Origin of the sequence: Mesorhizobium sp. B263B2A, from assembly GCF_020165775.1 — a bacterium.
Lineage (GTDB): Bacteria > Pseudomonadota > Alphaproteobacteria > Rhizobiales > Rhizobiaceae > Mesorhizobium > Mesorhizobium opportunistum.
The window spans coordinates 1-111,605 of record NZ_JAIUIU010000015.1; the positions used below are offsets into that span (position 1 = coordinate 1).

General features: G+C 63.5%; 110 protein-coding genes, 3 pseudogenes and 1 riboswitch (1 of these 114 running past the window's edge). Of the genes and pseudogenes, 67 read left to right on the forward strand and 46 right to left on the reverse strand.

The annotated features are described in order from the left end of the window. Positions 1-57 precede the first annotated feature (57 nt). The 4 genes from LB568_RS21740 to LB568_RS21755 all read right to left on the reverse strand — a co-directional run bounded on the left by LB568_RS21740 (position 58) and on the right by LB568_RS21755 (position 3,339). Positions 58-462 carry a DoxX family protein gene (locus tag LB568_RS21740; protein ID WP_013896200.1) on the reverse strand — a complete coding sequence of 135 codons (405 nt, stop codon included), beginning with the start codon at positions 460-462 and terminating at the stop codon, positions 58-60. Positions 463-689: 227 nt separating this feature from the next. After that, positions 690-1,112: a DoxX family protein gene (locus LB568_RS21745; RefSeq protein WP_023766427.1), complete on the reverse strand. Its 423-nt coding sequence runs from the start codon at positions 1,110-1,112 to the stop codon at positions 690-692. A gap of 175 nt (positions 1,113-1,287) precedes the next feature. Then, positions 1,288-2,685 carry a class II fumarate hydratase gene (gene fumC, locus LB568_RS21750; RefSeq protein ID WP_224731166.1) on the reverse strand — a complete coding sequence of 466 codons (1,398 nt, stop codon included), beginning with the start codon at positions 2,683-2,685 and terminating at the stop codon, positions 1,288-1,290. Positions 2,686-2,865: 180 nt separating this feature from the next. Beyond that, positions 2,866-3,339, reverse strand: a complete 474-nt coding sequence (locus LB568_RS21755; protein WP_181176724.1) for a cupin domain-containing protein — start codon at positions 3,337-3,339, stop codon at positions 2,866-2,868. A gap of 95 nt (positions 3,340-3,434) precedes the next feature. Here LB568_RS21755 and LB568_RS21760 point away from each other — a divergent pair, with 95 nt between their 5' ends. Next, positions 3,435-4,397, forward strand: a complete 963-nt coding sequence (locus tag LB568_RS21760; RefSeq protein ID WP_224731167.1) for a LysR family transcriptional regulator — start codon at positions 3,435-3,437, stop codon at positions 4,395-4,397. Between the two features lie 28 nt (positions 4,398-4,425). Here the strand turns inward: LB568_RS21760 and LB568_RS21765 are convergent, their stop codons facing one another. Further along, positions 4,426-5,199 (reverse strand): SDR family NAD(P)-dependent oxidoreductase, encoded by a 774-nt coding sequence (locus LB568_RS21765; protein WP_224731168.1) that lies wholly within the window; start codon positions 5,197-5,199, stop codon positions 4,426-4,428. A gap of 246 nt (positions 5,200-5,445) precedes the next feature. On the opposite strand from LB568_RS21765, the gene LB568_RS21770 reads away from it, so the two are divergent. Next, positions 5,446-6,417 carry a glycosyl transferase family 90 gene (locus LB568_RS21770; RefSeq protein WP_224731169.1) on the forward strand — a complete coding sequence of 324 codons (972 nt, stop codon included), beginning with the start codon at positions 5,446-5,448 and terminating at the stop codon, positions 6,415-6,417. Between the two features lie 54 nt (positions 6,418-6,471). Here LB568_RS21770 and betI read toward each other — a convergent pair whose 3' ends face one another. Further along, positions 6,472-7,110: a choline-responsive transcriptional repressor BetI gene (betI, locus tag LB568_RS21775; RefSeq protein WP_140780060.1), complete on the reverse strand. Its 639-nt coding sequence runs from the start codon at positions 7,108-7,110 to the stop codon at positions 6,472-6,474. A gap of 92 nt (positions 7,111-7,202) precedes the next feature. On the opposite strand from betI, the gene choX reads away from it, so the two are divergent. Together choX and LB568_RS21785 are read left to right on the forward strand one after the other, a co-directional pair. Further along, positions 7,203-8,141, forward strand: coding sequence for a choline ABC transporter substrate-binding protein (gene choX, locus LB568_RS21780; protein WP_224731170.1), 939 nt, complete (start codon positions 7,203-7,205; stop codon positions 8,139-8,141). Further along, positions 8,138-8,977, forward strand: a complete 840-nt coding sequence (locus LB568_RS21785; protein WP_224731171.1) for an alpha/beta fold hydrolase — start codon at positions 8,138-8,140, stop codon at positions 8,975-8,977. Before choX ends, LB568_RS21785 begins: the two co-directional genes overlap by 4 nt. Positions 8,978-8,979: 2 nt before the next feature. Here LB568_RS21785 and LB568_RS21790 read toward each other — a convergent pair whose 3' ends face one another. Continuing rightward, entirely contained in the window at positions 8,980-9,231 is a 252-nt protein-coding gene (locus LB568_RS21790) for a hypothetical protein (RefSeq protein WP_224731172.1), read from the reverse strand. Between the two features lie 42 nt (positions 9,232-9,273). After that, on the reverse strand, positions 9,274-10,068 hold the full coding sequence (locus LB568_RS21795; RefSeq protein WP_224731260.1) for an NIPSNAP family protein: 795 nt from the start codon (positions 10,066-10,068) through the stop codon (positions 9,274-9,276). A gap of 149 nt (positions 10,069-10,217) precedes the next feature. On the opposite strand from LB568_RS21795, the gene LB568_RS21800 reads away from it, so the two are divergent. Beyond that, a complete protein-coding gene (locus LB568_RS21800) occupies positions 10,218-10,865 on the forward strand; it encodes a TetR/AcrR family transcriptional regulator (RefSeq protein ID WP_224731173.1) in 648 nt (215 codons plus the stop codon). 81 nt (positions 10,866-10,946) lie between these two features. Here LB568_RS21800 and LB568_RS21805 read toward each other — a convergent pair whose 3' ends face one another. Next, on the reverse strand, positions 10,947-11,546 hold the full coding sequence (locus LB568_RS21805; RefSeq protein ID WP_224731174.1) for a hypothetical protein: 600 nt from the start codon (positions 11,544-11,546) through the stop codon (positions 10,947-10,949). A 151-nt stretch (positions 11,547-11,697) separates the two neighbouring features. Here LB568_RS21805 and LB568_RS21810 point away from each other — a divergent pair, with 151 nt between their 5' ends. Continuing rightward, positions 11,698-12,825 carry a metallophosphoesterase gene (locus LB568_RS21810; protein ID WP_224731175.1) on the forward strand — a complete coding sequence of 376 codons (1,128 nt, stop codon included), beginning with the start codon at positions 11,698-11,700 and terminating at the stop codon, positions 12,823-12,825. 25 nt (positions 12,826-12,850) lie between these two features. Here the strand turns inward: LB568_RS21810 and LB568_RS21815 are convergent, their stop codons facing one another. After that, positions 12,851-13,030 (reverse strand): CsbD family protein, encoded by a 180-nt coding sequence (locus LB568_RS21815; protein WP_013896186.1) that lies wholly within the window; start codon positions 13,028-13,030, stop codon positions 12,851-12,853. A gap of 185 nt (positions 13,031-13,215) precedes the next feature. Between LB568_RS21815 and LB568_RS21820 the strand changes: the two genes are divergently transcribed. The 8 genes from LB568_RS21820 (at position 13,216) to LB568_RS21855 (ending at position 17,593) form a co-directional block, all read left to right on the forward strand. Further along, positions 13,216-13,869, forward strand: coding sequence for a glutathione S-transferase family protein (locus tag LB568_RS21820; protein WP_224731176.1), 654 nt, complete (start codon positions 13,216-13,218; stop codon positions 13,867-13,869). A gap of 81 nt (positions 13,870-13,950) precedes the next feature. After that, positions 13,951-14,706, forward strand: a complete 756-nt coding sequence (locus LB568_RS21825) for an SDR family NAD(P)-dependent oxidoreductase (RefSeq protein ID WP_224731177.1) — start codon at positions 13,951-13,953, stop codon at positions 14,704-14,706. 501 nt (positions 14,707-15,207) lie between these two features. Next, the gene (locus LB568_RS21830; protein WP_010915421.1) at positions 15,208-15,417 is read left to right on the forward strand and encodes a cold-shock protein; all 210 of its coding nucleotides are present in this window, start codon (positions 15,208-15,210) and stop codon (positions 15,415-15,417) included. 339 nt (positions 15,418-15,756) lie between these two features. Beyond that, entirely contained in the window at positions 15,757-15,984 is a 228-nt protein-coding gene (locus LB568_RS21835) for a hypothetical protein (RefSeq protein WP_224731178.1), read from the forward strand. Next, a complete protein-coding gene (locus LB568_RS21840; RefSeq protein WP_224731179.1) occupies positions 15,984-16,391 on the forward strand; it encodes a hypothetical protein in 408 nt (135 codons plus the stop codon). The genes LB568_RS21835 and LB568_RS21840 overlap by 1 nt, the downstream gene beginning before the upstream one ends. Before the next feature lies 1 nt (position 16,392). Next, a complete protein-coding gene (locus LB568_RS21845; RefSeq protein WP_013896179.1) occupies positions 16,393-16,554 on the forward strand; it encodes a hypothetical protein in 162 nt (53 codons plus the stop codon). A gap of 4 nt (positions 16,555-16,558) precedes the next feature. Then, positions 16,559-16,903: a YkgJ family cysteine cluster protein gene (locus LB568_RS21850; RefSeq protein WP_263497149.1), complete on the forward strand. Its 345-nt coding sequence runs from the start codon at positions 16,559-16,561 to the stop codon at positions 16,901-16,903. A 78-nt stretch (positions 16,904-16,981) separates the two neighbouring features. Further along, positions 16,982-17,593 (forward strand): LysE family translocator, encoded by a 612-nt coding sequence (locus LB568_RS21855; protein ID WP_224731180.1) that lies wholly within the window; start codon positions 16,982-16,984, stop codon positions 17,591-17,593. 93 nt (positions 17,594-17,686) lie between these two features. Here the strand turns inward: LB568_RS21855 and LB568_RS21860 are convergent, their stop codons facing one another. From LB568_RS21860 to LB568_RS21870, 3 genes are read right to left on the reverse strand one after another with little or no spacing between them, the layout of a single operon-like run. Beyond that, a complete protein-coding gene (locus LB568_RS21860) occupies positions 17,687-18,073 on the reverse strand; it encodes a nuclear transport factor 2 family protein (RefSeq protein WP_013896176.1) in 387 nt (128 codons plus the stop codon). Next, the gene (locus tag LB568_RS21865) at positions 18,070-18,537 is read right to left on the reverse strand and encodes an OsmC family protein (RefSeq protein WP_224731181.1); all 468 of its coding nucleotides are present in this window, start codon (positions 18,535-18,537) and stop codon (positions 18,070-18,072) included. The genes LB568_RS21860 and LB568_RS21865 overlap by 4 nt, the downstream gene beginning before the upstream one ends. A gap of 38 nt (positions 18,538-18,575) precedes the next feature. After that, positions 18,576-19,586, reverse strand: a complete 1,011-nt coding sequence (locus tag LB568_RS21870; protein ID WP_224731182.1) for a zinc-dependent alcohol dehydrogenase family protein — start codon at positions 19,584-19,586, stop codon at positions 18,576-18,578. A gap of 96 nt (positions 19,587-19,682) precedes the next feature. Here LB568_RS21870 and LB568_RS21875 point away from each other — a divergent pair, with 96 nt between their 5' ends. Further along, positions 19,683-20,291: a TetR/AcrR family transcriptional regulator gene (locus LB568_RS21875; protein WP_013896173.1), complete on the forward strand. Its 609-nt coding sequence runs from the start codon at positions 19,683-19,685 to the stop codon at positions 20,289-20,291. A gap of 170 nt (positions 20,292-20,461) precedes the next feature. Here the strand turns inward: LB568_RS21875 and groL are convergent, their stop codons facing one another. The 3 genes from groL to LB568_RS21890 form a co-directional block, all read right to left on the reverse strand. Continuing rightward, positions 20,462-22,117: a chaperonin GroEL gene (gene groL / locus LB568_RS21880; RefSeq protein ID WP_013896172.1), complete on the reverse strand. Its 1,656-nt coding sequence runs from the start codon at positions 22,115-22,117 to the stop codon at positions 20,462-20,464. Positions 22,118-22,179: 62 nt separating this feature from the next. Then, positions 22,180-22,476 carry a co-chaperone GroES gene (gene groES / locus LB568_RS21885; RefSeq protein ID WP_006203049.1) on the reverse strand — a complete coding sequence of 99 codons (297 nt, stop codon included), beginning with the start codon at positions 22,474-22,476 and terminating at the stop codon, positions 22,180-22,182. 276 nt (positions 22,477-22,752) lie between these two features. Beyond that, positions 22,753-23,547 carry a class I SAM-dependent methyltransferase gene (locus LB568_RS21890; RefSeq protein WP_013896171.1) on the reverse strand — a complete coding sequence of 265 codons (795 nt, stop codon included), beginning with the start codon at positions 23,545-23,547 and terminating at the stop codon, positions 22,753-22,755. A 71-nt stretch (positions 23,548-23,618) separates the two neighbouring features. On the opposite strand from LB568_RS21890, the gene LB568_RS21895 reads away from it, so the two are divergent. Further along, the gene (locus LB568_RS21895) at positions 23,619-24,470 is read left to right on the forward strand and encodes a hypothetical protein (protein ID WP_013896170.1); all 852 of its coding nucleotides are present in this window, start codon (positions 23,619-23,621) and stop codon (positions 24,468-24,470) included. Positions 24,471-24,569: 99 nt separating this feature from the next. Here LB568_RS21895 and LB568_RS21900 read toward each other — a convergent pair whose 3' ends face one another. Then, the gene (locus tag LB568_RS21900; RefSeq protein ID WP_041164994.1) at positions 24,570-25,196 is read right to left on the reverse strand and encodes a TetR/AcrR family transcriptional regulator; all 627 of its coding nucleotides are present in this window, start codon (positions 25,194-25,196) and stop codon (positions 24,570-24,572) included. Positions 25,197-25,320: 124 nt separating this feature from the next. Between LB568_RS21900 and LB568_RS21905 the strand changes: the two genes are divergently transcribed. From LB568_RS21905 to LB568_RS21920, 4 genes are all read left to right on the forward strand, one after another. Further along, entirely contained in the window at positions 25,321-26,547 is a 1,227-nt protein-coding gene (locus LB568_RS21905; RefSeq protein WP_013896168.1) for an MFS transporter, read from the forward strand. A gap of 5 nt (positions 26,548-26,552) precedes the next feature. Continuing rightward, the gene (locus tag LB568_RS21910) at positions 26,553-27,848 is read left to right on the forward strand and encodes a D-arabinono-1,4-lactone oxidase (protein ID WP_224731183.1); all 1,296 of its coding nucleotides are present in this window, start codon (positions 26,553-26,555) and stop codon (positions 27,846-27,848) included. Positions 27,849-27,850: 2 nt separating this feature from the next. Then, complete coding sequence (locus LB568_RS21915; protein WP_041164992.1) at positions 27,851-28,996, forward strand: DSD1 family PLP-dependent enzyme; 1,146 nt, start codon at positions 27,851-27,853, stop codon at positions 28,994-28,996. A gap of 61 nt (positions 28,997-29,057) precedes the next feature. After that, positions 29,058-29,999: a helix-turn-helix domain-containing GNAT family N-acetyltransferase gene (locus tag LB568_RS21920; protein WP_013896165.1), complete on the forward strand. Its 942-nt coding sequence runs from the start codon at positions 29,058-29,060 to the stop codon at positions 29,997-29,999. A gap of 7 nt (positions 30,000-30,006) precedes the next feature. Here LB568_RS21920 and LB568_RS21925 read toward each other — a convergent pair whose 3' ends face one another. The 5 genes from LB568_RS21925 to LB568_RS21945 all read right to left on the reverse strand — a co-directional run bounded on the left by LB568_RS21925 (position 30,007) and on the right by LB568_RS21945 (position 35,118). Beyond that, positions 30,007-30,840: an AraC family transcriptional regulator gene (locus LB568_RS21925; RefSeq protein WP_013896164.1), complete on the reverse strand. Its 834-nt coding sequence runs from the start codon at positions 30,838-30,840 to the stop codon at positions 30,007-30,009. 90 nt (positions 30,841-30,930) lie between these two features. Further along, entirely contained in the window at positions 30,931-31,824 is an 894-nt protein-coding gene (locus LB568_RS21930) for a glycosyltransferase family 2 protein (RefSeq protein WP_013896163.1), read from the reverse strand. Then, complete coding sequence (locus LB568_RS21935; RefSeq protein WP_013896162.1) at positions 31,821-32,567, reverse strand: glycosyltransferase family 2 protein; 747 nt, start codon at positions 32,565-32,567, stop codon at positions 31,821-31,823. The genes LB568_RS21930 and LB568_RS21935 overlap by 4 nt, the downstream gene beginning before the upstream one ends. Continuing rightward, positions 32,558-33,448 carry a glycosyltransferase gene (locus LB568_RS21940; RefSeq protein ID WP_013896161.1) on the reverse strand — a complete coding sequence of 297 codons (891 nt, stop codon included), beginning with the start codon at positions 33,446-33,448 and terminating at the stop codon, positions 32,558-32,560. The genes LB568_RS21935 and LB568_RS21940 overlap by 10 nt, the downstream gene beginning before the upstream one ends. Continuing rightward, positions 33,445-35,118 (reverse strand): glycosyltransferase, encoded by a 1,674-nt coding sequence (locus tag LB568_RS21945; RefSeq protein WP_013896160.1) that lies wholly within the window; start codon positions 35,116-35,118, stop codon positions 33,445-33,447. Before LB568_RS21945 ends, LB568_RS21940 begins: the two co-directional genes overlap by 4 nt. Before the next feature lie 273 nt (positions 35,119-35,391). Between LB568_RS21945 and LB568_RS21950 the strand changes: the two genes are divergently transcribed. After that, positions 35,392-35,694: a hypothetical protein gene (locus LB568_RS21950; RefSeq protein WP_140571637.1), complete on the forward strand. Its 303-nt coding sequence runs from the start codon at positions 35,392-35,394 to the stop codon at positions 35,692-35,694. Next, positions 35,678-36,736, forward strand: a complete 1,059-nt coding sequence (locus tag LB568_RS21955; protein ID WP_013896159.1) for a LacI family DNA-binding transcriptional regulator — start codon at positions 35,678-35,680, stop codon at positions 36,734-36,736. The genes LB568_RS21950 and LB568_RS21955 overlap by 17 nt, the downstream gene beginning before the upstream one ends. On the opposite strand, the pseudogene LB568_RS33845 reads toward LB568_RS21955, so the two are convergent. Then, positions 36,697-36,834: pseudogene (locus LB568_RS33845) on the reverse strand (hypothetical protein); the annotation flags it as partial. The gene LB568_RS21955 and the pseudogene LB568_RS33845 overlap by 40 nt on opposite strands. On the opposite strand from LB568_RS33845, the gene LB568_RS21965 reads away from it, so the two are divergent. From LB568_RS21965 to LB568_RS21975, 3 genes are all read left to right on the forward strand, one after another. Next, the gene (locus LB568_RS21965) at positions 36,793-38,250 is read left to right on the forward strand and encodes a sugar ABC transporter ATP-binding protein (protein WP_224731262.1); all 1,458 of its coding nucleotides are present in this window, start codon (positions 36,793-36,795) and stop codon (positions 38,248-38,250) included. The pseudogene LB568_RS33845 and the gene LB568_RS21965 overlap by 42 nt on opposite strands. Further along, positions 38,250-39,305: an ABC transporter permease gene (locus tag LB568_RS21970; protein ID WP_023779330.1), complete on the forward strand. Its 1,056-nt coding sequence runs from the start codon at positions 38,250-38,252 to the stop codon at positions 39,303-39,305. Before LB568_RS21965 ends, LB568_RS21970 begins: the two co-directional genes overlap by 1 nt. A 67-nt stretch (positions 39,306-39,372) precedes the next feature. After that, a complete protein-coding gene (locus tag LB568_RS21975; RefSeq protein ID WP_224731184.1) occupies positions 39,373-40,356 on the forward strand; it encodes a substrate-binding domain-containing protein in 984 nt (327 codons plus the stop codon). A 102-nt stretch (positions 40,357-40,458) separates the two neighbouring features. Here the strand turns inward: LB568_RS21975 and LB568_RS21980 are convergent, their stop codons facing one another. Both LB568_RS21980 and LB568_RS21985 read right to left on the reverse strand, forming a co-directional pair. Beyond that, the gene (locus tag LB568_RS21980) at positions 40,459-42,753 is read right to left on the reverse strand and encodes an endonuclease/exonuclease/phosphatase family protein (RefSeq protein WP_224731185.1); all 2,295 of its coding nucleotides are present in this window, start codon (positions 42,751-42,753) and stop codon (positions 40,459-40,461) included. A 188-nt stretch (positions 42,754-42,941) separates the two neighbouring features. Beyond that, the gene (locus LB568_RS21985; protein WP_140571633.1) at positions 42,942-44,006 is read right to left on the reverse strand and encodes an aminopeptidase; all 1,065 of its coding nucleotides are present in this window, start codon (positions 44,004-44,006) and stop codon (positions 42,942-42,944) included. A gap of 27 nt (positions 44,007-44,033) precedes the next feature. On the opposite strand from LB568_RS21985, the pseudogene LB568_RS21990 reads away from it, so the two are divergent. Then, a pseudogene (locus tag LB568_RS21990) lies at positions 44,034-44,306 on the forward strand (integrase); the annotation flags it as partial. An 83-nt stretch (positions 44,307-44,389) separates the two neighbouring features. Here the strand turns inward: LB568_RS21990 and LB568_RS21995 are convergent. The 3 genes from LB568_RS21995 to LB568_RS22005 all read right to left on the reverse strand — a co-directional run bounded on the left by LB568_RS21995 (position 44,390) and on the right by LB568_RS22005 (position 50,752). Beyond that, a complete protein-coding gene (locus LB568_RS21995) occupies positions 44,390-45,880 on the reverse strand; it encodes a winged helix-turn-helix domain-containing tetratricopeptide repeat protein (RefSeq protein ID WP_013896152.1) in 1,491 nt (496 codons plus the stop codon). 875 nt (positions 45,881-46,755) lie between these two features. Continuing rightward, positions 46,756-47,175 carry an SgcJ/EcaC family oxidoreductase gene (locus LB568_RS22000; RefSeq protein ID WP_013896151.1) on the reverse strand — a complete coding sequence of 140 codons (420 nt, stop codon included), beginning with the start codon at positions 47,173-47,175 and terminating at the stop codon, positions 46,756-46,758. A 208-nt stretch (positions 47,176-47,383) separates the two neighbouring features. Beyond that, positions 47,384-50,752 carry an autotransporter outer membrane beta-barrel domain-containing protein gene (locus LB568_RS22005; RefSeq protein WP_224731186.1) on the reverse strand — a complete coding sequence of 1,123 codons (3,369 nt, stop codon included), beginning with the start codon at positions 50,750-50,752 and terminating at the stop codon, positions 47,384-47,386. Between the two features lie 353 nt (positions 50,753-51,105). Beyond that, a riboswitch (cobalamin riboswitch) is annotated at positions 51,106-51,316 on the forward strand. A 21-nt stretch (positions 51,317-51,337) separates the two neighbouring features. Here LB568_RS22005 and LB568_RS22010 point away from each other — a divergent pair. The 10 genes and pseudogenes from LB568_RS22010 (at position 51,338) to LB568_RS22055 (ending at position 61,035) form a co-directional block, all read left to right on the forward strand. Further along, entirely contained in the window at positions 51,338-51,802 is a 465-nt protein-coding gene (locus tag LB568_RS22010; protein WP_224731187.1) for a DUF1636 family protein, read from the forward strand. Next, positions 51,799-52,584: an ABC transporter ATP-binding protein gene (locus LB568_RS22015; RefSeq protein ID WP_224731188.1), complete on the forward strand. Its 786-nt coding sequence runs from the start codon at positions 51,799-51,801 to the stop codon at positions 52,582-52,584. The genes LB568_RS22010 and LB568_RS22015 overlap by 4 nt, the downstream gene beginning before the upstream one ends. Before the next feature lie 48 nt (positions 52,585-52,632). Continuing rightward, positions 52,633-53,580, forward strand: a complete 948-nt coding sequence (locus LB568_RS22020; RefSeq protein WP_224731189.1) for an ABC transporter substrate-binding protein — start codon at positions 52,633-52,635, stop codon at positions 53,578-53,580. Further along, positions 53,580-54,629, forward strand: a complete 1,050-nt coding sequence (locus LB568_RS22025) for a FecCD family ABC transporter permease (RefSeq protein ID WP_224731190.1) — start codon at positions 53,580-53,582, stop codon at positions 54,627-54,629. The genes LB568_RS22020 and LB568_RS22025 overlap by 1 nt, the downstream gene beginning before the upstream one ends. Before the next feature lie 480 nt (positions 54,630-55,109). Then, positions 55,110-55,235: pseudogene (locus tag LB568_RS22030) on the forward strand (iron ABC transporter permease); the annotation flags it as partial. Positions 55,236-55,392: 157 nt separating this feature from the next. Further along, positions 55,393-55,872, forward strand: a complete 480-nt coding sequence (locus LB568_RS22035; protein ID WP_013896145.1) for a MarR family winged helix-turn-helix transcriptional regulator — start codon at positions 55,393-55,395, stop codon at positions 55,870-55,872. Next, entirely contained in the window at positions 55,869-57,056 is a 1,188-nt protein-coding gene (locus LB568_RS22040) for an HlyD family secretion protein (protein ID WP_013896144.1), read from the forward strand. Before LB568_RS22035 ends, LB568_RS22040 begins: the two co-directional genes overlap by 4 nt. Before the next feature lie 307 nt (positions 57,057-57,363). Continuing rightward, positions 57,364-58,899, forward strand: coding sequence for a DHA2 family efflux MFS transporter permease subunit (locus LB568_RS22045; RefSeq protein WP_013896143.1), 1,536 nt, complete (start codon positions 57,364-57,366; stop codon positions 58,897-58,899). A gap of 564 nt (positions 58,900-59,463) precedes the next feature. Then, the gene (locus tag LB568_RS22050; RefSeq protein ID WP_224731191.1) at positions 59,464-59,883 is read left to right on the forward strand and encodes an ArsR/SmtB family transcription factor; all 420 of its coding nucleotides are present in this window, start codon (positions 59,464-59,466) and stop codon (positions 59,881-59,883) included. Positions 59,884-60,597: 714 nt separating this feature from the next. Then, entirely contained in the window at positions 60,598-61,035 is a 438-nt protein-coding gene (locus tag LB568_RS22055; protein ID WP_013896140.1) for a hypothetical protein, read from the forward strand. A gap of 261 nt (positions 61,036-61,296) precedes the next feature. Here the strand turns inward: LB568_RS22055 and LB568_RS22060 are convergent, their stop codons facing one another. The 3 genes from LB568_RS22060 to LB568_RS22070 all read right to left on the reverse strand — a co-directional run bounded on the left by LB568_RS22060 (position 61,297) and on the right by LB568_RS22070 (position 63,182). Further along, positions 61,297-61,809 carry a CAP domain-containing protein gene (locus tag LB568_RS22060; protein WP_224731192.1) on the reverse strand — a complete coding sequence of 171 codons (513 nt, stop codon included), beginning with the start codon at positions 61,807-61,809 and terminating at the stop codon, positions 61,297-61,299. Positions 61,810-61,936: 127 nt separating this feature from the next. Further along, positions 61,937-62,512, reverse strand: coding sequence for a DUF308 domain-containing protein (locus LB568_RS22065; RefSeq protein WP_224731193.1), 576 nt, complete (start codon positions 62,510-62,512; stop codon positions 61,937-61,939). A gap of 76 nt (positions 62,513-62,588) precedes the next feature. After that, the gene (locus LB568_RS22070) at positions 62,589-63,182 is read right to left on the reverse strand and encodes a TetR/AcrR family transcriptional regulator (protein ID WP_224731194.1); all 594 of its coding nucleotides are present in this window, start codon (positions 63,180-63,182) and stop codon (positions 62,589-62,591) included. Between the two features lie 198 nt (positions 63,183-63,380). Between LB568_RS22070 and LB568_RS22075 the strand changes: the two genes are divergently transcribed. Together LB568_RS22075 and LB568_RS22080 are read left to right on the forward strand one after the other, a co-directional pair. Continuing rightward, complete coding sequence (locus LB568_RS22075) at positions 63,381-64,205, forward strand: DUF2189 domain-containing protein (protein ID WP_140780042.1); 825 nt, start codon at positions 63,381-63,383, stop codon at positions 64,203-64,205. Positions 64,206-64,274: 69 nt separating this feature from the next. Further along, complete coding sequence (locus LB568_RS22080; RefSeq protein WP_224731195.1) at positions 64,275-65,084, forward strand: dienelactone hydrolase family protein; 810 nt, start codon at positions 64,275-64,277, stop codon at positions 65,082-65,084. Here LB568_RS22080 and LB568_RS22085 read toward each other — a convergent pair. The 3 genes from LB568_RS22085 to LB568_RS22095 all read right to left on the reverse strand — a co-directional run bounded on the left by LB568_RS22085 (position 65,081) and on the right by LB568_RS22095 (position 69,963). Continuing rightward, positions 65,081-65,713 carry a LysE family translocator gene (locus LB568_RS22085; RefSeq protein ID WP_224731196.1) on the reverse strand — a complete coding sequence of 211 codons (633 nt, stop codon included), beginning with the start codon at positions 65,711-65,713 and terminating at the stop codon, positions 65,081-65,083. The two genes, LB568_RS22080 and LB568_RS22085, sit on opposite strands and share 4 nt — an antisense overlap. 129 nt (positions 65,714-65,842) lie before the next feature. Beyond that, the gene (locus LB568_RS22090) at positions 65,843-67,828 is read right to left on the reverse strand and encodes a TadE/TadG family type IV pilus assembly protein (RefSeq protein ID WP_224731197.1); all 1,986 of its coding nucleotides are present in this window, start codon (positions 67,826-67,828) and stop codon (positions 65,843-65,845) included. 200 nt (positions 67,829-68,028) lie between these two features. Beyond that, a complete protein-coding gene (locus tag LB568_RS22095; protein WP_013896132.1) occupies positions 68,029-69,963 on the reverse strand; it encodes a TadE/TadG family type IV pilus assembly protein in 1,935 nt (644 codons plus the stop codon). A 302-nt stretch (positions 69,964-70,265) separates the two neighbouring features. Here LB568_RS22095 and LB568_RS22100 point away from each other — a divergent pair, with 302 nt between their 5' ends. From LB568_RS22100 to LB568_RS22110, 3 genes are all read left to right on the forward strand, one after another. Then, positions 70,266-71,126, forward strand: a complete 861-nt coding sequence (locus LB568_RS22100) for a TIGR01459 family HAD-type hydrolase (protein ID WP_224731198.1) — start codon at positions 70,266-70,268, stop codon at positions 71,124-71,126. A gap of 6 nt (positions 71,127-71,132) precedes the next feature. Continuing rightward, complete coding sequence (locus LB568_RS22105) at positions 71,133-72,113, forward strand: bifunctional riboflavin kinase/FAD synthetase (protein ID WP_224731199.1); 981 nt, start codon at positions 71,133-71,135, stop codon at positions 72,111-72,113. Between the two features lie 86 nt (positions 72,114-72,199). After that, entirely contained in the window at positions 72,200-72,526 is a 327-nt protein-coding gene (locus tag LB568_RS22110) for a hypothetical protein (protein ID WP_049802475.1), read from the forward strand. A 4-nt stretch (positions 72,527-72,530) separates the two neighbouring features. On the opposite strand, the gene LB568_RS22115 is transcribed toward LB568_RS22110, so the two are convergent. Next, positions 72,531-73,085 (reverse strand): HdeD family acid-resistance protein, encoded by a 555-nt coding sequence (locus tag LB568_RS22115; RefSeq protein ID WP_224731200.1) that lies wholly within the window; start codon positions 73,083-73,085, stop codon positions 72,531-72,533. A gap of 230 nt (positions 73,086-73,315) precedes the next feature. On the opposite strand from LB568_RS22115, the gene LB568_RS22120 reads away from it, so the two are divergent. After that, the gene (locus LB568_RS22120; RefSeq protein ID WP_224731201.1) at positions 73,316-74,086 is read left to right on the forward strand and encodes a MipA/OmpV family protein; all 771 of its coding nucleotides are present in this window, start codon (positions 73,316-73,318) and stop codon (positions 74,084-74,086) included. Here the strand turns inward: LB568_RS22120 and LB568_RS22125 are convergent. Next, on the reverse strand, positions 74,062-74,265 hold the full coding sequence (locus LB568_RS22125; protein ID WP_224731202.1) for a hypothetical protein: 204 nt from the start codon (positions 74,263-74,265) through the stop codon (positions 74,062-74,064). The two genes, LB568_RS22120 and LB568_RS22125, sit on opposite strands and share 25 nt — an antisense overlap. A 108-nt stretch (positions 74,266-74,373) precedes the next feature. Here LB568_RS22125 and ileS point away from each other — a divergent pair, with 108 nt between their 5' ends. Then, on the forward strand, positions 74,374-77,343 hold the full coding sequence (ileS, locus tag LB568_RS22130) for an isoleucine--tRNA ligase (protein WP_224731203.1): 2,970 nt from the start codon (positions 74,374-74,376) through the stop codon (positions 77,341-77,343). Between the two features lie 257 nt (positions 77,344-77,600). Continuing rightward, entirely contained in the window at positions 77,601-78,278 is a 678-nt protein-coding gene (locus LB568_RS22135) for a hypothetical protein (RefSeq protein ID WP_013896125.1), read from the forward strand. Positions 78,279-78,318: 40 nt separating this feature from the next. Here the strand turns inward: LB568_RS22135 and LB568_RS22140 are convergent, their stop codons facing one another. Further along, positions 78,319-78,768, reverse strand: coding sequence for a nucleoside deaminase (locus tag LB568_RS22140; RefSeq protein WP_013896124.1), 450 nt, complete (start codon positions 78,766-78,768; stop codon positions 78,319-78,321). Positions 78,769-79,010: 242 nt separating this feature from the next. On the opposite strand from LB568_RS22140, the gene LB568_RS22145 reads away from it, so the two are divergent. The 5 genes from LB568_RS22145 to LB568_RS22165 all read left to right on the forward strand — a co-directional run bounded on the left by LB568_RS22145 (position 79,011) and on the right by LB568_RS22165 (position 85,559). Continuing rightward, on the forward strand, positions 79,011-81,041 hold the full coding sequence (locus LB568_RS22145; RefSeq protein WP_224731204.1) for a pseudouridine synthase: 2,031 nt from the start codon (positions 79,011-79,013) through the stop codon (positions 81,039-81,041). A gap of 13 nt (positions 81,042-81,054) precedes the next feature. Beyond that, complete coding sequence (gene rsmD, locus LB568_RS22150; RefSeq protein ID WP_224731205.1) at positions 81,055-81,609, forward strand: 16S rRNA (guanine(966)-N(2))-methyltransferase RsmD; 555 nt, start codon at positions 81,055-81,057, stop codon at positions 81,607-81,609. A 169-nt stretch (positions 81,610-81,778) separates the two neighbouring features. Beyond that, positions 81,779-83,167, forward strand: coding sequence for a M16 family metallopeptidase (locus LB568_RS22155; protein ID WP_224731206.1), 1,389 nt, complete (start codon positions 81,779-81,781; stop codon positions 83,165-83,167). Positions 83,168-83,370: 203 nt separating this feature from the next. Continuing rightward, positions 83,371-84,693: a M16 family metallopeptidase gene (locus LB568_RS22160; protein WP_224731207.1), complete on the forward strand. Its 1,323-nt coding sequence runs from the start codon at positions 83,371-83,373 to the stop codon at positions 84,691-84,693. After that, the gene (locus tag LB568_RS22165; RefSeq protein WP_224731208.1) at positions 84,690-85,559 is read left to right on the forward strand and encodes a patatin-like phospholipase family protein; all 870 of its coding nucleotides are present in this window, start codon (positions 84,690-84,692) and stop codon (positions 85,557-85,559) included. The genes LB568_RS22160 and LB568_RS22165 overlap by 4 nt, the downstream gene beginning before the upstream one ends. 46 nt (positions 85,560-85,605) lie before the next feature. Here the strand turns inward: LB568_RS22165 and LB568_RS22170 are convergent, their stop codons facing one another. Then, on the reverse strand, positions 85,606-86,169 hold the full coding sequence (locus LB568_RS22170) for a dihydrofolate reductase family protein (RefSeq protein WP_224731209.1): 564 nt from the start codon (positions 86,167-86,169) through the stop codon (positions 85,606-85,608). A 174-nt stretch (positions 86,170-86,343) separates the two neighbouring features. Here LB568_RS22170 and LB568_RS22175 point away from each other — a divergent pair, with 174 nt between their 5' ends. Further along, a complete protein-coding gene (locus tag LB568_RS22175) occupies positions 86,344-87,243 on the forward strand; it encodes an HNH endonuclease (protein ID WP_224731210.1) in 900 nt (299 codons plus the stop codon). 49 nt (positions 87,244-87,292) lie between these two features. On the opposite strand, the gene efp is transcribed toward LB568_RS22175, so the two are convergent. Then, positions 87,293-87,859 carry an elongation factor P gene (gene efp / locus LB568_RS22180; RefSeq protein WP_023766508.1) on the reverse strand — a complete coding sequence of 189 codons (567 nt, stop codon included), beginning with the start codon at positions 87,857-87,859 and terminating at the stop codon, positions 87,293-87,295. 126 nt (positions 87,860-87,985) lie between these two features. Here efp and epmA point away from each other — a divergent pair, with 126 nt between their 5' ends. Then, positions 87,986-89,032, forward strand: coding sequence for an EF-P lysine aminoacylase EpmA (epmA, locus tag LB568_RS22185; protein WP_224731211.1), 1,047 nt, complete (start codon positions 87,986-87,988; stop codon positions 89,030-89,032). Positions 89,033-89,050: 18 nt separating this feature from the next. On the opposite strand, the gene LB568_RS22190 is transcribed toward epmA, so the two are convergent. Next, positions 89,051-89,467, reverse strand: coding sequence for a VOC family protein (locus tag LB568_RS22190; protein ID WP_140571581.1), 417 nt, complete (start codon positions 89,465-89,467; stop codon positions 89,051-89,053). Between the two features lie 169 nt (positions 89,468-89,636). Between LB568_RS22190 and LB568_RS22195 the strand changes: the two genes are divergently transcribed. From LB568_RS22195 to lpxK, 6 genes are all read left to right on the forward strand, one after another. Further along, entirely contained in the window at positions 89,637-90,980 is a 1,344-nt protein-coding gene (locus LB568_RS22195; protein ID WP_224731212.1) for a TldD/PmbA family protein, read from the forward strand. After that, positions 90,967-91,770, forward strand: a complete 804-nt coding sequence (locus tag LB568_RS22200; protein ID WP_224731213.1) for a 3'(2'),5'-bisphosphate nucleotidase CysQ — start codon at positions 90,967-90,969, stop codon at positions 91,768-91,770. Before LB568_RS22195 ends, LB568_RS22200 begins: the two co-directional genes overlap by 14 nt. Positions 91,771-91,846: 76 nt before the next feature. Continuing rightward, complete coding sequence (locus LB568_RS22205; RefSeq protein ID WP_013896111.1) at positions 91,847-92,092, forward strand: DUF4170 domain-containing protein; 246 nt, start codon at positions 91,847-91,849, stop codon at positions 92,090-92,092. Between the two features lie 5 nt (positions 92,093-92,097). Beyond that, positions 92,098-92,889 carry a lysophospholipid acyltransferase family protein gene (locus LB568_RS22210; RefSeq protein WP_140571575.1) on the forward strand — a complete coding sequence of 264 codons (792 nt, stop codon included), beginning with the start codon at positions 92,098-92,100 and terminating at the stop codon, positions 92,887-92,889. Then, on the forward strand, positions 92,886-94,202 hold the full coding sequence (gene waaA / locus LB568_RS22215; protein ID WP_140571573.1) for a lipid IV(A) 3-deoxy-D-manno-octulosonic acid transferase: 1,317 nt from the start codon (positions 92,886-92,888) through the stop codon (positions 94,200-94,202). The genes LB568_RS22210 and waaA overlap by 4 nt, the downstream gene beginning before the upstream one ends. Position 94,203: 1 nt before the next feature. After that, entirely contained in the window at positions 94,204-95,229 is a 1,026-nt protein-coding gene (gene lpxK, locus LB568_RS22220; protein WP_224731214.1) for a tetraacyldisaccharide 4'-kinase, read from the forward strand. Between the two features lie 96 nt (positions 95,230-95,325). On the opposite strand, the gene LB568_RS22225 is transcribed toward lpxK, so the two are convergent. Next, on the reverse strand, positions 95,326-95,559 hold the full coding sequence (locus tag LB568_RS22225) for a DUF2093 domain-containing protein (protein WP_224731215.1): 234 nt from the start codon (positions 95,557-95,559) through the stop codon (positions 95,326-95,328). Between the two features lie 126 nt (positions 95,560-95,685). On the opposite strand from LB568_RS22225, the gene LB568_RS22230 reads away from it, so the two are divergent. Further along, complete coding sequence (locus tag LB568_RS22230) at positions 95,686-96,273, forward strand: hypothetical protein (protein ID WP_224731216.1); 588 nt, start codon at positions 95,686-95,688, stop codon at positions 96,271-96,273. 30 nt (positions 96,274-96,303) lie between these two features. On the opposite strand, the gene LB568_RS22235 is transcribed toward LB568_RS22230, so the two are convergent. Continuing rightward, the gene (locus LB568_RS22235; protein WP_224731217.1) at positions 96,304-97,230 is read right to left on the reverse strand and encodes a LysR substrate-binding domain-containing protein; all 927 of its coding nucleotides are present in this window, start codon (positions 97,228-97,230) and stop codon (positions 96,304-96,306) included. 92 nt (positions 97,231-97,322) lie between these two features. On the opposite strand from LB568_RS22235, the gene LB568_RS22240 reads away from it, so the two are divergent. Beyond that, the gene (locus LB568_RS22240; RefSeq protein WP_224731218.1) at positions 97,323-98,216 is read left to right on the forward strand and encodes a DMT family transporter; all 894 of its coding nucleotides are present in this window, start codon (positions 97,323-97,325) and stop codon (positions 98,214-98,216) included. Positions 98,217-98,416: 200 nt separating this feature from the next. Here LB568_RS22240 and mutL read toward each other — a convergent pair whose 3' ends face one another. Both mutL and LB568_RS22250 read right to left on the reverse strand, forming a co-directional pair. Next, positions 98,417-100,291: a DNA mismatch repair endonuclease MutL gene (mutL, locus tag LB568_RS22245; protein ID WP_224731219.1), complete on the reverse strand. Its 1,875-nt coding sequence runs from the start codon at positions 100,289-100,291 to the stop codon at positions 98,417-98,419. A 56-nt stretch (positions 100,292-100,347) separates the two neighbouring features. Beyond that, positions 100,348-101,250, reverse strand: coding sequence for a LysR substrate-binding domain-containing protein (locus LB568_RS22250; RefSeq protein ID WP_023766521.1), 903 nt, complete (start codon positions 101,248-101,250; stop codon positions 100,348-100,350). Between the two features lie 92 nt (positions 101,251-101,342). Between LB568_RS22250 and LB568_RS22255 the strand changes: the two genes are divergently transcribed. The 6 genes from LB568_RS22255 (at position 101,343) to LB568_RS22280 (ending at position 107,912) form a co-directional block, all read left to right on the forward strand. Then, positions 101,343-102,893, forward strand: coding sequence for a trimethylamine methyltransferase family protein (locus tag LB568_RS22255; RefSeq protein WP_140571563.1), 1,551 nt, complete (start codon positions 101,343-101,345; stop codon positions 102,891-102,893). Between the two features lie 43 nt (positions 102,894-102,936). Beyond that, positions 102,937-104,586: an ABC transporter substrate-binding protein gene (locus LB568_RS22260; RefSeq protein WP_224731220.1), complete on the forward strand. Its 1,650-nt coding sequence runs from the start codon at positions 102,937-102,939 to the stop codon at positions 104,584-104,586. 99 nt (positions 104,587-104,685) lie between these two features. Continuing rightward, the gene (locus LB568_RS22265; protein ID WP_224731221.1) at positions 104,686-105,378 is read left to right on the forward strand and encodes a corrinoid protein; all 693 of its coding nucleotides are present in this window, start codon (positions 104,686-104,688) and stop codon (positions 105,376-105,378) included. Positions 105,379-105,506: 128 nt separating this feature from the next. Continuing rightward, a complete protein-coding gene (locus tag LB568_RS22270; RefSeq protein ID WP_224731222.1) occupies positions 105,507-106,616 on the forward strand; it encodes a mandelate racemase/muconate lactonizing enzyme family protein in 1,110 nt (369 codons plus the stop codon). Between the two features lie 173 nt (positions 106,617-106,789). Then, positions 106,790-107,284 carry a DUF3828 domain-containing protein gene (locus LB568_RS22275; protein WP_224731223.1) on the forward strand — a complete coding sequence of 165 codons (495 nt, stop codon included), beginning with the start codon at positions 106,790-106,792 and terminating at the stop codon, positions 107,282-107,284. A 4-nt stretch (positions 107,285-107,288) separates the two neighbouring features. Beyond that, positions 107,289-107,912, forward strand: a complete 624-nt coding sequence (locus tag LB568_RS22280; protein ID WP_224731224.1) for a hypothetical protein — start codon at positions 107,289-107,291, stop codon at positions 107,910-107,912. Positions 107,913-107,920: 8 nt separating this feature from the next. On the opposite strand, the gene queF is transcribed toward LB568_RS22280, so the two are convergent. Further along, positions 107,921-108,382, reverse strand: coding sequence for a preQ(1) synthase (gene queF / locus LB568_RS22285; RefSeq protein WP_013896095.1), 462 nt, complete (start codon positions 108,380-108,382; stop codon positions 107,921-107,923). 139 nt (positions 108,383-108,521) lie between these two features. Between queF and LB568_RS22290 the strand changes: the two genes are divergently transcribed. Then, positions 108,522-110,567, forward strand: coding sequence for an FAD-dependent oxidoreductase (locus LB568_RS22290; RefSeq protein WP_224731225.1), 2,046 nt, complete (start codon positions 108,522-108,524; stop codon positions 110,565-110,567). A gap of 141 nt (positions 110,568-110,708) precedes the next feature. Here the strand turns inward: LB568_RS22290 and LB568_RS22295 are convergent, their stop codons facing one another. Continuing rightward, positions 110,709-111,116, reverse strand: a complete 408-nt coding sequence (locus tag LB568_RS22295) for a hypothetical protein (protein WP_140571551.1) — start codon at positions 111,114-111,116, stop codon at positions 110,709-110,711. A 143-nt stretch (positions 111,117-111,259) separates the two neighbouring features. Between LB568_RS22295 and LB568_RS22300 the strand changes: the two genes are divergently transcribed. Then, a protein-coding gene (locus tag LB568_RS22300; protein ID WP_224731226.1) for a MarR family winged helix-turn-helix transcriptional regulator crosses the window boundary here: on the forward strand, positions 111,260-111,605 show its 5' portion. It continues 53 nt past the right edge of the window; the window shows 346 of its 399 coding nt (coding positions 1-346); its start codon is at positions 111,260-111,262; its stop codon lies off the right edge, out of view.

The following is a 111,605-nucleotide window of genomic DNA, read 5'->3' on the forward strand; positions in this document are numbered from 1 at the left end:
CGGCGACGCCGAGACGGAGTGGGGGTCGACCAGTTCGGGCGCGGTTAAGCGAAGATATCAAACCGCGCCCCGCCCGTCGGCCGACCAGGCGCCAGCACCGGCCATGGCCAGCGCCAGGAAGCCGCCCGCGATCGCAATGTCCTTCATCAGCATCTGCTGGTGCAGGAAGGCGAGCGTCGCATCGCCAGCGCCCTGGCCGTAATGACCGATGAAACCGGCCGCGATGCAGAAGGCGGCAAGCAGCAGCGCCACGATCCGCGTCTGGAAGCCGATGAGGATCAGCAGCCCGGCGATCAGCTCGAACAGGCCCGTGCCCCAGGCGGCAAGCGCGGGCAGCGGCAGGCCCAGGCCGGCGAAATAATTGGTGGTGCCGGCGATGTTGGCGAGCGCCTGGAAGCCGGACGGTACGAACAGCACGGCAAACAGCAGCCGCGAAACGAGAAGCAATGCGTTGCGGGCCATGGCCATCTCCGTTGTCGCCGCACGATCGTGCTCAGCCGGCGGCCAGGCAGTCTACGCCTGCGAGGCTACGGCTGAAACCGGAGGGCCGCCTATTTGAGACAACGAAAAAGCGACGCGGAAAATTCCGTGCCGCTTCCATTTTCAAGGCTTGGGAGGGAAGGCTTGGAGCAATTCCGAGGAAAAGCGCATAGCGCTTTCCCTCGGGAACTGCGTCAGAACAGGGAAACTCAGCCGCGCTTGGCGTCGATAGAGTAGGCGCCGGCGCCCGACGAAGCCAGCAGCAGGAAGCCGCCGGTGATGGCGAGGTTCTTGAGAAACTGGATCATCTGCATCTGGTCGGCCCAGCCGGTGTGGGCGACAAGGCCGGTGGCGACCGTGAAGATCGCGAGCACCCAGGCGGCGATCCTGGTCTGGAAGCCGACGAGGATGGCGAGCCCGCCGAGCAGTTCGATCAGGCCGACGACGACGGCCGTCACTGTTGGCAACGGCAGCCCGAGGGCGCCGAAATAGCCAGCGGTTCCGGAAATGGCAGTCAGCTTGCCGAAGCCGGAAAGCAGGAAAATGACCGCGAGCAGGATGCGGCCGAGCAGGATCGTGACAGAACTATTGGACGCTGTGCCGGCGCCGGCGGCGGAAGTGTTGGTGGACATGGTGGCTCTCCGAATGGGTTGAATGACCACCCAGATAGACGATGCCGACTGTTCACCAAAGCCGCCTATGTGGCGACACATTGTTCACAGGTCATACGTTTCCGTGATCGCGCGACGCGCGCGAAATTCATGTCGGATGACGCGGTGACGGGGGTAAATTTTCCCGCCGAAAACCTCACCCCGGATGGGTCATGTCCGCGGGCCGCACCAGCCTGTCATAGTCGGCCTCGCTGACTAGGCCGGTGGCCAGCGTTTCCTCGCGCAGCGTCGTGCCCTTTTTGTGCGCGGTCTTGGCGATCTTGGCGGCATTGTCGTAGCCGATGGTTGGCGCCAGCGCCGTCACCAGCATCAGCGAGCGGTCGAGGGCCGCCTTGATGTTGTCTTCGCGAGCCTCGATGCCGACGACGCAATTGTCGGTGAAGGAGACCGAAGCGTCGGCGAGCAACTGCACCGACTGCAGGAAGTTGTAGGCCATCAGCGGGTTGTAGACGTTGAGCTCGAAATGGCCCTGGCTGCCGGCGAAAGTGACGGCGGCATTGTTGCCGAACACCTGCACGCAGACCTGGGTCAACGCTTCGCACTGCGTCGGGTTGACCTTGCCCGGCATGATCGACGAGCCGGGTTCGTTTTCCGGCAGCGACAATTCACCGAGGCCCGAACGCGGACCCGAGCCGAGGAAGCGGATGTCGTTGGCGACCTTGAACAGGGCTGCGGCAGCGGCATTGATGGCGCCGTGCGAGAACACCATGGAATCGTGTGCCGCGAGCGCCTCGAACTTGTTGGGCGCGGTGACGAAGGCGATGCCGGTGATGGCGGCGATGCGATCGGCCACCCGCTCGGCGAAGCCAACCGGCGCGTTGAGGCCGGTGCCGACGGCGGTGCCGCCCTGCGCCAGCTCCTGCAGGCCGGGCAGCGTCAACTCGATGCGCTTGATCGACGAGGCGACCTGCGCCGCATAGCCCGAGAATTCCTGGCCCAGCGTCAGCGGCGTGGCATCCTGCGTGTGGGTGCGGCCGATCTTGATGATATGGTTGAACTCCCTGCTCTTGGCGGCCAGCGCCTTGTGCAGGTGCTTCAGCGCCGGCAGGAGGTCGTGCACGATGCGCTCGGCGCAGGCGATGTGCATGGCCGTCGGATAGGTGTCGTTCGACGACTGGCTCATATTGACGTGGTCGTTGGGGTGCACCGGCTTCTTCGAGCCCATGACGCCGCCCAGCATCTCGATCGCCCGGTTCGAGATCACCTCATTGGCGTTCATGTTGGACTGCGTGCCCGAGCCGGTCTGCCAGACCACCAGCGGGAAATGGTCGTTGAGCTTGCCGTCGATAACCTCCTGCGCGGCCGCGATGATCGCCTTGCCGATGGCGGGATCGAGCCGCTTCAGCTCCATATTGGCTTCCGCTGCCGCCCGCTTGACGACACCGAGCGCCCGCACGACCGAAACCGGCTGCTTTTCCCAGCCGATCTTGAAATTGCCCAGGGAACGCTGCGCCTGCGCGCCCCAATAGCGGTCGGCGGCGACCTCGATGGGACCGAACGTGTCGGTTTCGGTTCTGGTCTTTGGCGTGCTCACGGCAAGTCTCCGGTCTGTCGATTTGGGCAACGGCGTATCGCGTTGCACAAAACGCATCAAGCGGAGATTGCGGACGGTGAGGATGCAAATCGGTTGAAGGAACGCACCTCGCTCCCAGCGGCGCAACCGCGTGCGCGGGAAGGAGATTTTGCCGAAGGGGTAGCGTTGGCTTGCTTTTTGTCAGGCTAGGGGTGGGCCAACGATGTCGATGCCATTGCTTGCGCAGAGCCGCACCAGTGCCGCGATGATCTCCGGCTTCGGCTCCATCTGCGGCGGCAGTTCCGGCCGTTCTGCCGGACGGCTCGCCTGACGCAGCATCGTCTCGAAATCGGAACCGCGCGTGACGGTGAGGCTGCGCGCGCCTTCGGGTGACTCGACCCGGTAGGTGTGCGGCAGGCCTTTCGGCGCGATGACTGTCTCGCCGGCGACGGCAATCCGCTCATGGCCATCGATCTGAAAGCGCAGCCGCCCTTCGAGAACGTGAAACACCTCGTCCTCGTGCCGATGCACATGCAGCGGTGGAGAGTCACCATATGGCATGCGATGTTCGACAACGCAGATGGCGTCTGCTCCCGCGTGCGAGGAAATGTGGATGGCGACGAGCGTGTTGTTGAACCAGAAGAGTTCCTTGCCTGTGGTCGTCCCGACGGTCATTGTCACGGTTCTTCCTCCTTTGTTGCCTGTGCCGACGGGCGCCGCCGACAACGACCTAACCAGGGACATGCCCACGATGGAAATCCAATGATCGTATGGGGCGAATTGATGCGATGAATTTGAATGGCCTCGATCTCAATCTCGTCAGGGTGCTCGACGCGCTGCTGCGGGAAAGAAGCGTCACGCGTGCCGGTGAGCAGATCGGCCTCAGCCAGCCTGCCGTCAGCGCGGCGCTCAATCGCTTGCGCCACATCCTGAACGACCAGCTATTCGTGCGGCGCGGCAACGACATGGTGCCGACGCCGCGCGCGGAGAGCCTGGCTGAGCCGGTGCGTCTGGCACTGCGCGAGATCGAACGCGCCTTCCATTCGGCGCAGCCGTTCGATCCGGCGGAGCTCGAACGAACCTTCACGCTCATGGGTGCCGATTTCTTCTCCATGCTGCTCATGCCAACATTGGCGGCGCGCGTCGCGGCCATCGCACCGCGTGTGTCGTTGAGGTTTCTCGATAGCGCGCGCGGCGATGTTTCGCAGCTGCTCCAGGATGATGAAATCGACGCGGCACTGGAACGTCCACTGGAGGTCTTGGACTGGGTCTCCAGCGTACCGCTGTTCCATTCACCTTTCGCAATCATTGCGGCGCGGGACAATGCTGCGATCAGGCAGGCGGGGATCGCGGACGGCGAGCTGCTGCCGCTTGAGCTTTTCTGCGAACTGCCCCACGTTCTTCGCTCAATCGACGGCTCGATGTCGGGTTCCACCGATGAGGCGCTCGGCAAGATCGGAAGGAAGCGTCGTGTCAGCCTGGCACTGCCGCACTTTCAGGCTGTCGCGTTGGCCGTGGCAAACGGAAACTACCTTTCCGCGGTTCCCAGGCAGTTCGCCCTTTGGGCGGCGAAGACCCTGCCGCTCGCCATCTTTGAACCGCCACTTCCCATTGCTGTTCCTGAAATCAGGATGTACTGGCACGCGCGCCACGACGACGAGCCACCTCATCGCTGGATTCGCACTCAGATCCTGGAAGTTGTCGAGGCTCTTGGATTTGTGCGCTGCCCGTGAAGTTGCCGGCAGGTAACGACCAGACAGTTCACCCCGCAGTATACCCGCCATCGATCGCGAAGATACCACCGCTCGTCCACGCGGCATCGTCGCTTGCGAGATAGACCGCGATGCCAGCCAGATCGTCCGGGTGGCCGATGCGGCCCAGCGGATAGCTGCGGTCGACATAGGCCTTCAGCTCCGCCTGTGCCTCGGCCGGCAGGTTGTCGACGGTCTTGCGCCGCATGGCGGTGTCGACCGTGCCGGGCGCGATGGCGTTGACCCGGATGCCGCGCGGGCCGAGTTCGAAGGCAAGCGATTTGGTCAGCGAATTCAGCGCGCCCTTGGACAGCGAGTAGAGGCTGGATGGCCGCTTCGGGATCATCTTGTTGGCGAAATAGGAAGAGATGTTGATGACGGACGCGCCGGCGCCGAAATGTTGCAACAGGCCCTGGGTGAGGAAGAACGCCGCCGTCACATTGAGCGCGAAGGAGTGCTGGAATTGCGCCTCGCTGACGGTTTCGAACGGCACGAGATAGGCGACACCGGCATTGTTGACGAGGATATCGAGCGGCTGGCCGGCGCCATTCACATGCTCGACGACGGCGGCGATGCCGGGGCTGACGGCAAGATCGGCCGACAATGTCTCGACCGTGCCGACAGGACCGGTAGCCGTCAGCTTCTCCCGAGCGGCTTCGAGCTTGCCGGCGTCGCGCCCGACGATCAGCATATCGGCGCCCTCGCGCAGGAACGCCTCGGCGATCGCCAGGCCGATGCCGTCCGAACCGCCGGTCACCAGCGCGCGCTTGTTGCGAAGTTTCATGGGAACGCTCCAAAGCAGCCTTGGCCAGCCCAAGAGCACTGCATAGTCGCGGCAGTGGTCAACCCAGCGGCCTATCCCACGGTATGAACTTCGATCGCCGCCGGCCCTGCGGCTTGCTTCGGAGGGGCGAACAGGATAGCCGGCTTGACCGAGCGGTCGTGCAGTTTCAAGTGAGGCGCCACGGGCTTCCTATCGAAATACCTTTCCCAAGAAGCATTGTTGAATCCCGCAAGAGCATTGTTGAAAATGGCTACTCTCGAGACGGCGAACCGAAAGCTTCCCTTGCCGGTCGATGTCGTCGAGGTCGGCAGGCGCTTTCTGCCCGGGCTCAATCGGGGTGAAATCTACTGTCGCCTCGACGACGGGAAGCTCATCGTGCGCTCCCGTGCCGCCTGGCTTGAACGGCACGTGCAGGTCCTGACGCTGATTGCCGAGGCATTGGCGTCGCTTGGCGCCCGCAGCATGCCGCCTTTCTACATGCTTCTCGGGGACACCCCGTCCCGCAGAAGGCATCGCCGTTTCCGCACCCGCTTTGCCTTCTCCCAAGCCGACGGCTATGGCGAGGTGGCGGCGCCCGATTTCGTTTTCGATGGATGGCCGGACGCAAAGTTCGACGACTATGATGAGAAGACACGAGCGATGGCGGCAGCATCGGAAGAGCCGCCGCGCGACAACAGATTGTTCTGGGCGGGGCGCTGCATGAACGAAGCCCGCAAAAGGGTCGTCGATCTCGCAAAAGCCCGGCCAGACTTGCTGGAGGCTTACGACACCGAGCCGAACTACGACGTCGCCGTCAATCGCTATTCCACCAGGTTCAGGACGATGGAGGAACAGGTCGCGACGTACAGGTACATGATCGACATCGAGGGCGCCGGCTACAGTGGCCGCCTCAAGATGCTGCTCCACACCAAACGGGTGGTCCTGCTGCAGGATCGGCCATGGCGCGAATGGTTTTTCGACGATATCGAGCCGTTTCGACACTATGTCCCGGTGGCGCGCGACATGTCGGACCTGGCCGAACGCATCGAGTGGCTGCGCGTCAATCCGAAGAGGGAAGCCGAAATAGCCACGGAGGCGCAGCACTTCGCGCAGACCCGCCTGACCCGCGCGGCGGCCGTGGCGGCATGGGCGAAGCTCCTGGGGGATCACGCCGCCGCCGGCGGCAATCTGAAATCCGGTCTCCAGCACCGCAAGCGCGCAACCGGCTGGCCGATCTGACCGTGCGCCTGTTCCCATGAGGTGAAACTCAGCCCGGCTGGCAAGCCAGCCGGTTTACGCGCCGACGGCCGCAGGCCGGTGCATGGCCAGTCGCGCGGCGACAAGATCCCTGACCTGGCGGATCGCCTGTTCGCGCGATACGCTGCCTGGTTGCAGGCCGAGCCGCAGCCAAAGCCCGTCGATCAGCGCGGTGACGCCAAGCGCTATGTCGTCCGCATCTCCAGGCGGGGCAAGGCCGCGCAGGCCGGACAACAGGTTCGAGCGCATGCGGGCGTGAAGCACCTTCTGGATGCGCGCCAGCTTCTCGTCGCGCGGCACCTCGGCGCAAAGCGAAAGCCAGGCATGACATAGCGGTGGCCGGAACAGGTGCTCCTCGAAATTGCCGTCGATCACGGCATCGAGGCGCTCCATCGGCGTCCGCGCCTGGCGTAGTCGGGCGACCACCGCGTCGCGCAGGACGGCATTGGCCTCGCGCATGGCATGCTCGAACAATTCCTGCTTGTTGCGGAAGTAGTGCAGCACGATGCCCTTGGAGGCGCCTGCGTGGGCGGCAACCTTTTCCAGCGTGGCACCTGCAATGCCCTCGCGCTCCAGCACCGCGAAAGCTGCCTGCCGCAATTCCTTGCGGCGTATGTCGCCGAGACGCTTGAGTTTCACGGGTTCGATCCATGCATGGCGAATCCACGTTGACATTTTCGTCCGGTCAGATCAATCATTGACCAGTGGGACAATAAAAAGACCAATTGGTCAATCCGACAATAATTGGTCACAAGAGGAGAACCGAAATGTTGCGCATCCTTGCAAACGGCGTGTGTCTAGCCGCGTTGGCGCTGGCGTCTCAGGCAGCCCAGGCGGCAGAAGCGGAGGAGTGCAGGACGGTCCGCATGGCCGAACCGGGCTGGAACGATCTTGCCTTCACCACGGGCGTGGCCAACGTCCTGCTGCAAGCGCTCGGCTATCAGCCGCAAAGCGAGGTGCTTGGCATCAACGTCATCTACGAAGGCATGAAGAACAGGGATCTCGACCTGTTCCTCGGCTATTGGGACCCGGCGATGGTCACTTACTACGAGCCCTATAAGAAGGATGGCTCGATCGAGAATGTGCGCGTCAATCTCGTCGGCGCCAAATACACCTTCGCCGTGCCGACCTATGTCTGGGAGGCCGGCGTCAAGGACATTGCCGACCTGCACAAGTTCGCCGACAAGTTCGGCAAGAAGATGTACGGCATCGAGCCCGGCTCCAACCAATTGATGATGGACGCCATCGCCGATCCGAGCTTTGGCCTCGATGGCTGGCACGTGGTCGAGTCCAGTGAAGCCGGCATGCTCTCCGAGGTCGGCTACGAGATCAAGGAGAAGCAGTTCATCGTCTTCCAGGGTTGGGCGCCGCATCCGATGAACACCATGTACGATTTCAAGTATCTGACCGGCGGCGACAAGTTCTTCGGCCCGAATTTCGGTGCCGCCACGGTGACGACGCAGGCGCGCAAGGGCTATCTCGATCAGTGCCCGAACGTCGCGCAATTCTTGAAAAATCTCGCCTTCGACATCGATTTCGAGAATGTCGGTATGGGCTACCTGATCAATGACGGCATGAAGCCGGAGGACGGGGCGCTGAAGGCGGTCACGCTGAACAAGAGCCGCCTCGATGCCTGGCTCGCCGGCGTCACCACTTTCGACGGCAAGCCCGGCCTTGCCGCGGTCAAGGAAAAGCTCGGCCTGTGAGATCGGCCGCGCTGGATGCCTTGCCCGACGCTGGGGCGGAACAGGAGGCCTGGGCCGGCCGCAAGCGATTGATCGATGTTGGCGACCTCGAGGTCGCCTATGTCGAGATAGCGGGCACCGAGCCGGCGCTGCTTCTGGTGCATGGCTTCACCGACACCAGCCGCAGCTTTTCGCTTCTTGCGCCGCATCTGGCCGGCCGCCGGCTGATCATGCCCGACCTGCGCGGCCACGGCGCATCGCAAGCGGGAAAAGGCTTCGGCATCGCCGATTTTGCCGATGACATCGCCGCGCTGATCGGGCGTTTGCGGCTCGACCGGCCCGTCGTCGTCGGCCATTCCCTGGGCGCCATGGTGGCCATCGTGCTGGCCGCTCGGCACAGCGACCTTATCGGGGGGCTGGTGGTCATGGCCGGCACGGTGAAGCCTGGTTTCTCGCGCGATCATCCGCTGGTCGCGGGCGTTAAGGCCTTGCATGACCCGATATCGCCGGCCGACCCGTTCTATGCCTGGTGGCATGCCTGCCGGCCCGGCGTGCCGCAGCCCTTTCTCGCCGGCCTGGCGAAAGACGCCTCGGCGATGCCTGCGGCGCGTTGGCGCGCCATCCTGGAAGAGATTCGCCGGGCCGACCTGACCGATGCGGCACAGACAGTTCGGACCCAAACGCTGATCCTAGCCGGCGCGTGCGACCCGCTGTTCGGCGAGGCGCACCAGCAGGCGTTGCTCCGCGCGCTTCCTGATGCTGTCCTCGTGCGAGCCGACGCGTGTGGCCACAATCCGCATTGGGAGGAGCCGGCTTTTGTCGCCAGGGCCATCGGCCGGACCTTTGGCGAAGCCTGAACTCAGCCGAATAGTGAGCGAAGCATCGACACCGGGTCGCCAATGAGGCCCAGCGCATGCAGGATCACCGCCACGGCGAAGGCGATGATGAGGATCCGGCTGGCGATCACCAAGGCAAAGCCCAAGGGGTTTTTATCGACGTTGAAACGATAAATGCCATCATTGGCGACGCCCGAGGACAGCGATCTGTATATGCCCCAGACCGCCGCGAGGGCTAGCAGGCCGAAGACCGTTGCAATGAACCACTGCGGCATGGGTGACGTCCGATTGGATGTCGGCAGCACAAAACAGCCGGATTAAGCAATCGCTGATGTGCCGAGCAGCGATCGCCCGGTTGGCGAAAGCCGCAGCACGTCCGTCGGCTTTGACAGCCTCGGTTCCACGGCCCGCTGGAAAGCCTGCCAGCCGAGCGAGGCTGCAAGCGTCGTCTGGCATTGCGCGTGGGCATCCTCGCTTTCGAAGCCGGTGACGGACAGGAAAACATTTTCGCCGGTTCGAACCGGCAGGCGTGAAAACGTGTTTTCGGCGCGCTCCGTCATGAACGCCCCGAGCAGGCGCGCGCCGTTCGCGGCAAGCTGCGGGGCGGCCTCTGTTCGAAAGCGCTCAGCGAAGCCGGTTTCGGTGGCTGGCCGCAAATGATGAATCGAAATCTCAACGAGGGTATCTAAAGCGCTTTGCGGGTTTGGTTTTCCGGCTTCCGCCGCGGCTGGCCTTTGCAACCCCGACAGATCGAAACCCGCGCTCGGCCATGCCGGCTTCAAAAGCAGAACGTCGTCTGAATCGATCATCGTGGCGTTAGCGGCGTCCCGATGTTCGACCCAGACCGGGCCGCCATAGAAGGCCGTCAGCGCGTCTTTCCTAGTCTCCATATCGTCGAAGCCGCGCAGCCAGACGAACATGTCAGGACGGTCGAGATCCCTGAACTGGCCGATAATGGTCATCCCGGCGTCTTCCTGGCCCTCGATGAACTTGCTGTCGAAGAGGTCGATGAGTGTGTCGCGCTGGCCCGATTTCAACGTGTATTGCCGCAATTCGACGACGGGCGACGCGCATGCCGCAAGCTCCGACTTGGCATTGAGGGGCAGGTCCATCGCGTTCTTCTCCAAAACAGGGTGATCATCCTGTTTATAAACAGACCGGTTGTCCTGTTTTGTCAACATGCTATTGTCCGGCAATGTCAGCAGAGATGACCATTCGACCGGGCCCACGGTCTCGCAACCGCATCAACGACCCCCAGGGCATGCGCCGGAAAATGCTCGATGTCGCCGAGGTCGCGTTCCAGGCGCGCGGCTATCACGCGTCCAGCCTCGGCGATCTGATGGCGGCGGCAGGGGTCAGCGGCGGTGCGCTGCATCACCATTTCCCGACCAAGAAGGCGCTGGCGCTGGCGGTGATCGAGGAGCGCGTGGCAGCCGCGGTCGAAGAGACATGGATCGTGCCGGTCAAGGCTGCGGCCTCGGTGCGCGAGGGCGTGCGCCTCGTCTTCGAGGCTGTGGCGGCCGAACTGGAACAGCAGGGTTTCGTGCGCGGCTGCCCGCTCAACAACCTGGCGCACGAACTGTCTCTTGCCGATCCGGAGTTCCGCACCGCCCTTGCCGGCATCTTTTCGGGATGGCGGCAGGCGATCGCCGACAAGATCAGGGCCGACCAGCAGGCGGGCAGGGAGCTGGGCATGGATCCCCAGCGCTTTGCGGCGCTGGTGATCGCCACCTACTCGGGCGCCATGTCGATGGCCAAGACGGCGCAGGACGCCGGCCCGTTGCGCGATTGCCTGGCGGCGTTGGAGTGGGACGCTTCCCAGGCCGAGCCGTCTCATGGTGAGTCGTCCCAGGGCGAGACGGGAGCGAGGCGGCGTCGCAGGGTGCTGCGGCGGTACGGAACCTCGTGAGGCCAGTCCCTTACCGGCCAGTCTCCCTTACTCGGCCAGTCTCCCTTACCCGGCTAGTCTCCCTTACCCGGCTAGCATCCCTTACTCGGCCAGCGGTTTGATTGTCTCGTAGCCGTTCACCGATTCCTTGCTGGTGCGTTCATCGTAGCGCCGGGCGAGGGCGGCTTGCAGATCGGGTGCATAGAGCGCGGTATAGGCATCGAGCGTCTCGCCTGCTCCGTTCTTGAAGGTCTCCTGGACGGCGAGCACATTGTATTTGCAGTCGCCCAGGCTGAACGTCTCCTTGCCCTTGACCACCAGCGTCAGCGTCTTGGTGCTCTTCGGCTGCTTGCTGGGCGACAGCTCGACAAACTCGATCGTGCCTTTGGTCCCCTTCTTCAGCGGAAACAGTTTTCGCAGGTCGGAAAACGGGATCATCGCCAGCCGGCCGGTGTCGCTGTCGCGAAACACCTCGATCAGGCCGGCAAACAGGAACTGCTTCTGTGGTGATTGCGAAGCATAGGTATTGGCGACGGAGACTATTCCGCCGGCTACGGGCCGAAACTCGCTTTGGATGCCGGGCCTCGCCAGAATGAAGCCATTCTTGGCGGACTTTGCGTCGATGCAACCGGCGGCATGTGCGGTGCTCGCGGACGGGATCAGGATCGCGGCAAGGATCGCGCAGATCGGTGCGGTTTTCATTTCGTCCTCCTCTGCTCGCGCAAGTTGAAGGCTAGACATGCCAGACCTTAGACATGCCAGACCTTAGACATGCCAAACCCATCACTCTGTGTCGATGCTCGGCAAGGAGAGGCGCTGGACGGCCACCCGCTCTCCATGCTGAAATTCCCCGATGATGAATCGCCTTTCGCCGCTTTCACGACGCCGCTTTCTGGTGGGGACCGCCGGTCTTGCCGCAGCTGGCGTGCTGTCACGATCGGCGCTCGGTCAGACCGGGCAACGCATCCAGCCCATCGACGCCACCTTCCTGTTCATCGCCGATATCCATGCCTGCCGCATGGCAAGCGGTTTGAGCCCCAACTGCCAGCAGGAAGGCAAGACCGACGCGGCACTGCTGCGCAATGTCGCGGCGCTGAACGCCATCGGCGACAAGGACTGGCCCGCCGAAATCGACGGCGTCGCCACCGGCCTGCGTTCGGCTGGCAGCCGCATCGGCACGCCGCTCGGTCTCGTCGTTGGCGGCGACATCACCGACGACGGCGGCGGCCAGATCACCCAGCCGAGCGAGGGCACGCAGCTTTTGCAGTTCAGCCAGCGCTACCAGCAAGGTGTCGGCCCCGATCGCGTTCACATGCCGGTCTATGTCGGTCTCGGCAATCATGATCTCGACCAGAACGGGCCGCCGCACCATGTCGACTGGTATCGGCGCGAAATGCGCGACTATGTCGAGGTCAACCACCGTGCCGGCGTCTTCTTCAAGCCGCCCGCGCCGGCCACCAGCTATGATGTCGACACCGACTGCTATTCCTGGGACTGGGGCGGCCTGCATCTCGTCCAGACCCATCGTTTCGCCGGTGATACCGGCCACGGCGCCGAAAGCAGCCTGCCATGGCTGAAGCAGGACCTGGCGACCTACGCGGCGGACGGTCGCCCCGTCATCCTGTTCCAGCACTATGGCTGGGACACATTCTCGATCGAGCGTTGGGATGCCGTCAAGAGAACCTACGACGATGACGGCGCCGGCGCGCCGCACTGGTGGGGCGAAGCCGACAGGCAAGCGCTGCTGGCGGCGCTGAAGGGCTACAATGTCGTCGCCATCTTCCACGGCCACCAGCACGCCACGCCGCTGATCTACCACCGCGACGGGCTCGACCTGTTCAAGCCGAAGGCCGCCTATATGGGAGGTTTCGCCGTCGCCAGGGTGACCAGCGACGGCATGGACGTCGCGCTTGGCGAGGCGATCGATGACCATGGCGAGGTCGCTTTCACCAATGCCTTCAGCAAAGGCTGGAGCACATGACAGTCGATGCAGCCATCCGAAGAGCTCAGAGCGCCTTCTTGATTTTTTCCTTCATGTCGCCGTAGGCCTTCTGCACCTTGCCGGTGGCCTTGTCGGCCATGCCTCTGGCCTGGGTCTGCCTGTTGCCGGTCGCCTTGCCGGCGGCCTCCTTGACCGAACCCTTGACCTGCTTGGCCACGCCTGCGACCTGATCCTTGTTCACCATTTCCGCATCTCCCGGGTTTTGAATTCTAAGGAATTCATCCGCGACAAGCCAACGGACAGATCCCGCTTGGGTTCCAGGCGTCGTTCGCCCGGCAGATCAGGTCGCACCGTCGCTTCCTGGCGAGAGGTCGGCAGGCTAGGCTGTGAATACGCATCGGGTTTGGACAATCGTGCGCGGGGAGAAAAATGGCGGAATTCACGCTCTACATCGGCAACAAATGCTTCTCCTCATGGTCGCTGCGGCCATGGCTGGCGATGAGGCATCTGGAGATTCCGTTCGAGGAAGGTTTTGTGCGGCTGCGTACGCCGGAGACCGCCGCCAATCTGGCGAAAGTGTCGCCGACCGGTCAGGTCCCGGTTTTGAATCACAGCGGAAGGATCGTCTGGGAAACCCTTGCCATCCTTGAATATCTTGCAGACCTCTACCCGCAGAAAAAACTCTGGCCGGACGACCTTGGCGCCCGCGCGCTGGCGCGCTCGGTGGCCACCGAGATGCATTCCGGTTTTCGCGAAGTCCGCTACGGCTGGCCGATGAATTTGCGCCGGCCCAAGGTCCATAAGCCGCTCGACGCCGAAGGCGAGGCGCAACGCGCCCGCATCGAGGCGCTGTGGCGCGAGTGCCGCGAAAAATACGGCAAGGGCGGCCCGTTTCTGTTTGGCCATTTCACCGCCGCTGACGCCATGTATGCGCCGGTCGTCACCCGCTTCGACACTTATGGCGGCGCACTGGCGGCCGACACCAGGGCCTATGTCGACGCCGTGCTGGCCACACCGGCGATGCGGCACTGGTATGCCGAAGCGGCGAAGGAGACGTGGCCGGAACCCGGGCCGGACGAATAGCCTCGCCATAGGGCTGGGCTTCCAGAAACGTTCGCGCGGCCTATCTGAAGGGGTGGGCCGGGCATCTGGAGAAGATCCATCATGACATCCTCTAATTCCCCTCTCATGGGCAAGGTCGCGCTCGTCACTGGGGCCTCGTCGGGCATCGGCGAGGCGACCGCGGCGGCACTTGCCGCCGCCGGCGCCAAGGTGGCGGTCGCCGCCCGCCGCGCCGATCGCCTCGACATGTTGGTTGGCCGCATCGAGAAGGCTGGCGGCAAGGCGCTCGCCATTGAAGCTGACATCGCCAAGAGCGGCGACATCACCGCCATGGTCGACAAGATTGTCTCCGAATGGGGCCGGCTCGACATTCTCGTCAACAATGCCGGCGTCATGCTGCTGTCGCCGGCGGCCGAAGCCGACCTCGACGATTGGCGCCGCATGATCGAGCTCAATCTGATCGGCCTGATGGCCGCCACGAAGGCGGCGCTGCCGCACCTCAAAACTGCCAAGGGCCATGTCGTCAACGTATCCTCGGTCGCCGGCCGCGTCGCCAATCCGGGTGCCAGCGGCTACGCGGCAACCAAGTTTGGTGTCGTCGCCTTCTCGGAGTCGCTGCGCCGCGAGGTCTATGTCGACAAGGTCCGCGTCACCGTCATCGAACCCGGCTTGGTGCGCACCGAGCTTGGCGACCACATCACCAATCCCGCCATGAAGGCCGGCCTCGACCAACGCCTCGCCACCCTGGAAGCGCTGACCGCCGATGATATTGCGAACGCCATCCTCTACGCCGTCAGCCAGCCACCGCGCGTCAACATCAACGAAATCCTCATCCGCCCGACCGATCAGGAGCGCTGAACCGCAGCGCGGGGCAGGGACCTATGACCTCCAGTCGCGTGACCTCGGGTTCCATGACGAGATACTGCCGCTGAACGGCGCGAGCTTACGACCCGGCACATACAAGAACGCCCCTCGCACCTTTTATCGTGCGGGAGGCGTCCTTTTGTCAGCAATCCTGAGATTGATAGGACTACCGACACCCTCGAAATGCGCCAGCGTGGAATTGGTTCCGGCGTGATGCTTTCTGATGAAAAATGAACGCGTGGTCGTTCAGCGGCTTGGCCAGTTGAGACCCATGCGCCAGGCAACCCAAAATTGAATCCGGGTCGCTGAAAAACCAGAAATTGACTCGCCGCCAAAAGAAGTCTAGAAGAAACATGTCGATATTTGTTTGACTGACTTTTGTTATCCGCGCCCGAATGCGCGCCTTTGACGAACTTCCCCATCAAAAATCGAGACAAAAATCGTTGTGCATTCGCACCGCGATTAGCGAATATTTGCCATGGAAAGGGTTCGTTTATGAGCACCGGCACAGTTAAATGGTTCAACGCCACCAAAGGTTTTGGTTTTATTCAGCCTGACGACGGCTCGGCCGACGTTTTCGTCCACATCTCGGCCGTAGAGCGCGCCGGCATGCGCGACATCGTCGAAGGCCAGAAGCTTGGCTACGAGATGGTCCGCGACAACAAGTCGGGCAAGATGTCCGCCGACCAGTTGAAGGCGGCCTGAAAGAATTCGGCCCTCCCGGTGACCACGGATGTACTGGCACCGGTGAGTGGCGAATTCTGGCGCATGGCCACGGAGACCTGAGTTTCCAAGGCACATCATGCGCATGAGAGGAGTGTTCCTGTGCATCCATCCTGTGCATCCATCTGGATGCGCGTGGATGCGCGGTACTCCCCACGGAAGGTCAGGCGGTGCCTGGCCTTTTTCATTTTACGCTTGTTGCCGCTGAAAATGCGCTGCGCATCGTGCTGAACGTGCTAAGGGACGCTCCAGCAGTGCGTGGTCCTGACCGAAGACCCGGTCTCGCCCTATCGGCACCAGGCTCCTGACAGGAGAAAGATTTTGACCGCCCATTCGAAGACAGCCGCCGAACCGGCGGTGTCGCTGTTCAGCAAGACGCAAACCCAGTCGATGTCGCTCAACCGCATCATGTCCGAGCGCGATGCCGTCAGCGAGGCGCGTGAGGCCAAGACGGCACGCTTGCGCGAACTGCGCCTGGAAAAGGAAGCCGACGAGATGGCCGCGGCCGCGGCCCGCCCGGCATTGCCGAAACGGGCTGGAAAACGCTGATGGCCACCAAGCGCGTACCGCCAATGCCGATCGCCGCCGACGCGACCATCGCCGACATGGTCGAAGGGCTCGACAAGCCGGTCGAATATGTCCGCCGCGTCCTGGAAAAGCTCGAGCGCTGCAAGCGCGCCCATGGCGATGCCCAGGTGCGCGTCGGTGTGCGCGGCCGTGCCGAGTGCCCGAACTACCTGATCGAATATGTCCGCGAGGACAGCAAGACCCATGAGCGGGTGACTTATCAGGACGCCGCCTACAGCGGCAGCACGCATCGCGAACTGGCGCCCCACCACATCGAGGCGGCAAAGAACTGGTCGCCCGAGGAAATGAACATCACGGCGGTTTCGGCACTGATCGGCCGCTTGCGCAATCCGCGCGCACTATCATCGCGTTTCGCCGACGAGGACTGACATGGCCATAAAATTCTCAGCCAAGGACCAGCCTGCGGCGCCGGTCGCCGCAGTAAAGCCGGCCAAGCCGGTCGCGCCGAAGGCCGACGCTGCCGACACCGCGACCGACCTGTTCAAGTCGCCGGCCGAGACGCCCCGCGGCAAGGCAGGCAAGAAGAAATAGCGCCTTGCCGTGCGACGCCGATCATGACCTTGCCGCGCTCGCACCGCGCGGCTCGCGGGTGCCTGCCTTCGACTGCCAGAGCTGCGGCGCCTGCTGCTCCTACTCGGCCGAATGGCCGCGTTTTTCCACCGAGGATGACGCGCAGCTCGACCGCATCCCGGAAAAATATATAGCGGCTGACCTGTCCGGCATGCGCTGCGACGGCGTGCGCTGCTCGGCCTTGTCCGGCGAAGTCGGCAAGGCGACGGCTTGCGGCATCTACGATGTCCGGCCAGACGTCTGCCGCGCCTGCATGCCCGGCGACGCGGAGTGCCTGATGGCGCGCCGCGAACACGGATTGCCGGTGTAACTGCCGATCTCCCCCGCTTGTGCGCGGCCCCGCGGCCCGGTACCTTCCTGGCCGGGCAGGCTGCCGGAGGAGATCATCGTGAGCATCGAATTCCTGTTGACGTCGCTGATCGTCGTGGCTTCGCCCGGCACCGGCGTTCTCTACACGCTGAGCGCCGGACTTTCGCGCGGTGCGCGGGCCTCCATCATTGCCGCCTTCGGCTGCACGCTCGGCATCATCCCGCACATGGCCGCCGCCATCACCGGCCTCGCGGCGCTGCTGCACACCAGCGCGGTCGCCTTCGAGACGCTGAAATATCTCGGCGTCGCCTATCTGCTCTACATGGCCTGGAACACGCTGAAGGAGAAGGGCGGCCTGAGCGTCGAGGACAATGTCGCGCCGCGCTCGGCCGGCAAGGTGATCGCCACCGGCGTCCTCGTCAACGTGCTCAACCCGAAACTGTCGATCTTCTTCTTCGCCTTCCTGCCGCAATTCGTCAGCACCACCGAACCCAACGCGCTGTCGAAGATGCTGGAGCTCAGCTCCGTCTTCATGCTTTTGACCTTCGTGGTCTTCGTCGGCTACGGCATCTTCGCCGCCTCGATCCGCAGCCATGTCGTGTCGCGGCCCATGGTGCTGACCTGGATGCGTCGCACCTTCGCCGGAGCCTTCGTTATGCTTGGCGCCAAGCTGGCGCTGGCCGATCGGTAGCGCCACGGGAGCGGTTCAGTCCCGCTGCTCCGCTCCCGTGCTTGTTCATACGCAATTCCGGACCGAAAACCGGATATCCCTGTTCAGGGCGCGCTATCCCTTTACATAGCCCATCGCCTCGACGATCCGTCCGTCGGCGACGCGCATGAGGTTGACGCCGCGCACCGAATGGCCGTCGGCCATCCAGTAGCGCCAGCGGATCGTGGCACGGTCGCCGGCCACGAAAGTCTCTTCGATGTCGAAGCGCGTGCCGGGTCCGGTGGCGATCGCCGACCACAGTTCGACGCAGGCGGCCTTGCCGGCGCGGCGGGCGCCGTCCGGCGCCGGGGTGGTGTTCTCGATCACGCAGTCCTGCGCCACCAGGTCGTTGAGCGCCGATGGATCGTGACGCTGGAACACGTCGTTGTAACGCCGCATGATTTCGGCTGTTTGGCCGGAGAGCTTTGCCGTGGCGAGGTCGATGATGATTTCCCTGGTCATTGGTTGGCTCCGTTCGTTCCGTGATTGATGGCGGCGTCGACGAGGGTCGCCTTCAATGTGATCGTGGCGACACCTGCCAGCGCCCGGGAGACCAGGCAGCCTGCCTTGGCCGACTGCGCCAGCCTCTCGAAATCGTCGGCGCCCAGCCCGGCGACACTTGCCCCAGTCTCTAGTTCGATATGAGTGATCGTCGGTCCGGCCGCGGTCGCCCCGAGATGCACCTTGGCTGTCGTGTGGACAGTTTGGGGCGTATGGCCCTCGCTGCCGAGGACGGCGCTCAGCGCCATCGAGAAGCAGCCGGCATGCGCCGCGGCGATCAGCTCCTCCGGGTTGGTGCCTGGACCGTTCTCGAAACGCGACGGAAAGGAATAGGCGCCTTCGAAGACACCGCTGCCGAGCCGCAACCGGCCCGTACCTTCCTTCAGCGTGCCTTGCCATTTGGCCGAAGCTTCACGAATTGTCATTGGTCTGCTCTCCCTTGTTTGATTGCGAGAAGTTGGGATCAGGCGCCGTCGATGGTGACCTTCCCAAAGACGTCGCCTTGCTGGAAATAACGGTACGCGTCGCCGGCCTCGGCAAAGGCAAAGCTCTTGTCGATGACCGGCCGCAACCCGTGCTGCGAGACCGCGCGCAGCATGGCCTCGAGGTTGGTCCGGCTGCCGACGAAGAGGCGGCTGATGGTTGCGAGGCTGCGCTGGTAGAGGGCCGCGGGCATTTCGATCGATCTGCCTCGTGCATCCTGCAGCGTCAGCAGCACGATGTGCCCGTAGAGTGTGCTTGCGATCAGCGATTGCGCGAATGTCGCCGGGCCGCCGGTTTCAACGACAAGGTCGATGCCGCCGGTCTGGTCTCGGACCGTCGCACCCCATTCGGCCATCTCCGATGTCGAGATCACAAGATCGGCGCCCAGCGCCCGCAGCCTGTCGGCCTTCGCGCCGCGCGAGGTGACAGCCGCGACGCGGCAGCCGAGCAGCTTGGCGAACTGCAGCGCAAACAGCGAGACGCCACCGGAGCCGATGACCAGAACCCACTGGCCAGGCTTCGGCATCCCGGCGCCCGTCACTGCATTCCAGGCGGTGACGCCGGCGCAGGTCAGGGTCGCCGCTTCGTGCCAGTCGAGATGATCGGGCAGGCGTACGGCCCATTGTTCGTCGAGGACGGCATATTCGGCCAGCATACCGTCAAGCGTGCAGCCGAGCTGGTCGATGAGACCGGCGTTTATGCGGCCGTCGATCCAGCGTGCGAAATAGCTGCCGGTGACGCGGTCGCCGACGGCGAAGCGAGTGACTTCATTGCCGATGGCGACAATTTCACCGGCGCCATCGCTCAGAGGCACGATGCCCCGGCGCGGCGTCAGCGGATAGGTGCCGTTGAGGATCATCGTGTCGCGCCGGTTAAGCGAGGCGGCGCGAACGCGCACCATGATTTCATGAGGTCCTGGCTCCGGCCGAGGCTCGTCGCGCATCACCAGGCTTTCGATTCCCGCGGATCCTTCAAGGCGATAGCTTTGCATGTCGGTCTCGAATATATAGACTGATCTACATATTATGTAGACCGATTGTCATATTCGATGCAAGGCCTATAATGATCGCTGCTGACAGAGGTTGACATGGCGAACGATACACGGGCCCGCATACTCGAAACGACTGGACTGCTGCTCAGGCAGCGCGGCTATCACGGCACTTCGCTCAACGACATATTGAGCGCCAGCGGCGCGCCGCGCGGCTCGCTCTACTTCCATTTTCCCGGCGGCAAGGACCAACTCGTGATCGAGGTGACGCGCGATAGCGTTGCCGACGTCACCGAGAGGCTTGGCGCGGCTTTGGCCGCCGAACGCGACCCCGCGGTCGCCGTCCACCACATCTATCAGTCGGTCGGACACATGCTCGAAGAGAATGAGTTCTCACTCGGCTGCCCGATCGCGCCGGTCGTGCTGGACTCGCCAAGCGACGTGCCCGAGCTTGCCGAACTGTGCCGCTCGGCCTTCGAGCAGTGGATAGGCTTGCTGCGAGATGCCTTCGTCAGGGCAGGGGTGCCCGAGCGTCGCGCGCATGCCTTGGCGCTGCTGGTCGAATCATCTCTGGAAGGGCTGATGGTGATCGCGCGCGCCACCCGCGACCGCGCCCCGCTGCAGGCGGTCGCCGACGAGGTCGCGGCACTGATTGAAGGCGCCGTGCTGGCTGGGGGAGCACGGCAACGCGCGGATACAGCCGTCTGACGCCGATCGAAGGGTGGCGATCAGGAGCATGCAAACAAAAAGGGCGGCATCGCTGCCGCCCTTTCCGTATCTGAAGGCTGATGGAAGCGTGGATTAGAAATCCATACCACCACTCAAGCCCGCTTGCGGGCTTGAGCAATGTGAGTTCATGGGCGTGCTTTATGGATTTCTTAGAAATCCATGCCACCCATACCGCCCATGCCGCCGCCCATGCCGCCAGGCATGCCGCCGCCGCCAGCCGACTCCTTCTTCGGAGCCTCCGCGATCATGGCTTCGGTGGTGACGAGCAGGCCGGCGACCGAGGCCGCGTCCTGGAGGGCGGTGCGCACGACCTTGACCGGGTCGACGATGCCCATGGCGATCATGTCGCCATATTCGCCCGACTGGGCGTTGTAGCCGAAGGTCGCGCCCTTGTTCTCAAGGATCTTGCCGGCAACGATCGAAGCTTCCGCACCGGCGTTGGCCGCGATCTGGCGGGCCGGAGCCTGCAGCGCACGACGCACGATGTTGATGCCGGCGGCCTGGTCGGCATTGACGCCGGTGGCCTTGATGTTGGCCGAAGCGCGCAGGAGAGCGACGCCGCCGCCCGCAACGATGCCTTCTTCCACGGCCGCGCGGGTCGCGTTGAGGGCGTCATCGACGCGGTCCTTCTTTTCCTTGACTTCGACTTCCGTCGCACCGCCGACGCGGATCACGGCAACGCCGCCGGCGAGCTTCGCCAGACGTTCCTGCAGCTTCTCCTTGTCGTAGTCCGAAGTGGTCTCTTCGATCTGCTGCTTGATCTGGGCAACGCGGCCCTGGATCTCGGCCTTCTTGCCGGCGCCGTCGACGATGGTGGTGTTCTCCTTGGAGATCGACACCTTCTTGGCGCGGCCGAGCATGTTGAGGCCGACGTTCTCGAGCTTGATGCCGAGGTCTTCCGAGATGACCTGGCCACCGGTGAGGATGGCGATGTCTTCCAGCATGGCCTTGCGGCGATCGCCGAAGCCCGGAGCCTTGACGGCGGCGATCTTCAGGCCGCCACGCAGCTTGTTGACGACCAGCGTGGCCAGGGCCTCGCCTTCGACGTCTTCCGAGATGATGAGCAGCGGCTTGGAGGTCTGCACGACGGCTTCGAGAACCGGCAGCATGGCCTGCAGGTTGGAGAGCTTCTTCTCGTGGAGGAGGATGTAGACGTCCTCGAGCTCGGCAACCATCTTGTCGGCATTGGTGACGAAGTAGGGCGACAGGTAGCCGCGGTCGAACTGCATGCCTTCGACGACTTCGAGCTCGGTCTCGGCGGTCTTGGCTTCTTCAACCGTGATGACGCCTTCGTTGCCGACCTTCTGCATCGCTTCCGCGATCATCTTGCCGACCGACTCGTCGCCATTGGCCGAGATCGTGCCGACCTGGGCAACTTCCTCGGAGGTCTTGATCTTCTTGGCAGCCTTGCCAAGCGCCGCGACGACTTCGGTCACGGCCAGATCGATGCCGCGCTTCAGGTCCATCGGGTTCATGCCGGCGGCAACGGCCTTGTGGCCTTCCTGGACGATCGACTGCGCCAGGACGGTCGCGGTCGTGGTGCCGTCGCCGGCGATGTCGTTGGTCTTCGAAGCGACTTCGCGGACCATCTGCGCGCCCATGTTCTCGAACTTGTCTTCAAGTTCGATTTCCTTGGCGACAGTGACGCCGTCCTTGGTGATGCGCGGGGCGCCGAACGACTTGTCGATCACGACGTTGCGACCCTTGGGGCCGAGCGTGACCTTCACCGCGTCGGCGAGGATGTTGACGCCGCGCAGCATGCGCTCGCGGGCATCACGGGAGAATTTTACGTCTTTGGCAGCCATTTTTTAGCTCCTGGCAGGGGCTTGGGGTAAGCCCGGAATTCAGTTGACGGTGAGGCCGATAATCAGCCGATGATGCCCATGATGTCGGATTCCTTCATGATCAGAAGGTCTTCGCCATTGAGCTTGACTTCGGTGCCCGACCACTTGCCGAACAGGATACGGTCGCCAGCCTTGACGTCCAGCGGGACCAGCTTGCCAGCTTCGTCGCGAGCGCCGGAGCCGACGGCGATGATCTCGCCTTCCTGCGGCTTTTCCTTTGCCGTATCCGGGATGATGATCCCGCCAGCGGTCTTGGATTCGGATTCGACCCGGCGAACGACCACGCGGTCATGAAGCGGGCGGAACTTCGACTTTGCCATTTTTTCTTCCTCGATGAGAACGGTGAGAAACAGTTCCTCCATCCGGCGAAGCCGGACAACAACAAAGCCCGGCGGCGCCGGGCCCTGTAGTTAGCACTCACCAAAGGCGAGTGCTAACGTGGCGCTGAAATAGGCCGCTGGCTTTTGAGAGTCAAGGTGCGCGAAGGCCGCGATGCGAGCGAAATTTTCCTCATGCTGCCGCACGGTTTTAGAAAACCTGGGTTGCGCCTGCCCCGGCTTGTGCGCCGTCCTGCTGTCTTCATTGTCATGGCGCGTTCAGTGTCTTGGCGCCCGCAGCACCAACAGCGGGCATCGCTCGGCAAGCCCATAGCTCCCGGTCAAGGCGATGCGAACATCACCAAAATACGCTTCCGCCTCGCTCACCAATGCAGTCGCCGGTGCGAAGGTGTAGATGGCCGGCGAGTTCCGATAGACATCGATGGTGCCGATGGTGGGCAGATCCCAGCCTGTGCGAGCCGAAAGCTCGTTGCGGTCAGGAAACAGTGCGTCGAACCTTTCCGCGATCGTCCTGACCGGAATGGCATGGTCGGGCGCATCACCCGTCGCGGTCATTGCGACGCGCCATTTGAGTTCGTGGAAGGTCGAGACACCGGCCGAAAGTGCAAGCGCCCGCACCGCCGCCGGATCGTCCGGTGTTTCGGGACCGGCAAAGAGGCGCAGTCCCGCTCGGCCGTCGGTGCGCAGTACCCCGGCGATCGCCGCAAACAGCGCCCGGCGCGCGGTTGAAAGGCCGAGCGCCGACAGGCAGCCGTCGCCGATCACCGCATCGACGCTTGCTTTCGACACCGGCAAGTCGAGCCAGTCGCCGTTGATTGCCTTCCTCAACGCGGTGTCGCCTGGCCAGATACCGGCGATCATGTCGGACGATTCATCGACGGCCGTCATCGTCGTCCCGAGCCCGGCGAGCTCCGGCGTCACGCCGAGCAGAATGACGTGCGCCTTCGAAAGGTCGAGCTCACGCTCATAGGCCTCAACCGCTTCCGCTGGCGGCCGCAACGGTGGTCCGAGCAACTGCCAGTGCCTTCGAATGGCATTCCAATGGTCGGTCATCCGCAGCCCCCAAGCCGGCATTGTATTGGCAGCTATAATAGAGGACGCTAGAGAGACCAAGCGGGGGGCGCATGACACGCATCGCGGTTATTACGCATGAGTTCGACAGGTTCGAACGCCGGCGCGGGCCGCTGTTTCGCCGCGGAAACTCCTATATGCTTTTCGGTTTGCTGGAGGAACTGAAGCGACGCGGGCATTCCGTCCGCATAATCCCTGGAACGTCGGCAAAGCCGGAGGCCGATATAGCGGTGCTGCACGTCGATGCGACCGTGACGCCACCCGAATATGTCGAATACGCACGCGCTTTTCCCTTCTGCCTGAACATCGGGGCCGCCGACATCTCCAAGCGACGCGTCAGTGGCGCGGTGATCGGCAAGGATGACGACTGGCTAGGGCCGGTCATCGTCAAGAGCAATCTCAACAATCTCGGGATGCGGGAGCAGGCGCTCAACCGGCGATCGCTGCGTGCCGGAAAGCCGAAGCCGTTTCCCGGCGTCGAGCCTATCGAGGGTTATCGCGTCTATACATCCCTTTCGGAGGTCGCGCCGGCGGTCTTCGACCGCAGCGATCTCGTCGTCGAAAAATTCATTCCCGAGCCGGAACCGGACGGCTTTGGAGCCCGCTTCTGGATATTCTGCGGCGAGCGCGAGCGCTGCACCCGCCATGTCTCGCCACAGAGCCTCGTGAAGGGCGACGACACGATCCGCCGTGAGCCGGTTCCGGTTCCCGAGGAGCTTCGCGCGCTGAGGCGCCGGCTTGGCTTTGACTACGGAAAGTTCGATTTCGTCATGCATGAGGGCAGGGCGGTGCTGCTTGATGCCAACAAGACGCCCGGTGGCGCCCGCAATCTTTCCGCGTTTCTCGCTGCCGGCAATGCCAATCTTGCCGACGGCTTCGAAGGCCTTGTCCGCCAGCTCGCATAGCGGGCGTCCTGATGCTTGCGCCGCCCGGCACCTCTCATTCGCGGCAGCTTGCTGATGATCGCCAGGGCTACAGATCGCCTGGACTACAAAAACACAGGGCTACAAAAACAGCCGCAACTGGGTGTGGATGATCGACCGGTAATCCTCGATGGTCCGGTGGCTTTCGGCTCCGCCTTCCGCAAGCGCCAGCCGCACCACGGCGCCGGCGAGCTGGAAGATCAAGAGAACCATGCGTTCGAACTGCTCGTGCTTGTCCGGCGCGAGCAAGGCGATGACATGGTCGCAGAACATCTTGGCTTGATGCCGGGTCTCGGCGATGTCGAGATTCTTGAGCGCCTTGTCGGCCTGGATGGCGTTCTGCAGGTCCTGGATGGCCGGATCGCCGGCAACGCGGCTGCGATAGTCGTCGAGCAGCCGGTCGGCCGCCACGATGATGTCCTTGGCTTCGCGGACATCGGCGACAATCACTGACAGCCGCGCCCGGCTGACTTCGGAGAAACGCTCATAGAGCATCGCCAGGATCGCCGACTTGTTGGGGAAGTAGTGATAGACGGTGGCGATCGGCCCGCCCGCCAGCATGCCGACTTCCTTCATGGTGACGGCATCGATGCCCTTTTCGCCGATCAGCCGCATGGTCGTCGACAGGATGGCGTCGATGCGCTCGCGGCTGCGCTCCTGCTTGGGCCTGCGCCTCGGCTCGATCATCGTCTGCCTTGCTTCAACCATGCACCGGTCTTTCGCGCGCGTTTCCAAATTCTGGTTGACAACAAATATGATCAAGTATCAGCTTCTGGAATCCTGACAGATTGTCAGTTTTTTTGCCGCGCGGCAAGGACGTTGGGAGGCGCCTTTGGCTTCGACAGATACCGGCCACACGGGCACCGGCCATACCGGACACAAGGACACCGGACACAAGGGCAATGGCGACTGGCTGGTCGGCAATCCGACCGGCGGGCAGCTTGCCTCGGCTCTGTGGATCGGGTCGGTCGGCCTGCTGATCCTTGGGCTGCAGCCCGTTCTGCTCGGCGCTCTCTATACCGAGGGCCATGTCAGCGGCGATGAACTGGCGCTGGTTGCCACCGCCGAGATGATCGCCATCGCCATCGGCTCGGCGATCGTGGCGATGCTGCTGTCCGCCCGCAATATGCGCTGGAAAAGTGCGGTTCTCCTGCTGCTGCTGGCGCTGGCGAACATATGGACGGCCTATGCCGCCGGGGCCGGCACATTGATGGCCGCACGCGCCCTGGCTGGTCTCGCCGAGGGCGGCCTGGTCGCGGTCGCCACCGAATTGATCGCCCGTTCGCGGCGAGCCGAGCGCATCGGCGGCTATTTCGTCACCATGCAGACCCTGGCGCAATGCGCCCTGGCGTTGCTGCTGGCGCTCTATGTCATCCCCGCCGCCGGATCGGCCGGCGGCTTCTTCAGCCTCGCGGTCGTCTGCGTCCTGTCGCTCGTGATCGCCTTCATTGTTCCCGCTGACTACGCCGATCTGCCGAAGGAGGAGGATCTGGCCAATGTGCTGACGGTTCCCTCGATCACCGCTTTGCTGTCGGTCTTCTGCTACTTCATGTTCTTCGGCGCGGTGTGGGCCTTTCTCGAGCCGCTCGGCGCGCAATTCGGCATCGACGGCCGCACCGTTGGCCTGATCGTCTCGGCCAGCCTCGCGGTGCAGGTCCTGGGCGCGACGACGGCGACCGTGTTCGAGGCGCGTATCGACTATCGCATCGCCATCGCAGCCATTGGCGCCGTCGCGGTCGTCGCCTCGCTCGTGCTCGCCAGCGGACCTGGCCTCACCACCTTCTGGGTCACCGCCCTGGTGATGGGTTTCATCCTCCTGTTCATCGTGCCCTACCAGATCCGGCTGGCGATCACCGCCGACGAGACGCGCACCGCCGTGCTTTTGGTGCCGGCCGCCCAACTCTTTGGCCTGGCGATCGGTCCGGTCGCGGCGTCCTTGCTCATCGACGGCAAGGATTTTCGCCCGGTGCCGGAATTCGCCGCCGCCAGCGCCGTCGCCAGCGTGGCGTTGCTCGGCCTGTTCATCCTGATGGCGCGGCGTCGCCGGCTTGTCGTGTGAGCGCCATGTCGAAAACCTGGAGCAACTGGTCCGGCTTTGTCACCGCCGAGCCACGGCTGATCGCCAGCCCCGCCGATGCCGGCGAACTCGGCGATCTCATTCGCACGGCACCGGGTCCCGTCCGCGTCGTCGGCGCCGGTCATTCCTTCACGCCGCTGGTGAAATCGCAGGGCACGATCCTGTCGCTCGAGAAACTCGAAGGCCTGGTCTCGCATGACGCGCAAAAGCATCAGGCACGCGTGCGGGCAGGGACGCGGCTCGGTTCGCTGATGCACATCCTGCAAGGCATCGGCCAGGGCCTGCCCAATATGGGCGACATCGACCGCCAGGCGATCGGCGGCGCACTGGGAACCGCCACCCATGGCTCCGGACCGACGCTCGGCGCCTACCATACGCAGTTGGAGACGGTGCAGATCGTCGACGGGCTTGGCAAGGTCCGTGACTTCAGTCGGGCAGGGGATCAGGACATGATCCACGCCATCGGCGTCGCGCTCGGCGCTTTCGGCATCCTCAACGAAGTGACGCTCAACAACATCCCGACCTACCGCCTGCGCCGCCGCAAATGGGTGCTGCCGATCGCCGATATGCTGCGCGATTTCGAGACCATGATGACCGCGCACCGGTCGGCCGAGTTCTATTACATTCCGTTCTCCGGCTATGCGCAGTTCATCGCCAGTGATTTCAGCACCGAGGCGACCACCGCACGCCCGACCGAGGATGACGAGGGCTCGTTGAGGACGCTGCGCCGGCTGCGCACCGCGCTTGCCTGGCTGCCGTCGCTGCGCCGCCGGCTGATCCTGGGCGCCGTCGCCAAAGTGCCATCCGAGGACTATGTGCAGGACTGGCTCAACGTCTATGCCAGCGACCGGCAGACAAAATTCAACGAGATGGAATATCATTTGCCCTTCGAGGAGGGCCCGAAGGCGCTGGCCGAAATCATCGAGCTGACCGAGAAGCGCTTTCCCGAGGTCTATTTCCCGATGGAGGTGCGCAGCGTCGCGGCCGATCGGTTCTGGCTTTCGCCCTTCCATGACAGGCCGACCTGTTCGATCGCCATCCACCACGATGCCGCCAACGATCCGCTGCCCTTTATGCGCGCGGCCGAGCCGATCTTCCACAAATATGGCGGCAGGCCGCATTGGGGCAAGATGCACAGCCTGCAAGCGGCGGAGCTGAAGAAGCTATATCCGCGCTGGGACGATGCGATGGCGGTGCGCCGCGACATCGATCCGCAGAACCGTTTCGTCTCGCCCTACATGGCTGGCCTGTTCGGCATCGAACCCAGCCCTTTCGGCACCTGATGATGAGCGCCTATTTCGCCACACTATCGGAGGCTCTGAAGCAAGCCGGCATCTTCCAGCCCTGCCTGCTGCTCGACCGCGACCGGCTGGATAGCAACATTGCCCTGGTCAAAGCGAGACTTGACCCCGGCCTTGCGGTGCGGCTGGTCGACAAGTCGCTCGCCTGCCTGCCGCTGCTTTCGCACATCGGCAAGGCGCTTGGGACCGATCGCTTCATGACGTTCCATCCGCCGATCAGCGAGGCGGTGTTGAAGGCGTTTCCGGATGCGGACCTCCTGTACGGCAAGCCGATGCCGGTCGGAGCGGCCAGAGCCATGCTTTCGAAGGGCGAAGTTGACCGGACACGCATCTGCTGGCTGATCGACACGCGGGAGCGGCTGGCGGAGTATGGCGCCCTGGCAGCCGAGCTCGATGTCGACCTGCGCATCGCCTTCGAAATCGACGTCGGGCTGCATCGCGGCGGCTTCGCTGAACCGGCGGCCTTGTCGCAAGCCTTGAAGGGACTGTCGGCGCACAAAAGGCTGCGCTGCGAGGGCGTCATGGCCTATGAGGCGCATGCGCCGCACATTCCCGGCCTGTTCGGTGGGCCGGCCAGGGCGCTGGCACGAGCGTCCGAGCGGGCCGCCGCTTTCGTTGCGTGCCTCGGCGCCGGCCAGCGCGGCATTCTCAACATCGGCGGCTCCAAGACCGCGCTGCTTCACCAGGGGGGCATGGCCAATGAAGTGTCGATGGGTTCGGCCTTCGTGCTGCCCGGCGATTTCGATACACCTGGCCTCGATGGCTTCCAGCCGGCGGCTTTCATCGCGACGCCGATCCTGAAAGTGGTCGAGCCGATGCTGCCCGGCCCGCCGGCTGTTTCCCGCCTGCTGCGGGCGCTCGGCCGGTTTCCGCGCAAGGGCTGCTACCTCTATGGCGGCAAATGGATGGCCGAACCGGCATTTCCCCGGGGGATGACGACGAACGGCCTGCTTGGCCTGTCTTCCAACCAGCAATTCATGGGCCTGCCTGCCGATGCCGTCGCCCGGCCCGGCGACTACGCATTCCTGCGGCCGACGCAGAGCGAGGCCGTGCTGCAGCAATTCGGGCCGGTCGCGGTGCTTTCCGGCGGCAAAATTGTCGATCGCTGGCCGGTGTTGCCGATGATGTGATCGCTCCGGATAGTTGACTCCGTCAAGTAAATGGTCGATCCTGTGCCGACAGGAGATACTCATGACGATTCACCATAAGGAAGTGTCCAACAAGGAACTGATCGATGCGGTCCGCGCCTTCAACCGCTTCTATACCCGCCAGATCGGCCTGCTTGACGAGGGGCTGTTAAAGAGCCCGTTCTCGCTGACCGAGGCGCGGGTGCTTTATGAGCTTGCGCATCGCGACGGGCTCGTTGCCAGCGACCTTGTGCGCGATCTCGGTCTCGATCCCGGCTACGTCAGCCGCTTGCTGAAGAAATTCGAGGAGCGGGGCCTGGTCGAGCGCGCCGCCACGGAAGCTGATGCGCGCCGCGCCTCGATTACGTTGACGCCGGCGGGCAAGGATGCATTTGCGCCGCTTAACCAGGATTCGCACGATCAGGTGCGTGCGTTGCTCGATCGTCTGGTGCCCGCGGATCAGGACCGACTGGTCAAGGCGATGCGCATTGTGCAGGATCTGCTCGGCGACAAGCCTGAACCTGGGGTGCCTTACATCCTGCGGCCGCTGCAGGTCGGCGACATCGGCTGGATCACCCGCCGGCAAGGAATGCTCTACGCGCAGGAATATGGCTGGGACGAAACCTATGAGGCACTGGTCGCCGAGATCCTCGCCGCATTCGTCAAATCCTTCGACCCGAAATGGGAGCGCGCCTGGATCGCCGAGCGGGAAGGCGAGGTGGTCGGCTCGGTCTTCATCGTGCGCAAGTCCGACCAGGTGGCGAAGCTGCGCCTGCTCTATGTCGAGCCCTCGGCACGTGGCCTCGGCATCGGCAAGCGGCTGGTCGAGGAGTGCATCGGCTTTGCCCGCGCCAAGGGGTACAAGACGCTGACCTTGTGGACCAACGACATTCTCTCGGCCGCCCGGCACATCTACCAGGCGGCCGGCTTCCAGCTGACCGAGGAAGAGCGGCACCGTTCCTTCGGCAAGGATCTGGTCGGCCAGAACTGGAACCTGGAACTGTAGCGGCGCCTCAGGTCTTGACCGGTATCCAGATCTCCAGCCCGCCATTGCCGCTACGCGGATCGAACTCCGGACCATAGCGCTCGAAATCGGGCGCGTCGGCCACCTCGTGCCCCGACGCGGGCAGCCATGTGTTCCAGATCGTGTTGACCGTACGGCGGATGGTCGAGATGTGCTCGCGATGCGCGAACACCGCATATTTCTGGGCCGGTATCCGCACGCGGCTGAATTCCCTGGGAAGATCGGAAAAGTCCGTCACCTCGACGCCGGCGATGTAGTCGAAATTGCCGACATCGTCGCCGTTGACGCAGACACCGTAGGCGACGTCGCCGGTCTCGCCCGGAATGTTGCCGATATAGGGGCCGAAGCGCTGCCATTGCATCGGTATGGCGGCGCTGGTTTCGCAGCTGTAGCGTTCGCCGAGACCTGCGATCAGGAACGGCCGGCTGGTCTCGAAGCGTGGCGGTTCAAGATTGGTGAGAGGGGACTGGTCCATCAGGATTGGCTCCACGAGTTCGAGGGACTTGGTCGAACCTTCCGCGCGCACCAGTTCCGGCGTGGTGCCGAACTGGTCGCGGAAGGCCCGGGTGAAAGCCTCATGCGAGTTGTAGCCGGCGTCGAGCGCGACGCGCAGGATGTCCGGCGCTCCGCCGGCGAGCTTGCGCGCCGCCTCGCTCAGGCGCCGCGCGCGCATATAACCCATGACCGAGCGGCCGGTGGCGGCGCCGAAGGCCCGTGTCACATGAAAGCGCGACACGCCGCTGCTTTGGGCGACATCGTCGAGTGATATCGCGTCCGGCAGATGGCTCTCGACGAACCACAGCGCTTTTTCGGTCGGGTTCATGGCTCTCCTTCCCGCATTGGCCAGATCATACTGCCGCCTTTCCACGCGGCCGGTTTGATCGAAATTGCGCAGCGCGCAAAGTGATGCAAACTAGCGCCGCTGACGCTGGAAGAACCGGCGAAGCCGGCGCCCGATCTCGCGCGGCTGATGGCGCAATCTGCCTTGATGTTTTTGGGCGGTTGGCACGATCGGCAGGGAGAAGGCCGGGTTGAGTGGCTGTTGGCGCCCTAGCCGTTCCCAGTGGATCAGCCCGCGCATGATCCGGTCCCAGGCAAGCACGGTTGCCACTGCGGTGGAAAGTTCACCATCATTGGCGGGCTCATGGCGCCGCTCGAACTCGGCATAGGCCTCGGCGACATAGGTCCCGAAATCGAAATTGTCGGGATTGGGATCGTACGAATCGCTTAGCGCATAGCGCGCCTGCCGGGCAATGAACGAAGCGATGTCGACATAGTTTTCGTGGTGAATGTGGAGGCAGTTCGGTGCCTCCAGCCGACGAAGGCGCTTGGCACCGGTCAGAACCTGCGGCACACGATGATGGCCTGGTTGCCAGGCGACGGTCCCCTTGCGGAAGAACCGTATCTGGTGATCCGGATAGAAGCCGGAGCCGCGCATGACATGGCCGGCGACGGAGTTGAATCTTGGCAGCGCAAAGGCGTCAGTGTTGTCACTATAATCGCGCACGAGCCCTTGCAGTGCCTCGTATGCGTCGTCGGCGAGGTACTCGTCGGAATCCAGCACAAGCACCCAGTCGTTTTGCGCCTGCGGCAGGTATTGGTTGCGGATTGCGTCGACGGCATCGACGATTGCACAACTCAGCACCCGGCAGCCGGCCGCACGTGCGATCTCGATGGTCGCATCGCCGCTTTGCATATCGATGACGATGCGCTCCGATGCCCAGGCGGTGGTTGCCAGCAGCCGGGGCAAGGTCAGTGCCGAATCCCGCGTATGGACGATCAGCGATATCTCGTTTGCCTGCGTCACCCGCTCTCGTCTCCGTCTATGGTGTAGCGCCCACGCCACCGCTCGAAGAACAGTTTGCGCGAGGCCTTGTGGCGGTCAGGCCGCCGGTCCGAGGTCGATTCCAGATGCAATGAATCCCGGCGCTGGCCACATGCGATGCGGATTCCCAATTGCCGTGCCCGAAGACAGAGATCGACATCCTCATAGCCGAAAGGGAATGTCTCGTCGAAACCGTTCAAGGCGTTGAAGGCCGCATGGTCGATCATCATGGCAGCCGCCGTCACGGCCTGCGGGAAAGTCGTCGCCCGGCTGACGATCGCGCTTCGCCTGCCATGATCCTGGTGATAGGGGCCACGTTCTCCAGCGTCGAACCGCACACCACAATGCTGGATCGTGTCGTCGGGCAAGACCAGCCTTGTGCCGCAGATGCCAACCTTGTGGTCACGGAAGATCTCAAGCATCTCCACCAGCGCGTCTGGATGCAGAAGCACGTCATTGTTGAGGAAGAGGTACCGTGTGGCGGCAAGCTCGCGGGCGCCGCGATTGCAGGCTGCCGAGAAGGAATGCCTTAGATCCAGCCTGACGATCCGCACGTGCGGCGGCGCGAGATCATCGGCGAGATAGGGTATGGCGGAGCCATTGTCGACGACGACGACACAGGTCTTGCCTAGCTGTGTCCTCGCCAAGGCATGCTCAAGCTGCAGCAAGCAACTTCGCAGCAGCGCCGTCAGGCCCCATGAAGGAACGATGACGCTTAGCTCCATGACAAGGCGTCCTTCAAGCCCGCCTCCATAGCAGATCGCAGTTTCTTTCTCTGAACCGCGATGCGGTAACGGGATGCCATCGCCGCGCCGCCGTCGCGCAGTGCGGCACGCCGGGAGCCTGCGCCTTGCTTGCTGATTTCGGCGAGCGCGGCTGGCAGTTCTGTCGGCTCAGCGATGTATGCGGTATGCCCATGTTTGAGATACTCCATCCCACCGATGACTGGAACCGATACTACAACGCAGCCCGCCGCCATCGCCTCGAGCGCCGGCAGTCCGAAGCCTTCAGAGACTGCCGTGCCCAGGAAGAACCCGGAGCGCTTAAGACTGTTCGCGCAGATATCTTCACTAACGCCGTCAATCGGCAGGAAGTGGAGGGAGAGCACATGCTTCTTCGCCGATTGGGCTATCGCGGCGCCTCTGCGCGGCATGAAGGCTGCGCACCGCTCATCCTTGGGGGATCCGTCATGGAAGAAAGCGTCGGAGATCGATATGCCGACATCGATCGAAACGCGCCGGGCGACGAACATTGCATAAGTCGTCGCTTGTTCCCAACACGTCAGCACGGTGACATCCCTGTCGTGCAGAATGGGGTTGATGAGGGGGTCGGTACCTTGGCAGTGGAAGATCAGCCGCGCCCCAGTTGCCTTCAACTCGGGATAGTCGTGCGGCAATGAGAAGATGAGCGTATCGCTCTTCCCGGCATTCGCGACGACCTGCTGCCTGTCCACCACAGGCTGACTGCATCGGAACCATGAAGGCGCAAGGTTGCCAGGGGTCGCGACCGCCATCGGCACGCCGGCGTCCGTCAGCAACTGCGCGAACTGGAAGCCAACCTTGATGCCGCCATAAATACCGACCCCAGGCAGAACATAGTAGTTCATCGGCCTTCCAGCGCACGCCACCGTTTTCGGCGCAGCGCTTCCCTGATACCGAGGCGGCGATGGAGAACCCATCGCAGACCGCGAAGCGTAGCCGCAAAGGCACGGCCGTAATGCAGCTCCGCGAACTTGAGCCGCGCATTGTCGATCAACGAGATCCGGACGGAGGTCGGGATATCCGCGCCTCGCTGACCGAGATGCGGCAGCACATGGTCCAGTTCGACGATTTCGAGCCCACGCCGTGCCATTTCAAATCCGACCGCGACATCTTCCATGTAGCAAAAGTATCTCTCGTCGAAACCGCCGATAGCATGAAAAATCTCTCGTCGAACGAACAGGGCGGCCGCGAGCGGCCAGCTCCACTTGTGGTCGTGATAGAATGGGAGACGTCTCAGGCGCCGAGCCCATTTCGCCATGCCGTTATTGTCCAGAAGGTCGGCTGTCAGCTTGAGTCGGGAATAGCCGGGCTGGCGACCGGCTGTGACTCCGCCATGCCAGTCGACATAGTCGGGAACGATCATAGCATCGGGTTTTCGACGAAGCGTCGAGAGTGCCACCTCGACCGCAGCCGATGTCACAAGGCAGTCCGGGTTGAGGAAGCATAGATATTTGGCGCTGGCGGCGGCGGCGCCTTGGTTGGCAGCGGCGGCGAAACCCTCATTGTTTTTGTTCCGGATGATGGTCACGCCCTCATGCGTCACGTGATCGAGTGTCTCGTCGGTCGAGGCATTGTCGACGACAATGATCTCATGCTGGTCCGGCAGGGCGTCGAGGCAGTAGCCGATTATCTTTGACGAGTTGTAGGTGATGATGATGAACGCCAGGTCGGCAGGTTGCCCTGTCGCTGCGTTGTCTAGCAAGGGGCCGGCGGGACCTTCGGCAAGAAGGTTATGCATCGCGAGAACGGTTTCAAATTCGGGGCCGTTGCAGAAGTTGCTGAAGTGGGCGATCAGCGCATCCGGTCGGGGAAAGCCCGTATCCCAGTGGCCGCAATGGTTCCATTGCCAGGAGAGGGAGACGCAGCGATCCGGCACCACTGAATTTGCCCACACCTGGAAATAGTCCTGGTCGGCGATCATGTGCGCGCCAACCGAGTGATCGGCAGGCAAAAGCAACCGTCGGGCCGCAACCCACTCCAGCAAAAGCTGCAGTTCGTCCCTGAAGGCCAGCACCACGCCACTGTTGAAGTAGCGAAACGATATCGCAGATGGCGCCGCCGCTGACCCGTCGATGAATGCTAGCGAGCGCTTGCTGTAATGTTCCTGGAAGTCCCCCGGCGTCATGCCCGAACCAGCGATGCCGGTCTGTTCGACCATTGCCATCCGCTGTTCGCCCAGCGCCGTCGACACCTCGGCCGCCGCCAGGGGGCGCAACAGGATGGTATCGGCATCGACCTGAATAATGATCTCGGCGCTGGACTGCCCGAGACACCAGGCCAATGCGTCGAATTTGGCCAGAAACCCGTCGGCCCGGTATTCCTGCCGTGCGGCGTCGAGCAAGTTGAGATGGATGCGCGGCGAGGGCGGCAAGATTGGGGAGGAGAACCGATCCGTGACTATATAGATTTCGAAATCCGTGTTCCGGAGAAAGGACGCAACGGCTTCGCGCGCCGCCAGCGCATAGCCTGGCTTGCCGATCGCGAGCATGCAGATTGCTACCGTCCGCTCGTTCATTCGGCTGGGTCACCACGCATCATGCCGGGCACCTCCGCTGTGCGGACCCGTCGCGCCAGATAACGTCGCCGGCGTCACGCCGTGCCTGGCATGGAGATAACCGAGGTTTGCCCCGGTTTCGTGAAATCTCAGGCCGGGAATGCCGGCCAACGACGACCTTGCGTCGATCCGGCGCCCGATGCGGAAAACCAGCCCCTCGCTCGCCCGACGTGTCAACGACCAGCCGGGCTCCGGAAATAGAAAATACCAGCCATTTCAAGCGAGCCCTTCTTCGTGAAGCTGGACCCAGATGCTTCTGCGATCCCGAACGATACCGCAATGTGTTCTCACGAGTATCGGCAGGTCAACCGTGCGCGCACGCTCTATTTTCCGCCAAAGATAAGATTGCGCGATCGCCACGGCACCACAACGAATGGTCTCGGCGAAAAAACGCATCGAAGCGATTGCGCAAACGTTTCGATGACATTATGGTTTTCCAAAATCCGCCGAAATCAATTAGAGCGGGCCAGGAAACGCATCATCAGGGAGGAGCGCTTGCCAGCACTCCGATTGAGCCATCATGCCGACAATGGCTGAGGTCGCGCGCCGCGCCGGCGTGTCGGTTTCGACCGTCTCGCATGTCATCAACCACACCCGCTTCGTCTCGCCGGAGAAGGCGCGGCTCATCAATGATGCGATTGCCGCGATGGGCTATCAGCCCAACGAGCTGGCGCGGTCGTTGAAGGTGGCGTCGACCAACAGTGTCGGCCTGGCGATCTCGGCGATCTCCAATCCCTACTTCACCGACATCATCTGCGCGGTGGAGGCCGAATGCGCGCGTCTCGGCCTCATGGTGTTCCTCTCCGACACGCAGGAAGATCCCGACCGCGAGCTGTCGGTGGTGCGCGCCTTCCACCAACGGCGGGTCGACGGCGTCATCCTGGCGCCGTCGGGTTCGCCGCAGCGCGCCATAGACTATCTGGCCGAGAAGAAGCTGCCTTGCGTGCTCATCGACCGCTTCGCCGACCAGCGCTTCGATCAGATCGGCGTCGAGAACGAAACCGCGATGCGCGCGCTCATCGACCACGTCGCTTCCTTCGGCCACAAGCGCATCGGCTATATCGCCGGCCAGCCGGGCCTGGCGACGACGCGCGAACGCATCGAGGCTTTTCGCGCCTCGCTCGTCGCCAATGGACTTGAGTGCCTGCCGCACTATGTCTCGCCCGAGAACGTCGACACGGCGAGCGCCACGGCATCGACCCACGCCATCCTGTCCCTACCGTCGTCGCCCACGGCATTAGTCACCGGCAACAACATGACGACCATCGGAGCGGTGCGGGCAATCCGCGAAAGAGGCCTCTCGATACCGGGGGATCTCTCGCTTGCCGGTTTCGATGATTTCGAATGGGCCGATTGCTTCGAGCCGCGGCTGACGCTCGTCGCGCAGCCCTGCACCGAGATCGGCCGGCAGGCAGCGACCTTGCTGTGCGCCCGCATCGCGTCGAGCGGCCTGGAGCCGCAAGCGGTCCGGCTGCAGGCTATGCTGCAGGTCCGGCAATCCTGTGCGGGGCCGGTTCCCATGAGGTCGGCCCCCGTGAGGTCGGCTCCCGTGAGGTCAGCCCCCGTGAGGTCAATATGAGCGCGCCGTTGCTTTCCGTTACCGGTGCGGTCAAGCGCTTTGGCGGCGTCCAGGCGCTGCGCGGCGTCGACTTCGACCTCAAGGCCGGCGAGATCCACGCCCTGCTCGGCGAGAACGGCGCCGGCAAGTCGACGCTGATGAACCTGTTATCGGGCGTCTACACGCCGGACGAGGGCACCATCCTCATCGACGGCAAGCAGGTAACCTTCAACAATCCGCGCGAGGCGCAAGCCGCCGGCATCGCCACCATCTTCCAGGAGCTCGACCTGGTACCGACGCTCGACGTCGCCGCCAACCTGTTCCTTGGCCGCGAGTTGATGCGGCCGGGCGGCTTCCTCGACGTGCCGGCGATGCGCGGCGAGGCCCGCAAGCGGCTGGAAGCCATCGAGCTTGCCATAGACCCGGCGGCGATGGTCGCCGACCTGTCGATCGGCCAGCGCCAGGTCGTGGCGATCGTCAAGGCGCTGTCCTACGCCTCGCGCGTGCTGATCATGGACGAGCCGACGGCGGCATTGACGGTCGGCGAGGTCGAGAGGTTGTTCGACATCATGCGCAAGCTTGCCGCCACCGGCGTCGGCATCGTCTACATCTCGCATCGCCTGGAAGAGGTGCCGCAGATCGCCGACCGGGTGACGGTGATGCGTGACGGCAGCATTGCCGGCGTCACCGAGCCGCACGCGCCGCAGGCGGAGCTGGTTCGCCTCCTGGTCGGGCGGCCGCTGGACGAGCTTTATCCCGAACGCTCGAAGACCGCCGGCAAGACGCTGCTCAGCTTGCGCGATGCGAGCTTCAGGCTTGCCCATGAAAGTGCCGGATGGCAGCCGCCGACCGGCATCTCGCTCGACGTCAATGCGGGCGAGATCGTCGGGCTGGCGGGCATCATGGGGGCAGGGCGCACGGAACTGCTCAGCGCGCTCTATGGCGCCGGCCTGTCCGGCCGCTGGGAGGGCGAGGTCGCCATCGACGGACGGCCGGTGAAACTGGATTCGATCAAGGCGGCCCGCGCGGCCGGCATTGCCTTCGTCACCGACGACCGCCGCGGCAGTGGCCTGATGCTCAGGATGGCGGTCGGACTCAACCTGGTGATGTCGGTGATCCGCCGCATCTCGCCGGCCGGCCTGATGTCGCCGCGCCGCCAGGCGGATGCGGTGCGGCAATCCTTCGGCCAGTTCGACATCAGGCCGAAGAACCCCGACATCGCGGTCGGTGCGTTGTCCGGCGGCAACCAGCAGAAAGTGGTGCTGGCAAAGGAAATTCTCGGCAATCCCCGGCTGCTGTTGCTCGACGAGCCGACACGCGGCGTCGATGTCGGCGCCAAGGGCGAGATTTACGCGCGGTTGCGGCAATTGGCGGCACAGGGCCTCGGCATCCTGGTCGCCTCCAGCGAGATGCCGGAACTGATCGGGCTCTGCGATCGCATCGTGGTGCTGCGCCAGGGGCGCAATGTGGCGGAATTCATCGGCGGCGTCGACGAGCACACGGTGCTGGCCGCGGCAAATGGCAGGGAGGCCTGATGGCGGACGAAAAGATCTCGGTGGCAGTAGCTCCGGCGGTGCCGGCGGCAGCGCCAAAGCATCGCGACCCGCTGGCCCTCATCGTGCGCTTCCAGAGCCTGATCGGCCTGGTGCTGGTGGCGATCGGCGGCATCATCTTCTCGCCGCGCCGGCATGGCGAGATCCTGTTCCTCAACCCCGACAACATCGCCAACATCGTGCGTGCCGTGTCGGAGACCGGCATCATCGCCATCGGCATGACCTTCGTCATCATCACCGCCGGCATCGACCTGTCGGTCGGCGCCGTGCTCGGCCTGTCCAGCGTGGTGACCGCATCGATGATGATTTCCGGCGGTTTCGGCCTCATCCCGACCATCCTTGCCGTGCTGGTCATGGGCATCGTCTTCGGCACGATCCAGGGCACCATCTCCACCCGTTTCCGGCTCGAACCCTTCATCGTCACGCTCGCCGGCCTGCAGGCCGCGCGCGGTCTGGCACTCGTCGTCTCCGGCAACCAGTACATCAACATCTCATACGGCGACGGGCCGGGCCTGGCGCCGCCGGTGTTTGCCGTGCTGGGCGAGCGTCTGTTCAACAACACCGTGCCGGTGGCGACGCTGGTCTTCATCGTCTTTGCCGCGATCGCGACGGTGGTGCTCAACACCACGCGCTTCGGCCGCTACGTCTTTGCCGTCGGCGGCAATGAGCGCGCGGCGCGCATTTCCGGCGTGCCCGTCTCCATGGTGAAGATCTCGGTCTATGCCATCACCGGCTTTGCCGCGGCGCTTGCCGGCATCGTGCATGCCGGCCAGTTCAATTTCGGCAGCGCCAATGACGGCATGGGCTACGAGCTGACGGCCATCGCCGCCGTGGTCATCGGCGGCACCAGCCTGTTCGGCGGCGCCGGCTCGATGGTCGGCACCGTTGCCGGCACCATCATGCTCGGCGCGTTGGCCAACATTCTTCAGCTCAACAACATCACGCCTGCCATGCAGCTGCTCGCGACCGCCGCGATCATCGTGTTGGCGGCAGTGCTTCAATCCCTCGTTCGCCGCCGCGAGGGTTTGGGTCGTTAGGAGGAAGGCGGCAGCAAGTGGACGTCAACCAAGGTCTGGCCCCCGGCCCGACGAGGAGGAGAGAGTTATGAAAACCACAACACAAAGGCGTGTGCTCAAGGCCGCGCTTCTGGCAGGCGCTGGCCTGTGCATTGCGGGAGCGGCGCAAGCCGCCGACCCGATGGTGAAAGCCTGCGCCAAGGACGGCCAGTTCATCATCGGCTTTTCGCAGGCGAACAATGCCGAACCCTACCGCCAGCACGTCAATGACGAGCTGACCGCGGCGGCCAAGGAAGTGCCGGGCTTCACCCTGCAGATCGCCGACGGCGCCGGCAATGTCAACACGCAGACCTCGCAGGTCGACAACTTCATCACCCAGAAGGTCGACATCCTGCTGATCTCGCCCTTCGAGGCGGCCCCGCTGACGCCGGCGGTCAAACGTGCCATGGATGCCGGCATCCCGGTCATCGAACTCGACCGCAAGACGGTCGGCGACCCCGGCAAGGACTACACCGCCTTCATCGGCGGCGACAATTACAAGATCGCCATGGAAGCCGGCAAATACACCGCCAAGACGCTGCTGCCGGATGGCGGCGAGGCGGCGGTGCTGGAAGGCTTGCCGAGTTCGACGCCGGCTGTCGAACGGCTGAACGGCTTCAAGGACGGCGTCAAGGAAAACGCCAAGATCCAGGTGGTCGCCGAACAGGCCGCCGACTGGGTGCCGGACAAAGCCCAGACCGCCTTCGCCGCCATGCTGCAGGCGCATCCCGACATCAGGGTGCTCTATGCTTCCAACGACATGATGGCGGCCGGCGCGCTGCTCGCCGCCAAGGGCGCCGGCAAGGACGTCAAGATCATCGGCACCGATGGCTTGCCGGGACCGGCCGGCGGCATCGAGGCCGTCGCCAAGGGTGACTGGGCGGCGACCTTCACCTACCCGACGGGCGCCAAGGAAGCGATCGAGATGTCGAAGAAGATACTGCTCGATTGCGCCACTTCCGTGGAGCCGACGGTGACAGTGGAGACGACGGCAATCACGGCTGAGAACGCCAAGGCGCTGGCTGGGAAGTAGGGCAGGGCTCTGCAATCGAAGGTGTCGCGACAAGGCCCCGCAAGGGGCCTTGTTTTTTGGGCAACCAATCAATCGACAGGAGGTTTCGCGTCGTCGTTTTTGCTACGGCGCGGCCGCCACGGGTTCGTTCTTGCGCATCGTCAGCTCGTAGTTGAGTCGGTAGCGGCCGCCCTCGAAATTCCAGATCAGCGGGGTGCGCACGCCGTCGATCGAGCTGGCGCCGGCCGGCAGGTCGGGAAAATCCCTGACATGGCTGGGGTCGTCCGGGCTGGTATCGTCCTGCTCGAACACCTTAAGTCCGGCATGGTCGACGAAGGTAAGGTTCGGGCTGCCGAACCGCGTCGCCCAATCCTTCTGGTCGGCGGAGTCGTCGCAGTCGAACTCCACCTCGCCTGAAGCCGGAAAACGGATGGTGCGGCTGTCGATCGACAGTTGCGTGAAGATGTCGTCGGAGCCGAATTCCGGATTGGTCTCGTCCTCGCAGATCAGCGCCTTGATCTCGAGATTGCGCACCGTGGTCTGCATGGAGGCGCGCACCCGCACCGGCTGGTTTCCAGCCGCGGCCTGGTGGATGACCAGATAGCCACGCGTGCCGTTGCCCATGGCGTCGCTGACGATGCGGCTGCTGCCGGAAATAGCGATTGGGGGTTCGCCGCCATGCGGGTTGTCGAACTCGTCCAGCGTCGCCTTGTAGCCGTTCGGGTCGGGCAAGCCGTCGGCGGTCAGCGTGACGGTCTGGTCGGCGCCGCTGTCGGCCTGGCCGACGACGTCGAAACGGAACCAGGCTTCGTCCTGGCTGCCGAGCAGGCTGCCGGCTTCCGTGAGCGAGGCGAACTGCGGCGGCTCGCCAGGCTGCAGCGGGCAGGCCTCTTCCTTGGTCGCACAGGTATGGCGGCGCACCAGCAGCGCATAATTGCCTCGCCAGTTGCGATCCTTGCCGGTGACGCGGATGAAGAACTCCTTGGGCAGTGCATAGGTGTGGACGGTGAAGGTCTGCTCGCCGTCGTGGATCGTCCTGGTGTCGCCGTAATAGCTGGAGATCGGCGTCGTCATGTTGGACGGCTGGTAGATGTCGATGTTGACGCCCGGATTGTCGGCGCCGATCGAATAGCTGCCCGCATCCTGACGCACGACGTGGAACCACTGCATCGAACCCGGGAAGCGGATCTGGGTGACGTCCTGGCCGTTCCTGAAATCGATTACCTCCTCGGCCTGCGGCTTGCCGTCGGGCCCCTTCTTTGGTTTCAGGTCGACTTGGTAGGCGATGCCCGGATGACAGAAGTTGTTGCCGAGATTGAGGTCGGCGGTCAAAAGATTGTGGTCGCTCTCGAGGTTGACGAAATCGACCGGGATGGTGACATGCTGGACGCAGATCGGTCCTTCGATGCCGCCGCTCAGATAAGGCTGCGGCGCGGCGAGGATATAATCGTAGCGCTCGCCGTCGATGTAGTTGGAGATGCCGGGGTCGGCACGGTTGGTCGCTGCCCAGCTGTCATAGTGCTTGGATGTCCAGTATTTGCCGGGACTGGCGAAGCGGCGCGCCCATTCGCCCATCGGCTGGTGGAACAGCGGCACGTTGAGGTCGCCCATCACCAGCACCCGTTCGCGCTTGCGCTGCGCTGCCGTCAGCGGCGACAGCGTCGTCTCGATCAGCTTCTGGACCTGGTCGAACTGCGCATCGCGGGCGTCGGCGTGAAGCTCGGGCGGGCTCTTGTCGAAATAGTCGGCCTGGGCATGGGTGAAGACGACCGTGTAATTGCTTTGCGAGGGCTGGTGGAGCAGTCGCACGATCGCCGCGCCCTTGCCGGACAGGCAGTCGACGCCGCCGCAATGATCGTAGAGCGTGAAGCCGACCTCGTCGGTCGCGGCATCCAGTGTCTCGCCGTCGTTCTTGCCCCATTTGAAGCTGTCGTCGGGCAGCGGCAGGAACTTGAAGTCCTTTTTGGCGAAGAACATCAGGCCGCTGTCCTCGCCGTCGATCTTCTCGATCGGCTCGCCATAGATGGCTATGGCCGCCGCCGGATCGAGGCTGGTGATGGCATCGACGATGGCCTGCGGCCGCACCTTCAAGAGCGCGGCGTCGATCTTGCGCACGAAGTTCGGATAGACCGGCGTCAGCCTGTCGATGAGGATCTGCTTGGCGTCCTCGTCCCAGGCCTCGTTGATGGCGATGATGTCGAAGCGGTCGGTGTCCTTGAGAATGGTCTCGGCGAGATGCTTGGCCTGTTTTTCGGTCTGGCCGTGGATCTGGATGAGGCAATCGGCGAAGTTCGGATTGGCGCATTTGAAGATCGGCGACAGCAGATAGGCGTTGAAGGTGGCGATGCGCACCGTTTCCACTTCCTGGCCGCTCGCGCCGATCGGCTCGGCAAGAAGCGTGACAGCAAAGATCGCCAACCCGGCCAGGACTCTGCCCAGCCAGGACCCGCAAGAAACCGCCAGCAATCGACCGCCCATCTTTGCCCCCGCGCTCACTGAACGAAACCCCGCTCACCCAATGAAACTATGACAAAGACAACCGTCCACACCATGAAGCGCTTCACATTGCCCTGCGGGCCAGGCTTGCGCGGCCTTGCTCGCCAATATCAGTTACAGGCAGCGGCGGTCTTCAGAGCCTGGGCTCGGGAAGGTGCGGGCAGATCCCCGATCCGGCGGACGGCGGCATAAAACCTTGGATAGTCGCCGGAGCACAAATCGAACAGGCGAAGAAATGCCGGAACCTGTTCGCCGTAGACAGCGGTCGCGGCGAGCTTGGCGTTGTTGATCGGGGCGGCGAACCAGGCATCGTATCCCCGATATCCGGCCCATTGCTTGTCGCGCATCCGCCGGTAGCGCACCCGCAGCCTGTCGATCGTGGCTGCCTTGGCAGCCGCCATCTTTTCCGGGGTACGTGGGCTACCATAGACTTGGCCCAACTCGTCCCGCGTTTTCGCGATCAGTCCGAGAAAATCGGCGCTACGCTTTCGATTGGCTTCGTAGCGGCGCAACCCGGCGCGGTTGCCGGTGGCGCGAAGCCATTTCCGCACGCCGCTGGTTTCGACGGAAACCGCGAAAGCCTCGTTGAACGCGGAGTCGCCGTCGACATAGATTTTCTGATGCGCCAGCTCGTGAAAGACAAGGCTGGCGAGATAGGTGTCGTCCTGGCGAAGCATGGTGCTGAGCAGCGGGTCGCTGAACCAGCCCAGCGTGGAATATGCGGTGACGCCCGAAACGTAGACGTCGAGCCCCTGTCGTCGCAGTTCGACAGCACTTTCAGCCGCGGATTTCCGCGAAAAGTAGCCTCGGTACGGAACGCAGCCGAAGACCGGAAAACACCATGTAATTGGAGTCAGCGAGAATTGCGGCGCGGCAAAAACCGCATACGTCACATCGTCCCGACCGATGTCGACATAGCTGCGGTAGCTGCTGTTTTCGGGCAGCGCCAGTTCATCCGTGGCAAAGCGGCGTATGGCACTCGCCGACGTCAGCCTGGCGCGCAACGCCTCGGGTGTCGAAGGATCGCGGATCAGCCTCCCGACACTTTTCCGCGCCGCCATGATCCGTACATGGCCCTCCACCGACTGCGCATAATAGGAAATGCTGGTGCACCCGGTGATGGCGGACGCCACGATAACGGCGGCAAGCCATCGAAAAACCCGCTTCCTGCCCACTGCTTGCTTGTCTCCCCATGAAACGAAATGGGACATTCGTGCTACGAACTACCCGCCGGTCGCCGGGCATGGAATGCAGGCAAGAAGGTCGGAACGAAACGCCCTCTGAAACCTCGACAGATATGGGCGATTCGCTTCTTTTTCGATCGGGAGCGGCGTCTGCGAGACAGAGCGCTCTTCGATTTGGCGATCGACAGCAAGTTGCGCGGTTGCGACCTCGTCAAGATCAAAATAGGCAACCTTGTTGCCGGGCAGGATATCCGAACTCGCGCGATGCTCATCCAAAAGAAGACCGGCCGAGGCTGGCTGAGATCCGGGACGTTGCGAGCTAGATACGTGCCGGCGTCCGAAGGTTTGCCAGACGTCTTGCCGTCCGAGAAAGCTCATTTTTCCTCCTCAACGCGCTGCAGGATCGAGCGATAACGGTCGAGTACGGCAGGGTCTTCGTGGACCACCTCTTCTGTCAGAATGTCGTCCAGGGAATTTCCTACATGCCGGGAACAGGATGACCTTACGCGCGCGAGAGCTCCCCCGGCCTGCGCGGTTTCGCCCAGTTCTGCATGGCAGATGGCGACGTAGACAAGCGACCATGAGTGCAGGGTTGGCATTTTGGCGAAGCTGGCCAACCCCTCGCGGTAGCGTCCTGCGTTCGTGAGTATGATACCGAGCACATCATTAAACCATCCTACTGCGAACGGGTCGCGGCGCCGGGCCTGCTCCAGTTCGCGAAGCGCAGCATCGTACTTGCCGACGTAGTTGAGTAGAAGAGCGTTGTAGATGAGTATGAACGGATCGTTCGGATTGAGGGAGACGGCACGGTCGAGACTAGTTTCGGCTTCTCGGAATCGGCGCAGGAACATCGAGGCGAAACCGTTGGCGAGATGCGCGTAGGCCTCTTCGGAATCGAGTTGCAGGGCGGCTTTCGCCGTCCGTAGCCCAACCTCGACATCGTTGATGTCGTTGGACCAGAAGTATTTGATCGTCTCGACAAAGCTGAGCATGCCGAGCGCCCCTGCGAAGTCGGGATCGAGCTTGACCGCAATGCCCAGGAACGGCGCCGCTTGGACTGCCGTTTCAAGCTGGCTGACAAGCTGGAGCGCCCGAAGGTAGTTTTCGTACGCGGAGACATTTCCGGTCGGGTGAGCCCTGGCGCGCGATGCTATCGCCGTTCTGGCCTGTCGCGCCAGCCGAGCCGCGATCATCTGGGTGATGTCGTCCTGGATGGCGAAAATGTCATCGAGCTGGCGGTCGTAGTGCTCGCCCCATACATGAGCCATGGAAGCTGCGTCCGTCAGCTGCACGCTGACCCTGATGCGGCTACCGATTTTCCGAACACTGCCTTCCACGACATACTGGACACCAAGCCTCATCGCGACCTCGGCGAGGTCCCCCTTCTTACCACGAACGCGGAAGGACGAATTCCGCCCGATGACCAGGAATTCCCTGAATTTGCCGAGCTGCGCGATGATGTCTTCAGTAATCCCGTCGCTAAAATAGTCCTGCTCGGGATCGCCGCTCATGTTGTCGAAGGGAAGAACGGCGATGGAGGGTCTGGCTTGCATCGAAGCCGGGTCGGTCGCCGCAGAGGGCTTGGGACCAGCATACTTGTAGCCGCGACCATGCACCGTCACGATCATTTCAACGGGCAGCAGTTTTCGCAGCGCGGAAACATGGACCTGGAGCGTATTCTCCTCCACCACCAAGCCGGGCCAGGCGGCATCGAAGAGTTCGGCCTTGCCGATCACCTCGTCCGGCCGGTCCAACAACGCCGCTAGGATGTCAAAGGATCGCGCCGAAAGCTCGACCGGTCCCGTGGGTCCAAGCAGCAGCCGCTCGGTACGTTTCAGGCGAAAGTTGCCGAATTCCACGTCCATCACCAAAGACCTGTCGCTTCAGGGCAAGATAGCTGAAGCAGGATAGCTGAAGACGGTCCTGATGGCGAACTTCAGGAGTGTTCAGGTTCGTTGAGGAGTCTTCAGGTCTCGGACAAGGACGCAGGCATGGAGCGGTGTCATCCTTAGCGCTGCAGGAGAACCCATGACCGACATTTCGACTGATCCCCAAGTCCATTTTGGTTCAATAGTTATCCGGAGCACAGTCGTGGCTCGACGAAGCCTTCGAGGATCCCGAGCGTTACTGATTGCCATGGCATGTTTGGTCGGCGACGCATTCAGGATGGCCTACGTGGATCCCCTTGTCAGTCACGATCGCCAGCCCAAGATCGCGCCAGACAAAGATTTTGAAGGGCGGGACCCTACTTGGTGAAATGTTCGCGCCTATCGAAGAACGCAAGCTATCCGCAATCTTTGCAAGGCAGCAGACGAACCGCTCTCTGGCCCGATCGTGCGGACAGGTGAACGTGCTAGCAGCAGCGGCTTTCTAGAACCGTACGTGACCATGGAACGATCGGGATGGTCGGTTGCTGCCGTTCGGTCACCGGTGATTGAATGGCAGCTATCTCACGGCCGATGCCCGAAAGCGGATTGTCCGGAACCAGCCCCCAAAGGCGACATCATGGGAATCCTGCCGCCGATGTTGGCGGATGTCCCCGCGTGCCGGATAGAAGGGAAATGACAACCAGCCTCGCACGTCACCCCAAACCCTTCGTCGACCGCTCCAGCGCATCCACCACCAAATCACAAAACTTTGCGTGATCCAGCGTCATCGCCACGCTGTGCAGGGGCCTTGTTTGTTTTGGGGTCGCCTGCCGGAGAATGGCAGCTTCGCGCGCCGTTTTCGGTGCGCAGGCTCAAGCTGCAGGGGCGATGATGGCAGGAACAATATCCGTGTTCTGAGCCACCTTGATGCGCCATCCCGACCGCCCTTCTTGGACGATCAGAAGCAATATGCCCTTCCTGATCCCGACCGGGGTTCCGTCCGGAGCAGATGCTCCCGTTAGGGTCCAACTGTAGTGAATGGAAGCAAGCCCCTGAGCCAATTCCACAACCGACGAGACATCGCCTTCCAGGCGGCTATCCCGAAACATGGTGTCATGAGTGGCTCGGTGCGCTGCTTCGATTTCGGACCGGTTCTTCCACCAGACACCTACGACGTTGACGAAATTAGCATCGGAAGCGAACAGAGATGCGAACTCATCCATGTCGTGCCGGTTCCAAGCGTTCGCAAAAGCGGCAGCGACATGCTCGGGCTTGCCGTTCGTCACGCTCATGACCCCACGCCTCCTGAATACTTCCGCTAACCATACAGGGGCCGGCAGCCGATGCGACCACTGCAAAAGTCAAATTTCAACTGAAACGCGGCATCGGATGCGGGATGCTGCTCGGCTTTCTCGGTGGTGAAAACGGTCGGGTCGATCATGGCCGCCACGCAGCACGCTGAGCGGCAGGTTCCGCAATGGACTGACGGCCACAGGCCTTCTACCACTTGACCCGCAAACCGAGCGAACCCGTCAGTGCATGGCTGTCACCGAAGTTCTCCAACCCCGTGCGGGCGACAGCTTCGCCAAAGACGGAGAACTTGTCGTCGGCCCAGTTGATCGTGCCGCCGATGCCGAGACCGCCCCATAGCCGCTCGTTTCGGCTTGAGAGGGTACTGCCGGCCAGGTCGACCGACGAGCCGTCCTCGAAATCGTAATAAAGGTTGGCGATCGTGTAGACATTCGTGTGCCCGGTCCGGCCGCTGCGGTCCTGCCACTGTGACTGGTGGTCCAGCGACAGGCCGAGACGGCCAAGCAGGCTGTCGTTGCTGCCGGGAGCAACTCTTGCGCCGAAGGCGTCGGTGAACGCGTCGAGGTCGACGGACGACCAGGCAAGCTGCGCTTGCGGCGTCAGCGACCAGCTCGGGTCGAGCATGATACGCTTGCCCGCTTCGACGCCGAGTGCGTAGCCGACGCCGTTGTTACCATCGACCAGCCGCTGTCCGGCGGTCGCCGAGTCGAGATCGCTGTCATACCAGATCACCTGCGCCTGGCTGTCGAGGTAGAACCCTTCCGCGCCGTACCAGGTCAGCGAGCCTGAAACGCCGGTGCCGGTGCTGTCGATCGACCCGCCGCCGAATAGCGACGAGACATCGGCTGATACGGTGCCGTACTGGAAAGCGACACCGCCGATGAGCTGACCGGCGGCGGTGTCGGAAAGGAGCATGTCTGCGCCAGTCTGAAGCTTCCAGGTCGAAGTGTCGTAAGTCGTCCCGGTTGTGGAGTTTTCCGGATCGTAGGAGCCGCTGGTGCCCTCGATCCTGCCCCACAGGCCGATGCCTGCCTCGGCCCTCACATCGTCGGAAACCCCGTCGGCGCCTTGCGCTTCCACGGTCCACGACCGGTTGCCGAGTCGCTGCTGGAGCGTGCCTAGCTGGTTGAACGTCTGCAGCGCACCCGCATAGGCCTCGTACAGCGGTGCGCCGGCCTGATAGAGCGGCGTTCCGGGTCCACCGCCATCGATCAGGGCGGAACGCAGATACCAGTCGCCGTCGCCGGGTGTGCTCGTGCCGCCCTGGTAGAGCCGGTAGGCATAGGCGCCGCCGACCACCGCCTGATCGCCTTCGAAGGTGTAGTTGCCCTTTAGCGAGAAGCTGCCATTCGAGACGCCGCCGACATCGACGATCTTGATGCCTTCGACCGTCTGCGCCCCGCCGCCGCCGAGATTGACGACCTGGAGCGTGCCCGTGCCTGACGTACCCCCGGCGATAACCATCATGTTGGTTTGTGAGTTGTCTGCACCCAGGGCGGTGCCGATGAGAATATTGCCCCCATTGCCGACATAGTCGCCGCTGACGGTCAGCTTGCTTCCAAGACTGCCGGCAATGCCCACCGTTCCGGCGTTGGTCAGCCCTGCGGTCGTCTGCGAGGTGCCGGCGAGATCGAGCGTCGCGCCCGAGGCGACCGAGAACTGCGAAGCGGAACTGAACGCGTTGGCCGCGCCCGCGGCGAGCGTGCCGCCATTGACCAAAGTGGCGCCGGCGAAAGCCGAGTTGTCCGAGGTCAGAACCACTGTTCCCAAGCCGTCCTTGACGAAATTTCCGGCGCCCGAGAGCGCGCCGGCATAGCTCGCATTGGCGGTCTGGTCGAAGGTGAACGAGGCGCCGGCGCCGATCGAGACATCGCCGCCGAAGCGCTCGGCCGCCGCGACGAGGCCGCCTTGGTCGATGGTCCAGTCCAGCAGCGACGTGCCTGAAAGGGTCAGCGTGCCGGCACCATCCTTCACCATCGCGCCGGTGCCGGAGATATCGCCGGCAAAGCTGGCGTCCATCGACTGGTCGAAGACGACCGTGCCGGCATTGCCGATGTCGCCCCGGATCGAGGCTGCATTGCCGACAAGCGTGCCGGCATTGACGATGTTGCCGCCCGTGTAGCTGTTGGATAAGTTGATGACATTGAGGGTACCCAAGCCGTGCTTGACCAGCGTGCCGGCGCCGGTCACCTGCCCGGTAAGGTCCAGTTGCGTGCCTCCGGCCGTTTCAAAGCCGCCATTGCCATTGAGCTGGACATTGCGGGCAGTGGAAAAGCTGGCGGTCGTGCGCAACGTGCCGCCGCCGAAACTGAGATTGCCCGAAGTCGCGCCGAGATTGCCGTCGGCGGCCACTTGAAGTGTCCCGGCGTTGATCACCGTGCCGCCGCTATAGGTGTTGGCGCCGGTCAGGATCGTCGTTCCGCTGCCGATCTGGCTGACCGAGCCAGTGCCGCTGATAACGCCGCCATAGGTCAGCGCATCGCTGCGGTTGAAGGCGAGCATGCCGGCGTTGGTGACGTCGCCGATGATCGAGCCGCTGGTGCCACCATTTCCCAGTTGCAGCGTGCCTTGCTGGATATCCCAGTTGGTGGTCGCCGTGTTGTCGGCCGTCAGTGCCCAGGTGCCGCTGCCGGTCTTCTCGAAAATATCGAAGTTGCGATACTGCCCGGCGGCGCCAATCGAACCATCCAGGACAGAGAAGCCGGTTCCGTTGAGCCGGAGGCGGTCGGTGGTCGCCGTGGCGTTCGCCACCACATTGCCGAAAATCTGCGAGCCGTCCTGGAGCTCGAGGTTGATTACGCCCGTCGTCGGCGTGACGCTCGAAATCCAGCCGATTGCGTTAGCGCCGGCACCGGCCCGGATCACGCCGCTGTTGACAATATCGAGTGAGACGGTAGCGCCGTTGGCTGCGATAGCGCCCCCACCCGGGCCACCGCTTTCGATGGTGCCGGTGTTGATGATCTGACCGGCGCCATTTCGAACGTAGACGCCAATGCCGCCGTTGCCGCTCGTAGCCGGCCCACCGCGGATGGTGCCGTGATTGGTCAAGCTCGCGACAGCGCCCGGGCCGCCGAAATCGACGCCCGAACCGCCGGATCCTGAAGGCCCGGTTCCGCCTTGAACCAAGCCCATATTGATCACCGCGGCCCCAGTCCGGATCTGCAGGCCCGCTGATGAAGTGCCGCCATCCGAGCCCTTGAACGTGCCCATCAGCGTCCGCACGGCGCCAGCGCCGGAAATTGCGACGCCGCTGCCCGGTGCGCCAAAGAGGGTGAAACCTTGCGTGTCGATCGTCAGCGGCTTAGTCGACGTCGGAAGGCTGGTGGACGACACGGTGAAGCTGCCGGTCAACGTGATCGTCGCGTTAGGATCAGGATCGGCATTCGCGGCGGTAATCGCGGCGCGAAGCGAGCCATCGCTGTTGGCGACGTAGTTGCCCGCGATCGCCTGGCGCGGCGCCACCCCGGCAACGACCAGCACTGCCAGGGAAGCCCCCGCCAAAAACCGGCCGCGCGCTGCAGTCAAAACCCCGCCGCGCGCGTGAACCCGTCCCACCATGCCTTCGCCCCTAATTCCAGATGCCCGAACGCAGCATGAATGCTACCGCCCGGCAATCCATCTATAGTCCAGAGGACTACCAAAACGCTAAGAATGTTGTGCAACTGCAACTATATAGCGGTGAGGACAAAATTTATATTTGTAGTATCTAAATTAGCCCATAAAACTATACAGGGGGGCGGGCCTGCGGTGGCATTGATCGAGGGATCGCTTGGCCGGCCCTCTCTGCCGGCAGACGTCTCGGCTTTCCAGACAATAGGGGTTGACATTATCCGCAAATGTCGCTTCACACGTAATGTTATTACATTAATAAATAGCATCGCAAAAACCGTTGCGGTGCGATCGATGGAAATCTACGGTGGGTGCGTGATGGTCCCCGCGCCGAAAGGCAAGGGGTGAAAAGGGAACACGGTGAGATCCCCGGAAAGGGGTCGAGACCGTGGCTGCCCCCGCAACTGTAAGCGGTGAGCAAGATCCGAAATGCCACTGGCCGGCAAGGCTGGGAAGGCAGGATCGAGCCGAGACCCGCGAGCCAGGAGACCTGCCATTACGGAGTTGACCGGACGGGGTGTGCCGGGAGGAGACGTGGACGTCGGTCTTGTCGGCCGGCTCGCCAACATCCTTCCGTCGCCAGTTTTGGAAAGTGACGGAAAGTTGGACGGCGCCATCGATCCCATTCATCTCATTCACCGCATCATCGTGTGCACGCTTTGCCGCGACGTCCCGAGTGGGATCAGGTCGGGCGAAAGCTTGTACATCCTGCGCTCCCGGCTCTCGGCCCCTGCGGTGGCGCAAGGCTTCACGGTCGAGGGCGTCGAGTGCATGGCGGGCTGCGCGCGGCCGCTGACGGTGGCCTTCCAGGCGCCGGGCAAGGCCGCTTATCTGTTCGGGTCGATCGATGCGCAAGCCGATGCCGGCGATCTCGCGCAGTTCGCCAGCCTCTATGCCTCGCTCGCCGACGGCTGGTGCAACTCCGGGCAACGTCCGCCGCGACTGGCCGGCAAGACCGTGGCCCGCATCCCGGGCACGCCTGCGGAGGGAAACCGATGACGCCGCTTCTCGAAGCGCGCGATCTGGGCGCGACGGCGAACGGCCGGGACCTGGTCCTGTCGGTCAGCCTGTCGGTGGCATCGGGCGATCGGCTCGCCATCATCGGCCCCAACGGCGCCGGCAAGACCACGCTGCTGCGCATGCTGTCGGGCATGCTCAGGCCCAGTTCCGGGGAGGTGAAGCTTGGCGGCCGGCGCCTGGACAGGATTTCGGCCGCCGAGCGCGCGCTGCACATCGCCGTCGTCGGCCAGACCGACCAGCCGGATCCGCGGCTCGCGGTAATCGACTATGTCGAACTTGGCCGCGTCCCGCATGCCGGCTTGAGGCGCAGGAGCGAGGAACGCGACATCGTCGTTGACGCGCTGCGCCGGACCGGCCTGTTGCCGCTGCTTGGCCGCACCATCGGCTCGCTGTCGGGCGGCGAGCGCCAACGCTCCCAGCTTGCCCGCGCCGTCGCACAGCAACCGAAGGTGTTGTTCCTCGACGAGCCGACCAACCATCTCGATCCGCGCGCCCGTGGCGAATTGCTCGAACTCGTCGCCGGCTTCGGCATGACGGTGATCGCGGTGCTGCACGATCTGGCGTTGGTGGCACCCTTCGCCACCAGGGTCGCGGTGATGAACGAAGCCCGGCTGCATGCGCTGGCGGCACCGCGCGAAGCACTCACCCAACAGCTGATCCGCGAGATCTTCGGCGTCGATGTGTTTCGCCTGCGCCATCCGACCGAAGACCGGGAACTGACGGTGTTCGACGTTCCGAACCGCGCCGCGCCGTCTTCCTGATCGAAGACCATTCCTCATCCGACACTGTTCAGCCAAGGAGCAAAATCCGTGAAACGTCTCGCTATGTCGCTCTTCTTCTCGCTGCTGGCCTCGACGGCCTTCGCCTTTCCCGTCACCGTCGACAGCTGCGGCAAGCCGCTGACCTTCGACGCGCCGCCCAAGCGCGCCGTCATCCAGGATCTCAACATGGCCGAGATGGCCTTCGCGCTGAAGCTGCAGCCGTCGATCGTCGGCCTGACCGGCATCACCGGATGGTACAAGGTCGGTCCCGAATTCAAGGCCGAGCAGGGCTCCATCCCGGAACTGGCGCCAAAATACCCGACGCTCGAAAACCTGGTCGCCGCCGAGCCCGATTTCTTTTTTGCCGGCTGGTACTACGGCATGAAGCCGGGTGGCGAGGTGACGCCCGACACGCTGGCTCCGCACGGCATCAAGACGCTTGTGCTGACCGAAAGCTGCGTCCATCTCGACAAGAGCAGGTCCGCCGCCTCGATGGACCTGCTCTATGGCGACGTCGAAAAGCTGGGCAAGATCTTCGGCAAGGAAGCCGACGCGGAAAAGCTCGTCTCCGGCTGGAAGGCACAACTGGCCGATATCACCGCGAAAGTCGGCAGCGCCAAGGGAACGCGGGTGTTCCTCTACGATTCCGGCGAGGACAAGCCGTTCACCGCCGGGAAATTCGCCATCCCCAGCGCCATGATCACGGCGGCCGGCGGCGACAACATCATGGCCGACATGGACACCAGCTGGGGCAACACGGACTGGGAAACGGTGGCGTCGCGCAACCCGCAATTCCTCATCCTGCTCGACTACCAGGATGGCGGCGGCTACAGGAAGCTGCTCGATTTCCTTAAAGAACACCCGGCGATGAAGGAGACGGACGCGGTCAAAAACGAGCGCTTCGTGGCGCTGCGCTATGCCGAACTGACGCCCGGACCGGCAAACATCGAGGCGATCGGCAAGATCGCCAGGGCGATGCATCCGGAAGCGTTCTGATGCATCTTGCGCTTACGCATAAATCCGGCGCGCTTTCGGGGCACAAGGCATTCACGCTGGCCATGGCGGCGGGCGCGGTGGCGATGGCGGCCCTGGTGCTGCTGTCGATCGCCTATGGGTCGACGCTGATACCGATGAGGGATGTCATTGCCGCACTTGGCCATGCCATCGGGCTGGAGGAACATTCGGTATCGGGCCCGATCGGCAAGATCGTCGTCGATCTCAGGTTGCCGCGTACGATCCTGGCGATCTGTGTCGGCGGGGGCCTGGGCATCGTCGGTGCGCTTTTGCAGACGGTGACTCGCAACGATCTAGCCGATCCTTTCCTGTTCGGCCTGTCGTCGGGAGCCGCGGCAGGCGCGGTTTCCGTCATCACCGTCTTTGGCGACAGTTTCGGCACCTGGACCTTGCCGGTCGCGGCTTTCACCGGCGGCATACTGGCGGCCTGCATCGTCCTGCTGCTGGTCACGCGGGTGCGGGGGCAAGGCCCGGAACGGCTGATCCTCGCCGGCCTTGCCGTCTCCTTCATGTTCACGGCATTGACCAACTATTTGGTCTTTGCCGGAGACCAGCGCGCGGCCCATTCGGTGCTGTTCTGGACGATGGGCGGGCTTGGACTGGCGCGCTGGGACAATGTCTGGCTGGCTGCGGTGGGCGCCGGCACGATTGCGGTTTACGGGCTCTGGAACCATCGCCGGTTGGACGCTTTCCTGGCCGGTGAAAGTGCCGCCGAGAGCCTTGGCGTGCCGGTGGCGCGGATGCGCCGGGCGACATTTCTCGTCGCCGCCTTCTCGACGGCAATCCTGGTCTCCGTCGCCGGCGTCATCGGCTTTGTCGGGTTGATGATCCCGCATCTGTCGCGCCCGCTGGCCGGTCCCTTGCATCTGCGCCTGATCGCGAGCTGCGCGCTATTCGGGGCGGTGCTCTTGCTGGCAAGCGATCTCCTGGCCCGGACATTGCTGCCGCCGCAGGAACTGCCCATCGGCATCATCACCAGCTCGCTTGGCGCCTTCTTCGTCGTCACCATGGTCGTCCGGAACCGCGTGTGAAGGCAGCGTGTCCTGCTCAGTTCGGCTGTTTCCGGGGTCGCGTCGTTCACCTGGTGCTCGCGGCGCTGGTCCTGCCGCCCTAGGCGAAAGATAGGCCCGCTGCGGGAGCAACGGGCCATCAACTTGGGCCGCGGCGAATTGCCCGATCGCACGTCGGCATTGGGCAGTGGGCCTAGTGGCCCCTATCACCCGGCTTGTGGCCCGCGTCGCGCGTGTCAGCCATGGTCAGACTTGCCGTGATTCCGACGGCGGTGGAGCAGAGGACGACGATAGCCAGAACCCTGAATATTGCGCGTAGCATCTTACCCTCCTGTTCGCCGAAACCGGCCAATCCAGCGTCGGGAACGCCTGAATTATACTGCCTTTCTCAAGGGGAGTGACGACGCCCGGATACCGCAATCGGCCAGCCTGGCATGTCCTTTCGACGGAGTACGACGGCGCTTGCTGGGCAGCCGTGCCCGTCAGGATGGCGATTGCACCGGTCCCGCGCCGCTGCTGGCAGGCGAACTCCTGGCCCGGACTTTGCTGCCGCCGCAAGAACTGCCCATCGCAATCATCACCAGTTCGCTCGGCGCCTTCTTCGTCGTCGTCCGAAACCGCCTGTGAAAGCAGCAGGTTCTGGGCCCAGTTCGGCTGTTTCCGGAGGCGCCTCGTTCACCTGGCGCTAACCATGATCGCGTCGCACGACTGCCATGCACATTTGCCGGCTTTCAACTGCAATGTGGCGCTTGAATGGTAAGCACGCTTATTATATATACCGCTCATGGTTTCAGATGGCTTGGACAGATTGGGATTTTTGATCCACGACGTGCAGCGCTTGATGCGCAAGCGTTTCGAAACGCGCGCCAGCGGCCTTGGCCTGTCCTCGGCGCAATGGCGGCTGATGGTGCGCGTCGCCAAGGAAGCGGGCATCACGCAGGCGCGGCTCGCCGAACTGCTCGAGATCGAGCCGATCAGCGTTTCACGCCTTGTCGACCGGATGGAGGAGGGCGGCTGGATCGAACGCCGCGCCGACGCCGCCGATCGCCGCGTGCGCATGATTTTCCCGACCGCCAAGGCGAGTGCCGCCTATGCGGAGGTCAAGAGCCTGGCTGGCGAAGTCTATGAAGAATCGCTCGTCGGCGTTTCGCCGGAGGATCGTCGCGTCCTGATCAGGGCGCTCGACGCAATGGCACAGAATCTCGGCGACGGCGATTCGCCGTCCGACGAAAAGGTCAAGAATACAGAAGGCGCAGCAGCATGAATGCCGTAGCGAAGATAGACGAGAACGAGAGCACTCCCAAGGTGGAGATGGAAGCGCCGGCCAAGCCGGCCGCCACGCCCGTCGCGGCGGCCCCGGTGGTGCCGGAGCCGGCCCCGGCACCAAAGAAAAAGCGCGGCATCGGCCGCTCGCTCTTGATGTTTGCCTTGCCGGCGGCGCTGGCCATCGGCGGCGGCTATGTCTGGGTCACCGGCGGGCGCTACCAGGAGACGGAGAACGCCAACCTGCAGCAGGCCAAGGTGTCGATCGCCTCGGATACGGCTGGCCGCATCGTTAAGGTCGCCATATCCGACAACCAGCTGGTCAAGCAGGGCGATGTGCTGTTTGCCATCGACCCCGAGCCCTACCGCATCGCATTGGCCCAGGCCGACGCGGCGGTCGCGGTCGCACGCGTCGGTATCGAGCAGTTGCGCGCGGCCTACAGCCAGGCGACGGCGCAGCAAAAGTCGGATGCCAGCGAGGTCGCCTTCGCCCAGTCGCAATACGACCGCGCCGCAGACCTTGCCCAGAAGGGCATCAACGCCAAGTCGTCACTCGATCAGGCCAAGAACGATCTCGACAAGGCCAGGCAGCAGTTGGCGGTTGCCGAGCAGGGCATCATCAGCGCCAAGGCGGCACTTGCCGGCAATCCCGACATCGAGACCGACAAGCATCCGACAGTGATGGCGGCGCTCGCCGCGCGCGACAAGGCCGCCTACGACCTGGCGCAAACCACGGTCAGGGCGCCCGCCGATGGCGTCATCAGCCAGGCCTCCTCGTTCAAGGTCGGCCAGTATGTCGGTTCCGGCACGCCCTTGTTTGCGCTGGTCGAGACCGGTGACACCTGGATCGACGCCAATTTCAAGGAAACGCAGCTGACCCACATGAAGCCCGGCCAGAAGGCCGAGATCGTGGTCGACACCTATCCCGGCCGCACCTTCGAGGCGACGGTCAAGGCGATCGGCGCCGGCACCGGGGCAGAGTTTTCGCTGCTTCCGGCGCAGAACGCCACCGGCAACTGGGTCAAGGTCACGCAGCGCATTCCGGTGCGCCTGGAGCTGACGGATCCCGACGCCAAGATGGCGCTGCGCACCGGCATGAGCGCCGCCGTCACCGTCGACACCGGCGTGGCGCGTGGCTGGCCATCGATCTTCGGTCACGCCACGGCCGGCGAGACCGCGCAGTAGAGACAGCGAAGCCCGCGGGGACCAGGCGGGTGGAAGCGAACAGCAGGATTGGTCTGATGGGAGTGGTTGGAAGGATCAGCGTTTGGCCGAACCGCGTCGCGGCTTGCCCGAATTTTGAAACCTTCGACACGGACCCGTCGGTCCTCATGTTTCCGGGCGGCAGACATCCGCTCATCGGAGACTTCGGTCGATGTAACCCCCACATCGACAAATCGCGTCCCACCGCGATGAGGGTCTCTCAACGGAAGGCATTGCCGCCCGGAAACCCGTTGTACACGTTTTTGTTACCGGCTGGAAGTTCAACGCCATGAGCACGCCCGAACCTTTCAAGGAAGTGCCGCATCGCGGCCTGATCACGGTCGCGCTGATGCTGGCGACGATCATGCAGGCGCTTGACACCACGATCGCCAACGTCGCGCTGCCGACCATGACCGGCGATCTCGGCGCCTCGCCCGACAACATCAACTGGGTGCTGACCTCCTACATCGTGGCCGCCGCCATCATGACGCCGGTGACCGGCTGGCTCGCCGACCGCTTCGGCCGCAAGGAACTGTTCCTGGGGGCGGTTGTCGGCTTCACCGTGTTTTCGATGCTGTGCGGTATCGCCTGGAGCCTGGAGAGCATAGTGTTCTTCCGTCTGATGCAGGGCGTGTTCGGCGCCGCCATCGTGCCGCTGTCGCAGACCTTCCTGCTCGACATCAATCCCAGGGAACGCCACGGCCAGGCGATGGCCATCTGGGGCGCCGGCATCATGCTGGGGCCGATCCTGGGCCCGACGCTGGGTGGCTGGCTGACCGAGAATTTCAACTGGCGCTGGGTGTTCTTTATCAATTTGCCGGTCGGTATCATCGCCTTCCTGGGCATGGCCGCCTATCTGCCGGCAGTTGCCCGGCGGGTGCGCAGCTTCGATTTCTTCGGCTTTGCCATGCTATCGCTGGGCGTCGGTGCGCTGCAGCTGCTGCTCGATCGCGGCGGCGAGGTCGACTGGTTTTCGTCGGTCGAAATCTGGATCGAGCTTGCTCTTTCGATCACCGGCTTCTGGGTGTTCATCATTCACACGGTGACGGCGGAACGTCCTTTCATCGATCCCAAGATCTTCCTCGACCGCAATTTCGTGACCGGGCTCGCCTTCATCTTCGTGATGGGCGTGCTGATCCTCGCCTCGATGTCGTTGCTGCCGCCAATGCTGTCGACCATCTTCGGCTATCCGACCGTCACCATCGGCATCGTCCTGGGGCCGCGCGGTGTCGGCACGATGATTTCGATGCTCGTCGTCGGGCGGCTCATGAACAGGATCGACGCCAGGATCCTGGTCGTCATCGGCTTTCTCTTGACCGCGCAGTCGCTCTACACCATGTCCAGCTTCACGCCCCAGATGGACAACTGGCTGATCCTCAGCTCCGGCGTCATCCAGGGCCTGGGCATGGGAATGGTGTTCGTGCCGCTGTCGACGGTAGCCTTCGCCACGCTCGACGTGCGCTTCCGCACCGATGCCACCGCTTTGTTCAGCCTGGTGCGCAACCTCGGTTCGTCCATCGGCGTGTCGGTGGTGACGGTCTTGATGGTGCGCAACACGCAGGTCAATCACACCGAGCTTTCGGCGTTCATCAACCCGTTCAATCCCAATCTCTGGGCGGTCTCGCCGGCGGCTGCGGGCGGCGATCCGATGGCGCTGTCGGAGGTCGATCGCATGGTCAACCTCCAGGCCATGATGATCTCCTACGTCAACGACTTCAAGATACTGATGATGATGACGCTGCTGGCCATCCCGTTTGTCGTCCTGCTGCGCAAGCCGAAGGCCAGTCCGGCTGCCGGCGGCGCGCCTGCCGCACACATGGACTAGCGGGCCTTTGATGTCGAAACCCGAGGGGTCGCGATGACACAGGGGAAAAGTAACGAGATCATGGATTGCGACAATGCAGGCGGTATTGTCATCACGCAACGTTCAAAGACCGTATGGGTCGCAGTCGGAGTCAATCGAGGTCACGAGTACGAGGTGAAGGGGCGCTCCCCAAAGGCCGCGCTTGCGCTATGGATCGAAGCTGCCGGATACTTGGGGCGCGGTTCACTCGATTCATTCGATAAGAAGTAGCGCTGTCACGCGGTAGTGGAACGTCATTTGTCGGCAAGTTTCATCTACGGCAGCGTCCCTCACGCTGTCGGTCAAGGTCGCCAAGCCTCGGCCGGGCCCGCATCGCCCGAGTGGTGTGGGCCACGCTGTGGCCGAAGCCGACCGTACCCATTCGGACGAATTGACTGCACAAAGCTTCAGCAGCAATTTGCTCCTGTTAGGGCAGATATGCCCCCAACTCCAAGCCTGCCCTGACAGGAGCTCGCTGGTTTCACGGCTGGCGAGCTTTCTGATCATTTGCTTTATTAGAGGCATCTCAGCGATTCGGGGTCACTGTTGATCGGCGGCACGAGCATGGTTTCATACGTCAGACAGCGACTTGCGGAAATCCAAGCCGACCCTGCTCTGCGGCGTCGGCCGGCCAAGCCCCTTAGCTTCCAGAAACAGGCGGTTGTGGTGGCGAAGTTTCTGGCCGCCTTGGCGCACGAGAAGCGCCTCTTGACCTGCATTCATCTGATGGACGGCGAGAGAACGGTGACGGACCTGCTCGCGCGCGTGGGCGGGACCCAGCACTCCCTCTCGCAGCACCTGGGCATGCTTGTTGAAATGGGGATAGTTGAAAGTCGGGCCGAAGGCCGGTGGCGGTACTATTCCTGCAAATCGGAAGCCGCCAAGGATGTCATCAGAGTGCTTGATCTTCTGGCCTGGAACAATGCGCTTCCTGCGCCCCCGTCTGGTGCGCTAGAGCGACCTTGAAGTATCGGACGCGGGCTTTCACTGTCTCACCATAGGCAATCTCGGCACGACATTTGCTTCTCCCACTCCAGCATGGGTCCCAACGGCCCGTGTAGTCCCAGAATCCCAGGGACGCCCGCCGCTGCCGTGAATGGGGCGGCGGGATTTGCGTTTCGGTATTCCTGATGCTTGACGACGGCCGTTTCACCGCCGTCCGCAACTGCAATCTGTCGACCGTTGCGACAAAGGCTATCCAACCTCGGATCGCGAGACCCATATTTCTCTCGCCTGAATTAGGGTGTACTAATGCTTTGTTGGGGAATAACTTGGGGCTGAGGGATTTGTGCAACAAATACGCGCAAAGATTTTCGAGTGGGCGAACAGTCGCGGCATCTCAATCAAACAACGCTCAAAAACGGTATGGACTGCGGCAGGAAGCTATCGAGGCCGCAATTTTGAAGTTAAGGGCCGTTCGGCAACAATCGCGCTCGCACTGTGGATAGAGGGCTCTCGGTACAAAGGGCCACGGGCTTGAGGCCGTTCTTCGCAGCGATGCGGTAGATCCCATGTTCCATATGTTGTTAACGATCGATTTGGCTCGCCGCCGAGCCGGCAATCCAGTCAGCCTGAGCTGACTGTTGCTCAGCTTCGGAGACAACAGTTGACAGTTTTCGAACTTGAGCGCCGAGTCTCCCGCGCGAATTATCGCACGACTGCTCAAAGGGAGGACCGTACATGGAACACCTTAATCGCAGATCAGCCCTTAAATTTGGTCTCGCTGCGACCGCCGCGACCCCCGTATTTTCATTAGCAGCGCCGGCGGAGGCGGCAGCTCCCAGCTATAGCGTCACTGATGGTATGGACATGGGACACGGACGACGGATGGTGGAAGTCGGGGAGCAGGAGTCACAGATCAGTGCTTACAAGAGCATCAAGATAATCGATGTGATCTATCAACCCGGAGCTTCCGATCCGGACGACCAGCCTATGATGGACATGGACATGATCTGCCACATCATTGCCGGTGAGTTCAAAATCGAGAAGAAAGGTATTCCGGCCTATACCGTCAAAGACGGCGGCCTCTACAGCTGCGGCAAGGGAAAGTCGGATAAAGCCACCAACATCAGCAACGTGGTTGGCATCCATCGAATTGCACTCTTGATCCCAGCTTAAGATCTGCGACGACGCATTCGCCACGGTGGCGACTTTGTCGCCGAGCCGTCCGTGTGGCGGTGGCAAGCTGCCACACGGCAGGCGTTATGGGTGTGCAAGATGAGGAAGCGGTTGCTGGAACGTAACGCAGTCGGGATTAAGCGGGATAGAGATCGATGAGGAAGTTGACAGCCTCTACCGCGCCCTCCTGGAAGCCAGTGATGTCGTTCCGGCATGGAGCGCGCTAACACGACGTAAGGAAAGTAGGATAGCCGGGAAGCTCTACCTGCCCAGAACCAGCGCCCAATAGCGCAGGTTAGGGTCACGCCCGTCGCGGACATAGGCGAGCCCGAAGCGGCTGAAATCCGGATCGAGTATGTTGCGCCGGTGGCCCTGCGAATGCATCCAGATGTCGAACAGTTTTTGCTGGTCGAAGCGGCCTTCGGCGATGTTCTCGGCCGCGGCCCCCCGCACTCCGTTGTCCTTCATACGCGAGGCAAAATCCTTGCCCCAGCCCGTGGTGTGGCTCATGCGCTCCCGCGACGCCATATAACCGGCCTGCTGCAGCGCTGACTGCTCCAGCTGAGCATCGGGGACGAGCGGCCCGAGCCCCGCGGTGGCGCGCAGGCTTGCCAGCGTGCCGGTCGCGGAGGACGAGACACCCGCACCTTGCCCGGTCGGCAGCGAAACAGTGCCGCAGGCGGCAAGGCCGGCCAGGGCCGCGAGACCGATCAGAAGGGCACGCCTGCTTCGGCGCGGTTCGACGGCGGAATGGGAATGAGCAGCAGTGGTCATTCCTGCCTGAATAGTCGCGATCGTGGCTTTTGACGGGCAAGCGGCGAAAATTTCGTGCCGCCGCCCTTTGCGCCAATCGGTTTCCTGCCAATCCTTAGGGACAACGAGGCGGCCTGGGGCCGCGGGCCTATGCAGTCTTCCGCCGCGATTGGCTCACGCTCAGCCACACCGCCGAAACCAGGAAGTAGAAGGCGCCTACCGCGGCATAGCCGGCCACGTTGGTGATGGAGGGCGGCATCGGCATCCGCGCCTGGATGATGAAAAACGTGCCCGCCAGCGCTGATTGCCCGCCGCTCAGGATCATCGCCCACTGCGCGCCAAAACGCTTCCAACGGCGGACGGCGGTGCCGAGCTGAAGCAGGCCGGACAGGATCGCCCATACACCGAACACGCCGAGCACCCAATTCATGCTCATCGTCAGCGCGAGCACCACCGCGAGCGCTGTCGCCAGGCTGGCCAGGACGTTGATGGCCTGCGTGCGATTGCGTCCTAATCCTCCACTGCGCGATGCGTCGACAAAATTGGCCAGCGCATCCCATGCGGGATAAGCCACGAGCAGAACCGCGGCGACCGCCAAGGAATGCTGTCCCACCGTGAAGGCAGCCGCCACCCAGGCCGCCGAGAATGCCGTCCGGGCGAAGTAGTAGAGTTTGAGCCATTGTTCCTCGCTGGCGCGGGAAAGATCGCCACTGTGAACCGTCATTGGATTGTCCTTTCGACTAGTAGGTAGGGAATTGCGACGAGCGTCGCGGAGTAATTTGCGTTGTGGTGTTTGAGACCTAGGACCGTATCTGGAGGGTAGCGAGCCGCTCCAGGAGCGGGCCCGTCACGGCGCCGAATATCTTCGGATCGCCATAGGCCCGCGCCGAAAGCATCGCGCCGTGAACCGTCGCCATGAACGCTTCGGCCTCTGCGCGAGGGGTGGTCATCAGGTGCAGCTGGCCATGCCGCCCCCCGCGCTCCAGCACGGATGTCAGCCACGCCGACAGGGAGCGGAAATGGGCGCGGACCTCCAGGCCAACTTCCTCGGGCAGGACCGGTAGTTGGCCTGCCAGCAGCGCGCAGACGCAGAATGGAGCGCTGGCGTCCGCGATACAGGCTTCCCAGTACCCAACATAGAGCCGAAGCTGTTCGAGCGGGTCGGAGACCTGCAATTCGAGGTTAGCCATCCCGGCATCGGCTTCTTCCCGATACCGCGCAACCAGCGTGCGGACCAAGTCGACCTTGCTTGGGAAATGGTGATGGATGCTCGCCTTGCGAATCCCGACGACATCGGCGATGTCGGCATAACTGAAACCGTTGTAGCCGCCAGCGACGATCAGGGAACGCGCGCAAGCCAGGATGTCGTCGGAGGTCGTAGACAGGTTGCTCACGGCCCTAATCTACCTTCTGGTAGGATGGTCGTCAAGTGGACTAGCCTGGGTGATGGAGAGCACAATCTTGTGATGCTGTATCCAAGACCATCGATTTGGCGACAAGACCTGGCAAATCGGCTATGCTGCCACATCTACTAGTGGCAGCTGCGGGCGGCCTCACGGCGGTGACCGCCCCCGATTAACGGAGGGAAGGTTATGGCCAACTTTCATGTCATGGCGGACGCGCGTGGAATGCATGTGCAGCCCGCGGTGCGCCACATCACCACCTCGGATCTCTGGGACGCGTTGCGGCTCGGCGCTGAGGATTTCTGGGCAAAACCGTCCCACTATGTGTTCCTGTGCCTGATCTACCCGATCGTCGGCCTGATCCTCACCCAGTGGTCGTCGGGCTCCAATGCCATCCAGCTCGTCTATCCCTTGATGTCGGGCTTTGCATTGGTCGGCCCGTTCGCCGCCATCGGCCTTTACGAGATCAGCCGCCGGCGCGAACTCGGCATGAACACCAACTGGCGGCATGCCCTCGATGTCCGCCACTCCTCGGCACTGCCATCGATTGCGGTCATCGGCATCATGCTGTTCGCGCTGTTCCTGCTGTGGCTGTTCACGGCGCAGTCGATCTACACCAGCCAGTTCGGCGACCAGCCGCCGGCCTCCGTCGGCGCCTTCCTGCGCGACGTGCTGACGACCAGCAAGGGTTGGACGTTGATCCTCGCCGGCAATGCCGCGGGCTTCGTCTTCGCAGTGGTCGTGCTGGCCACCACGGTGATCGCCTTCCCGCTGTTGCTCGACCGCGATGTCGGCGCCGTTTCGGCAATCGAGACCTCGGCCCGCGCGGTCATGGCAAATCCGCTGCAAATGGCGCTGTGGGGCCTGATGGTCGCCGTGCTCCTCGTGATCGGCTCGATCCCGCTCTTTGCCGGCCTGGCCGTGGTCATGCCGATCCTTGGCCATGCCACCTGGCACCTCTACCGCAAGGTGATAGAGCCGGAGCGGACGCAGCAGATAAGGCGGCCGATGTAGGCAAGCCGGCGCCATCGCATGCAACGGCCGGGACCGCTTGGGAAGCTTTTCCGGCCGGTCTGCCTTGGCATGGCCGGCTATCTCGCTTGCGCGCCCGCGAACGCCGAGGAAGCGGTTCGATTTCAAAGCGCGGCGGTCGCGCCGACGCCACTTCAGATGCGCAATGCGCAACAAAACGGGCAAGCGCTCAAAGCTGTTCCAGGCACGCCATTGAATGGCTATCTGACGCGGCCGCCGGGCGAGGGGCCGTTCCCGGCTGTCGTGGTTCTTCACGGGTGTACGGGTCTATCCCCGGATGTAAAGAAAACCTTGTCAGAGCGGCTGTCTTCCTGGGGGTACGTCTCCCTCTTTGTCGACAGCTTCAGCACCCGCGGCATTCGCGAGACGTGTGATGGCAAGCCGCTTGCCGATCGCGTCTATGACGCCTACGGCGCCTTGGAGTTCCTGTCGAAATACAGTTTTGTCGATCCGCGGCGCATAGCGTTGGCGGGGTCCTCCGCTGGCGGAACCACAACGCTCGAGGCCGTGCAATCCGGTGGCGCCGAGCATCTTATGGAGCGCAAGTTCAAGGCGGCGATTGCCTATTATCCGAATTGTTCGGCAACGAATGGCGACATGGCGGTCCCGACCTTGATCCTGATCGGCGAGCTCGACGACTGGACACCCGCCAAAAAATGCCTGGGAATGATGGCCCGTCGCAATGGCAAGGGAAGCGCGGTGCAGCTCGACGTCTTCAAGGGCGCCCGTCACGCATTTGCCTCGCCCGGATCGAAGACTGGCGGCGAGGACTATGGTCACCGGGTGGAGTACAATGCGGCTGCCGCCGAGCAATCGATAACCGACGTACGCGTCTTGCTGAAAGAAGCGTTCGGCGGCTAGCGCTGCGCGTCGGTCGCCATCTTCAGGGCCAGCGCCGTCAGCACCGTTCCCATCATCCAACGCTGGATGACCAGCCACAATGGCCGGCCGGCAAGGAAAGATGCAATCGAGCCGGCCGTCACGGCGATGATGGCATTGACGCTCAGGCTGATCGATATCTGCGTCGCGCCGAGCACCAGAAGTTGCGACAGCACATGGCCCTTGCCGGGACTGATGAATTGCGGCAGCAGCGACAGATAGAGCACGGCCACCTTGGGATTGAGGAGATTGGTCATCAGCCCCATGGCGAACAGCTTGCGCGGCCTGTCCTTCGGCAAATCGCGCACCTGGAACGGCGAGTGTCCGCCAGGCTTCACCGCCTGCCAGGCCAGCCACAAGAGATAGAGCACGCCGGCAAAGCGCAGCGCATCATAGGCGAAGGGCACGGCGAGCAGCAGTGCGGTGATGCCGAACGCAGCCGACACCACATAGAACAGGAAGCCGACCGCAACCCCGCCAAGCGAGATCAGCCCGGCCTTCGGCCCTTGGGACAGCGAGCGCGAGATCAGGTAGATCATGTTCGGGCCCGGCGTCAGCACCATGCCGAGGCAGACCAGCGCGAAGGCGATATGATTGGCGGTGTCGGGCATTGTTCGTCCCCAAGGCTCGTCGCGGCGTGTCGCGATGGATGCGGGCGATCTCGCGAGCGCGCAATATGTGCCCGTCACGGCAGGCGCCCGCAAGGGCTTGGCGGCGCCACGCGTTGCGCCAGGGAAGCTTTAGCCGACCACCCGCAGGTTCGACAGTTCGTTGCCGATTTCCTTGAAATCGTTCGACAGGCTGGCCCCGGTCGCATTCCAGAACAGCTTCGCCGGCTTGCTCGGATCGGTCGGGTCCTTTCGGAAGCGCGACTCCGACGAGCAGGATTTCAGCGCATCGATCGCCAGCTTGTCGCTGGCCTTGGTCGTCGACAGGTCGAGCGCCACCGTCATCACCATGATGTTGGCCGCCTTGGCGTTGTTGCAAAGCGTCGCCATCTGCTCGTTGAGTGCGTTCGTGTAGTTGCCGTTCGAATAGTCGAACTGACCGATGGCGGTCGATGTGCCCATGAACATCCGCCCGACCGAGGTGCCGTTGTAACCGGGGTTGAGATAGCCGTAGGACGCATAAGTCGATTTCGAGTCGGCGGGATCTGAATAACTCAGCGAGGATGGCGTATAGTAGGTGTTGGCGCCGTCGGTCAAAACGATCACCACCTTGTCGTTGCCCTTTTCCGTCTCCAGGCGCCCTTGCGTGAACGGCTCGCCGCTCGAAACCACCCGCCAGCCCCACGCCATGCCTTCGGGAACATTGGTGCCGCCATTCGGCTGCATCAGGTCGATCGCGGCCTTGATCGCGGTGGCTCCATCGGTGACGCTGACATCGGTCAAAGGCGTGATCGCATTGGTGGTGCAGCTGTAGTTCGGGCCGTTGCCGGTGGGCAACGCCGGCGCATTGATCGGCCGCGGCTGGAAATACTTCGCCATGTTGCGCAGCCGTGATTGGCCGCTGGTGCTTGAAGGATCGTCATTCCACCAGCTGTTCACCGCACCATAGGTCACCGGGGCGGCCTCGTCGGGATCCTGGGTGAGCTTCCAGTGATTGCCGGGTTCGTCCGGGGCGAACATCGGCACGAACATCGTTGCCGGATCGCCGACGCCGATGCCGGTGTTGGCCGAGCCGCCGGACGGCGGGGCGTCGTTGACATTATAGGGGTAGGGCCGGGCTTCGACGCAGCCCTGCCAACTGGCGAACGGGCCATAGGTATCGACGTAGTCGTACTCGTTGTGGCTGCGTTTGCAGGTGTTGTTCGAATAATATTCGTCGCACACCACGCGCTTGCTGTTGACGACACGCTCGTGGTTGGTGACCACCTGCATGTCGCGGTAGAGCGAAAACCGGGTCAGCATCTGGCCTTCCTCGCTGCCCCAGCCGGCGCCGCGCTTGTACCAGATCCCATTGGTCTTCTGGGCGTATTTGTCGGCGGCGTTCAGCGTCGACCAGTCGAAATTCTCGTTCGACACCGGGGACAGGCCCTCGGTGTCCATCCACGATGCGTTGCCGTTGCCAGACCCCACATTCACCGAGGCAGCGAACGGCACGAGGCCGAATTGCACCGGTCTGTCGACCTGCTTGATCATGACCGCCTGCTGGGCAAGCGTGTCGACCAGCTGCTTGGACGCAGTCTTGAGGAGGTCGATGCGTTTTTGGCCCGAGCCCGTGCCGAGCGTTGTCATCGACCCGGAATTGTCGAGCACCAGGGCAACTTCGAGCGTGTTCTTCAGCCGCACCTGAGAGGTGACGTCGAAGCTGATGCTCTGGTTCGCATCGGTTGCGGATTTGCCGACGAGCTGGGCGAAGGCAGGATAGAAATAGGGCTTGTAGTTCAGCCGGGCGGTCATCTTGAGCAAGCCGCCGCCTGCGGTGTTGCTGGGCAAGGTGACATTGAGCGTCGCGTTGGCGGGATTGAGATCGTTCAGGTTGGCATTGAAGAAGTCGAGCGCATAGGCTCTCAACTGGTCGTCGGTCGCGCCTTCCGTCAGCCGGCGTGCCGTGGCGAAATTGGCGGCGTCGAGCGCGTTCGTCACCATCTGCTTTTCGCGGTTCATTTCCGTGAAGTCGATCGCGAGCGCCAGGCCTCCCATCAGCGGTATCATCGCCACGGCTGTCATGAGAGCATAGTTGCCGCGCCTGTCGCGGCGGAACTGACGCCAGATTTCATGCATGTCTTGCAGCGGCCCCCGCCGGCGGATTCTCGATTGGCGCCAGCTTTTCACAAAACGCTGAAGGACGGGTTTGGGAAACCGCTCTATTGCTTGGTTGGCACTTCACCAACCGCTAACCAATCCAGAGCCTGCGGCCCCGATCCCGTTCAAAAGCAAAACGCCCTGCCGGGGCAGGGCGTTCATAAGGGCAAACCCGCCGATCAGCTGACGATGCGCAGGTTGGACAGCTCGTTGCCGATCGCCTTGAAATCGTTGGACAGCGTTGCCCCGGTCGAATTCCAGAACAGTTTCATCGGCTTGCTGGGGTCCGTCGGGTCCTTGCTGAAGCGGGAATCCGAAGAGCAGGCCTTCAGCGCATCCATCTGCGTTTTTTCCGCGGTATTGGTGGCATCCAGGTCGAGCGCGATGGTCATGACCATGACGTTGGCGGCCTTTGCGTTGTTGCAGAGCGTGGTGAAATGCTCATTCATCGCCTTCGTGTAGTTGGCGTTGGAGTAGTCGCTCTTGATGACGCTGCTGCTGGTCCCCAGGAACATGCGGCCATAGCTGTAGCCATTGCTGTAAGGCGTCACATATCCCAGCGCGGAATAGATCGCCTTGTTGCCGGCGAGGTCATTGGCGCCATAGTTGTAGTTGGTGCCGGAATAGGTCTGCGCAATCACTGAATCCGGCGTGTAGTAGGTGTTGGCGCCGTCGGTCAGAACGATCAGCACCTTGTCATTGCCTCTTTCGGTCTCGGGTCGGCCCTCGGTGAAGGGAGCCGTGCTGGAAAGCGTCCTCCAGCCCCAGGCCATGCCTTCCGGCACATTGGTGGCGCCGTCCGCGGCCATGGCATCGATGGCTGTCTTGACCGCGCTCGCGCCGGCTGTCGTGGAGACATCGGTCAACGGTTTGATCGGCGTGGTGCTGCAGCTCGTGTTCGGGCCGGCGTCCATGCCGTAGCTGGGTGTAACCGTGGTGGAGCCCGGATCGGCGAAATACTTCGGCATGAAGCGCTGGCGTATGGCGCTGCTGCTGTTCGACGTGACGTCGGTACGCCAATTGTTGTTGGCGGGGCGGCTATTGCTGTCGGTGAGGTCGGTTTCATCGGGCGCAAACATCGGCACGAAAAGCGTTGCCGGTGTTCCGGTCGCTGCGGGAGTGTCATTGATATTATACGGATAGGGCCGGGATTCGACACACCCTCCCCAAGACGCGACACTGCCATATGTTGCCGGTGTCGTCGTCGTCGTGCAGCCCCTCCAGGTACATGTCGTGCTCGTGGAACTCGCCGTCACGACGCGCTTCATCTGGTTGTAGATGGAGAAGCGGGTCAGCGGCAGGTCTTTCTGGGTAGCGTCCCATCCAGTGCCCTTGGCGTACCAGACGCCGGCGATGTTCTGGGCATATTTGGTGGACGAGTAGGACGAACTCATGCTCGTCCAGTCGAAATTCTCATGATGGATCGGCGAGATGCCGGTGGTGTCCATCCATGCCGCAGAGGCATTGCCCGGATCGACATTCACCGAGGCGGCGAAGGGGACGAGGCTGAATTGAACCGGCTTGCTGACCTGCTTCATCAACTGGGCCTGGCCGGCCAATTGGTCGACCAACTGCTTGGCGGCGTCCTTGAGCAGGTCGAACCGGACCTTGTTGGAACCCTTGCCGAGTTCCTTCATCGAGCCGGAATTGTCGAGCACCAGCGACACTTCCAGCGTGTTCTTCAGGCGCACTTCCGAACATGTGTTGAAGGCCATCGTGGTGGCGTTGCCGCTGGTGCCGCCCGCCAATATCTTCGCTGTCGGCAGGAAGTAGGGCTTGTAGGTCAGCGTGCCGCATAGCTTCAGTGTTCCGCCGCCGGTGTTGTTGTTGGGCAGCGTCACGGCCAGCGTGGTGTTGGCCGGATCGATATGCGCGAGATTGGCCTCGAAGAAATTCTTGGCATAGGCTATGGCTTCGGCGTCGGTGGCGCCGGCAACGATCTGCTGGGCGGTGGCGATGCCCGCGGCATCCAGTGCGTTCAGGGCGTTTTGCCGCTCGCGCACCATTTCCGTATAGTCGATGCCGATCGCCAGGGCACCCATGAGCGGCACCATGGCAAGGACGGTCATCAGCGCATAATTGCCGCGCCGATCGTTTGCAAATTTCCGGATCATGCCTTTATCCACCCCCCGCCAAATCAAATTGGTGGTGACTGTGTCATAAATCGTTAAATTTCAGGTTGCCGGAATATATCCAAGGTCGAGCCTCGCTTTCAAAGCTCGTTAACCAAACCATCTGGTGATGGTTTCCGCCGCCGAATGGAGCACCCATCGGCGGACTGCCGGCCCTCTGCGCGATCTCCATGCGACACCCGGGCGAAAGCTGGTGACAGCATGGGCCGGTTCGGATAATTCGGACCGGTCGCGGCGAACCGTCGGCCGCGGCGCTCGCAACGGATCATATTGAAGGGAACGACATGGCGGATTCGCCTGAAATCGTCGGCTCGCTCGAAGATGTGTCGAAAGCCTATTCGGCAATTCTTTGCGATGTCTGGGGCGTGGTGCACAATGGCGAATGGCATTTTCCGGCAGCTGCGGCCGCGTTGGCGGCGGCAAGGGCGGCTGGTATTCCCGTTGTCCTCATCACCAATTCGCCTCGCCGCAGCGCCGATGTCGTGGCTCAAATGAGCGCGATCGGCGTTCCGCCGTCAGCCTATGACCGTGTGGTGACCTCGGGCGACGTGACCCGCGACCTGATCGCGGAAGGTCCACGCAAAGTCTTCCACATTGGCGCCGACCGCGATCTGAACCTCTATGACGGCCTCGATGTCGAGCTCGTCGAGGAATTCGAGGCCACCGGCGTCGTTTGCACCGGGCTGTTCGACGATGAGGTCGAAAAGCCCGAGGACTATGCCGAACTGCTGCGCCGTTTGCGTGCCAGGAACCTGCCGTTCATCTGCGCCAACCCCGATATCATGGTGGAGCGTGGCGAACGGATCATCTGGTGCGCCGGCGCCTTGGCGCGCGACTATGCGCAGCTCGGCGGCCGCACACTGATCGCCGGCAAACCGTACGCGCCGATCTACGCGGTCGCGATGAAGGAAGCGGCCGAGGCTCTTGGCCGACCGCTCGAGCGTTCGCAGGTATTGGCCATCGGCGACGGCATGATGACCGATGTGAAGGGCGCGGCCGACAATGGTTTCGACGTTCTCTATGTCTCCGGCGGCATTCACGCCCGCGACTATGGCGATGCCTTGCAGCCGGATCCGGCAAGGCTCGGCCTCTTCCTGGAACGGCACGGCTATCGCCCGGTGGCCGTCATAGCCAGACTGCGGTAGGTGGCAATGGAAGCCTTTCAGCATCTCTCGGCGACCATGCCGCTGCCCGGCGACCTGAGGGGCGGCGTTGTCGCGATCGGCAATTTCGACGGCGTCCACCGTGGCCATCAGGCGGTGCTCGAACGGGCGTTGGCCGAAGCCGTGCGGCGCGGCGTGCCGGCCCTGGTGCTGACCTTCGAGCCGCACCCGCGAACGATCTTCAGGCCCGACATGCCGTTGTTCGTGCTGACGCCGCCGCCGATGAAGGCGCGGCTCCTGTCGTTGCTGGGCTTTGCCGCATTGGTCGAACAGCCGTTCACGCGCGACTTCGCCTCGCTGTCGGCGGAAGCGTTCGTCACCGACGTGCTGGAAAGGACGCTCGGCATCACGCATGCCGTGACCGGTTTCGATTTCCATTTCGGCAAGGACCGCCAGGGCGGTCCGGCCTATCTCATGGCGGCCGGCGAGCGCCATGGCTTCGGCGTCACGCTTGTCGACGCCTTCCGGGACGAGGGCGCCGAGGTGGTCTCGTCAAGCCGGATCCGCGCTTTGCTCTGCGATGGCGAGGTAGCCGAGGCGGCCGGCCTGCTCGGCTATCGCTTCACGGTGGAAAGCGAGGTCGTCGGTGGCCAGCAGCTCGGGCGAACGCTCGGTTTTCCGACGGCGAACATGCGGCTTCCCGCGGAAGCCGCCCTCAAGCAAGGGATCTATGCCGTCCGCTTTCGGCGCGCCGACGGCACGCTGCACGACGGCGTCGCCAGTTTCGGCCGCCGTCCGACCGTCGACGAAAATGGCGCACCGCTGCTGGAGACCTTCGTCTTCGATTTCTCAGGCGATCTTTATGGCGAGATTTGCCGGGTGTCGTTCTTCGGCTTCCTGCGCAGCGAGATAAAATTCGACGGGCTCGATGCGCTGGTCGTGCAGATGAAGCGCGATGAAGCCGAGGCAAAGGCGCTGCTGGCCGGCGTCAAACCGCTTTCGGAGCTGGACAGCGCGATCGCTTTCTGACGGTCCTTGGCTGAAATCACGGGAAAACGCCAACGACTGTGAAACAGTTCATCGAAGTCGGTTGGCGGGGCGCCCAACACTCGTTGATGAAAATCGACCTGTTCGTCTGGGGCGTGGTGATCGTCTGCGCAGGCTTGTTCATACTTTGCGATGGGCTGAGCGCGCATTGGGGCAAGACCGGCAGCGGCCGCAGCCTGGCATATGTCATGCTGCTGTCGCCGCTCTCCTACTGGGCCTTTGCCTTCATCAACACACGACTGGATCTTGCCGTGACCGGGGCTCTGGTCAACACCATCGTGGTCGCCGGCGCCGTGCTGGTCGGTGCGGTCGTCTTCAAGGAAGAGGTATCGTCGCTGCAATATATTGGAATTGCATTCGCGCTGATCTCGGTGACGCTGCTCAACCTCGCCTGATCATCTACTTCTTCAAGGCAAGCCCGACCGCGATGAAGGTCCAGCCCTGGAAAATCAGGTCGATCGCCAGGAATAGTCCGAGCACCCACAGGCTGTTGACCGGCCAGCCCATGGCGATGATCAGGCCGGCGAGCACGCTGATGAAGCCTGCCGCGACGATCCAGCCCCAGCCGCGTTCCGGGCGGTGACTATAGCCGACCCAGGCCCTGAGCGCGCCGGAAGCGACAAGCGCAACGGCCAGCAGGAAGGTCAGCACTGCCGATGCGAGCAATGGATTGTCGAAGGCGAAAAATCCGGCGACAGCGTAAAGCAGTCCGCTGAGCAGCCAGTAGAAGAAGCGGCCCCAGGTCTTGACGCCGAACGCATGCATGATCTCGATGATGCCGGCCACCAGCATCAGCCAGCCGACGACATAGACGGAAGCCACCGTGGCGATGAACAGATTGCCGAAGGCGATGCCGCCGAGGATCAGCAGCAGCACGCCCAGACCGACGAACCATCCCCACTTGTCTCGCGTCTGGCCGATCGCGTTCTTCAGTGTATCGCCGTGCAGGGTCATGTCGCCACCTCCATTGAGGACCGCCAGCATGCAACAAAGTTATTCCTGGCGCCGATCCGCGTCCAGCCGATGGCGGACTGGATGGTGCAGGCAATACGAGCCCGATGTCTCGTCCTTAAATCAAATTTTACCAAAACCTCTTCAATGCTGTCGCCGAAGGACAGTTGTATCGTGTTAGTGGAGTTGCCATGAGTCCGGTCGGGAAGATTTCTGCAGCCTTGGCAACCGTCATGCTGGCTACCTCAGGCGCCGCCGAGGCCGGCGAGGGCGCTTTCGGCTGGCTGTCCGGCGACTGGTACCTGACGGTCGGCGCCACCGGCATGGTGGCGCCCAATTTCGAGGGCGGCAGGCAGTACCTGCTCAGTGCCTCGCCGATCATTTCGCTGGGCAAGGCCGGTCCGGCGGCTCGCTTCACCTCCCGCAACGACAACATTTCGTTGGCGCTTGTCGACGATGGCAGCGTTCGCGCCGGTCTGACCGGCAAGTTCCTGTTCTCGCGCGACGACAGCAATGCCGACGAGCTGAAGGGTCTCGATCCTGTTCGCTGGGGTGGCGAAGTCGGTGGCTTCTTCGAATTCTATCCGACGGACTGGATGCGCGCGCGTGCCGAATTGCGGCATGGCATCCGGGCCCACAACGGCTTTGTCGCCGATATCGCCGTCGACGCCTTCTACGACGTGACGCCGACCGTCAGGATTTCGGGTGGACCGCGCGTGTCTTTTGCCTCGGCCAATTATTTCGACGCCTACTATGGCGTCGATGCGCAGGAGGCCGTGGCATCGGGCCTGAGCCGGTACAATCCCGGCGGCGGGCTGAAGTCTGTCGGCCTCGGCGGCGCGGTGACCTGGAAAGTGACCGATCCGATGACCGCCAGCCTGTTCGGCGAGTATTCGCGCCTGGAGGGTCCGGCAGCCGATTCCAGCCTGGTCAGGGAACGTGGCGACCGCAACCAGTTCATGGTCGGCGTGTCGACCACCTATCGCTTCGACTTTTCGATGTAGGCGAATCGAACGAGACGCTTTATTCCTGCCGCAGCATCGGCTAAAAGCCCAGCCATGAGCAGCTTTTTGCGCGTTTTCGCGATCGCGATACGAATTACAGGCCCGGTGTTCCGGGCGGCCTGAGCGCCGCCGGAACCGCCGGGAGTTTCGCGCGCGCCCTCGCGCTTTTTCCAGAACATCAATGCATATCGCCCAAAAGTGGGTCCGGTTTTGGGAAACGGTATGCGTCAACCAAAGACTTCAACGCCCCGGCTTTTGTGCCGACGGGCTATGCAGATGGCAGATCAATGACCGACACTGTTGAAACGATCGACTATTCCAAGACGCTCTACCTGCCGCAGACGGATTTCCCGATGCGCGCCGGCTTGCCCGAGAAAGAGCCGGTGCTGGTCAAGCGCTGGCAGGACATGGACCTCTACCGCAAACTGCGCGAGGAAGCCGCCGGCCGCACGAAATACGTGCTGCATGACGGCCCGCCCTACGCCAACGGCAACATCCACATCGGCCATGCGCTGAACAAGATCCTCAAGGACGTCATCACCCGTTCGTTCCAGATGCGCGGCTATGATTCCAACTACGTGCCCGGCTGGGATTGCCACGGCCTGCCGATCGAATGGAAGATCGAGGAGCAATACCGCGCCAAGGGCAAGAACAAGGACGAGGTGCCGGTCAACGAGTTCCGAAAGGAATGCCGTGAATTCGCCGCGCACTGGATCTCCGTGCAGGGCGGCGAGTTCCAGCGCCTCGGCGTCATCGGCGACTTCAAGAATCCCTATACGACGATGGCTTTCCACGCCGAGGCGCGCATCGCCGGCGAATTGTTGAAATTCGCCATGTCGGGCCAGCTCTATCGCGGCTCGAAGCCGGTGATGTGGAGCGTCGTCGAGCGCACGGCGCTGGCCGAGGCCGAGATCGAGTACCAGGACTATGAGAGCGACACGATCTGGGTGAAATTCCCGGTCGTCAGCCTTGCCCGGGAGGTCGCCAATACCGTAGAGCCGGCAAAGCTGACCGAGACGTCGCTGGACCTGCTGGAAGCTCATGTCGTCATCTGGACGACGACGCCCTGGACCATCCCCGGCAACCGCGCCGTCAGCTATTCGCCGCGCATCGGCTATGGTCTTTACGAGGTCACCGCGGCAGAGAATGCCTTCGGGCCGCAGCCGGGCGAGAAGCTGATCTTTGCCGATGCTCTGGCGGAAGATTGCGCGGCCAAGGCCAAGGTCACCTTGAATCGCCTTCACAGCGTTTCGGCTGAACAGCTTGGAAGTCTTACGCTTTCGCATCCGTTCAAGGGTCTTGGCGGCGGCTACGAATTTGCCGTTCCGATGCTCGCCGGCGACCATGTCACCGACGATGCGGGCACCGGCTTCGTCCACACCGCGCCCGGCCACGGCCGCGAGGATTTCGATGCCTGGATGGATTCGGCTGCCAACCTGCGCGTGCGCGGTGTCGACACCGCGATCCCGTTCACGGTCGACGATGGCGGCTTTTTCACCAGGGACGCGCCGGGCTTCGGCCCGGACCGCGAGGGCGGGCCGGCGCGCGTCATCGACGACAACGGCAAGAAGGGGAACGCCAACCAAGCGGTCATCGATGAGCTGATCAAGCGCAACGCGCTGTTCGCGCGCGGCCGGCTGAAGCACTCCTATCCGCATTCCTGGCGGTCGAAGAAGCCGATCATCTTCCGCAACACGCCGCAGTGGTTCATCTACATGGACAAGGACCTTGGCGACGGCACGACGCTGCGCAGCCGCGCGCTGAAGGCGATCGACGACACCCGTTTCGTGCCGGCGGCAGGCCAGAACCGCATCCGCGCCATGATCGAGGAACGGCCCGACTGGGTGCTGTCGCGTCAGCGTGCCTGGGGCGTGCCGATCGCCGTTTTCGCCGACGAGGACGGCAATGTGCTCAAGGACGAGGCCGTCAACCAGCGCATCATGGACGCCTTCGAGACGGAAGGCGCCGACGCCTGGTTCGCGGCTGGCGCCAAGGAACGCTTCCTCGGCAATCACGATGCTTCCCGGTGGCGACAGGTGATGGACATCCTCGACGTCTGGTTCGATTCGGGTTCGACGCATGTCTTTACGCTCGAGGACCGTCCCGACCTGAAATGGCCGGCCGATGTCTATCTTGAAGGTTCCGACCAGCATCGCGGCTGGTTCCATTCCTCGTTGCTCGAAAGCTGCGGCACCAGGGGCAGGGCGCCCTACGACACGGTCGTCACCCATGGCTTCACCATGGACGAGGACGGGCGCAAGATGTCGAAATCGCTCGGCAACACCGTCGTGCCGCAGGATGTGATCAAGCAGTCCGGCGCCGATATCCTGCGGCTCTGGGTGGTGACCACGGATTATTGGGAAGACCAGCGGCTCGGCAAGAACGTGCTGCAGACCAACATCGACGCCTACCGCAAGCTGCGCAACACGGTCCGCTGGATGCTGGGCACGCTCGCCCATGACGATGGCGAGAATGTGCCGCTGGAAGCGATGCCGGAGCTGGAGCGGCTGATGCTGCACCGGCTGTCCGAACTCGACGAGGTGGTGCGCCAGGGCTACGACGCCTTCGAGTTCAAGCGCATCACCCGCGCGCTCATCGATTTCATGGTGGTCGAGCTGTCGGCCTTCTATTTCGACATCCGCAAGGACGCGCTCTATTGCGACGCGCCGTCGAGCGCGAAGCGCAAGGCCTCCGTGCAGGTGGTGCGTCATCTCTTCGACTGCCTGGTGAAATGGCTGGCGCCGATGCTGCCCTTCACCATGGAGGAGGCTTGGCTCGACCGTCATCCCGATGCGGTCTCGGTGCATCTCGACCAGTTCCCGGAAATCCCGGCGGATTGGAAGAACGAGGCCTTGGCGGAGAAATGGCGCAAGGTCAGGCAGGTGCGCCGCGTCGTCACCGGCGCGCTCGAGATCGCGCGTGCCCAGAAGGTGATCGGCTCCTCGCTGGAGGCGGTACCGGTGGTCACGATCAACGACGCGGCGCTCGAGGCGGCGATATCGGATGTCGACATGGCCGAGATGGCGATCACCAGCGATCTCGTCATTGCTCATGGCCAGGCGCCGCAAAGCGCCTTCACCCTGGACGACGTCAAGGGCGTCGCCGTGGTGGTCGAGAAGGCCGAGGATCGCGGCCTGGTCAAATGCGCGCGCTCCTGGCGCTACACGGCCGATGTCGGGCAGGACACGGGATTTCCCGATGTCTCGGCGCGCGATGCCGCCGTGCTGCGTGAACTGAAGGCGCTCGGCCGGCTCTGATGCATGTTACCCAAAAGTGCATGGCGGCTTTTGGGATCACGGCATGCGCGGCCAGAATGCCCGGCATATCGGTGCACAAATACCACGCCGGGCGGTGCTGATCCGCCCGCGCGTTGCCCTTAATGAGTGGTTGAGGTAAACACGCGAAACTCCGGAAGACAAATTGTCGCCGGATTTCCGTCGCAAGTGCTTGGACGATGGGACCGGACACAAGGCCGGTGGCAATCGAAAGGCTGTCTAGAGTGGGACTTTTTGGCATGACCGAGAGATATAACGCGCGCCTTGCGCTTTTGGCGCCGCTTGTCGCATCGGGCCTCGCTTTGTCCGGCTGCATGGGGTCTCCGACCTATGGAACCGACAAGACTGCCGCCGAACAGCTGGCCGGCGATCTTACCGGCGCCGTTTCCTTCGCGCCGAAGCGCAAGGACCCGATCGACTACAAGCCGCGCCCGACGCTGGTGAAGCCGGCACCTGGCCAGAAGGAAGCGCTGCCGGCGCCGCAGAACAGCATCCAGACGGCGAGCGCCGAATGGCCTGAATCGCCCGAGCAGCGCCGCGCCCGCTTGCGCGCCGACGCCACGGCACACCAGGATGATCCGAACTATCAGTCGGAGATCGTTGACGACGTGCAGACCGATCCCGAGGCGATCAAGAAGGCTATGGCCGAATCAGGCTCCAGCCACCCGCCGGCTTGGACGCCCGCGGATTCCGACAAGGGCCGCGCCGCCGAGATCCAGCGCCGCCTTGCCGAAGGCAAGCAGGGCAATCCCAACACCCGCAAATATCTGAGCGAGCCGCCACTGGCCTACCGTGTCGCGTCCGATCAAGCGCCGCAGAACGAACTCGGCGAGGACGAGTACAAGAAGGAACGCCGCCTGAAGAAAGAGGCGGAAGGCAAGAAGGGCGGCTGGTTCGACTGGCTGCCGTCCCTGTAACAGCCGGCTGCGTCGATTGTGGACGGGCACGGCGCCCGGTTCAGTCGCGACGTTCCCTGAAAAATCCCTTGAGCAGCAGGCCCGCTTCGGTCTCGGCCATCCCCGGGTAGATGTCGGGCGCATGGTGGCAGGTCGGTGAGGCGAAGAAGCGCACGCCGTTGACCACCGCGCCGCCCTTTTCGTCGGCGGCGCCGAAATAGAGACGGCGCAGCCTGGCGAAGGAAATGGCGCCGGCGCACATGGCGCAGGGTTCCAGCGTCACATAGAGATCGTGGCCGGTAAGCCGCTCGGTCGCCAGTTTGCCGCAGGCCTCGCGGATCGCCAGCATCTCGGCATGCGCCGTAGGGTCGGCAAGCTCGCGGGTGCGGTTGCCGGCACTGGCGACGACGGTGCCGCCGCTGGCGATGACGGCGCCGACCGGCACTTCGCCGCGCAAGGCGGCTGCTTCGGCCTCTTTCAGCGCCACGGCCATGAAATCCGGCCGCTTCACGCGGTTTCCATTCCCATTGTGTCCTCGCCGCTCCAGGCTTTTGGTTTTCGTTTGTCTTTCCGGAAAAACCGGTCTCCACTTTTCCCTGACAAACTCTGATGATCCTGTTATTGAGCGCATAACCTCGAAAATCGGACTCGATTTTCGGAAATGATCATGCGCCAAATCAAAAGTGCTACAGCGTTCGTTGCGCGCCCGAAAGGATGCGCCACGCTGTAGCAGCGCAAACGGACAAAGGCCACATGGACGACAACGACAAGAAATCTCCGCGCCAAAAAGGCCCGGGCAAGAAACCCGCAGGCCCGCGTGGCGGTGGCAAGCCGTCCTTCGGCGCCAAGAAACCCTACGCGCCGCGCGGCGATCGTCCGATGGCCGCCGAGGGCGAGCGGCCGAAGCGCAACTTCAAGAGCGGCGACAAGCCGTTCAGCAAGGGGCCGCGCCCCGAAGGCAAGCCCTATGAGAAGCGCGAAGGTCCGCGCAAGCCTTACGCGCCGCGCGGCGATCGTCCGATGGCGGCCGAAGGCGAGCGCAAGCCCTACGAGAAGCGCGAAGGTCCGCGCAAGCCCTACGCCCCGCGTGGCGATCGCCCTGTGGCGGCCGAAGGCGAGCGCAAGCCCTACGAGAAGCGCGAAGGTCCGCGCAAACCCTACGCCCCGCGTGGCGATCGCCCTGTGGCGGCCGAAGGTGAGCGCAGGCACTATGAGAAGCGCGAAGGTCCGCGCAAGCCTTACGCGCCACGCGGCGACCGTCCGGCTGCTTCTGCGGAAGGTGGCGAAAGGCGCTTCGACCGTCCCAAGCGCGATTTCGGCGACCGTCCCAAGCGCGATTTCAACGATCGTCCCAAGCGCGACTTCGGCGATCGTCCGCAAGGCGCATCCGGCGGCTTCAAACCCCGCCCGCGTCCCGCCGAGGCAGATGAAGAAGCCGGTGAACGGATCGCCAAGCGCCTGGCGCGTGCCGGTCTTGCCTCGCGTCGCGATGCCGAGGACCTGATCGCCGCCGGCCGCGTCAAGGTCAATGGCCGGGTGCTGGCCTCGCCGGCCTTCAATGTGATGCCCGGTGACATCATCCATCTCGACGGCATGGAAATCCCGCCGATCGAGCGCACGCGCCTGTTCCTGTTCCACAAGCCGGCCGGCGTCGTCACCACCAACCGTGATCCGGAAGGCCGCAAGACCGTCTTCGACGTGCTGCCGGCCGAATTGCCGCGGCTGATGACCATCGGCCGGCTCGACATCAACACCGAGGGCCTGCTGCTGCTGACCAATGATGGCGGCCTGTCGCGCGTGCTCGAACTGCCGGCCACCGGCTGGCTGCGCCGCTACCGCGTGCGCGTCCATGGCAAGGTCGAGGAAAGCGCGCTTGCCGGCCTGCGCGAGGGCATTGCCGTCGACGGCGTCTTTTATGGCGCGATCGAAGCCAGCCTCGACCGCGAGCAGGGCTCCAATGCCTGGCTGACGATCGGGCTTCGCGAAGGCAAGAACCGCGAGGTCAAGAACATCCTCGGCGCTCTCGGCCTCGACGTGACGCGGCTGATCCGCATCTCCTACGGGCCTTTCCAGCTTGAGGATCTTCCGGAAGGTCACGTGCTGGAGATCAAGGGCCGCGTGCTACGCGACCAGCTCGGCGAGCGCCTGGTCGAGGAATCCGGCGCCAATTTCGACGCCGAGATCACAAAGCCGTTCTCCAACAAGCCGGTGCGGCGCACCGAACCGCGCCAGGAAGAAGCCGAGCGGCCGAAAATTATGCGCGAGGGCGACCACCGGCCGATCGGCGAGGGCGGTCTGATCAAGAACCGCAAGCGCCGCGAAGGCAGCCGCGACGAGGCGCTGGGCAAGCTGTCGACCAGCCCCGACAGAGGCGAGAGACCGGAAAAGAGTTTTGGCGAACGCGGTCCGAGGCCCGAACGCGGCGGCTTTGGCGACAAGCCGCGCGGCAATTTTGGCGACAAGCCGCGCGGTGGCTTCGGTGACAAGCCTCGTGGCGGTTTTGGCGGCAAGAAGCCCGAGCGCGAGCAGCGGCCGATCGAGCCGCCCGGCCAGCGCAAGGCCAATGTCTGGATGGCGCCGGGTGCCCGACCGATCGGCAAGGGCAGGGCGGAAGCCGACGCTGCCAAGGCAGCCGAAGCCAAGGCGCGCAAGGCGTCGTTCAAGCCGTCCTATGGCAAACCGGGCGGCGCAAAACCGTTCGGCAAGCCGCGTGGCGAGCGTCCTGGCGGCGCCGGTGGCGGTGAGCGGCCGCGCGGCGCCCCCAAGGGGCCCAGGACGAAATGAGACCCGGACTTAAATGAGAATCGTTGGCGGTGAGTTTCGCGGGCGTCCGCTGGCGACGCCCCGCAGCAGTGCCATCCGTCCGACGACCGACCGCACCCGCGAGGCCGTCTTCAACGTGCTGGCGCATCGCTTTGGCGAGCAGTTGGACGGCGCGCGCGTGCTCGACCTGTTTGCCGGCACCGGCGCGCTTGGCCTGGAAGCGCTGTCGCGGGGGGCATCCTATGGCGTGTTCATCGAGGAATCGGCCGAAGGCCGCGGCCTGATCCGCGACAATGTCGAGGCATTCGGCCTGACCGGCCGCACCAAGATCTTCCGCCGCGACGCAACCGCCCTTGGCGAGGCCGGCACGCTGGCCCCGTTCGGCCTCGTCTTCGCCGATCCGCCCTACGGCAAGGGCCTTGGCGAGCGCGCCCTGCACTCGGCCAAGGCCGGCGGCTGGCTGCGGCCCGGCGCACTTTGCGTCGTCGAGGAAACGGCGGCGGTTCCCTTCGAGCCAGGCGCCGGCTTTTCCGTGCTCGACGAGCGCAACTACGGCGAGACCATCATCCGCTTCATCGAGGCTGGCTGACACGCTTGCGTTCAGCGGCCTCTTTGCCGCCGCCTTTGCCGGCAACAACAATTCGCTTTGCTTGTCGCCAGCACCTTGCCTATCGTCCTGTCCAAGCAATTCCAGGAAAAGTGTGAAGCGGTTTTCCCACGGGAATTGCGTCAAAACGAAGAGAAAACCGGAGCCATTGATGACACCCAGGGTTGAATGGCTGCGGGCAGCGCTGCTGGCGACGTCGCTGGCTTTTGTCATGACCGGCCCGGTGCCGGCCGCCAGTCCCGTATTGCCAGATACCGTGCCGGCCGAGTTCAAGGTGACGGATTTCCTGCTCGACAACGGCATGGAAGTGGTCGTCATTCCCGATCACCGCGCGCCCATCGTCACCCACATGGTATGGTACAAGATCGGCAGCGCCGACGAGCCGCCGGGCAAATCCGGCATCGCCCACTTCTTCGAGCACCTGATGTTCAAGGCGACGACCCATCACGCGGCCGGCGAGTTCGACCGTGCCGTCTCCGATATCGGCGGCTCCAACAACGCCTTCACCTCCTATGACTACACCGCTTTCCACGAGACGGTGGCGCCCTCGGCGCTCGAACAGATGATGAGCTTCGAGGCCGACCGCATGCGCAACCTCATCCTCACCGACGACGTCATCAAGACCGAGCGCGATGTCATCCTCGAGGAGCGCCGCTCGCGCATCGACAACAATCCGCAGGCGGTGCTCGACGAGGAAGTCGATGCGACGCTCTGGCAGAACCAGCCCTACCGCATTCCGGTGATCGGCTGGATGCAGGAGATGGAGCAGCTCAACCGCACCGATGCCACCGCCTTCTATGACAAGTATTACAGGCCCAACAACGCCGTGCTGATCGTCGCCGGCGATGTCGAGCCCGACGCGGTGCGGGCGCTGGCCGAAAAGACCTACGGCAAGGTGGCGCGCGGGCCGGACCTGCCGCCGCGCGTGCGCCCGGTCGAACCGGAGCAGAATACCAAGCGCACCGTCACGCTTTCCGACGCTCGCGTCAGCGTGCCCAGTTTTTCGACGCAATGGGTGGTGCCGTCCTACCACACCGCCAAGCCGGGCGAGGCCGAAGCGCTCGATCTGCTTGCCGAGATCCTCGGTGGCGGCAACCGCAGCCGGCTCTACCAGGCGCTGGTGGTCAAGCAGGGCATCGCCTCCAACGCCGGCGCGTATTTCCAGGGCACCATGCTCGACGACACCAATTTCACCGTCTACGGCTCGCCGCGCGGCGACGCCAGGCTCGCCGACATCGAAGCCGCTGTCGATGCGGAGGTGGCGCGTATCGCCAGCGGCGGCGTCACGCCGGGAGAACTCGAAAAGGCCAAGGACCGCTATGTCAGGTCTATGGTCTTTGCCCGCGACAAGCAGGATTCCATGGCCGAAATCTATGGCTCGACATTGGCCACCGGCGGCAATGTGCAGGATGTCCAGCAATGGCCCGACCGCATCCGCAAGGCCACCGCGGACGAGGTCAAGGCCGTCGCCGCGCGCTATCTGGTGCTGGCCCATTCGACCACCGGCTATCTCTTGCCGCAACAACAGGCGGGGAATTGATGATGAAGCGGTCGATGCACATACACGAGGCCGTGAACGCGCCTTCCCTTCTCCCCTTGTGGGAGAAGGTGGATCGGCGCGCAGCGCCGAGACGGATGAGGGGGGCGCGACAGAGTGCCGTCCTTGCCAAGCTGGAGCACCCCTCATCCGACCGAGCTTCGCTCGGCCACCTTCTCCCGCAAGGGGAGAAGGGAAGACCGCGCGTGGCCACCACGCTCGCAACTTTCGTCCTCTCCCTCCTCTTCCTGGTCCTGCCGGCACTTGCCGCCCGCGCCATGGAGATCCAGTCCGTCACCTCCTCGAAGGGCGTCACCGCCTGGCTGGTGGAGGACTATTCCGTGCCGGTGGTCAGCGTTCGTTTCGTCTTCGGCGGTGGCTCGACGCAGGACCCGCCAGGCAAGGAAGGGCTGGCCAACCTGATGACCGGCCTGTTCGACGAGGGCGCCGGCCCGCTCGATTCGGAAGCCTTCCAGATCAGGCTCGACGATGCCGGCGCCGAGATGGGCTTTGAGGAGAACCGCGACGGCATCTACGGCTCGATGCGCATGCTGGCCGAACAGCGCGACGAGGCCTTCGACCTGCTGCGGCTGGCGGTCAACGAGCCGCGCTTCGACCAGGCGCCGATCGACCGCATCCGTGCCCAAATCCTGTCCGGCATCATCGCCAACGAGAATGACCCCGACACGGTCGCGCAGAACCGATGGGCCCGCGCCATCTATGGCGACCACCCCTATTCGCGCTCCGACCAGGGCACCAGGCAGAGCATCGCCGCCATCACGCAGGAAGATCTCAACGCGCTGCACAAGGCGGTGTTCGCACGCGGCGGCCTGCATGTCGCCGTGGTCGGCGCCATCGATGCCGGGACGTTGAAGAAGAAGCTGGACATGGTGTTCGGCAACCTGCCTGAGAAACAGGCGCTCGCCCCCGTCGCCGATATCGAGCCGAAGCTGGCGCAGCATCTGGAGGTCAATTACGACCTGCCGCAGACCTCGCTGCAGCTCGCCTGGCCCGGCGTGAAGCGCAAGGCGGCGGATTTCTTCCCGGCCGTGCTGATGAATGAGATCCTCGGCGGCGGCACCTTCACCTCGCGCCTGTTCCAGGAGGTGCGTGAAAAGCGCGGGCTGGCCTACAGCGTCGATTCCTCGCTGGTCAACCAGGACCACGCCAACGCGCTGATCGTCACCACCGGCACGCGATCGGACCGCGCGGCCGAGACGCTCGGCATCGTGCGCGCCGTCGCCAAGCGGTTGGCGGAAGACGGCCCGACCGAGGCTGAACTGGCGGCAACCAAGAAATATTTGATCGGCGCCTACGCCATCAGCAATCTGAACTCCTCGAGTTCCATCGCCGCGACGCTGGTCGAGCTGCAACTCGACGATCTCGGCATCGACTACATGCAGCGGCGCGCCGGCTACATCAACGCGGTGACGCTCGACCAGGTCAAGGCGGCGGCGAAGAAGCTGCTGTCGGCCGAGCCGACCATCATGGTCGTCGGGCCCCCGCTGGCCGGGGCCGGCAAGGGATGAGCCCGACTTTTGGAATAGCGTTCGGCGGTGGCGGCGCACGAGGCCTGGCGCATATCCATGTCATCGAGGCGCTGGACGAGCTCGGCATCCGGCCGGTGGCGATCGCCGGCTCGTCGATCGGTGCCATCATGGGCGCCGGCATGGCCGCCGGCATGACCGGCAAGGACATCCACGACTACGCCCGCTCGGTCCTCGGCCGGCGCGCCGAGGTGGCAAGCCGCATGTGGCGAGCCCGGCCGGGCACGATCGCCGAAGCCATGCAGAACGGCATCCGCGTCAGCCAGTTCAATGTCGAGCGCATCCTCAAGGCCTTCCTGCCCGAGGCCATTCCCGAAACATTCGCCGAGCTGAAGATCCCGCTGAAGGTGACGGCGACCGACTATTTCGGCCACAAGCTCGCCGTCTTCAACGACGGCGAGCTGCATTCGGCACTTGCCGCCTCGGCCGCCATCCCCGCCGTGTTCCGCCCGGTGATGCGCGACGGCCGCCTGCTGATCGACGGCGGCATCTACAATCCCGTGCCGTTCGACCTGATCGAGAACGATGCCGACATCATCATCGGCGTCGACGTGGTCGGCGCGCCGGAAGAAGCCGACCGCAAGCACCCCACCTCCGTCGATCTGATGTTCGGTGCCACGCAGTTGATGATGCAATCGATCACCGCCAACAAGCTGAGACAAACCCAGCCCGATATCCTGGTCCGCCCGACAGTGTCGAAATACCGCGTGCTCGATTTCCTGAAGATCGACGCCCTGATGAACGAGACGGTGGCGATCAAGGATCAGCTGAAGCGGGAGGTGGAGAGGGTGGTGGAGGCGCGGAATGGCGTCGCCGCCAAGGGGAGGCGGGGGAAGAAAGCCGGGTAAGGACGGTGCGACGCCGGCAATTGGTCGCCAAGGTCGACTGCTGTTGTCATCCAGGCATGGAAGCCCATAACGACTTCGCCGCCACCGGCACATACTCAAGCGCTACAACCCCGTTGCTGAATGGCGTTGCGGAGATCAACTCAAGCGGCACTTGTTCACCAGGCGGGAACAGCTTCTTGCCCTGGCCGACGGCGCCGGGATAGCTGAGCAGCCTGACGCGGTCGACCAGACCGTGACGCAGCAGTTCCTGTGCGATGCTCAGGCTGCCATGCACATAGATGTTGCCGCCGCTGCCTTCCTTCAGGGCTCGCACCGCCACCGGCAGTGGCCCCTTGAGCAGTTCGGCCGGTTTCCAGTCGAGCGCCTTCAAGGTGCTGGAAGCGACATACTTCGGCAGCGCGTTGAACCGGTCGGCGAAGTCCCCGGTTTCATCAGGCCACGAGCCGGCAAAGATCTCATAGGTCGTGCGCCCCAGAAGCATGGCGCCGCTGTCGGCCAGTTCGTCCTCCTTGAACCTGTTCATCTCATCGTTCCAAGTGATGCTTGGCAGCTTCTCGACCTCGGCGATGCCATCGACGCTGATGAATTCGGTGACGATAAGTTTTCTCATGGCGTCCTCCTTCTTTGCTCAAAGGACGAACCGGGCGGGCCCTTTGCGACTGCCCCCGTGAAAAAATCTGGAGCGGTTTGTCGGAGAGGGTAATTTCTCTGGCCTAGACTAAGCTTCCAAGATCGAATTTTGGTGCTACATCTCGGCGGATATCCCCAAAATTACAGGAAGATCATGGGATTCGGGGTCTTCATCCACCGGTCGGATTCGATCTACGACGACAGCCCCGCTGAGCGATATCAGTTCCCCAGCCAGTATCTGCGTCGTGTGGAAGCATGCGTTGGTGACTGGATCATCTACTACGAACCAAGCAAAGTGGATGATACCCGCGGCTATTTCGCCATGGCCAAAGTCCAGCAGGTTATTCCCGATCCCGCTGCGCCTGGTATGTATCTCGCTTTGATTGAGCCAGGATCATACCTCGATTTTGCCAATCCTGTTCCATTTAATGGGACAGACGGTCTCGCTGAGCGGGGTCTGCTTAACGACCAAGGACGGATTTCCGGCCGCGCTCAATCTGCCGTCCGGCCAATCAGTCCAAGCGATTTCAACCGTATTGTCGATCTTGGCCTTGATGCCCGTGAGTTGCTGCTGCCACGCGTGGATGAGACCGGCATTTCCTCCGGGTTTGAGGACGAGGGGGCCGCATTCCAGTTCGACCAGAGTCGTGATCGTGTGAGCTACATCGGATCGCGAATCGTGCGGGACCGTATTTTCCGCCGCATCGTCTTGCGCGCCTATGACGAGCGCTGTGCGATCACGGGACTGAAGCTGATAAATGGAGGCGGTCGAGCAGAGGTTTCTGCCGCCCATATTCGACCTGTCGAAAAGAATGGACCAGATATCGTCAGCAATGGGATCGCGCTATCCGGTACCGCGCATTGGATGTTCGATCGAGGACTAATCAGCCTATCGGATGATCTGGAAATCCTGATATCGAGGCAGGTTAACGACCTGGCAAGCGTGCAGACGTTCATAAACAGGACTCGCCGCGCGATTTCGCCCCGCCGACAGCTCGAACGCCCGCATCCGCATTTCCTGCAATGGCACCGCGAGCACTGTTTCAAGCAGTGAGGTGACGCTTGGCTTCCAGCTTGGGATTGGCGGACCTAAGGGCGCCCCCTCAGTCCTTCGCGCGCTCCACATACGCGCCATCCGCCGTCATCACCACCACGCGGGTGCCGGGCGCGATGTGCGGCGGCACGGTGGTGCGGACGCCGTTGGAGAGCACGGCGGGCTTGTAGGAGGACGATGCCGTCTGGCCCTTGGTGGTCGGTTCGGTCTCGACCACTTCGAAGGTGGCGCGCTGCGGCAGCACAAGGGAAATCGCGATGCCGTTGAACTGCGAAACCTGCACCGGCATGCCTTCCTGCAGATAGGGCGCGGCGTCGCCGACCACGGCTTCCGACACCGCCACCTGGTCGTAGGTTTCCGGGTTCATGAAGTGATAGCCTTCGCCGTCGGCGTAGAGGAAGGTGTGCTCACGCTCCTCGACATAGGCGCGCTCCACCTGCTCGGTGGTGCGGTAGCGCTCCGAGACCTTCACCCCGTCGCCGATGCGGCGCATGTCGAGCTGCGTCACCGGCGTGCCCTTGCCTGGGTGGATGTTTTCGGCAAAGAGGATCACATAAAGCTTGCCGTCCTTTTCGACGACATTGCCTTTGCGGAGCGAACTGGCGATGACTTTCACCACGGTTTTTTATCCTGCGAGAGTTGATGGGCGTTTGCCGGCTTCTGCGGCGCTGGATGGGGGCCTAGCGCATCTCGGCGCGAACCGCCAGCCCCCAGTGCAAACTGACACGCCCGCAGCCCGGCGATGACCGCCGCTTCGCCCTGGTGGACGCCTGACGTTCACGCCGACCGTCGCCCGCGCCTGATGCTGCGCAACGGCCTGACCACCGCCTTGCGTGACTGGTTCGCGGCCCAGGATTTCATCGAGGTGGAAACGGCGGCGCTGCAGGTCTCGCCCGGCAACGAGGCCCATCTGGCGGCTTTCGCCACGGAGGTGGTCGGGCCCGATGGCGCCCGGTCGCCGCTTTATTTGCACACCTCGCCCGAATTCGCCTGCAAGAAGCTGCTTGCCGCCGGCGAACAGCGCATTTTCAGCCTGGGTTCGGTTTACCGCAACCGCGAGCGCGGTCCCTTGCACCATCCCGAATTCACCATGCTCGAATGGTACCGGGTGGGCGAGACCTATGAGAGCCTGATGCGCGACTGCGCCGATCTGCTGGCGCTGGCCGCGACCAGGGCAGGGGCCACGCGCTTTTCCTTCAGGGACCGCGATTGCGATCCGTTCGCCGAGCCTAAGCGGCTGACGGTGGCGGATGCCTTCACCCACTATTCCGGCATCGATCTCCTGGCCACGGTCGCCGCCGACGGGAGCACGGACCGCGAGGGGCTTTACGCCGCCTTGATCAAGGCCGGCCTGCGCACGGCGCCCGACGACAGCTGGGCCGACCTGTTCAGCCGCGTCATGGTGGAAAAGATCGAGCCCAATCTGGGCATCGGCCGCGCGACCATCCTGTGCGAATACCCGGTCGCCGAGGCTGCACTTGCCCGGCCGAGCCCCGGGGATGCCCGCGTCGCCGAGCGCTTCGAGCTCTATTGCTGCGGGGTCGAGCTTGCCAACGGCTTTGGCGAACTGACCGACCCGGCCGAGCAGCGCCGGCGCTTCATCCTCGAAATGGACGAGAAGGAGCGCATCTATGGCGAGCGATACCCGCTGGACGAGGATTTTCTCGCCGCCCTTGCCATCATGCCGCAGGCCAGCGGCATCGCGCTCGGCTTCGACCGGCTGGCGATGCTGGCGACCGGCGCGCGGAAGATCGAGGATGTGATCTGGACGCCGGTCGTCGGCTCGTGAGTCCAGGCTCGCTCCACCTCAATGCGCGAAAACCTGCTCCAGCGAGCGGAAACCCTTGAATTCCAAGGCATTGCCTGAGGGATCGCGAATGAACAGCGTCGCCTGTTCGCCGGGCTCGCCCTTGAAGCGCACCATCGGCCGTTCCAGCCAGTCGATGTCGTCGCGCGCTTCCAGCCGTGCCGCCAGGCGTTGCCAGTCGTCCATCAGCAGCACGGCGCCGAAATGCGGGATCGGCACCAAAATGCCATCAACCTTGCCGTCGCTGGCGGATGGTGTGGCTTGTGGCCGCAAATGCGCCGACATCTGGTGGCCGAAGAGATCGAAATCGACCCAGGTCGTCGACGAGCGGCCGATCGCGCAGCCCAGCACCTCGCCATAGAAAATGCGGGTTTCATCGAGATCACGGACCGGAAAGGCGAGATGGAAAGGCGTCATCGAACATGCTCCGTGCAGGCTGCGGGCTGCGTTTTTGCTTCACTCGGTTCCGGAAGGAAGCCGTGAAGCTGCATTTTGATAGAGGCCTGTGCCATTGCACAAGCCGGACCGGAACAATAGATGGGTGGGCAGCGGCCAGACGCTGGCCGCAACAGCAGGAATCACAGGCATGGCCGACATAACAGACGCTGCAAGACTGACCGATCGCGTTGCGGCGCTGGTCGAGGCTGCCAAAAAGGCCGGTGCCGATGCCGCCGACGCGGTGGCCGTGCGCGGCCGCTCCACCGGCGTGTCGGTTCGGCTCGGCAAGGTCGAGGCCACCGAGGCTTCCGAGAGCGAGGATGTCGCGCTGCGCGTCTTCGTCGGCCAGAAGGTCGCCAGCGTTTCGGCGACCGCCGCGTCCGACCCGAAAGCGCTCGCCGAGCGCGCCGTGGCGATGGCGAAAGTGTCGCCGGAGGATCCCTATCAGGGCCTTGCCGATCCGGCGCTGCTTGCCAAGCGGACGCCCGATCTCGACCTGTTCGACGCCACCGAAGTGTCGGCCGACCAGTTGAAGGAGGCGGCATTGGCGGCGGAAGCGGCGGCCCTTGCCGTCAAAGGCGTCACCAATTCGTCCGGCAGCAGCGCCGGTGCCGGCATGGGCGGCCTTGTGCTGGCCACCTCGCACGGCTTTCTCGGCCATTATGTCGTCTCGCGCTTTTCGCGCTCGGCCAGCGTCATTGCCGGCGAGGGCACCGGCATGGAGCGTGACTATGAATTCTCCTCGCGCCTGCATTTTAGCGATCTCGATGCGTCCGAAGATATCGGCCGCAAGGCCGGCGAACGCGCCGTGCGCCGCATCGGCGCGCGCAAGGCGGCGACCGGGCCGGTCGACGTGGTGTTCGACCCGCGCGTCGCCCGCGGCATCGCCGGCCATCTTGCCGGCGCCATCAACGGCGCCTCCGTCGCGCGCAAAACCTCGTTCCTGCGCGACATGATGGGCAAGCAGGTCGCCGCTGCCGCCATCACCGTCACCGACGAGCCGCTGCGGCGGCGTGGCCAGGCGTCGCGTCCATTCGACGGCGAAGGCATCGAGGGCGAAAAGCTCTTGATGGTCGAAAAGGGCGTCCTCAACCACTGGTTCCTGTCGACGTCCGCCGCGCGTGAGCTTGGTCTCGTCACCAACGGGCGTGGATCGCGCAGCGGCTCCTCCGTCTCCCCATCCTCCACCAATCTAGCCATCGAGCCGGGCGAACGTTCGCCGCAGGACATGATCAAGTCGCTCAAGAGCGGCTTCTACGTCACCGAAGTGTTCGGCCAGGGCGTCGACATGATCACCGGCGAATACAGCCGCGGCGCCTCCGGCTTCTGGATCGAGAATGGCGCGCTGGCCTATCCGGTCGCCGAAGTCACCATCGCCTCCAATCTGAAGACCATGTTCCTGAACATGGTGCCGGCTGATGACCTCGACCGCAATTTCGGCACGGCGGCCCCCACGCTTCTGATCGAAGGCATGACCCTTGCCGGAGCATGAGCTGATCTCGACCGACGCTACGGAAGACCTGCCGCTGCTGCGCGACGCCGCCCGCGAGGCTGGGGTCATCGCTATGCGCTACTTCGGCCAAAGCCCGCAGGTCTGGATGAAGGGCGGCACTTCGCCGGTGAGCGAAGCCGATCACGCCGCCGATGCCTATCTGCGCCAGACGCTGCTGGCGGCGCGGCCGGATTACGGTTGGCTGTCGGAAGAGACCGTCGATGATCCGGCCCGGCTTTTGGCGCGCCGCACCTTCGTCGTCGACCCGATCGATGGCACGCGCGGCTTCCTGGAGGGCCAGCGCACCTGGTGCGTCAGCGTCGCCGTCGTCGAAAATGGCCGCACGCTCGCCGGCGTGCTCGAATGCCCGGCGTTGAACGAGACCTATTGGGCGCTGCCCGGCCAGGGCGCCTTCCGCAACGGCAAGCGCATCGCGGTGCGCCAGCCCGGCGAGAAGGCCGAGATTTCAGGGTTGAAGCAGCTCATCGACCTGATGCCGGCCGGCTGGCAGAAGCGGCTGACGCGGGCGCCCTACAGCCCTTCGCTCGCCTACCGCGTGGCGATGATCGCCAACGGCACGCTCGACGGCACCTTCGTCAAGCCGAACGCGCATGACTGGGACATTGCCGCCGCCGACCTCATCCTGCGCGAGGCCGGTGGCCAGTTGCTCGACCCGCATGGCCGTGCGCCGCTCTATGCCGGCGAGGTGACCCGCCACGGCGCGCTCGCCGCCGGCAGCGGCGACCTGCTGGCGGTGCTGGTCGACGTCATCGCCGGGCTGGACGCGTGAAAGCGTTTTCGAAGGTTCCAAAGTCGACGGCTTTGGTCTAGACCTGTCACAAACTCACAATATGTGAAGGACCGACATGGCCGCGGAAGACGGAAAGAAACAGCTTTTGCATCTGGTGTTCGGCGGCGAACTGAAGAAGCTTGGCGGCACCGAGTTCCGCGACCTCGACGGGCTCGACATCGTCGGCATCTATCCCGACTATCAATCCGCGCACACGGCGTGGAAAGCCAAGGCGCAAGCCAGCGTGGACAATGCCCATATGCGTTATTTCGTCGTTCATCTGCACCGTCTCCTGGACCCCGACAGCAAGGCTGCCGGTTGACCTCGATGGAGCATGACCTGGCGAAAGGGCCAGCCGGCGATGCCGCGCCCACGGGCAGGGGAGGCAGCCGCACGACCAAGACCTTCTGGCGCAAGATCCGCGAACCCCTCGCGCAGTCGCGATTCGTCAAGAACGCCATTGCCAGCCTGCTGGCGCAATTCGTGCGCCTGGTGCGCCTGACCAGCCCGCTGGTCGCCGGATCGGCGCGCTTTTCGGGAGGCGCCTACGCCGAGTTCGAGCCCGGCATCATCGCCCTGTGGCACGGCCAGCATCTCCTGACGCCGGCCTATTATCCCAAGCGCAAGCCGCTGGTCGCCATGGTGTCGCGCAGTGCCGATGCCGAGCTCAACGCGCTGATGCTGGAGAAATTCGGCATCGAGGCTGTGCGCGGCTCGGGCGGCCGCGAGAATGCCAGGCATCTCGACAAGGGCGGGGCCAAGGCGCTCATCGCCCTGAAAAAGTCGCTCACGGCCGGCAAGAACGTCGCCATGATCGCAGACATTCCCCACGGCACGCCGCGCGACGCGGGGCTCGGTATCGTCCTCCTGGCGCGCCTCTCGGGCCGGCCGCTGCTGCCAGTCGCCATCGCCACCAGCCGCCGCAAGGTGCTGGAGAAGAGCTGGGACAAGACCACCATCAACCTGCCGTTCGGCCGTTCCGCGGTGACCATCGGCACGCCGATCTTCGTGCCGGCCGACGCCGACGAAGCCGAAATGGAGCGCAAGCGCCAGGAAGTGACGGTCGCGCTCAACGCCGCCACCACCGAGGCCTACCGTCTCGTGGATGGCCCGCGATGAGCGGTCGCTGGGCGCGCGCCATGCTGACGGCATACCGGTTCGCCGGTGCCGCCGCCTATCCGCTGGTCGGACCCTATGTCGCCTGGCGCACCTCGCGCGGCAAGGAGGACCGCAACCGCCGCCGCGAGCGCTACGGCGTCGCCGGCCGCCCGCGCCCCGAAGGGCCGGTGATCTGGATCCATGCCGCGAGCGTCGGCGAGACCATCGCCGTCGTGCCGCTGGTCGAGAGCATTCTCGATTATGGCGTCAACATCGTGCTGACCACCGGCACTGTGACATCGGCCCAGGTCGCCGACGAGCGGCTCGGCGACCGCATCATCCACCAATATGTGCCGCTCGACCTGAAGCCGGCGGTCAGCCGATTCCTCGATCACTGGCGGCCGGACCTGGCGATCATCGCCGAATCCGAGATCTGGCCGATGACCATCCTCGAGCTCGGCGCCCGCCACGTGCCGCAGGTGCTGGTCAACGGCCGGCTGTCCGACCGCTCGTTCACCTCGTGGAAGAAGCGGGCCAACATCGCCGAGGCGCTGTTCGAGAACCTCGCCCATGTCGTCGCCCAATCCGATGTCGACGGCGAGCGTTTTCGCGCGCTTGGCGCCCGGCCGGTCACGGTGTCGGGCAACCTCAAGGTCGACACCAACCCGCCGCCGGTCGACGATCGGGCGCTGGGCACCTTGCAGCGGCAGATCGGCAGCCGCCCGACCTGGGCGGCGATCTCGACCCATGATGGCGAGGAGGTGGTCGCCGCGGAAGTCCACGCGACACTGCACAAGCGTCACCACGGCTTGCTGACGATCGTCGTTCCGCGCCATCCCGATCGTGCCGAAGCCCTTGCCGCGCAGATTTCCGGCATGGGTCTGAAGGTCGCGCGGCGCAGCAAGGGCGATCGCATCGGGCCCGACACCGATATCCTGCTCGGCGACACGATCGGCGAGATGGGGCTCTATCTCAGGCTGACCGAGATTGCTTTCGTCGGCCGCTCGCTGACCTCCGAGGGCGGGCAGAACCCGCTTGAACCGGCCATGCTCGATACGGCGGTTCTGGCCGGCCGCAATGTGCAGAATTTTCGCGAGGCCTATCAGCGCCTGATCGACAGCGGCGGCGCCAAGCTGGTGCGCGACCGCGACATGCTGGCCGGTGCCGTCAACTTCCTTTTGACCAACGAAGTGGCGCGCCACGAAATGATGGCGGCGGGCATAGCGACCGTCGACGAGATGCGCGGCGCTCTGGCGCGCACGCTGAAATCGCTTGAACCCTATATCCAGCCCTTGGTCGTCAAGTCGCGCCTGAAGGGCGCCAACGGGCGTTAACGTGGCGTCCGAAGCACCACCATTCTGGTGGGAAGAGCCGGACTGGAAAGTTCTGGCACTGTCGCCGCTGTCGGCCGTCTATGCGCTCGTCGCCGGCCGCGGCATGCGGCGCGCGCGGCGCGAGAAGATCGAGGCGCCGGTCCTGTGCATCGGCAATTTCACCGTCGGCGGCACCGGCAAGACGCCGGTGGCCATCGCGCTCGCCCAACAGGCCAAGCGCATGCAGCTCAAGCCCGGCTTCCTGTCGCGCGGCCATGGCGGCTCTTTCGCCGAGCCGCATGTCGTCGATAGCCATCACGACAGCGCCAGGCATGTCGGCGACGAGCCGCTGCTGCTCGCCGAACATGCGCCAGTTGCGGTGACGCCGAACCGCGCCGCCGGCGCCCGGCTGTTGCTGGAAAGGCACGGCTGCGACTTCCTGATCATGGATGACGGATTTCAGAGCGCGCGCATCCATATCGACTACGCGCTGGTCGTGGTCGATGCCCGCTACGGCATCGGCAATGGCCGCGTCATCCCGGGCGGCCCGCTCCGGGCCAAAATCGTCGACCAGCTGGTCTTCACCAGCGGGCTCTTGAAGATGGGCGAGGGCAACGCCGCCGACCCCGTGGTGCGTCAGGCCGCGCGTGCCGGCCGGCCGATCTTCGAGGCCCACACCGAGCCAAGCAGCAAGGCAGGGCTCGCCGGCAAGCGGTTCCTGGCCTTCGCCGGCATCGGCCATCCCGAGAAATTCTTCGACACCATTCGGGAGGCCGGCGGCGAGGTGGCTCTTTCGCGGCCCTTCCCGGACCATCATTTCTACGCCGAGGACGAGCTGGCCGAGCTGGCGATGACGGCGCGCACCGAAGGCCTCGCCCTCATCACCACGGCCAAGGATGCCGCCCGACTGCGCCACGGCGCCCCGCAGGACTTCCTCGACCGTCTCGACGTGCTGGAAATCGACACGGTGTTCGAACTCGACCATGTGCCTGAGCGCATCATCGAGGAAACGCTCGATGCCTGGCGGCAGCGCAAGCTGAAGGGCTAAGCAATTCCAGGAAAAGTGTGAACGGTTTTCCGTCCGGAATTGCGTCAAAACAAAGAGTTAGAGCGATTCGCCGTTTCCATGAAACGGTGAAACGCTCTAGCTGCGCTTGCGCAGCTCCGGATGCACTTCGATTTCGCGGCGCAGCGAAGCGGTGGCGCTTGCGTAAGGCTCCTGCCTGGCGACGCTCCAGTATTTCAGCTCATCCAACGGGATGCTTTCCCCGGTCACGGCACAGCGCACGAACGAGCCGGGGCTGGTGACCTGGAAATCGCCATCGAGGTAGCGGATGCGGGCTTCCTTGCCGCCCGGGCCTTCAAAACGGTTCATCATGCGCTGGTGCCGAATGTCATGGAGATTTCATCGCCACAAATCTGCGGCCGGGTCAAGCATGCGACAAGCCTCAGACAATGCTGAGGCGCTACGACAGGTGTGAAAAGCGCTTTTGTTGGGGGCACGATGGATATTTCTTCCGCCCGCCTGGCTTCCTTGCTCAAGGAAGCGATGACGCCGCAACCCGTGCCGTTGGCGAAAGCCGATCCGGTCAGGGCGGCTTTGGTCAGGGAATTGGTCCAGCCCGCCACACCCTCCCTGTTCGCTCAACGGACGGCGCCGGCGCTGCTGGCGATGCCTGCCGCGCCGATGGCCGTCAGATCGCAGCAGATTGCTTCGACCGGTATTGTCGAGGCCTATCAGGCGCAGCTCGAGACGAGGGACGAGGCGGTGCTGGCAACGGTCGCGGCGAGAAAGGCAACGCCCGAAGCCGAAACGCAGCGCGGCTTCGTGCCGCCTTCGGCAACAGCCAACGACAACGCTCCCGCCAGGGCTGCTGGCTTGTCCCTGCTGTCGTTCATCCCGCCGCCGGCTCCGGTTCCACGCGGCAGTGCCGCTCCGGATACACCGGCAGGACGGCACAGACCGGCCAATCAATCCCACGGTGCGGCGCCGAACCCCGAACGCCTGCTGATGAAGATCGGCTTTGTTTCGATCATGACCGGCCTGTTGGCAACCATGATCTTCGGGTTCGTCCTGCTGTTGATTCGCTGAAATCCGGATCAGCCAGGAATATGTTGGAGCCTATCGCTCGGCCTCTATGAACGCCTCGATCTTCTCCGCCGCCAAGCCGGCCTGCTGCGCGATGCGGCGGGCGAGATCGGCCGCGGCCGTGCGTGGCCGTCCCATCGGCCGATCGAGCCAGTAGGACACCGGATTGAGCGCTGTGCGCTCATCGACGGCGGTGATGCGGCCCGACGTCAGCTGATGCCCGCTCAGCGGCGGCCGCGCCAGTGCGATGCCGAGCCCATAGGCGGCCGCGTCGAGCACCAGATTGTAATCCTCGAAGCGGCGGTCCTGCGGGCGCGGCCGGTAGTCCATGCCTTGCGCCGCGAACCAGGCACGCCAGCCGGAGGCGTCGGAATCGTTGATCAGCGGAAATCTGAGCAGCCGGGCCGGGTCACCGCGGCCGATCTCGCGCGCCAACTCCGGTGAGGCGACTGGGAAGACATGCTCTTCGAAAAGCTGCACCGAAACACGGCCCGGAATGCCGCCGCGGCCACAGCGGATCGACAGGTCGATGCCCTCGTCGGCAAGGTCGGCCTGGCGGACGTCGACATCGAGCACGATGCGCAGCTTGGAGGGATTGTTCTCCAGGGCCGCCATGCGCGGCATCAGCCAAAGCCCGCTCACCGATGGGATCGAGGTCAGCCGCACGACCGCCGTGCCGCGCGGCTCTACCCAGCGGTCGGAATGGCTCGATATCAGCGCGAAAGCTTCCGACGTGCGCAGATGCAGCCGGTTGCCTTCGATCGTCAGCGAGACGCCCCGGGCGCCCCGGTCGAACACTTTCAGCCCCAGCCAATCCTCGAGCTTGGCGATCTGCCGGCTGACCGCGCCATGGGTGATGTTGAGTTTCTCGGCCGCCGCCGAAAAGCTGCCGGTTCGCGCCGCCGCGTCGAAGGCCCGCAGGGTTTCGAGAGGCACCATCGTATCTGAGCTGTGATCCATAGTCACAGGTGATCCTCGATTTGGTCGTTTGTCAACGGACCGAAAAAGACGTTTTCTGCCTTTCAGGACGAGAAGAACACAAGGAGAGTGAGATGGGCGCGATGACGGGCACGTTGAATCAGACACAGCGCATGGATACCGCGGCTATCGTCGCCGTGGCCCTGACGGTGGTCGGCTGGGCGTCCGCCTTCCCGGCGATCCGCGCCGGCCTCGCTGCCTTTCAGCCGCTGGAACTCGGCGCCATGCGCTTCGCCATCGCCGCGGTACCGGCGGCGATCTTCCTTGCCGTCAAGCGCCCGGCGCTGCCCAGGATCGGCGAATTGTGGCGCTTCGCCTTTGGCGGCGCCATCTTCGTCGCGCTCTACACCGCCATGCTCAATTTCGGCGAACTGACCGTCTCGGCCGGTGCCGCCGGCTTCATCATCAATGTCAGCCCGATCTTCACCGCCATCATGGCGATGGCGCTTCTGGGCGAGCGCTTCTCCGGCATGGCGTGGCTCGGCACCGTTATTTCCTTCGCCGGCATCGGCATCATTGCCATGGCCGACGGCAATGGCCTGCACTTCAATGCCGGCGCTCTGCTGGTGCTGGGCTCAGCGCTGTGCTCGGCCGTCAACACCATCGTCCAGAAGCCGCTGTTCGCCCGCCACCATCCGCTGACCATTTCAGCCTCCAACATGGTGCTCGGCGCGCTCTGCCTCGCGCCCTTCCTGCCTGCCGCTTTCCAGCAGGCGGCTGTCGCCGACACCGCCGGTCTCGGCGCCGTCATCTATCTCGGCATCGTGCCGAGCCTGATCGCCTATGCCGCCTGGGCGACCGCCCTGTCGCGCCTGCCTGCCGCGCGGGCCTCGAACTTCCTCTATCTGGTCTCGCCGGTGTCCGCCCTGATCGGCTTCTTCTGGCTCGGCGAAGTACCGACCCTGCTCGGCATCCTTGGCGGTGCGCTGGCGCTCGGGGGTGTGATCGTGGTCAATTTGAAGCGGTGAATCGGAGGGTTGGGATTGTTCCTTGATTCGAAAAGAGCCGCTTAAAGCGGCTCTTTTCGGACCCCCACCCGGACCTTCGGTCCGACCTCCCCACAAGAGGTAGGTGGGGAGCCCAGCCCTTTACCCTCCTCCTCGTGGGGAGGGTCGCTGCGAAGCAGCGGGGTGGGGGCCGCGCCGGCGAATCTCGCAGGCCGCAGTCTTCACCGCCGCCCGAACAGCCGCTCGATATCAGCCAGTTTGAGCTCGATATAGGTCGGCCGCCCATGGTTGCAGGTTCCGGAGCCCGGCGTCGCCTCCATCTGCCGCAGCAGCGCGTTCATCTCCTCGGGCTTGAGCCGCCGGCCGGAGCGTACCGATCCGTGGCAGGCCATGGTGGCGGCGATCTTGTCCAGCCGCTCCTTCAGCGTCTCGACCGTGTCGTTGTCGGCGATCTCGTCGGCGAGGTCACGCACCAATTGCCCGACATTGGTCTCGCCAAGCATCGACGGCGTCTCGCGCACAGCAACGGCGCCCGGGCCGAAACGCTCGATGCCGAGCCCGAAGCGGGCGAGCGTTTCCGAATGCATGGCGAGCCGCTCGGCATCCTCTTCCGGCAGGTCGATGATTTCCGGCAGAAGCAGCATCTGGGAGGGGACCGGCCGCGAATGCAGCGCGTTCTTCAACGCTTCATAGACCAGCCGCTCATGCGCGGCATGCTGGTCGACGATGACCAGCGAATCGCGGGTTTGCGCCACGATGTAGTTCTCGTGCACCTGCGCGCGTGCCGCGCCGAGCACCGCGCCGAGCAGCGTCTCGGCCGCCTCGCTCTGTCCAGCGCGGGCATCGGCGCTGGCAAGCGGGCCGGCATCGAACGCCGCCTGGTCGGGCTCACGCAAGCCGCGGTGCTCGAAACCCACGCCGTCGAACTGCATATCGAGCGGCCGCTGCGACGATCGCGCCGGATCGAAACCGGCCGAGCCGGAGGCGTGGTACGATGCTTCGTAGCTTCGATGGCCGTTGGCCGGGCCGCCATGACCGTAGGGTGCGGCACCCGGCCGGAACGCCGCCATCATGCCGGCCGCTCCCGTGGTGGCTGAACGGATGCCGGCATCGGCCAGTGCCTGGCGAATGGCGCCGACGATCAGCCCGCGCACCAGGCCCGGATCGCGAAAGCGGACATCGGCTTTGGCCGGATGGACGTTGACGTCGACGGTTCCCGGATCGAGTGTCAGGAACAGCACCGTCACCGCGTGGCGGTCGCGCGGCAGCACGTCGGCGAAGGCGCCGCGAATGGCGCCGGCGATCAGCTTGTCGCGCACCGGTCGGCCGTTGACATAGGCATATTGCTGCAGCGCGTTGGCGCGGGTGAAGGAGGGGATCGAAACGTGCCCCGTCAGATGCACGCCTTCGCGCATCGCGTCGATGGCGATGGAATTGTCGGGAAACTCGGCGCCCATCACCTGGGCGACGCGGCGCAGGCTGCCTTCGGCACTTTCGTCGGTTGCCGGCAATTCCAGCGTCGAGCGGTCGGAGCCGGCCAGTGTAAACCGCACGGCGGGAAAGGCGATGGCGATGCGCTTGACCACGTCGCCGATGGCCGAGCCTTCGGCGCGCTCGCCCTTCATGAATTTCAGCCGTGCCGGTGTCGCGAAGAACAGGTCGCGCACCTCGACCGTGGTGCCGCGATTGGCCGCCGCCGGCCTGACGGGCAGGATGCGGCCGCCCTCGATGCCGATCTCGGCGGCGCTATCGCCCAAGGCTGTGCGCGAGCGGATCGACAGCCGCGACACCGAGCCGATCGACGGCAGCGCCTCGCCGCGAAAACCGAGTGAGCGAATGTCGTGGATATCCTCGGCGAGCTTGGAGGTGCAGTGGCGCGCGATGGCCAGCGAAAGCTCATGTTCGGGGATGCCGGAGCCGTCATCGGTGACCCGGATCAGGTTTAGCCCGCCGCCAGCGGTGACAACCTCGACCTTGCTCGCACCGGCATCGAGCGCGTTCTCGACCAGTTCCTTGACCACGCTTGCCGGACGCTCGATGACTTCGCCGGCGGCGATCTGGTTGATCATCGTTTCGGAAAGCTGGCGAATGGGCATGACGACAGTATAGGCGGATTCGTATCGCGCGGGCGAGGGCGAACTGAGCAAACGAACTATGCCTGCGCGACCAGCCAATCCCTGACCTTGCGGGCATTGTCGCTGAGTTCGCGGTTCTTCGGCCAGATGACGTGGAATCCGATGCCGGTCCTCAGCACATGATCCGTCACGGGCACCAACAGCCCAGATGCCACGAGGCGCTCGACGAGATGACGCCAGCCGAGCGATATGCCTTGGCCCTCCATGACCGCCTGAATCACCAGGGCATAGTCATTGATGCGCAATCCGCGCTCGGCATTGCGCAGGCTGGTTCCGGCTGACGCGAACCATTCGTCCCAGTTCGGGGCCTCGCGGTAGGGCTCCTCCAGATGGATGAGCCGGTGCATGGCAAGTTCAGCGACGGTCTCCGGCAGCCCAAACTTCGCCAGATAATTGGGGCCCGCAACCGGGAAGATCTCCTCGTCGGCAAGCGATAGCGAATGATAATCCGGCCAGTCGCGCGGCACGCCGCCGCGCACGCCCAGCGGGATGCCCTCGGCGATGATGTCGAGGTCGCGGTCGGCGGTCTGGATGCGCAGATCGACGCCCGGCAGTTCGTCGCGGAACTGCTGCAGGCGCGGCATCATCCAGAACGAGCCGAAGGCGGTCGAGGCGGCGAGCGTCACATGGCCGCCGGTCGCCTGCAGGCGCAGATCCTCCGCCGACTTGCGGATATGCGACAGCCCGAGCGAGACGTCGGCGTGGAAGCGCTCGCCGGCTTCCGTCAGGAGAACCTGGCGGTGGCGGCGCTGGAAGAGCTTGGCGCCGAGCTGTTCCTCAAGCCCGCGCACGGCGTAGGAGACGGCCGCCTGCGTCATGCCGAGCTCGCGACCGGCGGCGGTAAAGCTCGACAGCCGGCCGGCCGCCTCGAAGACGATCAGGCTGCCGGCGGAGGGCAGGAGATGGCGCAGGCTTCGCATAAGGAGAGTTTATACAAGAGATCAGGATTTTCCAGCATCACAGCTATATCTCGCCTCGCTAAGTTGACGGGGCTGTTGGAGGATGAGTTGCCATGAATGCACCGGCCGTTGCCATGACCGAACACGCCAACCGCAGAAGTGGCGGCCGCCTGGGGCGCAAGGCGCTGCGAGGCGCTCCGGTCACGTCGTTCCCGACGCTGGTGCGCGAGATCCCCGCCTATCAGATGGTCCCTGACGAGGCGGTGGAGTTGATCCACCAGGAATCGCTCTCGATCCTCGAAGAGGTGGGCTGCGAGTTCCGCGACGATGAGGCGATCGCCCTGTGGAAGGCCGCCGGAGCCGATGTCACCGAGACGCGCGTCCGTATCGACCGTGCGCTCTTGATGGAACTGGTCTCCAAGGTCCCATCGGAGTTTACCCTCAATGCCCGCAACCCCGAGCGTACCGTGCGCGTCGGCGGCAAGAACTCCATCTTCGTGCCGATGTATGGCGCACCCTATGTGCGCGACCTCGACAACAACAGGCGTTACGGCTCGCTCGCCGACCTCAACAATTTCCACAAGCTCGCCTACATGGCGCCGGCGCTGCACTCGTCGAGCTCGGTCATCTGCGAGCCGATGGAAATTGCGGTGCCGAAGCGTCACCTCCACATCATCCATTCGGCGCTGAAGCATTCCGACAAGCCGTTCATGGGCATCGTCACCTCGAAGGAACGTGCCGAGGACACGATGGCGATGGCGGGCATCGTGTTCGGCGACGAGTTCGTCCGCGACAATCCCGTCCTGGTGTCGATCACCAACTGCAATTCGCCGCTGGTGTGGGACGCCACCATGCTTGACGCCATGAAGGTCTATGCGCGCCACAACCAGCCGCTGATCCTGGCGCCCTTCGCGCTGTGCGGCGCCTCGACCTCGGCCTCCGCGGTCGGTGCGGTCGCGCAGGTCAATGCGGAAGCGCTGGCCGGCGTCGCCTTCACGCAGCTCTTGCGTCCGGGTTCGCCGCAGATCTACGGACAGTTCATGGTCACGGTCGACATGAAGACCGGGGCGCCGATGGGCGGCACGCCGGAGGCGGCCCAGATGATGTACCTGATGGGCGCGCTGGCCAGGAAATACCGGCTGCCTTGGCGCACCTCCGGCTTCCATGTCGGCTCGAAGCTCAACGACGCCCAGGCCGGCTACGAGGCGAACATGCTGATGCACGCCGCCATCCTCGCCGGCGCCAACTACATCTGGCATTCCGCCGGATGGCTGGAGGCGGGGCTGACCTGCGGCTATTCGAAATTCGCCACCGACTGCGAACAGCTCATCGGCTGGTATAAATATGCCGGCGGGCTGCCGTTCGACGACTTCAAGGAAGCGATGGCGGCAATCCGCGAAGTGGGGCCGCAGGGCCATTTCCTCGGCACCCAGCATACGCTCGAACATTTCGAGTCCGCTTTCTTCATGCCCTCGATCATGGACTTCAATTCGTTCGAACAGTGGAAGGCCGAAGGGGCGAAGGACCACGACACCCGCGGCCGCGAAAAAGCGCGCAACATGCTCGCCGACTATGAAGAGCCGAAGCTCGATGAGGGTGTCGCCGAGGGTCTCGCGGATTTTATCGCCCGGCGCGAGGAAAAGCTGCCGGACAGCGTTAGTTGAGAGAGAACGGGCAAAGAACCGACCAAACCAATGGGAGAAAGAAATGACACTTTTCAGAAGCAATAGCGACCGGGTCCCCGCGGCCATCGAGGCGATGGCGGAAGACGCGCGCGCGGGTCGCATGGACCGGCGCGAATTCCTGGCGTTGGCCAGCGCCTTCGGCGCCACGACGGCTTTCGCCTATGGCATGATCGGCCTTGCCGCGCCGACAAAGGCCCTGGCGGAAGAACCGAAAAAGGGTGGGACGCTGCATGTCGCGATGTCGGTCAAGGCGCAGAAGGACCCGCGCACCTATGACTGGACGGAAATGGCAAACGTCACCCGGACCTGGCTCGAGCCGCTTGTCCGCTACACCCACCAGTTCACGTTCGAGCCGGTCCTGCTCGAAAGCTGGGACGTCAATGACGATGCCACCGAATACACGCTGCATCTGCGCAAGGGCGTGACCTGGAACAATGGCGATGCCTTCAACGCCGACGACGTGGTCTCCAATCTGAACCGCTGGTGCGAGAAGGGCGCTTCCGGCAATTCCATGGCGGCACGCGTCGGCGCGCTGATCGACACCAAGACCGGCAAGGCGAAGGATGGCGCCATCACCAAGGTCGATGACCACACGGTCAAGCTGAAGCTCAACGAGCCCGACATTGCGATCATACCGGGCTTCACCGACTATCCCGCACTGGTCGTGCATCGCGACTTCGACAAGGATGGCGCCGACCCGACCACCAAGCCAATTGGCACCGGGGCTTTCGAACTGGTCTCCTACGCGGTCGGCCAGAAAGCGGTGGTCAAGCGCCGCGAGAACGGCAAATGGTGGGGTGGCGAAGCACCGCTCGACAGTGTCGAGTTCATCGACTACGGCACCGACTTCAACGCCACGCTGAATGCCTTCGATTCCGGCGAGATCGACCTCGATTTCGAAACGCCGGCCGACTTCATAGACGCCCTCGACAAGATGGATCTGGTGAAATCGGAGGTCGCGACGGCGACCACGCTGGTTGCCCGCACCAACGTAACCCACAAGCCCTATGACGATCAGCGGGTGCGCAATGCGCTGCAGATGGCAGTCGACAACAATGCCGTCATGCAGCTCGGCTATGCCGGACGCGGCACCGTCGGCGAGAACCACCACGTCGCCCCGATCCATCCCGAATACTATCCGCTGCCGAAGAAGACACGGGATGCGGCGGGCGCCAAGAAGCTGATGGCGGATGCCGGGCAGGCCGACTTCGAGCACGAGCTGATCACCGTCGAGGACGAATGGCAGAAGAACACCGGCGACGCGATCGCCGGCCAGCTGCGCGATGCCGGCATCAAGGTGAAGCGTACGGTGCTGCCGGGCTCGACCTTCTGGAACGATTGGACGAAATATCCCTATTCGATGACGATCTGGTACATGCGCCCGCTCGGCGTGCAGGTGCTGGCGCTGGGATACCGCACCGGCGAGGCCTGGAATGAGACGGCCTATTCCAACCCGGACTTCGACGCCAAGCTCAAGCAGGCGCTGTCGCTGGCCGATCCCGCCCAGCGCAAGGAGGTGATGAAGGACGTCGAGCAGATCCTGCAGGATTCCGGCGTCATCATCCAGCCGTTCTGGCAGAAGCTCTACTGCCACATGAGCAAGAAGGTGAAGAACTACGGCATGCACCAGACCTACGAAATGGACTTCCAGAACGTCTGGCTGGACGCCTGATATAACTCCCGAGACATGCAAGAAAACGCTGCCGGCGCCTGTCACAAAAGGCGCCGGCGGCCCGTAAATCACTGACATGCAAATTCACGCAGGCAAAAAATGGCCGACGACGAGATCATCCTTTCCGAGCTTTCCGACGAGGAGTTGGTGCAGCAGATGCACGACGATCTCTATGACGGGCTGAAGGAAGAGATCGAGGAAGGCACGCGGATCCTGCTCGAGCGCGGCTGGGTGCCTTACAAGGTGCTGACCGAGGCACTGGTCGAGGGCATGCGCATCGTCGGCGAGGATTTTCGCGACGGCATCCTGTTCGTTCCCGAAGTGCTGTTGTCGGCCAATGCCATGAAGGCCGGCATGTTCATCCTGCGGCCGCTGCTGGCCGCCACCGGCGCGCCCAAGCAGGGCAAGATGGTGATTGGCACCGTCAAGGGCGACATCCACGACATCGGCAAGAACCTGGTCGGCATGATGATGGAGGGCGCCGGCTTCGACGTCATCGACCTCGGCATCAACAACGCGGTCGAGAAATATCTCGATGCCATCGAGCAGCATCAGCCCGACATCATCGGCATGTCGGCGCTTTTGACCACGACCATGCCCTATATGAAGGTCGTCATCGACACGATGAAGGAAAAGGGCATCCGCGACGACTATGTCGTGCTGGTCGGCGGCGCGCCGCTCAACGAGGAATTCGGCAAGGCCGTCGGCGCCGATGCCTATTGCCGTGATGCCGCCGTGGCGGTCGAGACCGCCAAGGATTTCATGAAGCGCAAGCACAATGTGCGGGTCTGAGCACGGCAGCCGGGACAAGTTTGTGACCGAGAGCGCCGTCATGCAGTGGCCCATGATGCACTGGCCCGCCATGCAGAGGAACGGCAAGATGGCCGGGATCGCTTGGCTCGAAGGGGGCTGAGGTCGGCATGCGCATCGAAACGATCAAAGTCTATCAGGTGCATCTTCCGGTGAAAGGCGGTGCCTACCGGATGGCTAGCGGTACCGTTCAGGATCTGGACAGCACGCTCGTTGAAGTGATCACCGAGGACGGGCTGTCGGGCTGGGGCGAGACTTGCCCGGTCGGCCCTGTCTATCAGCCCCAACATGCCCTGGGCGCGAGAGCGGCAATTGCCGAAATGGCGCCTGGCCTGGTGGGCGAGGACACGACGTCCATCCGCCGTCTCGCGAAAAGAATGGACGAGCGGCTGAATGGCCACAACTATGCCAAGGCGGCCTTGGACATAGCGCTCCTCGACCTCGCCGGCCAGCGGCTGGGCGTTCCGGTCTCGACGCTTCTGGGCGGTGCGCTCACAGATCGTGTGCCGTCCTATTATTCCACGATTGTCGGCGCGCCGGACGAGACGGCGCGTATCGCCGCCGACAAGGTCAAGGCCGGATACCCACGGCTTCAGATCAAGATAGGCGGGCGCGATCTCGAGCAGGACGTCGCCACCGTACACAAAGTATGGGAGGCGGTCGGCTTCAAGGCCCGCATAGCTGTCGACGCCAATCGTGGCCTCACCGCCGCGGCGACGCTGCACATCGACCGGCTTTGCCAGGCGATCCCGTTTGTGTTCGAACAGCCTTGCAACACCATGGAGGAGGTCGCGAGCCTCAAGGGGCGCGTTACCCATCCAGTCTACCTCGATGAGAATACCGAGGATTTGAATGCCGTCTTGCGGGCAATTTCTTCGGGTATCGCGGACGGATTTGGGTTGAAAGTCACCCGCCTTGGCGGCCTCACCAAGATGGCCACCGTCCGAGATCTCTGTGCCATACGATCTCTTCCGCACAGCTGCGACGATGCCTGGGGCGGGGACGTCATCGCCGCGGCATGCGTGCACCTCGCGGCTACCGTCGAACCGAGACGTTTCGAGGGCGCCTGGATCGCACAGGAATACATCGAAGGGCATACCGACCCCGTAAACCCCGTCGTCATCGAAAACGGGCATATACGCGTGCCGCAGACGCCGGGGCTCGGTGTCAGGCCTGAGCGCTCCCGTCTCAACGCGCCGGTCGCGACTTTCGGAGGCTGAGGATCCCATGATGTATTGTCGGCAGTTGACCGCGGAAGTGCTTTTGCAAACCTTCCAGGACGTCTGGCGGGGCGCCCTGGGCAGCCTCCAGGGACTTCATGAGCCGCAAAAAAGCCGATATGCAGGATGCGTGGTATTGATTGCCGCAAGTCATCACAAGCCGGAGATTCTGCATGAGACTGACAGTGCTCCTTGCCGCTCTTTCGACCGCCTTGCCCGCCGCGGCCTTGCCTGCTGCAGCCTGGGCCGGTCCGGCGTCCGACGCCGTGAAATTCTTCTATGTTCCGGAGGTCAAGTTCGAGGCCGACGCGCAATACCGGGATCGCTTCACCGAGCCGGTGACGAAACTGTTCGATCTCAACGATCAGGCGACGAAAAAGAATCCGGACCAGGTCGCGTGCATCGATTTCGATCCGGGTCTCGACGCGCAGGATTTCGACCAGAAGTCCGTGGCCAAGACGCTGAAGCTGTCTGAGAAGCGCGATGGGGACAATGCCGAGGTCACAGCGTCATTCAGCCTGTTTTCGGAAGGCGATGATGCCAAGCGCGAAATGGTCTGGTCGCTCAAGAAGATCGACGGCAAGTGGAAGATATCGGACATCGCCTCGAAGACCAGCGATTGGACGCTCAGCGCGTTGGAGTGCCTGGCCGGTCAAACTCCGGAGTGATGTGATGGACCGCCGCTCGTTCCTGGCACTGTCGACCATGTGCCTGATGGCGGTGGTTCAAGGCGGCGCTGCCGCACAAGGGCTGCTCGGCGCCCCGCCGGCAAACGCTCCGCCCGCAAACTCCCCGGAGGCCACCGCGCCGGCCGACAGCGGGTCGCCGCCCGCAACCGCGCCCGGTGGGGCAGCGGAGCCGGCAACGCCACCCGTTGCCTGGCCCCCAAGCGAACCGGCGGCACCCATCCAGCCGGGATCGCCGACGGCGGTGGTGCGGCCGTTCTACGATCAGGTCAATCTGGAGGTCGATCCGTCACAGCGCAGCCATTTCATCGATCCGGCGAAAACCGTGCTCGACAAGAGCGATGCGCTGCGCAAATCCGGGCAGGGCGAATGCCTCGACCCCAACATGGCATTGGACAATGCCGACTACGACAAGCACGAGATCGACAAGAGCCTGAAGACGCTCGAGGCGATCAATGGCGACCAGGCCAAGGTCATCGTCGCTTTCGTCGTCGCCGGCAACCCACATCGCCTTGAATGGAAATTCAAGAAGGTCGGCGGCGAATGGAAGATATCGGACCTGTTGTCGGTGACCGGCGAATGGGCGCTCAGCCAGTACCAGTGCGAATGATGGGCCGGCTAGCCGCGCCCGCGATAGGGCGCCACGCCGGTATCCGGCAGCCAGGCGCCTTCAGGGGGCGCACCGGTCTGCCAGAATACGTCGATCGGAATGCCGCCGCGCGGGAACCAGTAGCCGCCGATGCGCAGCCACAGCGGCTTGGTTGCCGCCACGATGCGACGGCCGATCATCACCGTGCAGTCTTCATGGAAGGCGCCGTGGTTGCGGAACGACGTCATGAACAGCTTCAGCGACTTCGATTCCACCAGGGCAGCATCGGGTGCGTAGTCGATGACGATATGGGCGAAATCCGGCTGCCCGGTGACCGGGCACAGCGAGGTGAATTCCGGGCAGGTGAAGCGCACGATCGCCGGCGGCCCGTCGCCGCGCGTGTACGGCACGGTCTCCAGGACCGCTTGTTCGGGGCTCTGTGGCGTCTCGACGTGGGCGCCGAGCTGAGTGAGGGTTTTGGTATCGATCATGAGCAAAGCCTTCTTGGTTTGCGGCGCTCATTAGCATCGGATCGAAAGGTGTGCAGCGGTTTTCGGACGAATCCGACGCTTAAATAGGAAATGGAGCGGCTCCCGCTGCTCCAACACAATATGAAACGGCAGGAAGACGATGACCAGCAACGACCCGCTTCTCCAGCCCTACCAGCTCAAGCATCTGACGCTGAAGAACCGGGTGATGTCGACCAGCCATGAGCCGGCGTATTCCGAGGACGGCATGCCGAAGCAGCGCTACCGGCTTTATCACGCCGAAAAGGCCAAAGGCGGCATGGCGCTGACCATGACCGCCGGTTCGGCCATCGTCTCGCGCGACAGTCCGGCAGCCTTCGGCAATCTGCATGTCTATGACGACCGCATCGTGCCGTGGCTCGCCGAGCTTGCTAACGCCTGCCACGAGCATGACTGCAAGGTGATGATCCAGATCACCCATCTCGGCCGCCGCACCGGCTGGAACAAGGCCGACTGGCTGCCGGTGCTGTCGGCCTCGCCGGTGCGCGAGCCGGCGCACCGCGCTTTCCCCAAGACCATCGAGGACTGGGACATCGAGCGCATCATTGCCGACTATGCGTCGGCCGCCCAGCGCTGCCAGGCGGCCGGCCTGGACGGTATCGAGTTCGAGTCATACGGCCATCTGATGGACGGCTTCTGGTCGCCGGCCACCAATCATCGCGACGACGAGTATGGCGGCTCGCTCGATAACCGCCTGCGCTTCACCAACATGGTGCTCGATGCCGTGCGGGCGGCGGTCGGCGAGACATTCGTCGTCGGCATCCGCATGGTCGCCGACGAGGATTTCGAGAAAGGCCTGTCGAAGGAGGAGGGCGTCGAGATCGCCAGGCGTCTGGCCGGCTCCGGCAAGGTCGATTTCCTCAACATCATCCGCGGTTCGATCGAAAGCGACGCGGCATTGACCAAGGTCATTCCGGTGACCGGCATGCGATCTTCGCCGCATCTCGATTTCGCCGGCGAGGTGAGGGCGGCGACAAAGTTCCCGACTTTCCATGCGGCACGCATCTCCGATGTCGCCACCGCGCGCCATGCGATCGCGACAGGCAAACTCGACATGGTCGGCATGACCCGCGCCCACATCGCCGACCCGCACATCATCAGGAAGGTGATGGAAGGCCGCGAGCACGAGATCCGCCCCTGCGTCGGCGCCACCTATTGTCTCGACCGTATCTATGAGGGCGGCGAGGCGCTGTGCATCCACAATGCGGCGACCGGCCGCGAGGCCGATATTCCGCACATCATCGTCAAGACAGAAGGGGCGAAGAAAAAGGTCGTTGTCGTCGGCGCCGGCGCCGGCGGACTTGAGGCGGCGCGGGTGGCGGCCGAGCGCGGCCATCGGGTGACGGTGCTTGAAGCATCGAGCCAGGCCGGCGGCCAGGTGCGTCTGGCCACCCAGAATCCGCGCCGAAAGGAATTGATCGGCATCATCGACTGGCGGCTGGCAGAGCTTGATCGGCTCGGCGTCGAGATCCGCTACGATACCTGGGCCGAGAAGGACGACGTCCTGGCGCTGGCGCCCGATGTGGTCATTGTCGCCACCGGCGGCTTGCCGCAGAACCCGCCGCTGGCGGCGGGCGACAATCTCGTCACCTCAAGCTGGGATATCATGGCCGGCAGCGTCAAGCCGGCCGAGAATGTCTTGCTCTATGACGACAATGGCGGCCATCAGGGCATGGGTGCCGCCGAACTGATCGTCAACAGCGGCGCACGGCTGGAACTGGTTTCGCCCGAGCGTTTTTTCGCGCCCGAAATGGGCGGCATGAACCATGTGCCGTACATGCGCGCGTTCCAGGAAAAGGGCGCCACCATCACTATCAACACGCGCCTGCGCTCGGTGCGGCGCGAGGGCAATCAACTGGTCGCCGAACTCGCTTCGGACTTCGCCGACGGCTGGCGCGGTGAACGGCGGGTCGACCAGGTGGTGGTCGAGCACGGCACCGCGCCGCTCGATGATCTCTACCTGGCCTTGAGGCCGCTGTCGAAGAATGGCGGCGCGGTCGACTACGAACGCCTGGTCAGCGGCGGCGACATTTTTCCGGCACGCAACCACGAAGCCGGCTTCGTGCTGTTGCGCATCGGCGACGCGGTCGCCTCGCGCAACATCCATGCCGCCATCTATGACGGGATCAGGTTCGGTTTGCGGATCTGAAATCTCGCCGCGAAAATTGATGGCGCGCGGCCGGGCTGGCATACGAGAGCCCGTGTATTCCGGCTCGATCCGCGCGCCCGCACGTCATTGGCTCGTTGCCAGACAACGCACGATGCTGTGAGGGTTGCGGCGTGGCGGCGCTCAGAACATTCTGGCGGTGGCCATGCACAGCACGGTCAGCGCCAGCAGGCCTCCGGCGATGCGCTCGCCTCTTGTCATCTTCGTGCGCAACCGGCTTTCCGTTGCCGCGTCAGCGCCGGCAAGCTGCCTGCTGGCAGAGCCTACCAGCGCGCCCTGCACGCCGGCGGCAATCAGGGCCGTCACGATCCCCAGTGCCAGCACCTTCTCCATCGAGCCGAAAGCGCCCTCATGGAAGAAATACCAGAGCAGTATGCCGGTCAGGAAAACCAGGCCGGCAGCGCCCATTTGCGGCCGGAAAAACCGTTCCGCGCGGATGTCCGGGTCACGGCCGACCGCGATGGTCGTGCCCGCCCAGAATACGCCTGCCATGACGTGAAGACCGATGACGACGATGTAGACATATTGCATGCCATCTCTCCTCTCTCACTTGCTAAAGGTAATGATTAGATATCGAACTGTTCGATGTCAATGTATAAAATGAGCCAGTTCCATCCTTGGAAAACACCGTCTAGTGTCCGGCAATGACGCCCTTTGAACGCCCGCCAGTCGGCATGAATCTCGGCCGCACCGCCAAGCTTGTCGCCCAAGCCTTCGACGCTGCCTTGGTCGAAGCGGGCGGCACCTTGCCGGTCTGGCTCACGCTGCTGTCGGTCAAGTCGAGCAAGCTTGCCAATCAACGCGAACTTGCCGGCATGATAGGCATCCAGGGCGCGACGCTGACCCACCATCTCAACGCCATGGAGGCGCAGGGCCTGCTGACGCGCCGCCGCGATCCCGTCAACCGCCGGGTCCATCTGGTCGAACTGACTGAGGCGGGAGAAGCGATGTTCGAAACACTACGTAAGGCCGCGCTTGTTTTCGACAAGCGGCTGCGGGTGGGATTGTCCGACGAGCGGC

What these genes read in the sequence shown, in the direction of transcription:
- LB568_RS21860 (WP_013896176.1), bottom strand. Translation starts at nt 18,073, where the DNA reads ATGACCAGGGAAATCATCATCGACCTCGCCACGGCAAAGCTCTCCGGC.
- waaA (WP_140571573.1), top strand. Translation starts at nt 92,886, where the DNA reads ATGAGCGGTCGCTGGGCGCGCGCCATGCTGACGGCATACCGGTTCGCC.
- LB568_RS22095 (WP_013896132.1), bottom strand. Translation starts at nt 69,963, where the DNA reads ATGATCCGGAAATTTGCAAACGATCGGCGCGGCAATTATGCGCTGATG.
- LB568_RS22255 (WP_140571563.1), top strand. Translation starts at nt 101,343, where the DNA reads ATGAATGCACCGGCCGTTGCCATGACCGAACACGCCAACCGCAGAAGT.
- LB568_RS22145 (WP_224731204.1), top strand. Translation starts at nt 79,011, where the DNA reads ATGGACGACAACGACAAGAAATCTCCGCGCCAAAAAGGCCCGGGCAAG.
- LB568_RS22040 (WP_013896144.1), top strand. Translation starts at nt 55,869, where the DNA reads ATGAATGCCGTAGCGAAGATAGACGAGAACGAGAGCACTCCCAAGGTG.
- LB568_RS22015 (WP_224731188.1), top strand. Translation starts at nt 51,799, where the DNA reads ATGACGCCGCTTCTCGAAGCGCGCGATCTGGGCGCGACGGCGAACGGC.
- LB568_RS22105 (WP_224731199.1), top strand. Translation starts at nt 71,133, where the DNA reads ATGGAAGCCTTTCAGCATCTCTCGGCGACCATGCCGCTGCCCGGCGAC.
- LB568_RS22085 (WP_224731196.1), bottom strand. Translation starts at nt 65,713, where the DNA reads ATGCCCGACACCGCCAATCATATCGCCTTCGCGCTGGTCTGCCTCGGC.
- LB568_RS21830 (WP_010915421.1), top strand. Translation starts at nt 15,208, where the DNA reads ATGAGCACCGGCACAGTTAAATGGTTCAACGCCACCAAAGGTTTTGGT.
- LB568_RS22075 (WP_140780042.1), top strand. Translation starts at nt 63,381, where the DNA reads ATGGCCAACTTTCATGTCATGGCGGACGCGCGTGGAATGCATGTGCAG.
- LB568_RS21800 (WP_224731173.1), top strand. Translation starts at nt 10,218, where the DNA reads ATGCGCCGGAAAATGCTCGATGTCGCCGAGGTCGCGTTCCAGGCGCGC.
- LB568_RS21825 (WP_224731177.1), top strand. Translation starts at nt 13,951, where the DNA reads ATGACATCCTCTAATTCCCCTCTCATGGGCAAGGTCGCGCTCGTCACT.
- LB568_RS21875 (WP_013896173.1), top strand. Translation starts at nt 19,683, where the DNA reads ATGGCGAACGATACACGGGCCCGCATACTCGAAACGACTGGACTGCTG.
- LB568_RS21865 (WP_224731181.1), bottom strand. Translation starts at nt 18,537, where the DNA reads ATGACAATTCGTGAAGCTTCGGCCAAATGGCAAGGCACGCTGAAGGAA.
- LB568_RS21810 (WP_224731175.1), top strand. Translation starts at nt 11,698, where the DNA reads ATGATGAATCGCCTTTCGCCGCTTTCACGACGCCGCTTTCTGGTGGGG.
- LB568_RS22120 (WP_224731201.1), top strand. Translation starts at nt 73,316, where the DNA reads ATGCTGGCTACCTCAGGCGCCGCCGAGGCCGGCGAGGGCGCTTTCGGC.
- LB568_RS22205 (WP_013896111.1), top strand. Translation starts at nt 91,847, where the DNA reads ATGGCCGCGGAAGACGGAAAGAAACAGCTTTTGCATCTGGTGTTCGGC.
- groL (WP_013896172.1), bottom strand. Translation starts at nt 22,117, where the DNA reads ATGGCTGCCAAAGACGTAAAATTCTCCCGTGATGCCCGCGAGCGCATG.
- LB568_RS22155 (WP_224731206.1), top strand. Translation starts at nt 81,779, where the DNA reads ATGACACCCAGGGTTGAATGGCTGCGGGCAGCGCTGCTGGCGACGTCG.
- LB568_RS21845 (WP_013896179.1), top strand. Translation starts at nt 16,393, where the DNA reads ATGGCCATAAAATTCTCAGCCAAGGACCAGCCTGCGGCGCCGGTCGCC.
- LB568_RS21760 (WP_224731167.1), top strand. Translation starts at nt 3,435, where the DNA reads ATGGGGCGAATTGATGCGATGAATTTGAATGGCCTCGATCTCAATCTC.
- LB568_RS22275 (WP_224731223.1), top strand. Translation starts at nt 106,790, where the DNA reads ATGAGACTGACAGTGCTCCTTGCCGCTCTTTCGACCGCCTTGCCCGCC.
- LB568_RS21955 (WP_013896159.1), top strand. Translation starts at nt 35,678, where the DNA reads ATGCCGACAATGGCTGAGGTCGCGCGCCGCGCCGGCGTGTCGGTTTCG.
- LB568_RS22210 (WP_140571575.1), top strand. Translation starts at nt 92,098, where the DNA reads ATGGAGCATGACCTGGCGAAAGGGCCAGCCGGCGATGCCGCGCCCACG.
- LB568_RS22195 (WP_224731212.1), top strand. Translation starts at nt 89,637, where the DNA reads ATGGCCGACATAACAGACGCTGCAAGACTGACCGATCGCGTTGCGGCG.
- LB568_RS22055 (WP_013896140.1), top strand. Translation starts at nt 60,598, where the DNA reads ATGGAACACCTTAATCGCAGATCAGCCCTTAAATTTGGTCTCGCTGCG.
- LB568_RS21790 (WP_224731172.1), bottom strand. Translation starts at nt 9,231, where the DNA reads ATGCCGCAGTGGTTCATTGCAACGGTCTTCGGCCTGCTAGCCCTCGCG.
- LB568_RS22025 (WP_224731190.1), top strand. Translation starts at nt 53,580, where the DNA reads ATGCATCTTGCGCTTACGCATAAATCCGGCGCGCTTTCGGGGCACAAG.
- betI (WP_140780060.1), bottom strand. Translation starts at nt 7,110, where the DNA reads ATGTCAACGTGGATTCGCCATGCATGGATCGAACCCGTGAAACTCAAG.
- LB568_RS22295 (WP_140571551.1), bottom strand. Translation starts at nt 111,116, where the DNA reads ATGCAATATGTCTACATCGTCGTCATCGGTCTTCACGTCATGGCAGGC.
- LB568_RS21925 (WP_013896164.1), bottom strand. Translation starts at nt 30,840, where the DNA reads ATGAACCCGACCGAAAAAGCGCTGTGGTTCGTCGAGAGCCATCTGCCG.
- LB568_RS22290 (WP_224731225.1), top strand. Translation starts at nt 108,522, where the DNA reads ATGACCAGCAACGACCCGCTTCTCCAGCCCTACCAGCTCAAGCATCTG.
- LB568_RS22115 (WP_224731200.1), bottom strand. Translation starts at nt 73,085, where the DNA reads ATGACCCTGCACGGCGATACACTGAAGAACGCGATCGGCCAGACGCGA.
- LB568_RS22110 (WP_049802475.1), top strand. Translation starts at nt 72,200, where the DNA reads ATGAAAATCGACCTGTTCGTCTGGGGCGTGGTGATCGTCTGCGCAGGC.
- queF (WP_013896095.1), bottom strand. Translation starts at nt 108,382, where the DNA reads ATGATCGATACCAAAACCCTCACTCAGCTCGGCGCCCACGTCGAGACG.
- LB568_RS22125 (WP_224731202.1), bottom strand. Translation starts at nt 74,265, where the DNA reads ATGTTCTGGAAAAAGCGCGAGGGCGCGCGCGAAACTCCCGGCGGTTCC.
- LB568_RS21795 (WP_224731260.1), bottom strand. Translation starts at nt 10,068, where the DNA reads ATGGACCTGCCCCTCAATGCCAAGTCGGAGCTTGCGGCATGCGCGTCG.
- LB568_RS21970 (WP_023779330.1), top strand. Translation starts at nt 38,250, where the DNA reads ATGGCGGACGAAAAGATCTCGGTGGCAGTAGCTCCGGCGGTGCCGGCG.
- LB568_RS22250 (WP_023766521.1), bottom strand. Translation starts at nt 101,250, where the DNA reads ATGCGAAGCCTGCGCCATCTCCTGCCCTCCGCCGGCAGCCTGATCGTC.
- LB568_RS22080 (WP_224731195.1), top strand. Translation starts at nt 64,275, where the DNA reads ATGGCCGGCTATCTCGCTTGCGCGCCCGCGAACGCCGAGGAAGCGGTT.
- LB568_RS22045 (WP_013896143.1), top strand. Translation starts at nt 57,364, where the DNA reads ATGAGCACGCCCGAACCTTTCAAGGAAGTGCCGCATCGCGGCCTGATC.
- LB568_RS21940 (WP_013896161.1), bottom strand. Translation starts at nt 33,448, where the DNA reads ATGAACTACTATGTTCTGCCTGGGGTCGGTATTTATGGCGGCATCAAG.
- LB568_RS22170 (WP_224731209.1), bottom strand. Translation starts at nt 86,169, where the DNA reads ATGAGAAAACTTATCGTCACCGAATTCATCAGCGTCGATGGCATCGCC.
- LB568_RS22005 (WP_224731186.1), bottom strand. Translation starts at nt 50,752, where the DNA reads ATGGTGGGACGGGTTCACGCGCGCGGCGGGGTTTTGACTGCAGCGCGC.
- ileS (WP_224731203.1), top strand. Translation starts at nt 74,374, where the DNA reads ATGACCGACACTGTTGAAACGATCGACTATTCCAAGACGCTCTACCTG.
- LB568_RS22270 (WP_224731222.1), top strand. Translation starts at nt 105,507, where the DNA reads ATGCGCATCGAAACGATCAAAGTCTATCAGGTGCATCTTCCGGTGAAA.
- LB568_RS22235 (WP_224731217.1), bottom strand. Translation starts at nt 97,230, where the DNA reads ATGGATCACAGCTCAGATACGATGGTGCCTCTCGAAACCCTGCGGGCC.
- LB568_RS22100 (WP_224731198.1), top strand. Translation starts at nt 70,266, where the DNA reads ATGGCGGATTCGCCTGAAATCGTCGGCTCGCTCGAAGATGTGTCGAAA.
- LB568_RS22240 (WP_224731218.1), top strand. Translation starts at nt 97,323, where the DNA reads ATGGGCGCGATGACGGGCACGTTGAATCAGACACAGCGCATGGATACC.
- LB568_RS22035 (WP_013896145.1), top strand. Translation starts at nt 55,393, where the DNA reads ATGGTTTCAGATGGCTTGGACAGATTGGGATTTTTGATCCACGACGTG.
- LB568_RS21895 (WP_013896170.1), top strand. Translation starts at nt 23,619, where the DNA reads ATGACACGCATCGCGGTTATTACGCATGAGTTCGACAGGTTCGAACGC.
- LB568_RS22260 (WP_224731220.1), top strand. Translation starts at nt 102,937, where the DNA reads ATGACACTTTTCAGAAGCAATAGCGACCGGGTCCCCGCGGCCATCGAG.
- LB568_RS21805 (WP_224731174.1), bottom strand. Translation starts at nt 11,546, where the DNA reads ATGAAAACCGCACCGATCTGCGCGATCCTTGCCGCGATCCTGATCCCG.
- LB568_RS21755 (WP_181176724.1), bottom strand. Translation starts at nt 3,339, where the DNA reads ATGACCGTCGGGACGACCACAGGCAAGGAACTCTTCTGGTTCAACAAC.
- LB568_RS21910 (WP_224731183.1), top strand. Translation starts at nt 26,553, where the DNA reads ATGTCGAAAACCTGGAGCAACTGGTCCGGCTTTGTCACCGCCGAGCCA.
- LB568_RS22190 (WP_140571581.1), bottom strand. Translation starts at nt 89,467, where the DNA reads ATGACGCCTTTCCATCTCGCCTTTCCGGTCCGTGATCTCGATGAAACC.
- LB568_RS22135 (WP_013896125.1), top strand. Translation starts at nt 77,601, where the DNA reads ATGACCGAGAGATATAACGCGCGCCTTGCGCTTTTGGCGCCGCTTGTC.
- LB568_RS21975 (WP_224731184.1), top strand. Translation starts at nt 39,373, where the DNA reads ATGAAAACCACAACACAAAGGCGTGTGCTCAAGGCCGCGCTTCTGGCA.
- LB568_RS21815 (WP_013896186.1), bottom strand. Translation starts at nt 13,030, where the DNA reads ATGGTGAACAAGGATCAGGTCGCAGGCGTGGCCAAGCAGGTCAAGGGT.
- LB568_RS22000 (WP_013896151.1), bottom strand. Translation starts at nt 47,175, where the DNA reads ATGAGCGTGACGAACGGCAAGCCCGAGCATGTCGCTGCCGCTTTTGCG.
- LB568_RS21890 (WP_013896171.1), bottom strand. Translation starts at nt 23,547, where the DNA reads ATGACCGACCATTGGAATGCCATTCGAAGGCACTGGCAGTTGCTCGGA.
- LB568_RS21745 (WP_023766427.1), bottom strand. Translation starts at nt 1,112, where the DNA reads ATGTCCACCAACACTTCCGCCGCCGGCGCCGGCACAGCGTCCAATAGT.
- LB568_RS22265 (WP_224731221.1), top strand. Translation starts at nt 104,686, where the DNA reads ATGGCCGACGACGAGATCATCCTTTCCGAGCTTTCCGACGAGGAGTTG.
- groES (WP_006203049.1), bottom strand. Translation starts at nt 22,476, where the DNA reads ATGGCAAAGTCGAAGTTCCGCCCGCTTCATGACCGCGTGGTCGTTCGC.
- mutL (WP_224731219.1), bottom strand. Translation starts at nt 100,291, where the DNA reads ATGCCCATTCGCCAGCTTTCCGAAACGATGATCAACCAGATCGCCGCC.
- LB568_RS21915 (WP_041164992.1), top strand. Translation starts at nt 27,851, where the DNA reads ATGAGCGCCTATTTCGCCACACTATCGGAGGCTCTGAAGCAAGCCGGC.
- LB568_RS22230 (WP_224731216.1), top strand. Translation starts at nt 95,686, where the DNA reads ATGGATATTTCTTCCGCCCGCCTGGCTTCCTTGCTCAAGGAAGCGATG.
- LB568_RS22060 (WP_224731192.1), bottom strand. Translation starts at nt 61,809, where the DNA reads ATGACCACTGCTGCTCATTCCCATTCCGCCGTCGAACCGCGCCGAAGC.
- epmA (WP_224731211.1), top strand. Translation starts at nt 87,986, where the DNA reads ATGACCGCCGCTTCGCCCTGGTGGACGCCTGACGTTCACGCCGACCGT.
- LB568_RS21740 (WP_013896200.1), bottom strand. Translation starts at nt 462, where the DNA reads ATGGCCCGCAACGCATTGCTTCTCGTTTCGCGGCTGCTGTTTGCCGTG.
- LB568_RS21920 (WP_013896165.1), top strand. Translation starts at nt 29,058, where the DNA reads ATGACGATTCACCATAAGGAAGTGTCCAACAAGGAACTGATCGATGCG.
- rsmD (WP_224731205.1), top strand. Translation starts at nt 81,055, where the DNA reads ATGAGAATCGTTGGCGGTGAGTTTCGCGGGCGTCCGCTGGCGACGCCC.
- LB568_RS21945 (WP_013896160.1), bottom strand. Translation starts at nt 35,118, where the DNA reads ATGAACGAGCGGACGGTAGCAATCTGCATGCTCGCGATCGGCAAGCCA.
- LB568_RS22165 (WP_224731208.1), top strand. Translation starts at nt 84,690, where the DNA reads ATGAGCCCGACTTTTGGAATAGCGTTCGGCGGTGGCGGCGCACGAGGC.
- LB568_RS22225 (WP_224731215.1), bottom strand. Translation starts at nt 95,559, where the DNA reads ATGATGAACCGTTTTGAAGGCCCGGGCGGCAAGGAAGCCCGCATCCGC.
- LB568_RS21770 (WP_224731169.1), top strand. Translation starts at nt 5,446, where the DNA reads ATGGCTACTCTCGAGACGGCGAACCGAAAGCTTCCCTTGCCGGTCGAT.
- LB568_RS21765 (WP_224731168.1), bottom strand. Translation starts at nt 5,199, where the DNA reads ATGAAACTTCGCAACAAGCGCGCGCTGGTGACCGGCGGTTCGGACGGC.
- LB568_RS21995 (WP_013896152.1), bottom strand. Translation starts at nt 45,880, where the DNA reads ATGGACGTGGAATTCGGCAACTTTCGCCTGAAACGTACCGAGCGGCTG.
- LB568_RS21870 (WP_224731182.1), bottom strand. Translation starts at nt 19,586, where the DNA reads ATGCAAAGCTATCGCCTTGAAGGATCCGCGGGAATCGAAAGCCTGGTG.
- LB568_RS22175 (WP_224731210.1), top strand. Translation starts at nt 86,344, where the DNA reads ATGGGATTCGGGGTCTTCATCCACCGGTCGGATTCGATCTACGACGAC.
- LB568_RS21820 (WP_224731176.1), top strand. Translation starts at nt 13,216, where the DNA reads ATGGCGGAATTCACGCTCTACATCGGCAACAAATGCTTCTCCTCATGG.
- LB568_RS21900 (WP_041164994.1), bottom strand. Translation starts at nt 25,196, where the DNA reads ATGGTTGAAGCAAGGCAGACGATGATCGAGCCGAGGCGCAGGCCCAAG.
- LB568_RS22065 (WP_224731193.1), bottom strand. Translation starts at nt 62,512, where the DNA reads ATGACGGTTCACAGTGGCGATCTTTCCCGCGCCAGCGAGGAACAATGG.
- LB568_RS21840 (WP_224731179.1), top strand. Translation starts at nt 15,984, where the DNA reads ATGGCCACCAAGCGCGTACCGCCAATGCCGATCGCCGCCGACGCGACC.
- LB568_RS22090 (WP_224731197.1), bottom strand. Translation starts at nt 67,828, where the DNA reads ATGCATGAAATCTGGCGTCAGTTCCGCCGCGACAGGCGCGGCAACTAT.
- LB568_RS21935 (WP_013896162.1), bottom strand. Translation starts at nt 32,567, where the DNA reads ATGGAGCTAAGCGTCATCGTTCCTTCATGGGGCCTGACGGCGCTGCTG.
- LB568_RS22280 (WP_224731224.1), top strand. Translation starts at nt 107,289, where the DNA reads ATGGACCGCCGCTCGTTCCTGGCACTGTCGACCATGTGCCTGATGGCG.
- choX (WP_224731170.1), top strand. Translation starts at nt 7,203, where the DNA reads ATGTTGCGCATCCTTGCAAACGGCGTGTGTCTAGCCGCGTTGGCGCTG.